The organism is Caballeronia sp. LZ043 (assembly GCF_031451075.1).
Lineage (GTDB): Bacteria > Pseudomonadota > Gammaproteobacteria > Burkholderiales > Burkholderiaceae > Caballeronia.
Map to the genome: position 1 here is coordinate 747,600 of NZ_JARUXT010000001.1, position 112,861 is coordinate 860,460.

Sequence of the window (112,861 nt, forward strand, 5' to 3'; positions counted from 1 at the left end):
GACAGGTCTTCAAGAGCGCCGCCGCGCGGCCGGAACCTCACGTTGCACACTTCAGATCATGATCGTTCTCTATCCGTTCGCGCCTTGCGGGTCCGAATGCCTGATGGACATGGTGCGCTGCCTCGATCCGTCGGCATCCGACATGCATGCCGATCCGGCGCACGCGCTGGGCGTTGTGTGCGGCGCGCTGATTCACCTGACACGCTCGCGCGAGCATTCGTCATGGCGCGCGGCGATCTTCTTCGTCATCTCGCTGGTGGGCGGTTACTACCTGTCATGCCGCGCGCTGCTGGACTGGCCGCATGTCGAGCCGTGGTTCGCGGGTTTCGTGTGCAGCGCGATGCTCGTGTCCGTGGCGATGCTGTCGTTCGACTGGACCGAGCGCCGCATCGTGCCGACGCTCGACCGCATGTACAAATGGCTGGTGCGGCGCATCTGTGGATGAAATACGCGAGTGCGCCGCACGATGCCGCGCGCTTCAGATCAGGCCTTCCGCCTTCATCGCCGCCTGCACGGCGGCCCGCGCGCCGACCCGCTCCTGATACGCAACGAGCGCCGGCCACTTGCCGAGATCGAGATCCACATGCTTCGCCCAGCCAAGCACGGTGAAGAGATAGCCGTCGCCGATGCTGAAGTCGTCGCCGAGCAGGAACTGCTTGTCATCGATGTGCTGCGCGACATAGGCGAGACGGCGCTCGAGCGTGGCCATGGCGATGGCCCGGGAATCGCTGCCCACGCCCGGCGTGAAGAACGGAGAGAAGTTCTTGTGCAGTTCGGTGCCGATGAACGTGAGCCAGCTCTGCAGGCGATAGCGCGCCATCGCGTCGGCGAGCGGGGCGAGATGTCTGGCCGGCGCCTGATCGGCGACGTATTGCATGATCGCCGGACCTTCGGTCAGCAGTTCGCCGCTGTCGAGCAACAGCGCGGGAACATAGCCCTTCGGGTTGATCTGGCTGAAGTCGGCGCCGCTCGCGGTGGTCTTGGTCTTGAGATCGACGGCTTCGGTGGTGTAGGCCAGGCCGGACTCCTCGAGCGCGATATGCGAGGCGAGCGAGCACGCGCCCGCCTTGTAGAACAGTTTCAAAACGTTTCCTCCGGGTTGAGAGCGCACGATTATCGACGATGTCATGCGCACCCTGCACGGGAGGACGGAAGGTCAATCGAGAATGTAGTCGGGCGTGTTCGTCGCGCAGCGTGGCGCGCGCACGAAGCCGGGGTCGGCGGCCAGGTCATGCAGCGCGGTTTCGATCCCTTCGCAGATGGTGTTCAGCGCGAGATCGTTCTCTTCGTTGCCGAACGGGTCCTCGATTTGCGCCGCGATGGCTTCGAGCGCCATGAACGCATAGGCGAGCAGCAACGCGAACAAGGGCGTGAGCAGGCCGGCGCCGTCGACGAGACCGAACGGCAGGAACGCGCAGAACAGATAGATGGTGCGATGGATCATCACCGAGTACGAGAACGGCAACGGGGTCGAGGCGAGGCGTTCACAGCCGCCGATCACATCCGACAGCACGTTCAGGTTGTGCTGGAAGGCGAGCACCGCATAGCCGTCGATGCTGCCCTCGCGCTGACGCTCCGCGACCCATTCGCCGAGCCAGAGCATGATGAGCGCCGGGCGGAAGGTGGCTGCCGCGAGGCGCGCGTGCAGCTCGGGCGGCACGCGCGGGGCGAGATCGGCGAGGGCATCGGTGCCGCGCAGCTGGTGACGCAGCGCATGCGCGAGGGCGCCGAGCGCGGCGAGGAACTGCCGTGACTGCACCGGCTCGCGCCGAGCCGTCAGCGACAGCGCCTGTTGCCCGAGCGCGCGCGCGGTGTTGAGCAGCGCGCCCCACAGCTTGCGGCCTTCCCACCAGCGCTCATAGGCCGCGCTGTTGCGGAAGCCGAGAAACACCGCGAGCGCGATGCCCACCAGCGCGAACGGCGGCGTGCCGAGTTCGACCGGATAGGTGCGCATGGTGTCGTGCATGACGATCGCCGTCACCGACAACGCGAAGATCAGCCCGAGCCGCGGCAGAAGCTGGGGCAGCACGGAGCCGCGCCAGACGAACAACAGCCGGAACCAGTTGAGCTTGGGGCGGATGATCATGGCGTGGAGCCTGTGATGGGTGTGGAGGGCGCGACACCCGATTATCGCGAATCAGCCAGGCATTGCGCAGGGACACTGCGTCGCGGCCGGGAACGAAAAAGGCCGTTCTTGCGAACGGCCTCGGAGGGTCTTCAGGGCGCTTTAAAACCTCGCTCGCTCAGAGCGCCGCACGCGCGGCCCGTGCCGCCGCCCGCACCTGATCCGGCGCGGTGCCGCCCGCGTGGGCGCGGCTCGCGACCGAGCCTTCGAGCGTCAGATAATCGAACACGTCCTCGCCGATCAGATGCGCGACGTTCGGCAGTTCCTTGCGCATCTCGTCCAGCGACAGGTCCGCGATGTCGCATTCGCGGTCCACGCAGATGCGCACCGCGTGCGCCACCGCCTCGTGCGCATCGCGGAACGGCAGGCCGCGCTTCACGAGATAGTCCGCGAGATCGGTGGCGGTGGAGAAGCCCTGCAACGCGGCGGCGCGCATCGCCTGCGGCTTCACCGTGATGCCCGCGGCCATCTCCGCGAAAATGCGCAGCGTGTCGGCAACCGTATCGACGGTGTCGAACAGCGGCTCCTTGTCTTCCTGATTGTCCTTGTTGTAGGCGAGCGGCTGGCCTTTCATCAGCGTGAGCAGCGCCATCAGGTGGCCGTTTACGCGGCCGGTCTTGCCGCGCGCGAGTTCCGGCACGTCCGGGTTCTTCTTCTGCGGCATGATCGACGAACCGGTGCAGAAGCGGTCCGCCAGATCGATGAAGCCGACGCGCGGGCTCATCCACAGCACCAGTTCCTCGGAGAAGCGCGACACGTGCGTCATGACGAGCGCCGCGGCCGCCGTGAATTCGATCGCGAAGTCGCGGTCCGACACGGCGTCGAGCGAGTTCGCGCAGATGCCCTCGAAGCCGAGCGTCTTCGCAACCGCCTCGCGGTCGATCGGATAGCTCGTGCCGGCCAGCGCCGCCGCGCCGAGCGGCAGGCGGTTCACGCGCTTGCGGGCGTCGCGCATGCGTTCGGCGTCGCGCGAGAACATCTCGACGTAGGCGAGCAGATGGTGGCCGAAGGTCACCGGCTGCGCGACCTGCAGATGCGTGAAGCCGGGCATGATGGTGAGGGCGTGTTGCTCGGCCATGTCGATCAGCGCGCCGCGCAGATCCTTCAGCAGCTCGCCGATGCGGTCGATCTCGCCGCGCAGCCACAGGCGGATGTCGGTCGCCACCTGGTCGTTGCGCGAGCGGCCGGTGTGCAGGCGCTTGCCGGCGTCGCCGATCAGCGCGGTCAGGCGCGCCTCGATGTTCAGATGCACGTCTTCCAGGTCCAGCTTCCACTCGAACTCGCCGCGCTCGATCTCGCCCTTGATCTGCGCCATGCCGCGCTCGATGGCCGCGAGGTCGTCGGCGCCGATGATCTTCTGCGCCGCGAGCATCGAGGCATGCGCGAGCGAGCCCTGAATGTCGACGAGGGCGAGGCGCTTGTCGAAGAATACCGATGACGTATAGCGTTTGACGAGCTCCGACATCGGCTCGGAGAAGCGCGCGGACCAGGCCTCGCCTTTTTTGTGGAGTTGGGAACTCATGGTGATGTGCTGTGCTGTGGCGGTCGGAGGAAGCGGCGCGAGGAGCCGCCGGAAGACTGGGATTTTAACAAAAGGCGTCACGCTTCCCCGACGAGGATCACGAGCTTCAGATCTTCGCGATGCGCCGGCTTGAAGGTGATCTGGTTGAACACCACGCGGCCGCGCGCCGGATGATTGAACCCGCGTTCGCCGCCTTCGCGCTCGAACACGTCCTGCGACGCCCAGTAGCGCGCGAACGCGTCGCTCGCGGCGCTGAGGGTGTCGATCAGCGCGCGCGTGGGCGGATCGTTCAGATGGCGGATGGAATCCGCCCGGAACTCGGCCGCGAGCCGCCGCGCGCGCGTGTCCCAGTCGACGATCAGCTCGCGCGCCGCCGGCGACGTGAAGGTGTAGGTCAGCAGGTTGCGGTCGTGCGCGCCGTCGAGCCAGCCGACGAACAGCTCCGCCGCCGGCGCGTTCCAGCGCAGCGCGTTCCATTGCCGGTCCAGTACGTAAGCCGGCGCGCCGATCAGGCCGACCGTCTGCAGCAGCGCGGCGGGCGCGTCCTGGCTGGCGGGATCGGGCTCGGCGGGATCGCGCTGCGCGGCCAGCTCGAACAGATAGGCGCGTTCGGCGCGCGACAGCTGCAACGCGACGGCGATGCGCGCGAGCGCGTCGGCGGAGGCGGACACCGGGCGGCCCTGTTCGATCCAGGTGTACCAGGTGGGACTCACGCCGCACAGTTGCGCCACTTCCTCGCGGCGCAGGCCGGGCGTGCGGCGGCGCGGTCCGGCCGCCAGCCCGACGGCCTGCGGCGAGAGGCGTTCGCGATGCGCGCGGATGAACTCGCCGAGCGCGCGGGCGGGCGTTTCGGCAAGGATGTCGTGTTTCTCGATGGAGCTCATGCAAGGCGCTGAAAACAGGGTTCAGCGATGACAGGTGGTGGAGATACCAGAATAACTGCTTGACTTGTACCGGTACAGGGCGGGTTCTATTGTAGCGGCTTGTAGCGCCACACCTTCCCCACACCTCCCCACACCGAACCGGAGATTCGCCATGAAACACCACGATCAGGTCGCGGACGCCTTCGGCAGCACGGCTGCCGCCTATCTCACGAGCGCCGTCCACGCGAGCGGCGCGGATCTGCAGACGCTCGCCGCGACCTTCGCGGCCACCTGCGGCAACGCGACGGTGCTGGACATGGGCTGCGGCGCAGGCCACGCGAGCTTCGCGATCGCGCCGCACGTGCGCGAGGTGGTGGCATACGACATCGCGCCGCAGATGCTGGCGACGGTCGAAGCCGCGGCGCGCGAGCGCGGGCTCACGACGATCCGCACGCAGCAGGGCGCGGCGGAAACGCTGCCGTTCGCGGATGCGTCGTTCAACTGGGCGGTGAGCCGCATGAGCGCGCATCACTGGCGCGACGTGCCGGCGGCGCTGCGGGAGGTGCATCGGGTGCTGAAGCCGGGCGGGCGGCTGCGCTTCATCGACATCGCGGGTATCGACGATCCGCTGTACGACACGCATATCCAGGCCATCGAAATACTGCGCGACGCCTCGCATATCCGCGACTATCGCGCGGACGAATGGCTCGCGATGCTGGATGCCGCCGGCTTCGAGGCGCGTGTCGGCGAACGCTGGCGCATTCCGCTCGGATTCGATGCGTGGGTGACGCGAATGCGCACGCCGCCCGAGCGCGTGACGGCCATTCGCTCGATGTGGAACAGCGCGCCCGACGAAGTGCGCCAGTACTTCAGCGTGACGGAGGATGGCTCGTTTGAACTCGATGCGATGCTGATCGAGGCGCAGCGGCGCGACTGAGGTCAGCGGCGCCGTGGTGCTGCCCGCACACGGCGCCGCCACGCATCAGCCGGTGTTGCGCAGGCCGGCCGCGATGCCGTTGATGGTCAGGTGAATGCCGCGCCGCAGCCGCACGTTCTGATCGCCCGCGCGATGCCGCTTGAGCAGCTCGACCTGAAGGTGATTGAGCGGATCGAGATACGGGAAGCGGTTCTTGATCGAACGCGCGAGCAGCGGGTTGTCGGAGAGACGTTCGCCGCGGCCGGTAATCTCCGCGAGCACGGCGCACGTGCGCTCATGCTCCGCGACGATGCGCTCGAACACGTGCTTGCGCAGCTTCTTGTCGCTGACGAGCTGCGCGTAGCGCGACGCGACCGCGAGATCGGTCTTGGCGAGCACCATGTCCATGTTCGACAGCAGGTTCTTGAAGAACGGCCAGGTCTTGCACATCTTGCGCAGCAGGGCGAGCCGCTTGCCGCGTTCTTCCTCGGAGCCGGTCTTGTCCAGATACGCGCTCACCGCGCTGCCGAACCCGTACCAGCCGGTCAGCAGCAGGCGGCACTGTCCCCACGAGAAACCCCAGGGAATTGCGCGCAGGTCCTCGATCTTGCGCTGGTTCGGATCTTGCATCTTGCGCGAGGCCGGCCGGCTGCCGATGTTCAGCTCGGCGATCTCGGCGATCGGCGTCGAGGAGAAGAAGTAGTCGGTGAAGCCCGGCGTCTCGTAGACGAGCGCGCGGTACGCGGCCATCGCCGCATCCGAGAGCGTCTGCATCACTTCTTCGAATTGCGGCAGCTGCGCGGGCGCGTTTTCATGCGGCAGCAGCGAGGCTTCCAGTGTCGCGGCGACCACCGTCTCCAGATTGCGCCTGCCGATTTCGGGATTGCCGAACTTGCTCGAAATCACTTCGCCCTGTTCGGTCAGGCGGATCTGCCCATCGACGGTGCCGGGCGGCTGCGACAGGATGGCCTGGTAGGTCGGGCCGCCGCCGCGTCCCACCGTGCCGCCCCGGCCGTGGAACAGGCGCAGCGTCGTGCCGCGTTCCTTGAACAAGGTGACCAGCGCCAGTTCCGCGCGATACAGCTCCCAGTTCGACGTGAGAAAGCCGCCGTCCTTGTTGCTGTCGGAATAGCCGAGCATCACTTCCTGCTCGTTGCCCTGGTTGCGCACCAGCGCATCGATGCCCGGCAGCGCGAAGAACTCGCCCATGATGACCGGGGCATTGCGCAAGTCGGCGATGGTTTCGAACAGCGGAATCACCATCAGGCCGTCGCGCGCGGAATCTTCCCGGTTGCCAAGGCAGCCTTGCAGCACGCCGGTTTCCTTCTGCAGCAGCATCACTTCCAGCAGGTCGCTGACGGTTTCCGTATGCGAAATGATGTAGTTGCGCACGGCGCGCGCGCCGAACTTGCGACGGGTTTCGCGCGCCGCTTCCAGCACGCCGAGCTCGCTTTTTGCGAGATCGGAATAGTCGGCGTACGGCAGGCGCAGCGGACGCGGCTGGGCCAGTTCCTTCAGCAGCACCGCGCGCTTTTCTTCCTCGGAGAGCGCCGCGTAGTCGGCATTCACGCCGGCCCGCGCGAGCAGTTCGGCGATGACCGCCTCGTGGATGTCCGAGCTCTGCCGCAAGTCGATGCTCGCCAGATGGAAGCCGAACACTTCGGATGCGCGTACGAGCGGCGAGAGCCGCAGGATCGACATCGACGCGCCATGGTGCTCGGCGAGCGAATCGACCAGCACGTGCAGGTCGCGGGTGAATTCGGCGGCATCCGCGTAGGGCGTCGCGCGGATCTGCGGCGCGCCCGGCCCGGCGCTGCGCAGCGCCACGACGCCTTCGCCCAGCCGCACGCGCGCGCTGGCCGCGAGTCGCGTGTACATGCCGATCAGCGCGCGCCGGTACGGCTCGTCCGTGCGATGCACCGACTGGTCCGGCGAGGCGTCGGCGAGCGCCTGCAAGGCCTCGCTCGACCCGGCCAGCAGGTTCGACACCGACAGTTCCGCGCCCAGCAGATGCACCTGCTCCAGATAGTGTTCGAAGATCACCGTCGCCTGGCGGGTGATCGCGGTGTCGAGCGTTTCGCCGGTGACGAACGGATTGCCGTCGCGGTCGCCGCCGATCCAGCTGCCCATCTGGAAGAACGGCGGCAGGCGCACGGGCAACCCGTGTTCGCCGAGCGCGGTCTCGATGTCCGCGTAGAGCGCCGGAATCTCGGCCAGGAAGGTGGCGCGGTAGTAGGACAGCGCGTTGTCGATTTCATCGGCGACCGTGAGGCGCGCGTCGCGCAGCATGCGCGTCTGCCACAGCGACGTCACGCGCGCGCGCAGCACCGCTTCGTTGCGGGCGCGTTCGCGCGCGGTCAGTTCCTGGTCGCGTTCGGCAAGCAGGCGGGCGATGTCGTGCTGCGCATCGAGGATGCTCTTGCGCGACACTTCGGTCGGATGCGCGGTGAGGACCGGCACGATCAGCGCGTCGCCGAAGAACTTGTCGAGCTGCTTGCGCGTGGCGCTGACGGTCTGCTGTTCGCGCATGCGTTCGATCGCGTAGGCAATCGTGCCGGGCTGAGAGCCGGAGCCGGCCAGCGCGTGAATGCGGCGGCGACGGTTGTGGTGACGGTCTTCGGCGATGTTGGCGAGGTGCGAAAAATAGCTGAACGCGCGCACGACCGAGACGGTCTGTTCCGGCGACAGCGCGCGCAGCTTCTTTTCCAGCGTCTGCGAGGCCTCGACGTCGTCTTCGCGGCGGAACTTCACGGCCGTCTGGCGAATGGCTTCGACCACATCGAATACGGCGTCGCCTTCCTGCTCGCGCAGCACTTCGCCGAGCAGGCGGCCCAGGAAACGGATGTCTTCGAAGAGCGGCCGGTCCTTGTCGTCGCGCGCGCGGGTGGAGGGCTTCGACGTGGATTTCGACGCCGCGGGCGTCTTCGGCGCGGGTCTGGGGACGGACTTCAGCGCCGACTTCGAAGCGGCCTTGATGCCGGGCCGGGGTTTCGGCGCGATGGCGGCCTTCGACGCCTTGGCGACGGTGGCGGGCTGGCTGGCGCTGGCGGGTGCGGGCGTGCCGGCGGGGGAAGACTTGGGCGATGCGGCGTTGCGGCGCGCGGAGCGAGCCGATGCAGAAGACGTCACGTTGAGTTCCTCTCAGAAGCGGCAAAGCCAGGGCACATCGACTCGAAACGCCGGACCGGCGCGTTGGCCCGGCGAGAAAGCGCCGGCCGCCGAACGGCCGTGCTTCAAACTTGCGACAGCATGCCGCGCGATTCACCGCGTCGCGGCCCGCGAACCGCGGGAAGGCGGCGCGGAGCCGCCTTCCCGCTGCATCCCGACGTGCTGCGAATGCCCCGAAAGGCGCATCGGACAAGGCTTTCGCGCAATGCCGGCGGGTCGGTGAGCCGTGGCGTGCGTGCTACCATTGTTCGCTAATGTCCATTCATCAATCCCGTCATTCACTCAAGCATCAATGAATTCCGAGACGCATTCGGCGACACCGCCCGCAACCCTGACCATCGCTTCGCGGGAAAGCCGCCTTGCCCTTTGGCAAGCCGAACATGTGCGGTGTGCGCTGCACAAATTATATCCACGTTGCGACGTGAAAATCCTCGGAATGACCACGCGCGGCGATCAGATCCTCGATCGCACGCTGTCGAAGGTCGGCGGCAAGGGCCTGTTCGTGAAGGAGCTCGAAGCCGCGCTTGCCGAAGGCCGCGCCGATCTCGCGGTGCATTCGCTCAAGGACGTGCCGATGGAACTGCCCGAAGGCTTCACGCTCGGCGCCATTCTCGAACGCGAGGATCCGTGCGACGCGTTCGTCTCGCCGCACTTCGAGTCGCTCGAAGCGCTGCCGGCGGGCAGCGTCGTCGGCACCTCGAGCCTGCGTCGCGAAGCCATGATCCGCGCACGTTTTCCGCTCCTCGACGTGCGCCCGCTGCGCGGCAATCTCGATACGCGTCTCGGCAAGCTGGACCGCGGCGAATATGCGGCGATCATCCTCGCGGCCGCGGGTCTCAAGCGGCTCGGTCTTGAAGCACGCATCCGCGCGCGTCTCGAACCGTCGCAGAGCCTGCCGGCGGCGGGGCAGGGCGCGCTCGGCATCGAAATCCGCGCCGACCGCGCGGAACTCGCCGCGTGGCTCGCGCCGCTGCACGACGAGCGGACCGCGCTGGCCGTCGAAGCGGAACGGGCGGTATCGCGCGCGCTCGGCGGCAGTTGTGAAGTGCCGCTCGCCGCGTACGCCGAGTGGCAGGGCGACGCGCTGCATCTGCGCGGCGCGGTATCGATGCCGGATGGCCGGCGCGTGCTGCGCGCCGAGGAATCCGTGCGCGCGCCCGACTTGGCCGCCGCGCTCGCGCTGGGCCAGCGCGTGTCGACGGATCTCGAAGCGCAAGGCGCGCTGGAGATCGTCGCCGCGCTCGCCACCTCGCGTGCCGGCGACGGTCCGAACACGGCGCCCGCGTGGCCGCGTTCCTGATGCCGGGCCCGCGCCGCGCCACCGTCATCGTCACGCGTCCGGCGGGACAGTCGTCCACGCTGCTCGCGCGTCTCGCCAGCGCCGGATTCGACACGCTGGAATTCCCGCTGATCGACATCGCCCCCGTCGCCGACGACGCCCCGCTGCGCGCCGCGCTCGATCAGCTCTATCTGCCGCCGGATGCGCCGGAGCGTTACGCGCTGGTGGTGTTCGTGTCGCCGAACGCGATCGATCACGCGTTCAGCCGGCTCGCTGCGCCGTGGCCTGCGGATCTGCCGGTGGCGGTGGTAGGACCCGGCTCGGTGACCGCGCTCGCGCGCCAGGGCGTGCATGCGCCCGCGCAGCGGGTGATTACACCATCGGCGGAGAAAGCCGATCCCCGTTTCGATTCCGAAGCGCTGTACGCGGCCATCGAAGCGGAGTTCGGCGCCACCGGTCTCGAAGGCCGGCGCGTGCTGATCGTGCGCGGCGACGGCGGCCGCGAGTGGCTCGCCGAACGCCTGGTGGCCGCGGGCGCGCGGGTGGAGAAGGCCGCGGCGTACCGGCGCGTGCTGCCGGAGCCGTCGATGCAGAAGTGGGAGCGCGTGCACGCGCTGCTCACCGGCGAGCCGCCCATGCAGGACGTGCCGCACGCCTGGCTGCTGACCAGCTCTGAAGGCGTGCGCAATCTCAACGAACTCGCGTACGAGCATCTCACTGCCGATGAAATCGCGCGCCTGAAACGCGCGCCGCTGGTCTGCCCCCATCCGCGCATCGCCGAGGCCGCGCGGGGGGCGGGTTTTGATAGGATGACGGTGTCCGGCGCGGGTGACGACCGCATCGTCCACGCGCTGGAAACCTTGTTTCCGTCCGGCATGAGCGGCGCGGAGGCATCGGCCCAGACTCACCAGTCGCATCAAACGGCCCAGACCCACCGGCGTCCGGAGGCTGACGCAGCCGCCGGTCCGGCTTCCGAATCGGCCCCGGCCCAGCAATCGGCCCCACAACCGGCCCACCAACCGGCTCCATCACGCATGACTGATCCGAACGATTCCAAGAAAGACTCACCTCAGCCGAACGTGACACCGCCCCTGCCGCCCAACACGCCGTTCACGCCATTCGAGCAGCAGAAGCGGCGCAGCGGCGCGGGCCTCGTCCTGTTGTGGGTCGTCGTCGTCATTCTGGCGGTGGCGGCGGGCGCGGGTGCGTTCGTCCTGAACCGCAAGTTCGACCGCGCCGGCACGCAACTGTCGCAGCGGCTCGCGCAGGCGGACCAGCAGAACGCCGAGCTGCGCGCCAAGGCCGATCAGGCCGCGAGCGCCACGACCGCGCTCAACACCCAGCTCATCCAGCTGCAAGGCAAGCTCGCGGACGCCGAAGCGCACAGCCAGGCGTTGCAGCAGCAATATCAGGATCTCGCGAGCAATCGCGACGACTGGACCGTCGCCGAAGTCGAGCAGATCCTGTCGAGCGCAAGCCAGCAGCTGCAACTGACCGGCAACGTGCAACTGGCGCTGTTCGCGCTGCAAAGCGCCGACACCCGCCTCGCGGCCACCAATGGCCCACAGGTCGTGGCGATCCGCAAAGCCATCGCGCAGGACATGGACAAGCTCAAGTCCGCGCCGACCACCGACCTCACCGGTCTGGCCATCAAGCTCGATACCGCCATCGGCCAGATCGACCAGCTGCCGCTCGCCGGCGAAGCGCCGCTCGCCCGTGCGCGCGCCCAGGCCGCCGCCCCCGCCGACAGCGCCTCCATCGCCGCGGCCACCGGCGAGCCGCGCTGGAAGGTGCTGTGGCGGCAGATCACGAGCGGCATCGGCCAGCAGTTGTCGAGCCTCGTGTCGGTGCGCCGCATCGATAACGCCGACGCCATGCTCACGTCGCCGGATCAAGGCTACTTCGTGCGCGAGAACGTCAAGCTGCGGCTGCTGTCGGCGCGTTTGTCGCTGCTTTCGCGCAGTGAACCCACGCTGAAGTCGGACCTGAGCGCCGCCGATGCCGCGCTGGCCCGCTATTTCGATCCGTCGTCGAAGAAGGTGGAAGCGGTGCGCGAACTGGTGAAGCAGGTCGACCAGGCATCGCTCGCGGTATCCGTGCCCAACCTCAACGACAGCCTCGCCGCCGTCCACCAGTTCAAGCGAGGCGGATGATGACGACTCGTGGACTCATCTGGCTTGCGCTGCTGTTCGCCGTCGCGGTGATCGTCGCGACGGTCGGCGGTTTCAACGGCGGACAGATCCTGCTGGTGATGCCGCCGTATCGCGTGGACATGTCGCTGAACCTGTTCGTGGTCGCGCTGGTGGTGTTGTTCCTGGTGCTGTACGCGCTGATCCGCGCGGCGCGCGGCGTCTGGAAGATGCCGTCGCGGGTGGCGGCGTATCGCGCGCGCAGCAGGCTGGCGAAGGCGAATGCCGCGCTGCGCGACGCGGTCGGACATCTGTATGCCGGGCGTTTTTCGAAGGCCGAGAAGGCCGCGCGCGACGCGCTCGCCGTGACCGACAACAAGGGCGCGGCCGGGCTGATCGGCGCGAGTGCGGCGCATCGGCTGCATGAATATGCCCGGCGCGACGAATGGCTTGCGCAGGTGGGCGGCCCCGAGTGGCAGGACGCGCGCCTGATGGCGACCGCCGACATGCGCGCCGACGGCCGCGACGCCGATGGCGCCCTTGTCGCGTTGACCGAGATGCAGGCGCAGGGCGGCCGGCGCATCCATGCGCAGCAGATCGCGTTGCGGGCGCAGCAGCAGTTGAAGAACTGGGGTGAAGTGCTGAAGCTCGTGCGCATGCTGGAGAAGCGCGAGGCGCTGCATCCGGCGGTGGCCGTGCGGCTGCGTCAGGTCGCGGCGGAAAACCTGCTGCGCGACCGGCGGCACAATCCCGATGCGCTCATCGAGTTCTGGCAGTCGCTCTCGGCTACCGAGCGTCAGTCGCCGCGTCTCGCCGATCTCGCTGCTGAATTGCTGATCGCGCTCGACCGTCGCGCGGAGGCGAAGAAGATCGTCGAGGACGCGCTCGCGCACAACTGGGATGCGCGGCTGTTGCGGCGTTATCCGGACTGTATCGTCGGCGGGGACGCCTTCCCGCTGATCCAGCGCGCCGAAGCCTGGCAGAAGGAGCGCAGCGAAGACGCCGATCTGCTCTTCACACTCGGCCGGCTGTGCCTGCACCAGCAGTTGTGGGGCAAGGCGCAGGCGTTCCTCGAATCGGCATTGAAGCTCGCCGACAACGAGCCGCTCAAGATCCGCACGCATCGCGCGCTTGCCCGTTTGCATGAGCAGCTCGGCGACACGCAGCAGGCCGCGGAACACTATCGCGCGAGCGCCATGGCGATGAACGTCGTGTGATCCGTGCCGCGCCGGGAAGCAAGGAAGCCGCATGAACGAACGTTCATGCGGCTTTTTTCTTGGTGGAGTGCCATGCCCACGCGCGCCGCGGGTACGACGAATGCACGATTGCCCTGCGGAAAACCGCATTGATCCGGCGTCCGGCCGGGAACGGAGGCGGATATGAAGCCGGTTCTGCGCAGGTTCGTGGTCGGGTTGCTGGCGATGGCCGCTCTTGGGTCCGTCGCGCCGAGGGTCTACGCCCAGGCGCAATGGACCGGCACGTGGTCCATCGCGCCCACCGTCGCGTCCGACGAGGGCTTCGACAACCAGACGATCCGGCACATCGTGCATACGAGCATCGGCGGCACGGCGGCGCGGGTGACGCTCTCGAACCTGTACGGCACGCAGCCCGTGACGATCGGCGACGTGCATCTTGCGCGGCGCGCGCGGGGAGCGGGTACGGTCGCGGGCACCGATCGCCCGGTCACGTTTGGCGGCCAGGCCTACGTCACGATTCCGGCGGGCAGTTCGGTGCAGAGCGATGCCGTCGCCTTCGACGTGCCCGCGCTCGCCGATCTCGCCGTAAGCCTGCATGTGCCGTCGAGGACGCCGCCGCACTCCACCGGCCACGATCTCGGCCTGCAGGACGTCTATATCGCGCCCGGCGACGTGAGCGGCGATGCGGCGTTTTCTGGCGGCGTCGCGAATGCGGCGGGCGGGCAATCGGTCTATTTCCTGACCGGCATCGACGTGATGAACGCCGCCGCAACGGGCGCGGTGGTCGCGTTCGGCGCGTCGATCACGGACGGGTTCGGGACCACGCCGAACACCAACCGGCGCTGGCCCAACCGGCTGGCGGTGCGGCTGGCGCGCGCGGGCATGGCGGTGGGCGTGCTGAGTGAGGCCATCAGCGGTAACGATTTCTTCACGGATCAGGCGGGTCAGGCCGGACTCACGCGCTTTGCCCGCGACGTGCTGGAGCAGGCGAACGTCAAATGGGTGATCGTCTCGGACGAAGCCGTGAACAGTCTCATTCACGCCGATCCGCCGACGGCGCAGCAACTCGAAGACGCGTACCGGCGCGTGATCGGACAAGCGCACGCCGCGCAGCTCGGCGTCATCTGCTCGACGCTGACGCCGTTCCAGGGCGTCGCGGAGTGGACGCCGGCCATCGAGACCACCCGCGAGCAGATCAACGCGTTCCTGCGCGATCGCGCCGGCAGCGGCTGTGACGCCGTGCTCGATCAGGCGGGGGCAACCGGCGACGCCGGCAATCAGGCCGCGTATGCCCCGGCGTTCGACAGCGGCGACCATCTGCATCCGAACGACGCAGGCGCGCAGGCCATTGCGAACGCAGCCGATCCGGACTGGTTCGCGGCGCTGCCGCAAGTCAATGCACCGGGCGCCTGCGGCCGTCTGGCGGCAGGCGAAGGATTCGGCGTGGGTGGATCGCTGGCGGCGTGCAGCGGCGGCGTCACGCTGACGGTGCGGGACGACGGCTATCTCGTCGCGATGCAGAACGGCGCGGTCGTGTGGTCGTCGCAGAGCGCGGGCGCGCCCGGCGCCGAAGTCCGCATGCAGGACGACGGCAATCTGGCGTTATACGACAGGAACGGGACGCGGGTGTGGCAGACCGGTACGTCGGGTCATCCGGGAGCGGTGGCGCTGATCCAGAAGGACGGCCATCTGGTCATCTATGCCGCGAACGGCACGGCGCTGTGGTCGAGCGCCGGATGACGCAGGATCAGTACGTGGGCACCGCCGGATCGACCTGACGCGACCACGCGTCGATGCCGCCGTACAGGTTGAACATCTGCGTGAAGCCGCGCGATTCCAGGAACATCGCGACCTGTGCGCTGCGCGCGCCGTGATGGCAGATGCAGACGATCTGCGCGTCGTCGTCGAGTTCTTCGCTGCGGGCGGGAATGTCGCGCATCGGAATCGACACGATGTTGTCCAGCTTCGCGGTCTGGACCTCCCAGGGCTCGCGCACGTCGAGCAGGACGGGCGCGGGGCGCGAGGTATCGGCCAGCCACGCGGCAAGTTCGGGTGCGGTGAGATTTTGCATGGAGATCTTCGAAAGACGACAGCAAGGACAGCGAGGAACGGGAGCGTGCCGCCGTGACTTCACGGCGGCACGAAGCGCAATCAGAAGCGGAACAGCGACGGATGCACCGCGTTCTTGAGCGGCGCGACCAGCGTTTCGAACACGTCCGAGACGCGGAACTGCTTTTCATCGACGCGGGTGACGATCTGCGCCTTCATGACCGGCGCCACGCCGACGAACGCCGCAATGCGCCCGCCAATCTTCAACTGTTCGAGGAATTCCTGCGGCATGACCGGCAGGCCGCCGGACACGCAGATCACGTCGTAGGGCGCGCCGTCGGTCCAGCCGCGCGCGCCGTCGCCGGTGATCACTTCGGCGTTCGTCACGCCGTTCGCCGCGAGGTTCTGGCGCGCGAGGTCGGCCAGTTCCGGCGAAATCTCGACGCTCGTCACGCTGCGTCCGCGATGCGCGAGCAGGGCGGCCATGTAGCCGGAACCCGTGCCGATTTCCAGCACCGTCTCGCCCTTGTGAACCGCGAGTTCCTGCAGGATGCGCGCCTCGACGCGCGGCGCCAGCATGCGTTCGCCGCCGGGCAGCGGCACTTCGAGGTCTGCGAAGGCAATGTTGCGGTACGCGGCGGGAACGAAGTTCTCACGCTTGACGATCGAAAGCAGATTGAGGACGTCCTGGTCCAGCACTTCCCACGGACGAATCTGTTGCTCGATCATGTTGAAACGCGCTTGCTCGATGTTCATGTTCTGTGTGCGTAGTGGCGACCTAGGGCGGATACGCGCCGTGGCCGCGCTGTGGCCGGATAAGGGGCGGGAAACGAAGCGATTGTAGCAAAACGAGGGGTTTTCCCGCCTGCTTCGCGGTACGTGCCCCAAGGCGTCTAGTGCGGCAGCCGGATGTCGAGCTTGAAGGTGACGAGGCGCGCGAGCAGGATGAACGCCGTCGAGAGCAGCACGTTGTAGATCGTGTCGACGTCGAGCCGCTCCAGTCCGAGATAGATCCAGCAGCCCGCGAACGCGCACACCGCATAGGGACGCGAATCGCGCAGGATCAGCGGGACTTCGTTGCACAGCACGTCGCGCATGACGCCGCCGAACACGCCGGTGACGACGCCCATCATCGTCGCCGTGAAGGCGGGCATTTGCGCGTCCAGCGCGACGGACGTGCCCGACACGCTGAAGAGACCGAGGCCGATCGCGTCGGTCACCAGCAGCGCGCGCTGGTCGAACAGGCGCGAGGTCACGCGCAGGAACAGCGGCGCGAAGATCGCCATCGCGAAGATGAAGAGCACGTAGTCCTGATGCTCGACCCAGTAGAACGGCCGGCGCGACAGCAATACGTCGCGGACCGTGCCGCCGCCGAACGCCGTGACGAGCGCGACGAGAAACGCGCCGACCGCGTCCAGCCGGCGCTTGCGCGCCTCGATGAGCCCGGAGAAGGCGTAGGCGAAGATCGCGAGCGCCTCCATGATGCTGATGGCGAGCGTCAGTCTAGGATGCACGTTCGGACCCCGGCCTCGACTTGTCTTCGCCGCCGCGATCCTGCGGATGATGGTGCTGGCGCGACGTACCGCCCGGCTGCAGCAGCACGAGCACGGCGCCCGCGCCGCCGTCGTGCGGACGCGCCTGGCAGAACGCGATCACCTCCGACTTCTGCACCAGCCACGCGCGCACCTTGCCTTTCAGCACCGGTTCGCGGCCGATCGAGCCGAGTCCCTTGCCGTGGATCACGCGCAGGCAGCGCAGCCCGCGCTTCACGGATTCGCGGATGAACTCCGCCAGCGCCTCGCGCGCTTCTTCGCGCCGCATGCCGTGCAGGTCGAGTTGCGCCTGCACGATCCACGCGCCGCGCCGCAGTTTGCGCACCACTTCCTGACTGATGCCCGGGCGGCTGAAGGACAGCGTGTCGTCGATATCGAGCAGGCTTTCGGGATCGTATTCGTCCGACAGCGCCTCCTGCAGCACCGCTTCTTCGTCGCGACGGCTCTGCAGCGGCAGCGGCGGAGGCGGCACACGGGTCAGCGTCGTGCGGGGCGGGGTCTTCAGCGGTTCGACGGCGCCGATCGAGTCGATGGCGCGGCGGAATTCATCGGCATCCGCGACGCTCTCGCGCTCGGCGCGCGCTGCCGCGACGCGCTGGATCTCGCGCTGCTCGGCGTCGGCCTTGAGCGCGCGCTTGAGCGTCGACAGGCCCGCGAGCCCGTCGCGCCTTACCGCGGCGGCGACGTCGGCGGGCCTGGCCGGCTCGCGCGCTGGCGGTTCGGCCGATGGCGGCGCAGGCTTGCGCCGGGCTTTCGGTTCGTTTGGATGGGGGTGATTCTTCGGCATCGTTCGGCCAGTTGGAAACGTCTGGAAACTGAGTCGAGGATGGGGTGCGCGGGCGAATGCCGGAAAGCAAGCCGCCCGCCGCGCGCCTGCCGCAAAGAAAACGGGCCGGCGGCGTGAACCGTGGCCCGTTCTGCAAGCTTCCAAAGCGATGCACGAAGCGCACCGTGCGGGCTGATCACATTCTAGCGGCTCGCCGCGCGCGCGGTCCGGCGGATCAGCGATCCGCTTCGTGGCTCATCGAATGCGGCGTGGCCGTTTCATGGATGCTTTCGAGGTAGCGCTGCGCATCGAGCGCGGCCATGCAGCCCGTGCCCGCGCTGGTGATGGCCTGGCGATACACGTGATCCTGCACGTCGCCCGCCGCGAACACGCCGGGAAGGCTCGTGGAGGTGGCGTCGCCGGTCGTGCCGCCCTTCGTGATGATGTAGCCGTTCTTCATCTCGAGCTGGTTGATGAAGAGATCGGTGTTGGGCTTGTGGCCGATCGCGACGAACACGCCCTGCAGCGCGATGTCGGTCGTCTCGCCGGTCTGCGTGTGCTTGACGCGCAGACCCGTGACGCCGGACTGGTCGCCGGTGACTTCGTCGAGCACGTGGTTCCACTTGATCTCGACCACGCCTTCCTTTTCCTTCGCGAGCAGGCGGTCGATCAGGATCGGCTCGGCGCGGAACTTGTCGCGGCGATGAATCACCGTCACCTTCTTCGCGATGCCCGCCAGATACAGCGCTTCCTCGACCGCCGTGTTGCCGCCGCCGATGACCGCGACTTCACCGTTGCGATAGAAGAAACCATCGCAGGTGGCGCAGGCGGACACGCCCTTGCCCATGAACGCTTCCTCCGACGGCATGCCGAGATACTGCGCCGACGCGCCGGTCGCGATGATCAGCGAATCGCAGGTGTATTCGCCCGAGTCGCCGATGAGGCGCATCGGCTTTTCATTGAGCTTGGCGGTGTGGATGTGATCGAACACGATGTCCGTGTTGAAGGCGCGCGCGTGTTCTTCGAGACGCTGCATCAGTTCCGGGCCCTGCACGCCCGAGGGGTCGCCCGGCCAGTTTTCGACATCCGTGGTGGTCATCAGCTGGCCGCCCTGGGCGAGGCCGGTGATGAGCAGCGGCGACAGATTCGCGCGCGCCGCATAGACCGCGGCGGAGTAGCCGGCGGGGCCGGAACCGAGGATCAGCACTTTGGCGTGTTTGGGCGAAGACATGATAGTGGTCCGTTTTTGATGGTCGGCTCGAAAGCGCGCCGGATGAGCTTGCGGCAGCGTGGCCAGCGCGGCTGGGCGCTGGTGGCCATGCGCGAACCGCAGCAATATCGACACCCGCCGCGCGGCTCGTGGCCGCGTGGAGGCGCCGGAGCGCTTCCGATGAACCGTATTTGAGTGCAAAACGGGGATTATAAAGGTGCCTCGAAAAGCCTTCCGAGTGAACCTTTCAATTGCGCCGATAGGCGCGGCACGCGAGGTTTGCGCCCATGACGCCCGCGTGACGAGTGTTACAGGTTGCAAGCGCCGGGGCGTTTTTACGCCGTTCCCCGCAATGCAGCGTTTACAATAGGCCACCGTTCCAGGCGGTCCCGGCGCACCGGCCGGCGAGGCCGCAAGCAGGCGACACCAAGCATCGAATCAATGGCCAAAGCACCTTATTCCGCGAGCCCGCAGGCACTGCCGCACCGCATGTCGCGGCTCTTCACCGAGATTCGCTGGATCCTCCAGGTCGCGCTCGGACTGTTCCTCGTGATGGCGCTGCTCTCGTACAGCCGCAGGGACCCGAGCTGGACCCACGCCGTCAGCGTCGAACGCATCGCGAACTGGGCGGGCCGCGTCGGCGCCTATACGTCGGACATCCTGCTGCTCGTGTTCGGGCTGTCCTCTTACTGGCTGATCGTGCTGCTCGCGCGGCGCATCATCGCGAACTATCGCCGTATCACGCAGCCGCCGGTCGTCGATGAAGACGCGCCGAAGGACCGCACCTGGCTCGCCGAAGCCTTCGCCTTCGTGCTCGTGCTGCTTGCCTCCGACGGCATCGAGGCCTTGCGCATGTGGTCGCTCAAGGTGCAGCTGCCGCGCGCGCCCGGCGGCGTGATCGGCGACATGGTCGCGCGCCATGTGTCGCACGCGCTGGGCTTCACCGGCGCCACGCTGTTCCTGCTGATCGCGCTCGCCATCGGGCTGTCGCTGTATTTCCGCTTCTCGTGGCTCTCGGTGTGCGAGAAGGTCGGCGACGGCATTCTCAACGCGATCACCGGCGCGCAACTGCGCCGTGAGGCCGGCCGCGACCGCAAGCTCGGCGAGGCCGCGGCGGTCAAGCGCGAGGGCAAGGTCGTGCGTTCGCGCGAGAAGAACGAAGATCACGAACCGGTGATGATCGTGCCCGCCGTGCCCACGCCGGCGCGCTCGGAGCGCGCGGAAAAAGAAAAGCAGGTGCCGCTCTTCAAGGACCTGCCGGGCGACTCCACGCTGCCGCCGCTGGCGCTGCTCGACCCGCCGCCGAAGACCCAGGAAACCATCGCCGCCGATACCCTCGAATACACCTCGCGTCTCATCGAGAAGAAGCTGAAGGACTTCGGTGTGGAAGTGAGCGTGGTCGCGGCGTATCCGGGTCCGGTCGTCACGCGCTATGAAATCGAGCCCGCAACGGGCGTGAAGGGCAGCCAGATCGTCGGTCTCGCGAAGGATCTGGCGCGCTCGCTGTCGCTGGTGTCGATCCGCGTCGTCGAAACCATTCCGGGCAAGAACTACATGGCGCTCGAGCTGCCGAACCAGCGCCGTCAGACCGTCAAGCTCTCCGAGATCCTCGGCTCCGAAGTCTATGCGAACGGCGCGTCGCCGCTGACCATGGGTCTCGGCAAGGACATCGGCGGCAATCCGGTCTGCGCCGATCTCGCCAAGATGCCGCACTTGCTGGTCGCGGGTACGACGGGCTCGGGCAAGTCGGTCGGCATCAACGCGATGATCCTCTCGCTGCTTTACAAGGCGAGCGCGGATCAGGTGCGGCTGATCCTGATCGACCCGAAGATGCTCGAAATGAGCGTCTACGAAGGCATTCCGCATCTGCTGTGTCCGGTCGTCACCGACATGCGCCAGGCCGGTCACGCGCTCAACTGGGCGGTCGCCGAAATGGAGCGCCGCTACAAGCTGATGAGCAAGATGGGCGTGCGCAATCTCGCGAGCTTCAACAGCAAGATCGACGACGCGAAGAAGCGCGACGAAAAGATTCCGAATCCGTTCAGCCTGACGCCGGATGAACCGGAACCGCTCACGCGCTTGCCGAACATCGTGGTCGTGATCGACGAACTCGCCGACCTGATGATGGTGGTCGGCAAGAAGGTCGAGGAACTGATCGCGCGTATCGCGCAGAAGGCGCGCGCGGCGGGCATCCACCTGATTCTCGCGACGCAGCGGCCTTCGGTGGACGTGATCACCGGCCTCATCAAGGCCAATGTGCCGACGCGGATGGCGTTCCAGGTTTCGTCGAAGATCGACTCGCGCACGATCCTGGACCAGCAGGGCGCGGAGTCGCTGCTCGGCATGGGCGACATGCTCTATCTGCCGCCGGGCTCGGGCCTGCCGGTGCGCGTGCACGGCGCGTTCGTGTCGGACGAGGAAGTGCATCGCGTGGTGGACAAGCTGAAGGAGCAGGGCGAGCCGAATTACATCGAAGGCCTGCTCGAAGGCGGGCTTGCCGGCGAGGGCGACGAAGGCTCGGCCGGCGCCAACGGAACCGGCGGCGCGGACGGCGAGTCCGATCCGTTGTACGACCAGGCGGTCGAGGTCGTCATCAAGAATCGCCGCGCATCCATTTCACTGGTGCAGCGGCACTTGCGCATCGGCTACAACCGCGCGGCGCGGCTGCTGGAGCAGATGGAGAATTCGGGGCTGGTGTCGGCGATGTCGTCGAACGGCAACCGCGAGATCCTGACGCCGGCGCGCGACGCCGAATGACGCGCGGCGCGAATCAAAGGGAGAACATCACGATGCAACACCATACGGGGAGCCGGACGCTCAAGGTCCTGAGCGCCGCATTGTTTTCAGCGTCGATGCTGCTGGCGTCGCACGCCTTCGCGAGCGGCACCGAACAGCTGAAGGCGTTCGTGTCGCAGGTCAAGGCCGCGCGCGGCGACTTCACGCAACAGGAAATCAAGGCGCCGGGCAAGGCCAACAACGGCGCTACGTCCACGCCCGTGCCGACCAAGGGCACGACATCGAGCGGCACGTTCATGTTCGCGCGGCCGGGCAAGTTCATCTGGTCGTATCAGAAGCCGTATGCGCAGGTCCTGCAGGCGGATGGCGACAAGCTCTACGTGTATGACAAGGATCTGAACCAGGTCACCGTGCGCACGCTTGGCGGCGCGCTGGGTGCGAGCCCGGCGGCCATCCTGTTCGGCAGCAACGACCTGGACAAGAACTTCAACTTGCGCGATGCGGGCGAGAAGGGCGGCATCGACTGGCTCGAACTCACGCCGAAAGCGAAGGACACGCAGTTCGAGACGGTCGGCATCGGCTTCAAGGACGGCAACCTGCAAGCGATGGAACTGCACGACGTGTTCGGCAATGTCACGCTGCTCACGTTCTCGAACATCCAGAAGAACCCGCCCATCAAGAGCGATGCGTTCAAGTTCACCGTGCCGAAGGGCGCGGACGTGATCAACGGCTGATCATCGGCTGATCTACGCAGCCCGGCGCCCGCCGGGCCGTGCCTTCATCGCGGCTCAGTTGTAGCTCGTCGTCAGCAGGACGCGGGTCACGGACGCGGGCGTCTCGTCGAGCGCGCGCATCGACAGCGTGCCGCCGAGTTTGCCTACGTGGTAAGTGCCGCCTGCATCGGACGGCGTGGTGTTGCCCCGGCTGTCGGTGAAGCGGGTCGCGAGCAAACGCGCGCCGGATGCCGGGCTGTGTCCGATCACCGACATCGACACGCCAGCGCTCGGCGCATCGCTTGGCTCGGCGGAGAACATCACGTGCGCGGTGCGCCCGCTCGTCTGGTCGATCCGCATCGGGGAGGCGGTCGCAGAGGCATTCCCCGATCCAACCGATACGCCGAATGGCGAGGCCACGATCGATCCCGTGAAGTAGATGACGCCGCCGTTCGTGCCTGCGCTCGCCATCGCGCAGTAACTCATCGCGCTGGCCAGAACGAGTTGTCCGGCCCGTCGTGCCCTACCCAGCTTTGCGTCGATCATGGTTCCCTCGTCCTAAGAGAAGGTGCTGCCCGTCCGCGATGGTCAGTCAGCGCTGCAACCGAGCACGCTTCCGGTCCTTCGGACCCGTTGTCGCGCTCAATTTTGAGATGTCCATGAATTGATATTAGGAGAAGTCGTATTGCCTGATCAATAAGATTCCGGTATTAGATTTGTAGAAAATTGTCATGCTTGTGGATGGGCCAATAACGGCTGAAAACGCCTGCCTAAAAGCAATCTCAGCCGTGCGCAGCCTGCATGTCTTCGATGAACGCTTCGACGATCTCGCGTTTCGCACCGCCCGCACGCCGCGCACGCGTGACCATCTGGAACGCGACGCGATAGCGCATCGCTTTTGGATTCAGCGGCGCGAGCAGTCCTTCCTTCACATACGGCGCGGCGAAATGCTCGGGCAGATAGCCGAGATGCTGTCCCGAGAGCACGAGCATCGCGACGGCCTCCATGTTGTCGGCGACCGCGCCGACGAGTCGCGGCGCAAGCGTCCCGGCCTCCGGCAGCGGATAGCTGCGCCATGCCCAGTCGTGCTCATTGGCCTCGCTCATGCGCACACGTCCCGCACGTGCGTACAGCGGATGCCCGCGGCCGCAATAGGCGAGCTGTTCCTCGGCAAAGATCTCGACGTAATCGAGCGACGGCACGCGATGCCAGAAATAGCCGATCGCCATCTGGATGCGTCCTGCGAGCAGCATTTCCTCGAGTTCGCCCGGCGAGCGCACGAGCACCGCGAAGCGCACGGATTCGTCGCGCTGGCGAAAGCGCGCGATGGCTTCGCTGACGCGTGCGTTCGCGCTGACCGGTGTATTGCCGATCATCCCGAGCGTGAGCGTGCCGACCAGCGTCTTGCCGACGTTGCGGGCGGTGGAGTCGAAGGTGTCGATGGCCGCGAGCAGCGTGCGGCACGCCTCGACGAACTGTTCGCCGCGCGAAGTCAGCGCGAAGCCGCCGCGGCCGCGTTCGCACAGGCGATAGCCGAGCCGGGTTTCGAGCGTCGCGAGCTGCGTGCTGATGGTGGATTGCCCGACGTTGAGCGTGGCCTGCGCCGACGACACGCCGCCCGCGTCGGCGATGGCGAGAAACACGCGGATCAGCCGGAGATCCAGGTCGGACAAGTGAGTGAACATGCGCGCCGCCGATACATCGATAAAAATCGATGTGAAGTTGTTTTTGTCGTCATTTTAACGCCGGAGGAAAGCGGCTATGAATGGCAGCATACCCATCCTGATTCATCCGACGCCATGAATACTTCCGCGCTGTTTGCCCCCGCAGAACACTTCGATTCCCACTTTCTCGACGCCCGCGCCGAACGTCCGCAGCCACTTTCCGGCAACCAGATGCCGCGCTGCGGCGGCATCACGACGATGATGCGTCTGCCGCATGTCCCGTCCGCCGCCGGGCTGGATGCGTGCTTTGTCGGCGTGCCGTTCGATCTCGGCACGTCCAATCGCACCGGCGCGCGCTTCGGCCCCCGTCAGGTGCGCAGCGAATCCGTGCTGCTGCGCCCGTACAACATGGCGACGCGCGCCGCGCCGTTCGATTCGCTGCGCGTCGCGGATATCGGCGACGTCGCGATCAATCCGTACAACCTGCTCGATTCCATCGACCGCGTCGAGCGTGCGTATCGCGAGATCCTGCAGCACGACTGCACGCCGCTCACGCTCGGCGGCGATCACACCATCGCGTTGCCGATCCTGCGCGCGATCCACGCGAAGCACGGGAAGGTCGGGCTGATTCACATCGACGCCCACGCGGACGTCAACGACACCATGTTCGGCGAGAAGATCGCGCACGGCACGCCGTTTCGCCGCGCGGTGGAGGAGGGCTTGCTGGACTGCTCGCGCGTCGTGCAGATCGGCCTGCGCGGCACCGGCTACGAGGCCGGCGATTTCGACTGGTGCCGCGAGCAGGGCTTTCGCGTCGTGCAGACCGAGGAATGCTGGAACAAGTCGCTCGCGCCGCTGATGGACGAAGTGCGCGCGCAGATGGGCGACGGTCCCGTCTACATCACGTTCGATATCGATGGCATCGATCCGGCCTTCGCGCCCGGCACGGGCACGCCGGAAATCGCCGGCCTGACGGTGCCGCAGGCGCTGGAGATCGTGCGTGGCGCGCGCGGGCTGAACATCGTCGGCGCGGATCTGGTGGAAGTCGCGCCGCCCTACGATCCGTTCGGCACCACGGCGCTGCTCGGCGCCAATCTCGCCTTCGAACTGCTGTGCGTGCTGCCGGGCGTCGAATATCGCGCGGCGCGTTGAGCGACCGGCTTGCTCGCGGCCTTACGCGTACGCGCGCCGCCGTCCCGCCACGAGCAGCAGATAGCACACCGCGCCGAGCGCGAGCGCGGGCAACGTCGCGCCGAGGTTCGGCAGCCACTGGTTGATCGCGTGATAGGCGGCAATGCCGACGCCCCACGCAATGAACGCGCTCACATGCCAGCCGCCGGAATAGCCATAGCGGCCGGTGGGATCGGCGAGCACGGCGGTGTCGATGCGGCGTTTGCGCACGATGAAGTGATCCGCCAGCACCACGCCGAAGAGCGGCGCGAACACCGAACCGATCAGCAGCAGGAAGTTCTGGTACTTGCCCATCTCGACCACCAGCGCGACCAGCGTACACAGCGCCCCGAACGCGCACGACAGCAGCGGCACGCTGGCGCGCGCCCACAACGTGCCGGTTGAAACGGCGGCGGAGTGGATGTCGGCGAAGGCGTTGTCGGTTTCATCGATCAGGATCAGGAACAGCGCGAGACCGCCGCCCGCCTGCGCGAACGCGGTGGTCAGCAGCGCATCGCCGCCGCCGGCCGCGAGACCGTAGATCGCGCCGAGCGCGTAGAACCAGAGATTCGCGATGCCGTAGCCGAGCAGCGTGCCGCGGAACGTGCCGCCCGCGCTGCGGCCGAAGCGCGTGTAGTCGGCGATCAGCGGCAGCCACGACAGCGGCATCGCGACGACGAGGTCGATGCCCGCGCCGAACGCCATCTCGCCGGTGCCGGGCCGCGCCATCAGCGCGGCGAGATCGTGCTTCGCGAGCAGGTTCCAGGTCAGCCAGCCTGCGCCGCCGAGCAGCAGCCAGATGCCCCAGGTGCGCAGGAAGCGCCGCACGAAGGACAGCGGGCCGCTCACCGCGAGCAGCGTGGCGAGCACGCCGAAGATCAGCGTCCAGACGATCGGCATCGAGAAGTGGAAGGATTGCTTCGCGAGGGCATCGGCGGAATCGCGCATCACGATGATCTCGAACGAGCCCCATCCGACCAGCTGGACCGCGTTGAGCACCGCCGGCACGGAGGCGCCGCGCACGCCGAGCGTCGGCCGCAGCGAGGACATGGCGGCGAGCCCGGTGTCCGTGCCGATCACGCCCGCGAGCGCCAGCAGCACGACGCCGACCACCGTGCCGATGCCGATCGCCGCGAGCGCATGCGGCAGCGACAGTCCCGGCACCAGCAGCGCGCCCGCCTGCGCGACCAGCAGGCCGATGCCGAGCGAGAACCACAGCGCGAAGGCGTCGCTCGTCGCGAAGGCGCGCCGTTCGGGTGGCACGGGGGTGAGCGGCGCGTAGGTGGAAGTTTCGCCGTGCGCCGCAGCGTTCGTGGTGTGCTCTTGCCCCATCGGATTGCGTCCTCATATGGTCGATGCGTTGTCCGAGACGGTCACGCGCAGGCGGGTCCGATGCCCTCGCGGCCCGGCTGTCATAATGACCCGTTCCGCCGCCGGCCGGCGCCTCTCTCGGGAAGCGCGAGATTATCGCCGCGATCCACCCAACCGCGTCAACCTGCATCGCACAGCACATGTTCGAAGAAAACCGTGGCACCGTTCCGCTCGCGGAGCGTCTGCGCCCCCGCACCATCGACGACGTGATCGGCCAGAAACACCTGCTTGGCCCGAGCAAACCGCTGCGCGTCGCGTTCGAATCGGGCGAAGCGCATTCGATGATCCTGTGGGGCCCGCCCGGCGTCGGCAAGACCACGCTCGCGCGCCTCATGGCCGACGCGTTCCACGCGCAGTTCATCTCGCTTTCGGCGGTGCTGTCCGGTGTCAAGGATATCCGCGAGGCGGTGGAGACGGCGCAGATTCATCGCGCGAACGGGCATCAGACGCTCGTGTTCGTGGATGAAGTGCATCGCTTCAACAAGAGCCAGCAGGACGCCTTCCTGCCGCACGTGGAGTCCGGCCTGTTCGTGTTCGTCGGCGCGACGACCGAGAATCCGTCGTTCGAGGTGAACAGCGCGCTCTTGTCGCGCGCGGCCGTCTACGTGCTGAAGAGCCTCGACGCCGACGAACTGAAGGAATTGCTCGAGCGCGCGAGCCGGGAACTGGGCGGCCTCACGTTCACGGACGAGGCCCGCGATGCGCTGGTCGGTTCGGCCGACGGCGACGGCCGCAAGCTGCTGAACAATCTCGAGATCGTCGCGCGCGCGGCGGCGCAGCAGAAGCAGGGCGAAGTCGACGGCGCCTTGCTCGGCAGCGCGCTCGCCGAGAACCTGCGCCGTTTCGACAAGGGCGGCGATGCGTTCTACGACCAGATCAGCGCGCTGCACAAGTCGGTGCGCGGCAGCAATCCGGACGGCGCGCTGTACTGGTTCTGCCGCATGCTCGACGGCGGCGCGGACCCGCGCTATCTGGCGCGGCGCATCGTGCGGATGGCGTGGGAGGACATCGGACTTGCCGATCCGCGCGGCGCGCGCATCGCGCTCGACGCCGCCGAGACCTACGAGCGCCTCGGCACGCCGGAAGGCGAACTGGCGCTCGCACAGGCGTTGATCTATCTGGCGGTCGCGCCGAAATCGAATGCCGGCTACAACGCGTACAACGAGGCGCGCCGCTTCGTCGGCCGCGATCAGTCGCGCGGCGTGCCGGTGCATCTGCGCAATGCGCCGACCAAGCTGATGAAGGAACTCGGCTACGGCCACGAATATCGCTACGCGCACGACGAACCCGACGCCTACGCCGCCGGCGAGACCTATCTGCCCGACGGCATGCGCGAGCCTTCGTGGTATCAGCCGACGCCGCGTGGGCTCGAAGGCAAGATCGGCGAGAAGCTCGCGCGCCTTAGCGATCTCGACGACGCGTGGCGGCGCGAACACCGCGACGACAAGAAGCGCTGAGGGCTGATGCCTGTCCGGCCGGCGCTGGCCGTGCGCTAGAATCGACGTTTCACGAATACTCAACCAGCAGCCCCCGCCATGCTCGATATCCAAACCCTCCGCAAAGACCTGGACGGCGTCGCGAAGCGCCTCGCCGACCGGGGCTTCACGCTCGACGTCGCCGCGTTTGCCGCGCTCGAAGCCGAGCGCCGCGAGATCCAGACGCGCACCGAAGAACTGCAGGCGCGCCGCAACAGCCTCTCGAAGCAGATCGGCGCGATGAAGGGCCGCGGCGAGGACACCTCGGCGGTGATGGCGGAAGTGGGCGGGATCGGCGACACCATGAAGGAGTCGGCGGCGAAGCTGGACGACGTGCAGAAGCGCCTGTCGGACCTGATGCTCACCGTGCCGAACCTGGCGCACGAGAGCGTGCCGGTGGGCCGCGACGAGACCCAGAACGTCGAGGTGCGGCGCTGGGGCACGCCCCGCGCGTTCGACTTCGAGATCAAGGACCATGTGGATGTCGGCGCGCCGCTCGGCCTCGACTTCGAAACCGGCGCGAAGCTGTCGGGCGCGCGGTTCACGCTGTTGCGCGGACAGATTGCGCGGCTGCATCGCGCGCTCGCGCAGTTCATGATCGACACGCACACGGAGCAGCACGGCTATACCGAGGCGTACACGCCGTACATCGTGAATCCGGAGATTCTCTACGGCACGGGCCAGTTGCCGAAGTTCGCGGACGACATGTTCCGCGTGGAGAAGGGCGGCGAGGAGAACACGGTCACGCAGTACCTCATTTCGACGTCCGAGATCTCGCTGACCAACACCGTGCGCGAGAGCATTCTCGACGCAGCCGCGCTGCCCGTGAAGCTCACCGCGCATTCGCCGTGTTTTCGGTCCGAAGCGGGCTCGTACGGGCGTGACACGCGCGGCCTGATCCGGCAGCATCAGTTCGACAAGGTGGAGATGGTGCAGGTCGTGGCGCCCGAGCATTCGTACGCCGCGCTCGACGAGATGGTCGGCCAGGCCGAAGCCATCCTGCAGAAGCTGGAATTGCCGTATCGACTGATCACGCTGTGCACGGGCGACATGGGTTTTTCAGCGGCGAAGACCTTCGACCTCGAAGTCTGGCTGCCGGCGCAGAACACGTATCGCGAGATTTCGAGCTGCTCGAACACCGAGGCTTTCCAGGCGCGCCGCATGCAGGCGCGCTTCCGCAATGCCCAGGGCAAGCCGGAGTTCGTGCACACGCTGAACGGCTCGGGACTGGCGGTGGGCCGCACGCTCGTCGCGGTGCTGGAGAACTTCCAGAACGCGGATGGCTCGGTGACGATTCCCGCCGTGTTGCGGCCTTATATGCGTGGTCAGGAGCGCATCGAAGCCGCCGTGGGCGCATGACACTGGCCTCGCGCTTATTTTGCTGAAGGTTGGCAAAAGGGGCTTGGCAAGGTTCCGAGAGTTCGATATAGTTTCGTTCTTCGCCGAGCAACGACCGGCTTGACGAAGGCCCGTGAGGGTAGACGGAGAGGTGGCAGAGTGGTCGAATGTACCTGACTCGAAATCAGGCGTACGGTTTTCCCGTACCGTGGGTTCGAATCCCACCCTCTCCGCCAAGAACATCGAAAGCATCAAACAGAAAGGCCGCCCATCGGGCGGCCTTTCGTCATTCTGGCGTATGCAAGGCAATGCCGCCTATGTGGCGAACATCTCGATTTGATTTTCCTTGTTGACGGCTTCCATCAGTCATTTGGAATCACTCTCCAATATGTCCCTCACCTCTGAGCCCGATCGAAAGATTGGTGTCCCATGTGGGGGATTTCCATTTGAGGAGACCGATCCTTGCATGACGGCAACCGACAAGCCGGAATTCTCTCCGTTAAAACTGTACCGCCCTTACGCAGACCAACTGGACCTCCTGAAATCGCGAAACTTGGCTGTTGGTGACGATGCTGCGGCTTTAGCAACGCTGCAAGGAATCGGCTATTACCGTCTGGTTGGCTACGGGTTCCCGCTTCGCGTCCCGACTCCTGGCAGCGATGTCCGCCGTAGCGATGATTCTCTCGACGGAGCGTCGTTCGAATTGGCCGAGGCACTCTACGAGTTCGACAGGAAATTGAGATTGCTCGTCCTCGACGCCATCGAGAGAGTCGCGGTCGCGGTGCGCGTCGATATCGCGCATTTGCTTGGGCGGCGGCATCGTCGCGCCCACGAACCAACAGCTCAGTTGGACGCGAATTTCTGCCAGAAACGACAGGGCCCAAGGAGGCTCACGCGACATCAAGAGTGGCTGGAAAAATACAAAGAGGCACTGAGAAAAAGTCGCAAGGAAGATTTCGTCGCTCATCATGAGCAGAAATACGGCGCAGCGCTTCCGATCCGGGTCGCCACAGAGATTTGGGACTTCGGCTTACTGTCGAAATTTTTCGCCGGGATGAAGTGCGGCGATCAGAACAAGATCGCGAGCCGATATGGAATCAGCGGACAGCATCTGGCGTCATGGCTACGCACGATCGACTTCGTGCGAAACGTCGCTGCGCATCATTCACGGCTGTGGAATCGCAACCACCCCGAACCACCGAAACTTCCCGACACTCAACCGCATCAATACCTGCACCATTTGGCGAGAGATGAATTTGCACGGCGGCGGACGTACGGCACGCTGTGCATCCTCGAAACCATGTTGCGAGTCATTCGGCCGGAAAGCGGATGGTCTGGCGCAGTGAAAGCGCATTGCCTTACTTTCCCGCAGTCGGAGCTCGTGAACATTCGCGCCGCAGGTTTCCCGCCGGGCTGGGAAAGTGAGCGAATATGGATCGCCTAGCCCGTCGCACTCAAGTCGTACACCGCGCAATATCAAACCGCAGCTCCGGCTCCGGCACACCGCCATCGTCGCTGGATGACTGCTGCACCTTCACCTCCGACCCATACACCGAAGGCGTCAAGGTCACGAGCCACGCCTTCGACCCGACCATCAGCTCGGTCGAACCCTGCGCGCGCCTGGTCTGCGCGGACGGAATCATGCGTTGCAGGCAGCTGGAAATATCCGACGCGGGCCGCGCCGATGAAACATGGATCACGGGCTTCGACGCGCGCAACTCGGGACCGCTCGTCGAACTGCAGGCGGCGAGGGCAGCGGCGCTCGCGGCCATGGCAAACAAATGGGCAAATCGAGGCAAGGTAGTCACGCTCCGGCAAGTCTGAACCGGGGCCACTAAAACACAAACCCGCGTGCATCACAAGCGTGCATGTCCGCAACCGCGTCCTGACCCCTCCGGCCAAGGACCGGCGGCGCCGGAATGCTATCATCGGCCCCATTGTCCTCGTGCGCCGTCCGCCTGAAATCCGGTCGAAGGCCGCGCACGCAGGCCGCTGAACCCATCTGCATCGCCCCATGGCCATCACGCTCAAGACTCCCGCAGACATCGACAAGTTGCGCATTTCCGGCCGCCTGGCCGCCGAAGTTCTCGCGATGATCGGCGAACACGTCCGTCCCGGCGTCACCACCGACGAACTCGACGCCCTCTGCAACCGCTTTATCGTCGACGAACTGAAAGCCATTCCCGCCAACGTCGGCTACATGGGCTTTCCGAAAACCGTCTGCACCTCGGTGAATCACGTCGTCTGCCACGGCATTCCCGGGCCGAAGGAGCTGAAGGACGGCGACATCATCAACATCGATGTCGCGATCATCAAGGACGGCTACTACGGCGACACGAGCCGCATGTACTTTGCCGGCACGCCGAACGCGGAGGCGCGCCGCCTCACTGAAACCACGTACGAGGCGATGGTGGCCGGCATCCGCGAAGTGCGCCCGGGCGCGACGCTCGGCGACATCGGCGCGGCAATTCAGGGCGTCGCGCACCGGGAAGGCTTTTCCGTGGTGCGCGAATACTGCGGCCATGGCATCGGCCGCGTGTATCACGAAGATCCGCAAGTGCTGCACTACGGTCAGCGCGGCGCCGGACTGCGCCTCAAGCCGGGCCTCGTGTTCACGATCGAGCCGATGATCAACGCAGGCCGCGCCGCCACGCAGCAGTCGCGCGACGGCTGGACCGTGACGACCAAGGACCGCTCGCTGTCTGCGCAATGGGAACACATGGTGGCCGTGACCGAGGACGGTTTCGAGTTGCTCACGCCCTGGCCGGACGGCACCGGCGCGTACGCGGCGCCCTGAATGAGCGAAGCGACCATGAGCACGGCTACGCATTGCCATGTGCGCTGTAAAGCACTTTCCCGGATTTAGGAATTGACGGGTCCGCCCGATCGGTTGAAGCTACGCCCATGGCTGAACATGCCGGACCGGCCGCACGAGCCGCACGCATGGAGCCTGAAGTCAGAGAGAAATTGCCCGCATGAGTCCCTCATTGACCGTCAGCCGCATCGCCGCGCAACAAGGTCCGGTCCTGCGCGAACTTCGCACGGCATCGCTGCGCGAGGCGCCTTACGCATTCGGCGAGACGCTTGAAGATGCGCTGCTGCTCGAACCCGCCCAATTCGACGATACCGCCGCGCTGCACGCCAGCGCCGACAAGCTCGCAACTTTCCTGCTGTACACCGAAGGCCATCCCTGCGGGCTCGTGCATGCGTACATCGAGGACGCACCGGGCGGGCGCGCCTTCGTGAACGCGCTGTGGGTCGCGCCGGCGGTGCGTCATCTGCGCGGCGGCGAACTGCTCGTGAACGTCGCATCGCAATGGCTCGCGGAGCAGGGCGCGGCCGACGTGCACGCGTGGATCGCCGATGAGAACCGCACCGCGATGCGCTTCTACGAACGTCTGGGCTTCGGCCCGACCGGCGATCGTCGCGCCATGCCCTTGCATGAGCAGGAAGCCGAATCCCTCTTTGTGCATCGGCTGCATTCCGGGCAGCCTGTCTAAGCGCGCATCGCGGTCACGTCGAGCGTGCGCGCGGCACGCATCTCTCGTCGCACTTCGCGTTTCCGATAGCTGAATTCGAGCCAAAAATTATGGCCGTGTGCGACAACGCCTGTAAAATACGCAAAATTTTTGGCCGTTCCTATGTCGCTCAACAAAACGCCCTATTTCGAACTGCGCAGCGGCTCCGTCGACACGCTTCTCTTCGTCGTCAAGACTCCCGACCTCGATGCCTTGCGCACCGAACTCACGCGGCGTTTCGAAGCGACTCCCGAATTCTTCGCAGGCGATGTCGTCGCCATCGACGTTCGACGTCTCGCTGAAGGCGAGCGCATCTCCCTCGCGGAACTCGAGAAGCTGCTTGCCGGCGTGCGCATGCGTCCCATCGGCGTGGTCGCGCTGCCCGCGCAGACGTGGGCCATCCAGTGGGCCAACGAAGGCGGCCTGCCGATCCTCGAAGCACGCGATCGCCGGGGCGCGCCGAAGCCTTCCGTCGACGAAGCCAAGCCCAACACCGAGGCCGCCGCCGTGATCGAGGCGGCCGTCGCCAACACGCCGCCGCCCGCGACGCTGCCGCAGCCGGCGACCATCATCGACCGGCCGTTGCGCTCGGGCCAGCAGGTCTACGCGAAGGGCGACCTGATCGTGCTCGGGCTCGTGTCCTACGGGGCCGAGGTCATCGCGGAAGGAAACATCCATATCTATGCGCCGTTGCGGGGCCGCGCGCTCGCGGGCGTGCACGGCAACCTCGACGCGCGGATCTTCTGCACCTGTCTCGAACCGGAACTGATCTCCATCGCGGGAATCTACCGGACCACCGAGAACCCGCTGCCGGCCGACGTGCTGAGCAAGCCGGTGCAGATCTGGCTGAACGAAGAAAAACTGATGATCGAACCGCTGCGGCTGACCTGACGAGTCGCCTCCACCCGCGCGCCACCGATGCCCAGCGCGCGCTCCAGGCAACGCGAGCGGACCTATTGACGAACACAAGGTACTTGTATGGCAAAAATCATTGTGGTGACTTCGGGAAAGGGCGGCGTCGGCAAGACGACCACCAGCGCGAGCTTCGCATCGGCGCTCGCCTTGCGCGGCCACAAGACGGCCGTGATCGACTTCGACGTCGGTCTGCGCAATCTCGACCTCATCATGGGTTGCGAACGCCGCGTGGTGTACGACCTGATCAACGTCATCCAGGGCGAAGCCAATCTGAACCAGGCGCTCATCAAGGACAAGAAGTGCGAGAACCTGTTCATCCTGCCGGCTTCGCAGACCCGCGACAAGGACGCGCTCACGCTCGAAGGCGTCGAGAAGGTGATCGACGAGCTGGTCAAGATGGACTTCGAATACATCATCTGCGATTCGCCGGCGGGCATCGAATCCGGCGCGCTGATGGCCATGCACTTCGCCGATGAAGCGCTCATCGTGACGAATCCGGAAGTCTCGTCGGTGCGCGACTCGGACCGCATCCTCGGCATTCTCTCGTCGAAGACCAAGCGCGCGATGGAAGGCAAGGAGCCGATCAAGGAACACCTGCTCATCACGCGCTACAACCCGAAGCGCGTCTCCGAAGGCGAGATGCTGTCGCTGAGCGACATCCAGGAGATCTTGCGCATCGATCTGATCGGCGTGATTCCGGAGTCGGAAGCGGTGCTGCACGCATCGAACCAGGGCTTGCCCGCCGTGCATCTCGACGGCACGGATGTCGCCGAATCGTACAAGGACGTGGTGTCGCGCTTTCTCGGCGAGCAGAAGCCGCTGCGCTTCACCGATTATCAAAAGCCCGGCCTGCTGCAACGCATCTTCGGCACCAAGTAAGGGGACGCAATGTCGATTCTTTCGTTTTTGCTGGGCGAGAAGAAAAAGTCCGCTTCGGTCGCGAAGGAACGCTTGCAGTTGATCATTGCGCACGAGCGCGCAGGTGGCAAAGCCGCCGCCGATTACCTGCCGGCGTTGCAACGGGAACTCGTTGCGGTGATTTCGAAGTACGTGAAGATTTCCAACGACGACATTCGGGTCAGCCTCGAACGTCAGGACGATCTCGAAGTGCTGGAAGTGAAGATCGAAATTCCGCAGGCGTGACGTCGTGCGGCGCGTCTGCGTGCCGCACCGTTTGCTTTACAGGAAGAGCCGGAATCGCGAGATTCCGGCTCTTTTCGTTTGTGGCGCTATCGTTTGCGTGATTCTCTTGTCGTTCTTCGAGGTGGCGCGAGCAGGCGCATCGACAGTCGCTGACACTTGTCCACACATCGTTTCGAATTCGGGCCTCTGGCACGCCTGCGCCTGTCATCGCATCGGCCGGTCTACACATTGAACTGTTTCGCGGAGGTTCCTGCGCCGCGAGCTTTGCCCGCGCGCCCTGCGCGCGCGTTCGATGTTTTTCGACAAGAGGTCGTTCATGAAAGTGTCCCTTCGCCGCCTGCTCGTTCAGAGCGCGATCATCGCCGCCGGCGCCGTCACGCTGTCCGGGGCGTACGCCGCCGCGGTGATCATCGCGCCGAGCGCGCCGCCCGCGCCGCGCTACGAGCGCATTCCGCCGCCGCGTGCGGGCTTCGTCTGGGAAGCCGGACACTGGGTCTGGCAGGGCCGTTACGTCTGGGCCTCCGGACGATGGGTCGAAGTGCGCGCGGGCCGGCGCTGGATCGCGGGCGTGTGGTCGCCGTATCGCGGGCAGTATCGCTATGTGCCGGGACACTGGATCTGAGTCGGGTCATTCCGCGATGCCGGGCACGCTCCGAGCGTGGGAAATCCTGAACCGACGAAGCGGGCCAGGCATGTTCGCTGCGAGTGAGCGAAGCATTGCTTGAACTACGGCATGCGCAGGGCGGAAAAAAGAACAGGCGCGAGGCTTTCGCCTGGCGCCCTTGAACGTTCCCGCGTTAGCAGGAACGGAGAGGAGAAGGGAGTCGTTCGAGCAACCCGAAAAGAACCGGTCGCCTGAACGCCATTGCCCGATGTGACAGCCTCCTGGCAACAGAGTTCAAACGGTTTGAAATTTCTTGCGAGCGGACGAGCAGGTCAGGCGGTGAGCACCTCGAACGCGACGACCGCGAGAATGGCGCCGACATTCGCAATGACCGCTTCGACGACCACGCCGCGCCAGGTTGCAGGCCGGAACTTCACGGCGAGCAGCAGGGCGCTCAGCAGCGCGATGGCGATCATTGCAACCAGATGCGAGCCTTGAAGATGAAAACGCATGGTGGCCTCCCGATTGAAGCGCGAATGAAGAATCCGCGATTGACGCTGCCGAACCGTTTTGGTTTTGTCGAGCTTGTTTCGATGCCGCTTCGAGTATAAGCACAGCAAAAATGACTGAATAGCGGGCCAAAAAGTCATTTTGCCGCCAGCTTGCCGACTGACATCGGGTGTTACTTTAAATACCGGTCGATAAAGGGAATTTCCTCTCGGGAGTCAGTACAAACCCCGTATGCGCGCGCGACGTTCCTGTCGCCGTGGAACCGCAGCCCGTGGAGCATTCACCAGATGACTTCCCCGACAACACGTTCTCTCGAAGTCGATTTCTTTCGAGGAATCGTGCTGCTGATTATCGCGGTAGACCATATAACGGGAAGTGTGCTGTCGCGCTTCACGCTGCATCAATATGCCTTTTGCGATTCCGCCGAAGTGTTCGTCTTCCTGGGCGGTTACGCGTCGGCGGCGGCTTATACGGCGCTTGCGACTCGCCGTAGCATCAAGGCCGCGCGCCGGCGTTTTTTCCGCCGCAGCTGGGAAATCTATCGCGCTTATCTGTTCACGGCCTTCCTGATGCTGATCGGCGGCGGCCTGATGATGGCGCTGAAGATCGACACGCCGATGCTCCAGTACACCGAATGGCCCAATTTCCTCGCGCGGCCACTGGGTCTGATCGGCGAAATCGTGACGCTCAGGCAGCAGCCGTATTTGTCGGCGGTATTGCCGATGTACGCCGTCTTCGCCCTCGCCGTGCCCGTGATCGTGCCGCTCGCGCAGAAGAAGCCGGTGGTCGCGATCTTCGCAAGCCTGCTGGTCTGGCTCGCGGCCGCGCCGCTCGCACGCGCGCTGCCCGGCACCTATGCGGAAGCGTGGTCGTTCAATCCCTTCGCGTGGCAGCTGATGTTCGTGACCGGCATGCTCGCGCGCGTCCAGCCGATCAGCGAAGGATTCCATGCGAGCCGCATCGCGCGCGGGCTGACCGCCGTGGCGATTGCGGTCGCGCTGGTCTTCGCGTTCTACAAGCTGTTCTTCGAAATGCAGCCGCCGCCGGGATTCATGAAACAGAATCTTGCGACCCTGCGCATCGTGAGCTTCGCCGCCATCGCGTGGATCGTCGCGCGCGCGGTGTATGCCGGTTGGATCGGACGGCTCGCGCGCAGGCTGCCGGGCATCGTGACGATCGGGCAGCAAGGGCTCGTGTGCTTCATCGCGGGGGCGTGCGTGTCGCTCGTGCTGGATTCGGCGCTGCGGGCCATGGGCGTGCTCGGACTCGGACGCTATCCGTCGCACTGGATCCTGGGATTGATCGCGGATGGCATCGCTATCGTCACGCTGCTGGCGCTCGCGCGTTTCTGGGCCGATCGCAAGGCGGCGAAGGCCGCGCGCGACAAGGAGGTCAGGCAGGCGCAGCGGCCGGCGCCGCCGCGCGTCGCGCTCGTCAACGGCCGGCCGGCGCCCGCGCAGGCAGGCAACCGGCACGACCGCTGAGCGGCGCCAAGTTTATTCGAGCGTGCTCATTCCAACGTGATATCGCGGGTCTCGCGCATGCACAGCACGGCGATGAGGCTGACCGCCGCCGCCGCCGATACATACCCACCCACCCACGTCAGGCCGCCCCGGTTCGCGAGCAATTGCGCGATATAAGGCGCCACCGACGCCCCCAGAATCCCGCCCAGGTTGTACGCGACGCCCGCGCCGGTGTAGCGCACGTTGGTCGGGAACAGCTCGGGCAACAGCGCGCCCATCGGCGCGAAGGTCACGCCCATCAGGAACAGTTCGATCGTCAGGAACAGCGCCACCTGGATCGTGTTGCCGCTGCCGAGCAGCGGCGCCATCGTGAAGCCCGACAGGATCGCGAGCAGGCAGCCGACTGCCAGCACCGGCTTGCGTCCGAAGCGGTCGCTGGCGATTGCGGAAATGGGCGTGGCGAGCGCCATGAACAGCACCGCGAAGCACAGCAGGCCGAGGAAGGTCTCGCGCGCGAAATGCAGCTTGCCGACGCCGAACGACAGCGAAAACACCGTCGAGATGTAGAACAGCGTGTAGCAGACGACCATCGCGAACGCGCCGAGCAGCGTGGGCATGAGGTGACTGCCGAGCAGCGTCGCGACCGGCACCTTGACGCGCTCCTCGCGCTCGACGGCCGCGCGGAACGCAGGCGTCTCCGCGATTTTCAGGCGCACGTACAGGCCGAGCGCGACCAGCACCGCGCTGACGATGAACGGGACGCGCCAGCCCCAGCTGCGGAACTGTTCGTCGGTGAGTGACAGCGCCAGACCGAAAAACAGGCCGTTGGAGGCGAGGAAGCCGATCGACGGCCCGAGCTGCGGGAACATCCCGAACAGCCCGCGCTTGCCTTTGGGCGCGTACTCGGTGGCCAGCAGCGCCGCGCCGCCCCATTCCCCGCCGAGACCGATGCCCTGGCCGAAGCGCAGCACGCACAGCAGGATCGGCGCGAGGCTGCCGATGGAATCGTAGCCGGGGACGAAACCGATCAGCGTCGTGGAGACGCCCATGACCAGCAGCGAGGCGACGAGGGTCGACTTGCGGCCGATGCGGTCGCCGAAATGTCCGAACAGGAACGAGCCGATCGGCCGCGCGACGAACGCGATGCCGAAGGTGACGAACGCCGACAGTGCCTGCGCGGCGGGCGAGTCGTGCGGAAAGAACACGGGTCCGATGACGAGCGCGGCGGCGGTCGCATAGACATAGAAATCGTAGAACTCGATCGCGGTGCCGATGAAGCTCGCGAAAATCACGCGGGAAGCGCTTTGGGATCCGTCGCCGGGCTTGGCGGCGGAGAGCGAGGGTGAGGACATGCTGTCTCCGTTGTCTTGGCGTTGATGCGTGTTGCGTTGATTCGTGCTGCGTCGGGGCGTGGCGCCGTCGACTGTCGCCGTCGACTGTCGCGTCAGCTTCTTGTAGGGATGGTCATGCGATGACAGCGGTGACGCTGGGAGCCAGCGCCGGGCGGCATGCGCGAGTACCGCGCGTGGTCGCGGCGCAGATGGGCTGCGCCTGAGGCGCTTCGCAGGGCGCGCGGGGTGGGCGCGGGGCGAAGGCCACGCCGGAAGCAGGTCCGGCCGGGGTGCGAAAAATTATAACGAGCGTGCGTGGCGACCGCCACCGGTCGATGCTAGTCGATGGTCGTCGCCTGCGGCGAGTGCGAGGTTTGCAGCTGGAACTGGCCGTTGTCGTTGAACATCCAGCCTTCGAACAACTCCAACTGGCCATTGCCGTTCAGCAGCCGCGCCGGCGGTGCGGGCAACGGCGCCGCGCGACGCAGCGAGGCGAGCGCGGTGGCTTCGGCTTCGTCGTCGCCGTTGGTGCGGTACACGGACGAATCGACCAGCCGGCCGCCGCGATCCACCGTGAACGCGACGAGCACGAAGGAACGCAGCATCGCTTGCGGCGTGCCCTTGAGCACCAGCGACGGATTGCGCTCGAAGATGCGTTGCGCGATGCGCTGCTTGTAGTCGTCGAGGGTCGAGCCTTGCGCCGCGGGCGGCGCGGTTGTGCGCGCCGCGACGACACCGGGCGGCGGCGTGAAGGTGCATGAAGTCAGCGCGAGCACGGCGCATGCGCCGAGCAGGGCGGCTACGGCGGAACGGAGAGAGGCGGACATGGGAGGGCACCGTGGAAGACTCTGCTTCCATGGTAGTGCCTGCGGGCCGGATGGGCGACGTCGACACGATCGTGCGGGCGCGCGACTTGCTGCCTTGGCTTTCACAAGGAAAGCTTCCAAGGAGCCGATCATGAACGCAGACAATCAAGCGCCGGACAATGCCCAGCCGGCCGAGCATAGCGACAACGAAAAGAGCAAGCTGCCGGAGCGGAGCGACGAGAACCGCAAGCAAGGACCGAATGACCGGCCCGGCAAGGAATCGGGTGAGGGCGAGACGCCGGTGGGCTAAAGTACGGCGCCTTCAGCGGACAGCGGGCGTGAGTCAGTCGACGTAGGGTTTGACCAGTTCGGCGCAGCGCAGCGGCGCTGATGCTCTTACCGCGCCCGTTTCCGCCGCGCGGGTTTCGACGCAGCGGAACACGCTGTTGGTCTTCTGCAGGATGTAGGTGTCTTCAGGCAGACCGGTGCTGCGGGCGGCCACGCTCGTCACCGAGACGATGCCGTAGCCGTTCTGGATGAGTTCGAAGAAGGTGGTTTCCGAATGCCGCCATTGCGCATTCGGGTTGGGCTGGGCTTGCGCCTGCATCGGCAGGCTTGCAGCCAGCAACGCGCCGAAGAGAAAGGGCAGGATGCGGCCTGATTTCATAAGCGTCTCCGCGTAGTGATCGATGTGGGCGGTTAGATGGGCCTATGGCCTGTCTGTTCACTGCGATTGTCACGCATGACCGACAAAGCCCTGCTGATTCCTGATTTCCTTCGCATAGCGACATGCACGCGTTGGCGTGCTTTCGCGCGGAATGACTGTTTTCAAAGAATCGTCCCTTGACCCTGGAGTTCCTCCAGGGTGTTTACTCGCCCCATGGCGTTAAGGGATAGCGAAAATGAAACAGTGCTGCGCAGGACATGATTCGATCATCGAGCTTCGAAAGGAGCAGGACGTGCGTGCCGTCGGACACGCACATTGTGGCGGGCATGAACATGGTCACGATCACGACCACGGCCATGAACACGACCATGCACACGCCCACGACCACCCCGCGCTGACCCCGTCCGTTACCTTGGGTGGCTTCGTCCGCACGCAGATGCGCATCGCGCAGATGGACTGCCCAACCGAGGAAGCGCTGATCCGCAAAAAACTCGGCGCGCTGCCGGAGGTCAGCGAGATGCAGTTCAACCTGATGCAGCGCGTGCTGACGGTCGTGCATCGGCCCGATGGACTCGATGCGGTGCTCAAGGCGCTCACGTCGCTCGGCTTCGCAGCGGAACTCGCGGATCACGCACAAACCGGCGCCCGCGCCGCCTCTTCCGCGCCGTCCCGCAAGCCCATGTGGCTGCTCGGTGCGGCCTGCGTCACCGCCTTGAGCGCCGAAGCCGCGAACTGGCTGGGCGCGCCCGAATGGCTCGTCGCGGCGCTCGCGGTGCTGGCGATCGCGGGTTCGGGCGTCGGCACCTACAAGAAAGGCTGGGTCGCCATACGCAACCTGAACCTCAATATCAACGCGCTGATGAGCATCGCGGTGACCGGCGCGCTCGCGCTGCGCCAATGGCCCGAGGCCGCGATGGTGATGGTGCTGTTCACGATCGCCGAACTGATCGAGGCACGCTCGCTTGATCGCGCGCGCAATGCCATCGAAGGATTGATGAAGCTGGCGCCCGACACCGCGACCGTCAGGCAGCCGGACGGTCCGTGGCGCGACGTCGAGGCTACGGCAGTCAAACTTGGCGCCATCGCGCGCGTGCGGCCGGGCGAGCGCATCGCGCTGGACGGCAGGATCAGCGCGGGCCGCTCGACGATCGATCAGTCGCCCATCACCGGCGAGAGCCTGCCCGTCGAGAAAGGGCCCGGCGATGACGTCTTCGCCGGCACGATCAACCAGTCCGGGTCGTTCGAGTACGAGGTGACGGCTGTGGCCGGCCAGTCGACGCTCGCCCGCATCATCCATGCGGTGGAGAACGCGCAAGGCACGCGCGCGCCGACGCAGCGCTTCGTCGATCAATTCGCCCGCATCTACACGCCGAGCGTGTTCCTGGTCGCGGTGGGCGTCGCCGTGCTGCCGCCGCTGCTGTTCGCGGGCGCGTGGCTCGCGTGGCTGTACAAGGCGCTGGTGTTGCTCGTGATCGCGTGCCCGTGCGCGCTGGTGATCTCGACGCCGGTGTCCATCGTCAGCGGGCTTGCCGCGGCGGCCCGCAAGGGCATGCTCGTGAAGGGCGGCACCTTTCTGGAACAAGGCCGGAAACTGCGCTGGCTCGCCCTCGACAAGACCGGCACGCTGACTCACGGCAAGCCGGTGCAGGTGGCGTTTGAACAGACGACGAACGATCTCCCGGACGCCGATGTTCGCGCGATCGCCGTCAGCTTGTCGAGCCGCTCCGATCATCCGGTATCGACGGCCATCGCACGCGCCGGCGCGGCGGATGCGGTCGGTTTGTTGCCCGTCGACGAGTTCGAAGCGTTGCCGGGACAAGGTATCGCGGGCCGGGTGAACGGGCGTCGCCATACGCTCGGCAATCACCGGATGGTGGAAGCGCTCGGCCTGTGTTCGACGGAGCTCGAAGCGCAGCTGCACCGCCATGAGAAAAACGGCAGGACCGTCGTGATGCTCGCCGATGAAGAGCGCGTGCTGGCGCTGTTCGCCGTCGCGGACACGGTGAAGGACACGAGCCGCGCGGCCGTCGCCGAGCTGCATGCGCTGGGTGTGCGCACCGTCATGCTCACCGGCGACAACGCGCATACCGCGGCGGCGATTGCCCGCGAAGTGGGCGTCGATCGCGCCGAGGGCGATCAGTTGCCCGAGGACAAGCTGCGGGCTGTGGAGCAGCTTTCGGCGGGGGGCACTACGGTGGGCATGGTCGGCGACGGCATCAACGATGCGCCGGCGCTGGCGCGCGCGGACATCGGCTTCGCGATGGGCGCGATGGGCACGGACACGGCCATCGAAACCGCCGATGTCGCGCTGATGGACGATGACCTCAGAAAGATTCCCGCGTTCATCCGCTTGTCGAAGGCGACGCATCGCGTGCTGGTGCAGAACATCGTGCTGGCGCTGGGGATCAAGGCGGTGTTCCTGGGGCTGACCATCGGGGGCATCGGGACCATGTGGATGGCCGTGTTCGCCGACGTCGGCGCGAGTCTGCTCGTGGTGGGGAATGGTTTGCGTCTGCTGCGCAAGTGACTTGGGAGAGATGGCATGAACTGGTTCGAGCGCGCGTTTGGCGGGCATCGTGGAGATGCGGTGCAGGGCGGGCATGGCCGTCGGCATGAAGGGAGTCATGGACATCATGGCGGACAAGGGAACGAGGGCTGGGGACGGGCGCCCGCTCCGGCGGCGCCGACGCGTCCGCCCGGCGGTGTAAGCTGCCCGCGATGCAATACGAGCCAGCAGGAAGGCGCGCGCTTCTGCTCGCAGTGCGCGACGCCGCTCGTGCCGCAGTCGTGTGGGCAATGTCGTCAGGCACTCGTGCTAGGCGCGAAGTTTTGCAGCCAGTGCGGGACGGCAGTGGGGGCTTGAAAGATGGGTTGTGCGGGAGCGGTGAGGTTCGCCTCGGCGCTCTTCGATGTCGGGCGCGGCGCAAAAAAATGTCCGGGCGGGAGTGCCCGGACCAAAGCACGACGGGCCACCAGTTCCGTCGTGCGCGTGGCCTGACGACGACCTGGACGCGGCTGGCTCGTGCAGCGCGGGGTCGTCGAGGTGAGGTGCGTCGGCGCCGTCCTGAATGTCCTGAAAGAGGGCGGCGCTGCTGCGTCCGGTGGTATTCGCTAGTCCCGCGAGCGGGTGGTCCGAATCGGATCGGGCCGGTGCAGCAGCGTCAGGGATAGAGTACGAAACGGCCGCGTCGCCACGATGAGCGGGAGATGAGAAAGTGATCATGTGAAGTGGCGAGAGAACTGCGCGGAAACGACAAAGCCCCATGAGTCGGCGACTCATGGGGCTTTTGATTGGGTGCTGGCGGAGGCGGTGAGATTCGAACTCACGGAAGGATTGCTCCTTCGCCGGTTTTCAAGACCGGTGCCTTAAACCGCTCGGCCACACCTCCAGCAAGGCGCGTATTGTAGCGCAACTCTCCGGCAGGAAGCCGCATCGCTTCAAACCTTCACCCTTCCAGCGATTTCGTCGCCCGCAGTGCCGGAAACAGCCGCATCCACAGCAGCGCGACCGCGATCGTCCCGATCCCGCCGATCAGCACCGCCGGCATCGCGCCGAACAGCCCCGCCGTCATGCCCGACTCGAACTCCCCGAGCTGATTCGACGTTCCGATGAACAGCGAGTTGATCGCGCCGACTCTTCCGCGCATGTCATCGGGCGTCTGCAACTGCACGAGCGATGTGCGCACCACCACGCTGATCACATCCGATGCGCCGAGCACGGCAAGCGCGATCAGCGAGAGCACGATGTCGTGCGACAGCCCGAACAAGATCGTCGCGATGCCGAACACGATCACGCCGCCGAACAGCGCCGTGCCCGCGCGCTGCCGCAGCGGAAAGTGCGCGAGCACGATCGAGCCCGTCAGCGCGCCCACCGCCGGCGCCGCGCGCAGCACGCCGAGTCCCCACGGACCGGTATGCAGGATGTCGCGCGCATAGACGGGCAGCAGCGCCGTCGCGCCGCCGAGCAGCACGGCGAACAGATCGAGCGACAGCGCGCCGAGAATCACCGGCTTGCTGCGAATGAAGCCGATGCCCGAGAACAGCGCCTCGAACGACAAGGGCGCGCGCATGCGGACCGGTTCGTCGATGCGGATCGCCGCCACGGCCCACGCCGCCGCCAGGAACGCGATAGCCACCGCGCCATACACCGTCAACGCGCCGAAGCCATACAGCAGGCCGCCCAGCGCCGGGCCGAGAATCATCGCGGTCTGGTTCGCCGACGTGGACCATGCGGTCGCCTGCTGCAACTGCGTGCGTGCGACGAGGTTGGGCAAGAGCGCCGCCATCGACGGCGATTCGAACGCACGCGCCGCGCCCGTGATCGTGGCGATGGCATAGATCGGGCCGACGTGATTCCAGCCGTGCCACGCGCCGAGACACAGGGCGAGCGCGCCGATCCCCTCGATTCCCTGGCAGACGTACGCGATGGTGCGCCTGTCGTAGCGGTCCGCCACGTGCCCGACGACCAGCGTCAGCATGAACATCGGCAGGAACTGCGCGAGTCCGACGAAGCCGAGCGCATAGGCGCTATGGGTGATCGAATAGACTTGCCAGCCGATCGCCACGGACATCATCTGGAACGCCACCGACGACATCACCCGCGCGCTCCAGAACAGCGCGAACGGACGATGCCGCATCACCGAGCCGGACGCCGCCGTCGACGCGCTCAATTGTGCGGATCCTTCAAGAACATCTCCTGGAGATCGTTGAGGAAGCGCTGGCCGAGCTCGGTCGGCGCGATGCGCTCCGGCGTGCGCGTGATGAGTCCGCGCTGTTCCGCGCGCTGGAGCGCCGGCTCGATCGCGGATAGCGACAAGCCGGTGCGCTCCACGAAGGCATGCACCGGGAAACCTTCCACGAGCCGCAGCGTGTTCAGCATGAACTCGAAGGGCAGATCGCGCGGACCGACTTCGCGTTCTTCCTGCACCGGGGGTTCGGTCGGCGAAAGCGCGTGATCCATGTAGCTCGCCGGATGCTTGAAACGCGCCTGCCGCAGGATCCGCGACGGAAACGACAGCTTCGTATGCGCTCCCGCGCCAATCCCCAGGTAATCGCCGAAGCGCCAGTAGTTCAGGTTGTGCCGGCTCTGCCGATGCGGCTTCGCATACGCCGATACCTCATAGCGTCCGTAGCCCGCCTCGCGCGTGCGCTCGTGAATCCACTCCTGCATGTCGGCGGAGGCATCGTCGTCGGGGAGCGCGGGCGGATACTTCGCGAAGACCGTGTTCGGCTCCATCGTCAGGTGATACAGCGAGAGATGCGGCGGCGCGAACGCCAGCGCCGTCTCGATGTCGTGCCGGCATTCGTCGAGCGACTGCTGCGGCAGCGCGAACATCAGGTCGAGGTTGAAGTTGTCGAAGTGCCGCGCGGCGATCTCCACGGCCTGGCGCGCCTGGCCTGCATCGTGGATGCGGCCGAGCGCCTTCAGATGCGCCTCGTTGAAGCTCTGGATGCCGATCGACAGCCGGTTCACGCCGCTCGCGCGGAACGACGCGAACTTCGCCGCTTCGAACGTGCCGGGGTTGGCTTCGAGCGTGATCTCGGCGTCGGCGTCGACGGGCAGCAGCGCGCGCACGTCCGAAAGCAGCCGGTCGAGACCGGGCGCCGAGAGCAGCGAAGGCGTGCCCCCGCCGATGAAGATCGTATGCACCTGTCGTCCCCACACGAGCGGCAGCGCGCTTTCGAGATCGGCGCGCAGTGCGTCGAGATAACGGTCTTCGGGAAAGCTGTCGCCCTTCCACTCGTGCGAGTTGAAATCGCAGTACGGGCACTTGCGCACGCACCACGGAAAATGCACATACAGCGCGAGCGGCGGCAACGACGTCAGGCGGATGCTGCCCGGCGACGTAAAGGTCTGCACCACGTTGATGGTCTTCGGTCCCGCGCTCACGCCAGTTCCTTCAGTCGTTGCAGCAGGTCGCGCAGCGCCAGCGCGCGGTGGCTCAGCGCGTTCTTGCGGGCGGGATCGAGTTCGGCGGCGCTGGCGTGCAGCGCGGGCAGGAAGAAGTGCGGGTCGTAGCCGAAGCCGTGCGCGCCGCGCGGTTCGTCGAGCACTTCGCCGTGCCAGCGGCCTTCCGCGATCAGCGGTTCGGGGTCTTCCGCGTGACGCACCAGCACCAGCACGCAGAAGTAATACGCGCGACGGTCCGCCACGCCGGCGAGATCCGCGACCAGCCGCGCGTTGTTCGCCGCGTCGCTTTTCTCGCCGCCGGCCAGCGACGCGTAGCGCGCCGAATACACGCCCGGCGCGCCCTGCAACGCGCGCACGCACAGGCCGGAGTCGTCGGCGAGCGCGGGCAGGCCCGTCAGCGCCGACGCATGGCGTGCCTTCGCCAGCGCATTCTCGACGAAGGTGACATGCGGCTCGGGCGCCTCGGGCACGCCGAGTTCGCCCTGCGCGATCAGTTCGATGCCCGCCGCCTCCAGCAGCGCCGCGAACTCGCGCAGCTTGCCCGCATTGTTCGAGGCGAGCACGACACGGCCCGGCGCCGCCCCGGATGCAAACGAATCAGACACTGCGAATCCCCAATGCTTCCTTCTGCTTCAGCACGAGCGCCTTGATGCCGCTGTCGGCGAGCGCGATCAGCTCGTTCATCTCTTCGCGCGAGAACGGCGCGCCTTCCGCCGTGCCCTGGACTTCGACAAATCCGCCCGAGCCCGTCATCACGACGTTCATGTCGGTATCGCACTGCGAGTCTTCGTCGTAGTCGAGATCGAGCACCGGCGAGCCTTCGAAGATGCCCACCGAGATCGCCGCGACGAAGTCCTTCACCGGCGACTTCGCGATCTTGCCCGCGGCCAGCAGCTTGCTGGTGGCGTCATAGGCCGCGACGAACGCGCCGGTGATCGACGCCGTGCGCGTGCCGCCGTCGGCCTGGATCACGTCGCAATCGAGATGCAGCGTGCGCGCGCCGAGCGCGTTCAGGTCGAACACCGAACGCAGCGCCCGGCCGATCAGACGCTGGATTTCCTGTGTGCGGCCGGTCTGCTTGCCGCGTGCGGCTTCGCGGTCGCTGCGGGTGTGCGTGGCGCGCGGCAGCATGCCGTATTCCGCGGTGAGCCAGCCCTGTTCGCGGCCGCGCAGGAATTCGGGCACGCGCTCGGCGATGCTGGCCGTGCAGATCACCTTGGTATCGCCGAATTCGACGAGCACCGAGCCTTCCGCGTGCTTCGTGTAGTTCCGCGTGATGCGCACGTCGCGCAGCTGGTTTGCGCGGCGGCCGCTCGGACGCGGGGGAGAGGGCTTCAGCAGGGGAGAGTCGGTCATGAGGATCGAGTGGTGAGAGTGAAAGCGCGCGCGTCCGGCACAGAACGCTTGCAGGACAGCCGTGGGACGCCGCGCAGCAAGGCTGGATTTTATCGCCAAACCCCGCAGGGCGTCGGGCGGGCCCGGTCCGGCCGACCCTTGGTATCGGCGGTCCGCATGGCAAAAATGGGATAATGCCGGTTCCTCGCCCGGCGGTCACACACGCGCCACTCCAAGGGGCTTTCGAAAGCGCCGGGCGCTTCGTATCGAAACGGCCTTCGCAACGAAGGTCTCAATCGCGAGACGTACCATGATCTACAGCATGACTGGCTATGCCAGCGCGACGCGCGAAGTCGTCGCGGATGGCGCGGGACCCAATGGCGCGGGCGGTTCGGGCGTCGGGGTTTCGGTGGAACTGCGCACGGTGAATTCGCGCTTTCTCGACCTCAATTTCCGCATGCCTGAAGACGTGCGCGCCACCGAGCCGCAATTGCGCGAAATGCTGATGAACAAGCTCTCGCGCGGCAAGGTCGATATCCGCATCAACCTGAATCGTGTCGAACAGACGGCCAATGCCGGCGCGCTCAACCGCGACGCGCTCAGCCAGCTCGCCACGCTCGAGCGCGCCGTGCTCGACATCTTCCCCGGCGCCGAGCGCATGCGCACCGGCGAAATCCTGCGCTGGCCCGGCGTGCTCGCGGAAAGCTCGGTGTCGCAGGACACGCTGCGCGAAGCCGTGCTCGCGTGCGGCAGGCAGGCCATCGCCGATCTCATCGAAGTGCGCGGCCGCGAAGGCGCCGCGCTCGGCAACGTGCTGCTCAACAGCGTGACGGAGATGGAGGCCATCGTCGCGCGCATCACGCCGCTCGTGCCCGAACTGATCGCGCGGCATCAGCACAAGATCGTCGAGCGCCTGCAGGATGCGCTCGGCATCGCCACCGCCGACGGCGCCTCCGCCGCCAGCGTGCCGCGCGAGGAAGTCGCCGAACGCATCCGCCAGGAAGTGACCATCTATGGCATCCGCATCGACATCGCCGAGGAATTGCAGCGTCTCAGCGCGCATCTGACCGAGACGCGCCATGTGCTGCAAAAGGGCGGCAAGGTCGGCAAGCGTCTCGACTTCATGATGCAGGAACTCAACCGCGAAGCGAACACGCTCGGCTCGAAGGCCGCCGCGAAGGAACTCGCCGACGCCTCGATGACGCTCAAGCTGCTCATCGAACAAATGCGCGAGCAAGTACAGAATCTGGAGTAACGCACCATCATGTCGAACCCCACACCGCATCGCTCGCACAGCCACTACACCGGCATCTATCCCGGCAACCTGTTCATGGTCGTCGCGCCGTCGGGCGCCGGCAAGTCCACGCTCGTGAACGCGCTGCTCGCCGAAGATCCGGCCATCCTGCTGTCGGTTTCCTACACGACGCGTGAAGCGCGTTCGAAGGAAACCAACGGCGTGCAGTATCACTTCGTGTCCGTCGATGAGTTCATGGAGCGGCGCGAGCGCGGCGAGTTTCTCGAAAGCGCAGAAGTGCATGGCAACTACTACGCCACGTCCAAGCTGTGGATTGCCGACCAGATGAAGATGGGCCACGACGTGCTGCTCGAGATCGACTGGCAGGGCGCGCAGCAGGTGAAGAAGCAGTTCCGCAATGCGGTGGAGATTTTCATCCTGCCGCCGTCGCTGGATGCGCTCGAAGACCGCCTCAAGAAACGCGGCCAGGATTCCGACAAGGTGATCGTGCGCCGTCTGCTTGCAGCCGGCAGCGAGATGGCGCATGCATCGGAAGCGGAGTACGTGGTCATCAACGAGAATTTCGATCGCGCGCTCACCGAGTTGCGCTGCCTCGTCGCCGCGACGCGCCTGCGCTTCACGTCGCAATACGCCCGCAATACGCAGCTCTTCGTGGATCTCGGCATCCACTCCACGCCGCAATCATGAGCACCGCGGTGGCCGGGTCATATCGGTCACATAAGGTAGAATAAAGTTCATATCGAGAAGGAAACCAACATGGCCCGCATCACTGTCGAAGACTGCCTGAAACAAATCCCTAACCGCTTCGAGCTCGCACTCGCTGCAACCTATCGCGCTCGCCAGCTGGCGCAAGGCCATACGCCGAAGATCGAAAGCCGCGACAAGCCCACCGTCGTCGCACTGCGTGAAATCGCATCGGGGCAAGTGGGCATCGAAATGCTGAAGAAGGTGCCCGTCTGAGGGCTTGAATCAAGCAGGGAACCGGCGCCGGTTCCCTGATCCGTTTGTAGGCTGCAACCTGCAACCCGCCGCATCACATCACCACGGAGGAGGCGATCATGAGTCAGACACCGTTGCCCGTCTCCGCCGCCGTGGATCCCGATCTCGACACCGACGCCGACTCCTTGCTCGACGCCGACAAGCCGCACGCGGCGCGCAAGTACATCGACGCCGTTCTCGAACAGTCCTTCCGCCATCTGTTCGGTCCGACCGCCACGCCCGAGCAGCCGCGCAAGCATGACGTCGTTTCCATCGCGAAACTGACGAATGCGCTCTCCGGCTACATCACGGCCGAAGAGATCAAGGAAGTCAAGGCAGCTTTCCATTTCAGCGACGAAGCGCATCTCGGGCAGTATCGCCAGAGCGGCGAGCCGTACATCACGCATCCGGTGGCGGTCGCGGAAATCTGCGCGGGATGGAAGCTGGACGCGCAATCGATCATGGCGGCGCTGCTGCACGACGTGATCGAAGATCAGGGCGTGACCAAGACGGAAATTGCGGAGCGCTTCGGCGCGAAGGTCGCGGAACTGGTGGACGGCTTGTCCAAGCTGGACAAGATGGAATTCCGCAATCGCGAAGAGGCGCAGGCGGAGAACTTCCGCAAGATGCTGCTCGCGATGGCGCGCGACGTGCGCGTGATCCTCGTGAAGCTGGCCGACCGCCTGCACAACATGCGCACGCTGGGCGCGGTGCCGCCGGAGAAACGCCGGCGCGTGGCGCGCGAGACGCTGGACATCTACGCGCCGATTGCGCATCGGCTCGGTCTTAACAATACCTATCGCGAGCTGCAGGATCTCTCGTTCGCGAACTTCAATCCGACCCGTTACGCCACGCTCGAAAAAGCGGTGAAGGCGGCGCGCGGCAACCGGCGCGAAGTGGTCGGCAAGATTCTCGAAGCGGTGCAGCGCACCATCGCGGACGCCAAGATCAACGCGGAAGTCACCGGCCGCGAGAAGACGATCTACAGCATCTACAAGAAGATGCGCGACAAGCAGTTATCGTTCTCGCAGGTGCTCGACGTGTACGGCTTTCGCGTGGTCGTCGAGAGCGCGCTCGAATGCTATACGTGCATCGGCGCGCTGCATGCGCTCTACAAGCCGGTGCCGGGCAAGTTCAAGGACTACATCGCGATTCCGAAGGTCAACGGCTATCAGTCCTTGCATACCACGCTGGTCGGTCCGTTCGGCGCGCCCATCGAGTTCCAGATCCGCACGCGCAAGATGCACGAGATCGCCGAAGCCGGCGTCGCGGCGCACTGGCTGTACAAGAACGGCGGCGCCGACCTGAACGATGTGCAAAAGCGCGCGCATCAATGGCTCAAGTCGCTGCTGGACATCCAGAGCGAAGCGGGCGATTCGAGCGAATTCCTCGAACACGTCAAGATCGACCTGTTCCCGGACGCCGTCTACGTCTTCACGCCGAAGTCGCGCATCATGCCGCTGCCGCGCGGCGCCACCGCGCTCGACTTCGCGTATTCCATTCACAGCGACCTCGGCAATCAATGCGTCGCGGTGAAGATCAACAACGAGCTCCTGCCGCTGCGCACGGAGCTGAAGAGCGGCGATATCGTCGAGGTGATCACCGCGCCGTATTCGAAGCCGAATCCGGCGTGGCTCGGCTTCGTGCGCACCGGCAAGGCGCGCTCGGCCATTCGCCACTATCTGAAGACAATGCGCCTGAACGAGTCCGTCCAGCTGGGCGAGCGTCTCGTCGATCAAAGTCTCAAGGGTTACGGCCTCGCACTGTCCGACGTCACGCCGGAAGTCTGGGAAAAGCTCGTGCTCTGGACCGGGAACAAGACGCGTCAGGAAATCTTCGCGGATATCGGCCTCGGACGCCGTGTGGCCGCGGTGATGGCGAAGCGCATCGAGGTGCTGATGAACGGTCTGGATGACGACGAGCATCCGCATCGCGACCATCACAACACCAATACCGCGCCGCCGGTGGTCATCACGGGCACGGAAGGCATGTCGGTGCAGTTGTCGCCGTGCTGCCGCCCGATTCCCGGCGACGACATCATGGGCTATATCGGCATCGGCCTCGGCATGGCGATCCACACCACCGATTGCCGCGTCGCGCAGCGCATTCACCGGCGCGATCCGGGCCGCTGGATCGACGTGGCCTGGGCGCCGCAACCGGGCCGCCTGTTCGACGTCGCCGTGAAGGTGCTGGTGAAGAACACCAAGGGCGTATTCGCGCGCGTCGCGGCGGACATTACCTCGGCGGACGCGAACATCGTGCACATCGCGATGGACGAGGACGTGTCGCAGGAAGCCAAGCTGCTGCGCTTCGTGATCCAGGTCAGCGACCGCGTGCATCTGGCGAACGTGATGCGCCGCGTGAGAACCAATCACGACGTCATGCGGATCGCGCGCGAACGTCCGAGCGACGAACCGCATCATCGCAATCAGGACGGCGGCATGCGCATCGACCGGGAACGCGCGGACTACTGATCCCGGCGCGGGAACGCGGCGTGCATGCTCCGTCCTCCATCGACAGGAGAGAGCGCCGCAATGAACACATCCGATCTCGAAGGCGCCACGCTCGACTACTGGGTCGCGCGCGGGCTGCACGAATTCGTTCGGGAAATCCACTTTACCGATAGCGGCGAGACGCTTTCCATCCGCGGCAACGATCGCGGACGGCCGTGGGACGGGCGCTTCCTGCCGTCTACCTCGTGGGAAGCCGCCTCCGTCGTGCTGGAGCGCGCCTGCAGGCTCGAGATGCACGATCACGGCCGCGGCGAAGTGGTCTGCAGCGTGAGCTTCGGCAAGGACGGGGAGAGCGTGGAGGGGCGCGGAGTGTCGTTGCGCATCGCGTTGCTGCGCGCGTTCGTGCGGCAGGCATTCGGCGATACCGTGGAAGACGAATTCATGCGTCGGCCGCAATCGTTGATGGGGACGCGGGCGGAGGCGATCGGGGAATCGAGCGCGGTGGTGTCGGTGGAAGACGTGCCGGCGCCGGAGAAGCATATCGGCGATATCGGTTCGATTCCGCGCGTCTGATTGCACGATTGCACGGTCCCGATGCGGGCCGGTTCGAGCGACGAAAACAAAAAGGGCCTTCCGACTGGAAGGCCCTCCTAAAATGGCGCGGCTGGCAGGATTCGAACCCACGACCCCTTGGTTCGTAGCCAAGTACTCTATCCAACTGAGCTACAGCCGCACGCAAAACGGTACTGCTTCATGTGACGTCAATGCGCTTATGGTCAAGCGCGTGATGTTTTCCCTGATTGGCGCGACCGCCAATAACGAGAACATCAGAAAAAAGTGGCGCGGCTGGCAGGATTCGAACCCACGACCCCTTGGTTCGTAGCCAAGTACTCTATCCAACTGAGCTACAGCCGCACGCAGAAGCGGAATTATAGCCAAGCTAATCCGAAAATGGAAGGCTTTTAGGGCAAATTTCCGGTTTCCTTCGTAGGAGATGCATGTTCCGCATGGTAACTTGATGTTTTGAAAGCGTGTGTCATCTCGAAACTGGATCTGGATTCGCATCATGAACAAAGCATTTGTCAAAGAGTCGGACGACAGCGACGACGATCTCGAAACCGCACACCCGGATGTCCCGGCAGGCACGAAGAACTACATCACGCCGCAAGGACATCAGCGCCTGCGTGACGAGCTCCTGCAACTGCTCGACAACGAGCGTCCCGAGGTGGTCAAGCTGGTGTCGTGGGCGGCGTCGAACGGCGATCGTTCAGAGAACGGCGACTATATCTACGGCAAGCGGCGCCTGCGCGAGATCGACCGGCGCATCCGTTTCCTGACCAAACGGCTGGACGCAGCGGAAGTGGTGGACAGCAGCAAGCAGGAGAACGTCGACCAGGTGTTCTTCGGCGCGACCGTCGATTACGCCGGCGACGACGGCGAAGTGAAGACGGTGACGATTGCCGGCGTGGACGAGGTGGATCTCGAGCGCGGCTGGGTGAGTTGGATCTCGCCAATGGCGCGTGCGCTGCTGAAGGCGAAGATCGGCGACACGGTGGCGCTGCATACGCCCGCGGGCGTGCGACAGATCGATATTCTCGACGTGCGCTATCCGCGCTGAGGCGCGTGTGCCGTCCGGTTCAGGACCGCTTGCCTGAACCCAGAACGAAAAAAAGCCGCTCCGAAGAGCGGCTTTTCTACAGCAGTATTGCCGGTGACGCTTAGAAGCGGTGACGCACGCCAACCGTTGCCGAAACCTGGTTCGACGACGACGACATACCCACGCCGTTGATCGTCGCGCCGATGGGCAGGCCATCGTCGTCGGTCATGTGCTGGTATTCGCCTTGCAGGTACACGTCCGTACGCTTCGACAGTGCGTAGGCCGTTTGCAGGCTGAACTGATGGAACTTCGGCTTTTCGCCGGCGATACGGCTGTCCGTGTACGTGTACGCGCCTGCAACCGACAGAGCCGGCGTCAGGTTGTAACGGCCGTTGACTTCGTAGTTCGTGAAGCGAACGTGGCTGTCGCCGAGGTTGATGTTGCCTGCGTTCGTTGCGACGTTGTTCAGCGACGTTGCGTTGTCCAGCATCGTCTGCGTGAACACGAAGCCGACCGTTGCCGGGCCGAACGCGTAGTTGATGCCGCCGCCGAAGATGCGTTGACGGCCAGCCGTGAACGGCGAGTTGTCGCTGCCGACTGCGCCGGCGATGTTGTTCGTCGCCGAACCGACGTTGTTCAGTTGCATGTACGCGCCAGCAACGTTCAACGGACCGTAGTTGTACGATGCGCCGACGCTGTAAGCACGGTTATCCGAGAAACCGCCCGCTTCGTTCGAGAAGCCGTACATCGCGCCCAGCTTGAAGCCGGCGTAGTTCGCGCTCGTGTACTTGATCGAGTTGTTGACGCGGAACGTGTTGTCCAGGTTGTCGTTGTCGAACGGGTGGGCGAACTGCGTGCCGCCGTATTGCGTGCCGGTCAGTGCCAGCGGGCCGACGAAGTCGACGACGGAGTCATACTGACGGCCGAGCGTCACGGCGCCGAATTGCGTGCTTGACAGACCGACGAATGCCTGACGGCCGAACTCGCGACCACCTTGGCCGTTCGTGCCGTTCATGATGTTGAAGCCGTTTTCCAACGTGAAGATTGCCTTCAGGCCGCCGCCGAGGTCTTCAGCACCGCGCAGGCCCCAACGGCTGCCGTTGACCGAACCGCTCGTCGCCTTGAAGTTGCTGTGGCCCGTGCCGCCGGCCGTCGTCACATTGTTGTTCGTGTAGGTGATGCCGGCATCGATCAGGCCATACAGCGTGACGCTGCTTTGCGCATGGGCGGCAGTAGCAAAAACGCCCGTCAGGGCGGCGACCATGAGAGTCTTTTTCATCTTTGTAACTCCGAGAGCAGATTGGGCCCAGGACCCAGGCTTTGAGGAAACCTCGTACCGGCGCGCTGCGAGAGGGCGCGGCCAGAAGAGCTATGCATCGGCAGCCGACACATTTGTTTCCGGACCAGACGAAGTGTAAAGAACGGTGTCACATTGAGCATTGTTCGATTTCCGCAATAAACCATTCTCGCTCGCGCAATGATCGAAAATTCGCTTATTCCTGTTTATTTACAATGGTTTAAGGGCGAATGAAGTCGTAAGGACTAAGGTGTCAACCGATTAGCGTTGCGCATGAACGACACAAATTGACGCGCAAAAGCAACAAGTAATTCCCGGAATGAGATTGTTGAGAAATCTGAAAGAGAAGTTTGTGATTTATGCAGGTAATTTGTGCGGGGCGCATCGCTATACTGACTGCTCTGCTTTCCGAAGCAGACTTTTTCGTTGACGGAAAAAGATCTCCAAACTTTGTCGGCGCGACTTCCCAGTCGCGCTTTTTTTTTTGCGCCGGGTTTCGGTGAAGTGGTGACGCGAGGCGCCTTTGCGGAAGGCGCGGAGCCTTGCGTCGTATGGCTTGGCGGGTATCAAGGTTGGGCACATTCAGCATTGCCCACTGCAATCGAGACAAAATTCCCTGGCTGTTCTTTTAATCCGGTCAAAGCTTCCTGTCGACAAGTTGGTGAAAGCCGCTCGTTATCGATGCGCGTTTTTGTTGACGGCGGGCAAAAGGCAGATGAAATCCTCGCGGAGAATCCGGCAAGGATTATGGTCGGTTACTCTTGAAATGTCCTTAATTGATTTACTTGGATACGCTTAAAATTCTTTGGCATAGGTTAATACTGAATAATTGAATTGGGATAACCAATGCAACTTGCGAGTGACGGATAAGGCGCTGCTCAAAGGGTATTGCTTTAGTGCTTTGGTCTGATTGAAAACTGAGCGTCGCAAAAGCAATCGAATCACGCCAGCTTGGTTCCGCGTTACCTCGCTCAAGCCAGCCGTATGAGGGCCGGCCCCTGCCGGCAGGGGCGTGCGCGCTTCGGCTTCTCCGGGCTCCCGCAGCGCTGCTCCAGCTTGAAAATACACTCGCTTGATTTCGGGTTTGCCACTATTGCAAGTTTATTTATGGAATGCTGACAGATGCCCTTTTGAGTTCTACCGCAGTATTCATCACGCACCCATTGCGTTATGGCAAAGCGTAGCAAATGCTTAATTGTCGAATGCGATCCTTGCGTGGTCAGGGCCCGCCGAGCCCCTGCGTTAGAATGGGCAATTCATCCTTTACTGCGCGCCTGTCTATCTCGTCAGGCGCACCGCTTTCCGCCGTCCATGATGCACTTCGATTCATCCCGCTTCACGCTTCCGGCCGAACCCATCGTTTTCGTCGATCTCGAGACAACAGGCGGTACCTTCGGCGTCGACCGGATCACGGAGATCGGTATCGTCGAAGTCGGTCCGCAGGGCGTTTCGCAGTGGACGTCGCTGGTCAATCCGCAGCGCTCCATTCCCGCGTTCGTCCAGCAGCTGACCGGCATCAACGACGCCATGGTGCGAAACGCACCCACCTTCGACCAGCTCGCCACAAACCTGCTCGAACGGATGAGCGGGCGACTCTTCATCGCCCACAACGCCCATTTCGATCACGGTTTCCTCAAAGGCGAGTTCAAGCGCGTCGGGCTTCGGTTCGTGCCGGACGTGCTCTGCACGGTACAGCTCTCGCGGGCGGTGTACCCGTCGGAAACCCGTCACGGTCTCGACGCACTTGTGCAACGCCATGCGCTCGTGCCGTCGGCGCGCCATCGCGCACTCGCCGACGCCGATCTGCTCTGGCAGTTCTGGCAACACCTGCATCGTGCGCACGCGCCGGAGGTCATGCAGGCACATCTCGAACGGGTGACGCGCCGCTTCCAGCTTGCGGCGCATATCGACGAGGACACGATCGAGCGCATTCCCGCCGGCTGCGGCGCCTATGTGTTTCATGGCGATGACGACGCACCGCTGTACGTCGGCCGAAGCGTACGGTTGCGGCAACGCGTGCGCTCGCATCTGGTCGGACCGAAGCGCTCGGCGAAGGACTTGCGGCTGGCGTCGCTCGTGCGCCGTGTCGAATACCAGGCGACGGGCGGCGAAATTGGCGCAATGCTTGCCGAAGCGCAGTTGATTGCGGCTTTGCGGCCGGCCTACAACCGGGTGCCAAAGCCGCGTTCCGGCGAAGCGCGCGGCGCACCCTGGCCGTATGCGGGCGCGATTGCCGTCGAGGAGCGCGACGCCGAGTCGGGACGACGCGTATGGCACGTCGTGAATCAATGGCAATACCTTGGCTCGGCTGACTCGCTGGACGGGGCGGCTGCGCTGTCGGCGGGTGTCACGGCGCCTGGCTTCGAATTGACGACTTACCGGATCCTGAGCGAACGCCTCGCACGCGGCCTGCCCGTGACGCCGCTCGACATCCGTCCGCTCGCCGCCGCGTTCTAGTCTTCAGTCGACCCGGCGGTCAACCCACCGCGCCCAGCCCGCCGCTTGCGCAGACATGCGACAGCGCGCGCTCGAGCGGCGCATCCATCGCGGCGTCGTAGCGCGTCAGATGCTTCCATCGCGCGACGCTCTCCGCGAGCCGAACAGGGCAATCGTCCGTGTGCCGAAGCGGTTCGATGTGCGCAAGCGCCGCAATCAGCGAGCGCGTGAGCTGATCGAGTTTCGGGCGCGTGTCCTTCGCGAGATCCGGCGGCGTGCCTTCCGGCGCGGCCTTCAGCTTGCGCCAGTTGGCGAACAGGGCGTTCTGGACGTCCTTGCTCGCCTCGATCTGATCGCGAAAGAAGGCGCGCGCGAATTCAGGATCGACTTGCGTGGCGCGCGCTTTCTCTTCGACTTGCTTGAGCAGCGCTTCCTCGCGCGGCGCGTCGGTGATCGCATCGTGATGTGCCCACTTCCAGCGCGCGACCGGTTCCGCCAGCGCGAGACGCTGCGAAACCAGCGCGATGACATTGGTGAAGGCGGATTCATCGCCATCGGCGTGGGCGGATCCGGGTGCGGCAAGCGCAAGCGCGTAAGCGAAAGCGGCGGGAACGAGCAGGGAGAGGGTCGGGCGACGGCGCATCGGCATGAACGAGCAAAAGCGCCAGAATAACGTACCGCCGGCCGGGATCAACAGAGAGGAAGAGGAGAAGCGTCCTGAAAGGCGAGCCGGCATGTGCGGCTCGCCCAAACATCAGCGACGTGGGGGAACCTCACGCGAGCCGCATCCGGACGCGAACGCCCGCCTGCACCGCGCGCGGCGGTCTGTCATTCCCACGACGACTGCGTGATCCAGTGCATCTGCCTATTTCGACTGCGCAGCGTTACGCTGTTCGTCGAAGAAAGCCCTGACGTGCTCAGGCAATTCGGTCGCGAGAAATTCGACGGCCACCGGATCCTGATCCGGACAAAACACCGTGTCGGGCGTCGGGATTTTCGTCGGTTTTGCGTCCATGATCTCTCTCCTCTATGACTACACTCAAATGCGCCAACCTGATTGATGCGGCTGTTGCGCCGCCGCACACAAGCAGCAGTTCAAACTCGAAATCCTCTCAAAATGCGTTATCGGATGGCTGCCGATTCAACTTGAATCCAATCGATACGGCTGAAGCACAACGCATGATCGTTCGTGTTGCAAAGGGCAATGTACCGGTAATGCATACTCGCCCTTAACATCCGGTGTCGCAAAAACTGCTTTTTTCGGGATTCGTGCGAATCGGCCGTCAGCCGCATGGCGCCTTGCTTGCCGATCCTGCCCGCGTAACTCATGTCCAACTGTAGCGTTTCCTCTATGGATATAACGATACCGGGAAACCTGCGTTGACGCTCGATGGTGCAGAGCGGAAAATAGCGTGTTGTTGTACGAAGCCGCACATAAAAAGCGAATCAGACGCGCACTCGGACTGAACGTGAAATCGCAAAGGAAGATTCAGCGAAAGACGCGCACGGGCTGAAGTCGGTCAAGAGCACTCGCGAACAACTTCAGGCAATCGTGGCATAGACGTGCTGCACTTGCATCCACCCACCTGTGGGGGTGAAAAGGTGTGGAGATGCAGAAACACCGGATAAAGCAAAAAACCCGCGTCACTTGCGTGAACGCGGGTTTTTGTACTGCTGAATCTTTTTGGTGCCGGAAAGAGGAATCGAACCCCCGACCTTCGCATTACGAATGCGCTGCTCTACCGTCTGAGCTATTCCGGCATCAGAGAAACAAGATTATAGCGACCGTTTTCTCGATTTGGCAATAGCTCGAATCAAATTTTCTTTTCGTGATGGTAGCGGGTGACGCGATCCACTTCGCCCTTCGAACCGAGGAACACCGCGACACGCTGATGCAGGCTCGTCGGGACGATATCGAGAATGCGCTGTTCGCCGTTGGTCGCCGCGCCGCCGGCCTGCTCGACAATGAACGCCATCGGATTGGCTTCGTACATCAGGCGCAGCTTGCCGGGCTTGGACGGGTCGCGCTTGTCGGCGGGGTACATGAAGATGCCGCCGCGGCTCAGGATGCGATGCACGTCCGCGACCATCGAGGCGATCCAGCGCATGTTGAAATCTTCCTTGCGCGCGCCTTCCTTGCCCTCGGTCAGTTCGCCGACATAGCGCTGCACCGGCTCATACCAATGCCGGCTGTTCGACGCATTGATCGCATACTCGCGCGTCTCGACCGGAATCGTCATGTCGCGCTGCGTGAGTACCCACGAACCGAGTTCGCGATCGAGCGTGAAGCAGTTTACGCCATGGCCGGTGGTCAGCACGAGCACGGTTTGCGGACCGTACACCGCATAGCCGGCCGCCACCTGTTGCGAGCCCGGCTGCATGAACGCCTGTTCGCTCGGTTCCACGCCGTCCGGGCAGCGCAGCACCGAAAAGATCGTGCCGATCGACACGTTCACGTCGATGTTGGACGAGCCGTCGAGCGGATCGAAGGTCAGCAGATAGTTGCCCTTCGGATAGCGATTGGGGATCGGGAAGATCTTTTCCATTTCTTCCGATGCCATCGCGGCCAGATTGCCGCCCCATTCGTTGGCTTCGAGCAGGATTTCGTTCGACAGCACGTCGAGCTTCTTTTGCACTTCGCCCTGGACGTTCTCGCTGCCGGCGGAGCCGAGCGCTTCGCCGAGGGCGCCCTTGCTCACGTGATAGCCGATCTGCTTGCAGGCCCGCGCCACGACTTCGAGCAGCAGGCGCAGGTCGGCGGGCAGATTCTGGTGTTCGCGCTGCTGCTCGATCAGATACTTTGTGAGCGTGGTACGGCTGAAATTGGAGGACATGCGAGGCTCCGTGAGCGTTAGACGAATATTTGCGATTCTAACCGCTCGACCCCGTCCCACCGTATGACAACGCCGGTGGGCATCGGCCAGAAACAAGCAAGGCCGCCGCGCGCCAGGCGGCGCACGACGGCCTCCAGTCAGTCACCGCCCATCACCCAGCGGAAAAAAAACGTGCCGAAACAGCGCTCAAGCGGCGAGCGCCTTCTCCACGACCTCGCGCACATCGCGCGATTTCGCCTGCGCCGCCACTTCGCTCAGCGCGGCATGCATCTTCTCGCGCAATTGCGGCGTGAAGCGGCGCCACAATTCCAGCCCGCGCGCCAGACGCGCGGCGACCTGCGGATTGAGCGCGTCGAGGGCGATCACCTGTTCGGCCCAGAAGGCGTAGCCGGAGCCGTCGGCGGCATGGAACTGCGCCGGATTGCCGCTGCAGAAGCTGAAGATCAGCGAACGCGCGCGGTTCGGGTTCTTGAGCGTGAACGCCTGGTGCTGCATCAGCTTGCGCACGATCTCGATCACGTTGCGGTCCGGTCCGCCACGCTGCGTCGCCTGGAGCGCGAACCACTTGTCGATGACGAGCGCCTCCTTCTCGAAGCGGCGATAGAAGTCGGCCAGCGCGGCGTCGGCGGCAGTCGCGTCCGCGCCCTGCGTCGCGCTCGCGAGCAGCAGGGCGGCGAGGGCGGCGGAGCGGTCGGTCATGTTGTTGGCGCTGTCGTACTGCGCCTGTGCGAGGCGGACGGCGTCGGCGGGGTCGTCGAGCTGGCTCAGGTAGGCGAGGGCGAGGTTCCGGAGCCCGCGCTTGCCCGCGTCTTCCGGCACCGGACGATACTCGCCGGGCGTGCGGTTCGCTTCATACGTCGCGAGCCACTTGTCGCGCAGCTGCGTGGCCAGCCGCCGGCTCATGAAGACGCGCGCCGCGTGCACGGCGGCCGGATCCGACACCGCCATCTGTTCGGCCAGATAGCTTTCCGACGGCAGCATCAGCGCGAGTTCGCGGAAGGCCGGCGTGAGCGTCGTGTCGTCGAGCAGCTGGGCGAACGCTGCGATCACCGCATCGTCGATGGTCAGCGCCTCGCCCTGCGCCGCGCGCCCCGCGAGCGCCAGCAGTTCGCGCGTCGCGAGCCGCTGGCCGGCTTCCCAGCGGTTGAACGGATCGCTGTCATGCGCGAGCAGGAAGGCGAGTTCCTCGTTCGAATAGTCGTATTCCACGATCACCGGCGCCGAGAAATTGCGCAGCAACGACGGCAGCGGGGCCTCGTTCACATCGACGAACGTAAAGGACTGCTCGCGCTGGGTGAACTCGAGCACGCGCGTCGTGCCGTTCGGCTCCTTTTCGCCTTCCAGACGCAGCGGCAGATCGGCGCCGTTGCGGCCGATCAGGCCCACCGAGAACGGAATCAGCAGCGGACCCTTCTGGGTTTCGCGCGCGGCTTCGGACGCCTCGCCATAGCCTTGCTTGAGCGACAGCGTATAGCGCTTGCCGGCGGCATCGTAATGCGCGCGCACCGAGACGCGTGGCGTGCCCGCCTGGCTGTACCAGCGCTCGAACTGGGCGAGATCGCGATGATTCGCGTCGGCCAGCGCCTGGCGGAAGTCGTCGCAGGTCACGGCCTGGCCGTCGAAACGCTTGAAATACAGGTCCATGCCGCGGCGGAAGCCGTCGCGCCCGAACAGCGTCTGGTACATCCGCACGACTTCCGAGCCTTTTTCGTAGACGGTCATCGTGTAGAAGTTGTTGATCTCGACGTAGCTCTCCGGACGCACCGGGTGGGCCATCGGGCCCGCGTCCTCGGCGAACTGCATCTGGCGCAGCACGCGCACGTCCTCTATACGCTTGGTCGCGCGCGCCGCGGCGCTGGCCGCGCCGTCGGCGTCGCCGGCGGCCATGTCGGCGGAGAATTCCTGGTCGCGGAACACCGTCAGGCCTTCCTTCAGGCTCAACTGGAACCAGTCGCGGCAGGTCACGCGGTTGCCCGTCCAGTTGTGGAAGTATTCATGGCCGACGACGGCCTCGATGTTCGAGAAGTCGGTGTCGGTGGCGGTTTCCGGGTTGGCCAGCACGTACTTCGTGTTGAAGATGTTGAGGCCTTTGTTCTCCATCGCGCCCATGTTGAAGTCGCTCACCGCGACGATCATGAAGCGGTCCAGATCCAGTTCCAGCCCGAAGCGCTTTTCGTCCCAGCGGATCGAGTGAATCAGCGAGTCCATCGCGTGGCGGGTCTTGTCGAGATCCTGCGGTTCGACCCAGACCTGCAGCAACTTGTCCTTCCCGGAACCCGACTGGATGCGCTCCTCGATGCACACCAGCTTGCCGGCCACCAGCGCGAACAGGTAGCTTGGTTTCTTGAACGGATCTTCCCATTGCGCGAAATGGCGGCCATCCGGCAGATCGCCCTCGGCGATCAGGTTGCCGTTCGACAGCAGCACCGGATACGCGGTCTTGTCGGCGCGCAGCGTGACGGTGTAGGTGGCCATCACGTCCGGACGGTCGAGGAAGTAGGTGATGCGGCGAAAGCCCTCGGCTTCGCACTGCGTGAAGAAGTTGCCGCTGGAGACATAAAGTCCGGAGAGCGTCGTGTTCTCAGCCGGATTGCAGATGCTCTCGATGCCAAGCTCGAAAGCATCGGACGGCAGACCGCCGAGCGACAGCCCCGCCTCGTGAACGCGGGCATCCGAATGCGCCGCGCCGTTGACCGTCGCGCTGACGAATTCCAGTTGCTCGCCCATGAGTTCGAGCCGCGCGCCAGGTCCGGCGGCGGCTGCGTCAGGATTGCGACGCAGCTTCATCGTGTTCCTGACCACGGTGTGCGACGGCGCGAGATCGAACTCGAGCGCGACGGATTCGATCAGGAAGGCGGGTGGCGTATAGTCCTCGCGGCGGATCACTGCGGAAGCGGTCGTGGTAGACATGGCAGGGTCTTCATGTTTGGATTGAACGGCGGCGCCGGCGTCCCGAGTGCGAACGCTATGCGAACGCAGAACGCGGAACGCACGAAGGTCGAACGCACCAACGCGCGCGCGGCTGGTCGAACCATTGTACAAGCCGCCCGAGGATCGTGAACCGGGCGGCATGACGCGTCGCAAACCCCCACAAAACAAGGAGGCTTCCGGGCTGCCCGGAGGCTGTAAATAAACTGGAACGGGTGCTGGAACCCAGTGAGGACGACCATGAACGCGTTTTTCAGATGGACGCTGATACTCGCGGCAACCTGGCTCGCGGGCTGCACGACCTACGTGCAGACCCAGGTGACCGCCTTCTCCGACTGGAGCGGCAACGACACGACCCGCACCTACGCTTTCGCCCGCAAGGACGAGCAGCGCAACAGCATCGAACAGACGACGTACGAGACGCTCGTTGCGATGGAGCTCTCCAAGTACAACTTCCGCCAGGTGCCCGAGGCGAGTGCGAACTATCAGGTGGCGATTGCCTACTCGGTCCGCGGCGACACGATGACCGTGCGCCAGCCGGTCTTCTACGATCCGTGGATGTACGGCGGCCCGTGGGGCGGTCCATGGGGTGGCCCGTGGGGCGGCTGGGGGCCGGGCTGGGGCGGCTATGGCCCGTGGGGTCCGACGGGCTATGTCGATCAGACCTATCCGGTGTACATCCACGCGCTGCAGATCCGCATGACCGACCGGCAGACTGGCCGCGAAGCCTACAAGGTCACGGCCGTCAACTCGACGGGCGACCCCTCGCTCTACCAGGCCATGCCTTATCTCGTGCGCAGCGCACTCGCCGATTTCCCGCTCGGCAACGGCACGGTGCGTACCGTCACGCTGCCGATGGGCAAGGACGGCATGCCGAACGAGACGGCGTCCTCGACGAGTTCGAACGAGCGCACGGTCGCGCCGCCTGCGCCCGCGCCGGCGCAGAAGACGGTCGAATGATCGCGGGTCCGAAGCAGCAGCCCGGCTGCACGGGCTGCTTTTCTGGAGCCGGAAAATTTTGCCGCATGCAACAATGCCCGGCATTGTCGAAAGTGAAAGTCGAACTTTCAGAATCGCCCGCTGGCCTTGACTAAACAGGGAGTTATCGCCGGAAACGACCCCCCGCAATATATGCAGGTTCGCCGAATTAGCGATATATTCCCGGGATGACAAAATCGTGTCCGCCCAATCCCAAAGCCGTTCCTGAGCCCGCCACCTGGGACGCACGGCTTGCCCGACGCCTCGTCACGCCGCTCGTCGGCACACCTGTCACGCCCAACCATCTGACCACGCTGCGCCTCGCGATCGGCCTGGCCGGTGCCTGGTATCTGTCGCTCGGCGAGTTCTGGTTGTGTTCGCTCGGCGCCGCGCTGATCGCGCTGTCGAATCTCGTCGATCACACCGACGGCGAACTCGCCCGCATCAGCGGACAGTCGAGCAAGATCGGCCACCTGTACGACCTCGCGTGCGACGCGCTCGTCACCGTGCTGCTGTTTCTCGGCATCGGCTTCTATGTGGCCGTGCATCATCCGTCCATGCTCGTGCCGGCCCAGTGGCTCGGCGGCCTCGCGGGCGTGGCCGTCGCGCTGATCTTCTATCTGCGCATGCGGATCGAGTCGATGATCGGCAAGGCCGGCACCAAACAGGCCTCCATGGCCGGCTTCGAGACCGAAGACGTGCTTTATCTGCTGCCCGTCATCACCCTTCTGAATGGCATGACGCCTTTCCTGATTGCCGCGGCCATCGGCGCGCCGCTGTTTGCCGTGTATGTGGCGGTGGACTATCAGCGCGTCGCCGTGAAACAGCGGCGCGCGCAGGCGTCGCCCGCCAAGGACGGCAACGACTTCCAGGCGGTGAGATGAGCGCAACGGCTTTTCCGGACAACACGGCGGCGCAGCCCGCCGCGGCGGCGACGGTGTCGCGGCGCGACATCGACGCGACGATGAAAACGCGCCTCGCCGCGCTGCCCACGCCTGCGCTGCGCGACGAGTATGGCCAGCAAGGGTCGTTTCTGTACATCGAAGACTTCCTGCCGCGCGACTTCACCGAGCGTCTGATTGCCGCCGTGCATGCGGTGACGCCGGCCGTGAACCGCAACTACCTGCCGGGGCACAAGGCGGGCGGCAGCGTGAGCCGCCATACGCTGGACCAGCTCGCGCCGTTCATCGCGGAGCTGTATCGCTCGGAAGCGCTGATCGGGTGGCTGGAGTCGATCACCGGCGACAAGCTGCAAGTCTCGCCGCCCGACGACGCCCACGCCTACGCGCTGTATTTCTACACGCGTCCGGGCGATCACATCGGCTGGCATTACGACACGTCGTATTACGAAGGCCGGCGCTACACCTTGCTGCTCGGCGTGATCGACGACTCCACCTGCGCGCTCGAATACGAACTGCACACGAAAACGCCCGGCGTGCCGGACCAGCCGGGTGCGGTGCGCTATCCGCCGGGCGCGTTCGTGTTCTTCGACGGCGACAAGCTGCGCCACCGCGTCACGCCGCTCGGCGAGAACCAGATGCGCGTGTCGCTGACTTTCGAATACGTGACGAACCCGTCGATGCGGCCGTTCCAGCGCTTCATATCGAACATGAAGGATTCGATCGCGTACTTCGGATTCCGCCAGGTCTTCCGCCGCAAGGGCGGCAAGAACGGATCCGCATGAGTCGCGCCGGTACCTTCCTGCTGTCGGCCGGCGTGGTGTTGTTCATCGCGCTGCTCGGCTGGCAAGGCTTCGGTTCCGTGGCGGCGACGCTCGCCGCGGCCGGTTGGGGCCTGGTGGCCGTGGCCGCGTTTCACTTCATTCCGTTGTTCATCGACGCAGGCGCGATCAGCGTGCTGTTCCCGGCGCACGAGCGCAGCGTGGCGCTGCGTGAAGCGCTGCTGGCGCGCTGGGCCGGCGAATCGGTCAACAGCCTGATGCCGGCGGGCCAGATCGGCGGCCCGATGCTGATGGTCCGCTACCTCGCACAGCGCGGCATGCGCGCGCGCGACGCCGCCGCCGTCATCACCGTCAGCACGACCATGCAGACGGTCGCGCAACTGCTGTTCGCGCTGGTCGGCGTCGTGCTGCTGACCGGCTATGCGACGGGCGGATCGTCGTCGAGCGTGACGATTGCCGTGCTCGCGGTCATCGGCGTGATCGGCCTGATGATCTTCGGCTTCTATCTGGCGCAGCGGCGCGGGCTGTTCGGCCGCGCGATGCGCTTCGCCTCCGGCATCGCCGCGAAGTTCTCCGCCAAGCGCGACTGGTCGTCGCTCGTCACGCGCGCCGAAGCTGTCGATGCCGCCGTCCACGAGCTCTATCGCGAGCGCCGCAAGGTGGCGTCGAGCTTCGGGCTGAGCCTGCTCGGCTGGTTCGCCGGCACGGGCGAAGTGTGGTTCGCGCTGCATTTGCTCGGCCATCCGGTCGGCTGGGCCGAGGCGCTGATGCTCGAAAGTCTCGGCCAGGCGATCCGCGGCGCGGCCTTCGCCATTCCTGGTTCGCTCGGCGTGCAGGAGGGCGGCTATCTGCTGCTCGCGCGCCTGGTCGGCCTGCCGCCCGAGGCGGCGCTCGCGCTGTCGCTCGTCAAGCGCGCGCGGGAGTTGCTGCTCGGCGTGCCGGGCATCGTCTACTTGCATTTCGTTGAAAAAGGCTGGCAGCGCCGCCGACTCGCGCGCGTGCCGGATATCGACTGAACACCCTCGAAGGGAACAACAACCATGCGCGCAATTATTCTTGCGGCCGGGATGGGTCTGCGCCTCGTGCAGCCCGAAGGCCAGCAGAAGCCCAAGTGCTTGCTGCGTTTCGGCGACGCCTCGCTGCTCGAACGCCATCTGCATTTCCTGAAAGCCGCCGGCGTGACCGAAGTGGTCTTCGTGACCGGCTTCAAGAGCGAGCAGATCGAGGCGGAACTCGCGTCGATCGACTGGAAGCCGGCGAGCGAAGTCGTCGTCAACGATGAATTCACGCTCGGCAGCGTGCTGTCCGTGCATACCGCGCGCGAAGCCATGACGCGCGGCGGCGACGTCCTGCTGATGGACGCCGACGTGCTCTACGACGAGCGTATCTTCGCGCCGCTGGTGGCGGGCGCGAGCGTGAACCGCCTGCTGATCGACCGCGACTTCGAAGCCGGCGACGAGCCGGTGAAGCTGTGCGTCGAGAACGGCGTGCCGGTGGAATTGCGCAAGCAGGTGGCGGCGGGCTTGCAGTACGACACGATCGGCGAATCGGTCGGCTTCTTCCGCTTCGACCACGCGACGGCCACGCGCCTCGCCGAGATCTGCGCCGATTACGTCGCGACCGGCCGCGCGAAGCTGCCGCACGAGGAAGCGGTGCGCGACCTGCTGCTGGAACAGTCCCACGTGTTCGACATCGCCGACGTGACCGGCGCACCGTGGATCGAAATCGATTTTCAGAATGACGTGAAGCGCGCGGCCGACGAAGTCCTGCCGCAACTCAACGCGCTGCATCAGTTTGCCGGAGCCTCCCAACAATGAACGCACCTACCCAAATTCCCGTCGGCTATTCGCGCACGCTGCGCCTGCGCGAAATGCTGCAAAGCAACCGCCTCGAATTCCTGATGGAAGCGCACAACGGCATTTCGGCGCGCATCGCGAAGGAAGCCGGCTTCAAGGCGATCTGGGGCTCGGGCCTGTCGATCTCCGCGCAATTCGGCGTGCGCGACAACAACGAAGCGAGCTGGACCCAGGTGGTCGACAACCTCGAATTCATGGCGGACGCGAGCGATCTGCCCATCCTGCTCGACGGCGACACCGGCTACGGCAACTTCAATAACGTGCGGCGCCTGGTGAAGAAGCTGGAACAGCGCGGCATCGCGGGCGTGTGCATCGAGGACAAGCAGTTTCCGAAGACCAACAGCTTCATCAACGGCGAAGCGCAGCCGCTCGCCGACATCGATGAATTCTGCGGCAAGATCAAGGCTGGCAAGGATTCGCAAAGCGATCCGAACTTCTCGATCGTAGCGCGCGTGGAAGCGCTGATCGCGGGCTGGGGCATGGAAGAAGCGCTGAAGCGCGCCGAGGCATATCGCCAGGCGGGCGCGGATGCCATCCTGATCCACAGCAAGCTCTCGAAGCCGGACGAAATCCTCACGTTCGCGCGCGAATGGGCGGGACGCGGTCCGCTCGTCATCGTGCCGACGAAGTACTACAGCACGCCGACCGACGCGTTCCGCCAGGCTGGCATCAGCTGCGTGATCTGGGCGAACCATCTGATCCGCGGCGCCGTCTCGGCGATGCAGGCGATCGCGAAGGAAATCCACGACAGCGAGACGCTCGTCAACGTGGAAGACCGCATCGCGGCGGTCAATGAGATTTTCCGTTTGCAGGACGCGGACGAATACTCGGCTGCCGAGAACATCTACCTGAGCGCGGCGAACGAAAAGCGCAGCGCGGTGGTGCTGGCCGCAAGCCGCGGCGCAGGCCTCGAAGCGCTCACCGAAGAACGTCCCAAGGTAATGCTGCCGGTGGCGGGCAAACCGCTGCTGCGCCATCTGGTCGAAGCGTTCAAGAAGGAGCGCATCAACGACATCACCGTGGTGGGCGGTTATCGCGCCGACGCCATCGAGAAGGGCGGCGTGCGTCTGGTCGTCAACGAGCGGCATGCGTCGACGGGCGAACTCGCGTCGCTGGCGTGCGCCGCTGAGCACTTGAACGGCGACACCGTCATTTCCTACGGCGACCTGCTGTTCCGCAGCTACATCCTGCGCGATCTGGTGGAGTCGGACAGCGACTTCTGCGTGGTGGTCGATTCGTCGCAGGCGCCGCAGGCCGGTGAATCCGCCACGGACTTCGTGTATTGCTCGACCGGCGACGACCGCGCGCTGTTCGGCCAGAAGGTGTGGCTCGAAAGCGTGGTCGGCGCGGGGCAAAGCGCGCAGCCGGGCCGCGCGCCGCAAGGCCGCTGGATGGGTCTCATCAACGTGCGCGCGGGCGCACGTGAGCGCCTGCTCGCCGCGCTCGGCGAACTGCAGCAGCGTCCGGACTTCGATACCCTCGACATGGCCGCGCTGCTCAACGCGCTGCTGGCGGCGGGCCAGAAGATCGAAGTGCAATACGTGCACGGCCACTGGCGCGGCGTGAACGATCTCGACGACTTCCGCCGCGCGGGCGATTTCGCGCACGGCCAGACGCCGATCGGCACGGACGGTCTGGACAGCACGGAGCGCGCGCGTGATTGAGGCCGCCCAGTTCGTCGAGGCCGCGCGCGCACGCGGTTTCGACTGGTATGCGGGCGTGCCGTGCTCGTATCTCACGCCCTTCATCAACTACGTGCTGCAGGACGAGTCGCTGCATTACGTGTCGGCGGCGAACGAAGGCGATGCGGTCGCGCTGATCGCGGGTGTCGCGCTCGGCGGCGGCTCCGGTGAAACGAAGCGCCGCGGCATCGCGATGATGCAGAACTCCGGTCTCGGCAATGCGGTCAGCCCGCTGACGTCGCTCACCTGGACCTTCCGTCTGCCGCAGTTGCTGATCGTCACGTGGCGCGGCCAGCCCGGCGTGCACGACGAGCCGCAGCACGCGCTGATGGGCCCGATCACGCCGCAGATGCTCGACACCATGGAAATCCCATGGGAACTGTTCCCGACGGAAGCAGAGCAGATCGGCCCGGCGCTCGACCGCGCGACCGAGTACATGGACCGCACCGGCCGTCCCTATGCGCTCGTGATGCAGAAGGGCAGCGTCGCGCCTTATGAACTGAAGACGAGCGGCCTTTCAGGCCTGCGCGCCCATGACGCGCCGGCGCAGGTCGCGCGTTTCGCCGGCGAGCGCGTCACGCGCCACGCCGCGCTGCAACGGGTGATCGCGCATACGCCGAAGGACTCGACCGTCGTGCTGGCCTCGACCGGCTTCTGCGGCCGCGAACTCTACGCGATCGACGACCGCGAGAACCAACTGTATCTGGTCGGCTCGATGGGCTGTGTCACGCCGATGGCGCTCGGTCTCGCGCTGTCGCGGCCAGACCTGACCGTCGTAGCCATCGACGGCGACGGCGCCGCGCTGATGCGCATGGGCGTCTTCGCGACGCTCGGCGCCTATGGACCGAAGAACCTCGTGCACCTGCTGCTCGACAACGGCGCGCACGAATCGACCGGTGGGCAGGCTACCGTGTCGCGCGGCGTCGATTTCGCGTCGGTCGCGTCGGCATGCGGCTATGCGCTCGCGCTCGACGGCGACGACATCGGCGTGATCGACCGCCTGTTCGACGCGCAGAATATAGACGGCGCCCGCTTCGCGCGCCTGTCGATCACCACCGGAACGCCCGCCGACCTGCCGCGTCCGAAGGTCACGCCCGAGGACGTGCGCGCCCGCTTGCAACACCACATTGGAGGCCGTTGATGCTTTTGCTGAACCCGGGTCCTGTCACGCTGAGCGAACGCGTGCGCAAGAGCCTGCTGCAAACCGACCTGTGCCATCGCGAGCCGGAATTCTTCGATCTGCAGGATGAGGCGCGCCGCCGTCTCGTCGCTGCCTACGAACTGGATCCGGCCGTATGGAGCGCCGTGCTGATGACGGGCTCGGGCACCGCGGCCGTCGAAAGCATGATCGCGGGGCTCGTGCCGGAAGGCGGGCGTCTGCTGATCGTGGAGAACGGCGTCTACGGCGAGCGCATCGCGCAGATCGCGCAGCAATACGGCATCGAGCATGAAGTCGTGAAGCACGAGTGGATGCAGGCGCCGGACATCGACGCGATCATCCGCCTGCTCGACAGCAAGACCTTCACGAATCTCGCCATCATCCATCACGAGACCACGACCGGCCGTCTCAACGCGCTCGACCAGTTGTCGCGCGCATGTGCCGAGCGCGGTGTCGGCCTGTTGCTGGATGCGGTGAGCAGCTTCGGCGCCGAGGCGATCGATTTCGACGGCGGCGGCATCGCCGCGATCGCCGCGACGGCCAACAAGTGCCTGCACGGCGTGCCGGGCGCGGCGTTCGTCATCGCGCGCCGGACCGCGCTGGCGCAGGCCGCGAGCCGCACGTACTACCTCGGCATCGCGCGGCTCGCCAAGCTCCAGGATCAGCGCAACACGCCGTTCACGCCGTCGGTTCACGCGTACTACGCGTTGGTCGAGGCGCTGCGCGAGTTCGAGGAAGAGGGCGGCTGGCGCGCGCGGCATCAGCGTTACGCGAGGCTCGCGGAGCAGGTGCGCGCGGGGCTGGCGGCGCTCGGCATCGAGAGCGCGCTGGCGCCGGAAGAGTCGTCGGTGGTGTTGCGGGCGTATCGGCTGCCGCAGGGCGTCACGTACGAAACGCTGCACGACGCGCTGAAGGCCAAGGGTTTCGTGATCTATGCGGGGCAGGGCGGTTTGTCGAAGGAGCTGTTCCGCATCTCGACCATGGGCGCGCTCGATACGGCCGACATGGACCGGCTGATCTCGTCGTTCGTGGAACTGTTGCGCTGAGCGCTGCGTTCCCGGCGATTATTGCTTGCGGTTATTGCTTGCAGAAGATCGCCGTGATGAAAGGCGCGACGTGGTGCACCACTGCGTCGCTGCCTGCCTCGCGCACCTTCTGCGCGACTTCCTCGTCGCCGCCCCAGACGACCGCGCCATACGCCGCGTCGCCGATCGGCTCGCCCTTGCCCTGCTTGAAGAGCGGATCGTCCTTCTGATACGCGACCAGCGCGTACACCTTGAAGCCATAGGCCGTCAGCGTCGCGCCCTTCACGGCGCGGAAGGCGTTGATCGAGTTCGACTCGATCCGCATCGGCTTCTTCTCCAGCAGATTGTCTTCCTGCAGCGGCGCGATGAAATCATGCGGCGTCGACTTGCAGTCGAGCTGTGCTTCGAGGGCACGCGCATGGGCGAATGCGCTGAACGAAGCCAGCGCCAGCGATAGCGCAAACGAGGTGATGCGGGCGGCGAGCTTCTTCATGGCGGCGCGGGATCGTGACAGGCTGCACTTTAACGAGAATGCAATAAAAGTGCTTGGACTGTCGAGCGCGCGCGTGACCACACGCTTTGTTCAAACGCGCAACTATTGATACGACATGGTGAACGTCGCCAGGCCGGCGACCTTTCCGGGCGTCATCGGATTCGCGGTGCGGATGTATCGCACGTTCAGCGGGATCGTCATCGGACCGCCGCTTGCCGTTCCGGCCGACCACTGATTGGTGTTGCCGGCCGCGCTGGAATCGGGCCCGTAGGCGATCAGCGTGGTGCCGTTGAGAATTTGCAGGCCGACACCCGATGCCGTCGATCCGCTTCCCAGTGTCAGCACATTCGAGGTGTTGGATGGCGTGGTGGCATCGGTCAGCGTGAGGTTCACCGACGTGCCGGCGGCGCAGTTCAGGCCGAGAGAGAACAAGGTGTTGCCCGCCACGGCGCCGGTGCTCGAAAGACTGGATGGCGAGACGGATGGCAGGGTGATGCCCACGGCCGGCGTGGTGACGTTGCAGCCGCGGGCGGTAATGGATGTCGCGCCGCTCGGGGAGAGGACGCGGAACGCGTAGCGTCCAGCCATGCCGACGTAAAAGTATCCGACTACGTTCTGGCTTCCGGGCCCGGTCGGATTCAACGTGAGCACGCCGCCCTTGACGGGTCCCGTCACGACGAGCTTGACGGTAACCATGACCTGCGAAGAAAAATAATTGGCGCCCGAATTATTCGGTAGCGACGCGCCGTCGATGGCGGTGTCCATCGTGGCTGTTCCGCTGAGGCCGCCGCCGGATATCGACGAGGTGTAGCCGATGCCCGGAACCGAGGTCGCGCCTATCCGATTCGGCTGAACGGGGCCGGCCGTGAGTGCCCAGAAGACGCTGCCGCCGCCATTGCCGCAGTTATCGCTATAGGTCGCGCCGGCGGTGTTCGGGATGGGCCCGCTCACCGTGGCGATGACCGTTCCGACCGGTGCGTTGGCGGGCACGCTGATGGTGGCCGGGAAAGAGACGGATGCGTCTGGAAAGGTCGCCGTCGGCGCGCAAGCATGCGCGTATTCGGCACCGGTGAGCATGCCGGACAGCGAGATAACCGCCGCGGCGATCTTGCGCGCTGTCAGTGTGTTCGATCGGGAACCGCGGGGGCGAGGCAGGATCGTCCGCACATGCAGCGTGAGCCCGGAACGGCAATGGCCGAGCCTGAGAAACAGCCTGAATAACTTTTCGGTCTCGGTAACTGAAAACATCGTGGGTCTTCCGGTGAAGCAACGCCTCGTTGTGTTCGATCAGGAAGGCGCTGCCAGGCAAGCTCGATACAGCCACCGCCCTCGATGCTTTCTGTCAGGCTTCCACGCAGCCCGAATGTTAAGAAACCGAAACGTCGTCCGCCATCGTACTAATCTGAATGATGCGGACATTGCCAGGAATGCGCGTCGAGGGCCGCCGGACGCGTGAATCGTCCGGTGGCTGCCGTTGCGGGAACGATCTGCCTGAAGCCGCTCTACGCTGCCTTGTCGAGGATGACCGTCTTGCGCCCGTCGCGCGCATGCGCGCGCTTGCCGGCGGCATGCGTCTCGAACACCGCGCGGTCGTCGCCGAGCAGCGCGAACGCGAACAGCAGTTCTTCCAGCGACTCCGTGCGCGACGTGCGGCGCGCGAGAAGCGGCGTCGCGTTCGGATCGAGCACGACGAAGTCCGCTTCGCTGCCGGGCGCGAGCGTGCCGATCCGGTCGTCGAGTTCGAGCGCCTGCGCCGCGCCGGTCGTCGCGAGCCAGAACATGCGCGTCGCCGTCAGGTGATGGCCGGTCAGGCGCGCGATCTTGTGCGCGGCGCCCATCGTCTGGAGCATCGAGAACGACGTACCGCCGCCCACGTCCGTCGCCATCGCCACCGGCATGTTGGCCGCACCGGCTTTCTCGAAGTCGAACAGGCCGCTGCCGAGGAACAGGTTCGATGTCGGGCAGTGCGACGCCACCGCGCCGGTTTCCGCCATGCGTTCGCGGTCGCGGTCGTCGAGATGGATGCAGTGGCCATAGACCGAACGGCGGCGCAGCAGACCGTAGTGATCGTAGATGTCGAGATAGCTCCGATGCCCCGGGAACAGGCTCTCGACCCATTTGATCTCGTCGGTGTTTTCCGCCACGTGCGTCTGGATGAACACGTCCTGATGCTGCTGCGCCAGGGCGCCGCACGCTTCGAGCTGCGCTTCCGTCGAGGTCGGCGCGAAACGCGGCGTCAGCGCGTATTGCTGACGGCCGCGTCCGTGCCAGCGCGCGATCAGTTCGGCGCTGTCGTCATAGCCGGATTGCGCGGTGTCGCGCAGGAACTCGGGACAGTTGCGGTCCATCAGCACCTTGCCCGCAACCATGCGCAGGTCGCGCGACTCGCTTTCCGTGAAGAACGCCTCGGCGGATTGCTTGTGCACCGTGCAGTACACCAGCGCCGTGGTCGTGCCGCAGGCGAGCAGTTCGTCGAGGAAGAAGCTCGCCGTCTCGCGCGCGAGCGCCGGATTCTCGAAGCCGCGTTCGGTCGGGAACGTGTAGGTGTTGAGCCAGGGCAACAGGCCCGGCGCCGGCGACGCGATCATGTCCGTCTGCGGATAGTGAATGTGCGAGTCGATGAAACCCGGCACGATCAGCTTGTCGCGCATCGTGTGGACGATCGCGTCAGCGGCCAGCTGATCGCGCACCGACGCATACGCGCCTGCCGCGACCACCTTGCCGTCTTCGACGATCAACAGGCCGTCGGCCTCATACACCGCGCCGTCGGCGGCATGCGCGGGATCTTCCCGGAAAGTCAGCAACTGGGCGCGCCAGGCGGTCTGAGTCATGATGCAACGTCTCCGTTTCTGTAAAGGGACTACAACTGCGAAAGCAGGACCAAAGCAAAGGCCGCGATGATCCACATCGCCGGCTTGACCTCCCGCGCGCGGCCCGTCGCCGTCTTCAGCACGACGAACGCGAGGAAGCCGTACGCGACGCCATCCGTGATCGAATAGGTCAGCGGGATCAGGATCATCGCGAGGAAGGCCGGAATGGCTTCGTCGAAGCGCTGCCATTCGATCTTCGTGATCGCTTCCATCATGAACACGCCGACGAGCACGAGCGCGGGCGCGGTGGCGATCGCCGGAATCAGCGACAGCAGCGGCGAGAGGAACAGGAACGGCAGGAAGCACAGCCCGGCCACGACCGCCACCAGCCCGGTGCGCCCGCCCGCCGAAATGCCCGCCGCCGATTCGATATACGCGTTCGCCGGACTGGTGCCGAGCGGCGCGGACACGAGCGCCGAGAAGGAGTCGACCATCATCGACTGGCGGATGTTGCGCGGATTGCCGTCCTGGTCGTAGAGCTTGCCGGCTTCGGAAATCGCCATGAAGGTGGAGAGCGCGTCGAAGAACGACGTGAACAGCATCACGAAGATGAACGGCCAGTAGATGAGCTTGAGCGATCCCATCAGGTCGAGCTGGCCGATGGCCGAGAAATCCGGCGCGGCGAACAGGCCGTTCCAGTTGACGAGCGTTTTCGTCGCGATGGCGGCGGGCCAGTAGGCGGTGCCGTCGCCCCACCAGCGGCCGATCGGCAGCGCGATGAGCGTCGTGAACACGATGCCCAGCATCAGCGCGCCCGTGACCTTGCGCGCCACCAGGATGGTGGTGGCCGCGAGCCCGATCAGGAAGGTGATGACCACCGGATTCAGCGATGCCGAATGCACGATCGTGACCGGATCGCTCACCACGAACTTGGCGTTGACGAGCCCGATCAGGCTGATGAACAGCCCGATGCCGCACGACACCGCATGCCGCAGGTTGGCCGGGATCGCATCGACGACGAGCTTGCGCGCGTTGAAGGCCGCGAGCACCGCGAAGATCACGCCGGACCAGAACACGCAGCCGAGCGCGGTCTGCCACGGCATCTTGCCGCCGTGCACCATGACGAAGGCGAACAGCGCGTTCATGCCCATGCCGGGCGCGACGAGCACCGGATTGCGCGCATACAGGCCCATCGCGCAGCTGCCGAGGAAGCTGACGATGACGGTCGCCGTGAGCGCCGCCGGAAACGGCACGCCCGCCTGCGACAGGATGCCCGGATTGACGACGATGATGTACATCGCCGTGAGGAAGGTCGTGATGCCCGCGACGACTTCGGTCTTCACGCGCGAACCCGCCGCGCGCACGCCGAAGAAGCGTTCGATGGCGGTCATGTCCCGGTTGGACGCAGCGGTCGTGTCCATGGGCTCACTGCTTCCAGTAGGCATCCAGGCGCGCGATCATGTCCGCGCGCTCCGCGTCGGTCACGAACGACGCTTCCAGGCTGTTGCGCAGCAGCGTGTAGACCTCGTGATCGTCGAGCTTCAGCGCATCGACGATCGCGAAGTAGTTCGCGTTGACGTAGCCGCCGAAGTACGCGGGATCGTCGGAATTGATCATCACGGCGACGCCCTGATCGAGCAGGTCTTTCAGCGTGTGCTTGGTCATGTCGTCGAACACGCACAGCTTGAGGTTCGACAGCGGACACACGGTCAGCGCGATGCGCGCATCCGCGAGTCGCGCAACGAGAGCCGCGTCCTCGATGCTGCGCACGCCGTGATCGACGCGATCCACCTTCAGCAGATCGAGTGCCTCGTAGACGTAGGACGGCGGACCTTCCTCGCCCGCATGCGCGACGAGTTTCAGGCCGCGCTCGCGCGCCTTCGCGAACACGCGTTCGAACTTCGACGGCGGATGGCCGCGTTCCGATGAATCGAGCCCCACGCCGATCAGCCGGTGCGCGTACCGGTCGAACAGCGGCAGCGCGCTTTCAAACGTGGCGAGCGCGTCTTCTTCGGACAGATGGCGCAGGAAACACAGGATCAGCTTCGACGTAAGGCCGCGCTTTTCGGCATCGGCGAGCGCGCGCTCGATGCCGGCCACGACCGTTTCGATCGGCACGCCGCGTTCGGTGTGCGTCTGCGGATCGAAGAAGATTTCGGTGTGCGTGACGTGATCGGCCAGCGCGCGTTCGACATAGGCGGCCGTCATGTCGTAGAAGTCCTGCTCGTGCAGCAGCACGCTCGCGCCGGCGTAGTAGATGTCGAGGAACGATTGCAGGTCGGTGAATGCGTAGGCGGCGCGCAGTGCGTCGATGGAGTCGTACGCGAGCGGCACGCCGTTGCGCTGCGCGAGCGCGAAGATCAGCTCGGGTTCGAGCGAGCCTTCGATGTGGATATGCAGCTCGGCCTTCGGCGCGTGCGCGATCTTGTCGGCGAATGTGGGATTCATGGGCTGTTATGGGTTGGGGCTTGTTTCGCGTCCGGGCTCAGACGCTCTGTTGCGACGACGCACGCGCCTGCGTGTTGGCTTCGACCGCTTGCAGCAGCTGGGCGGCTGCCGCGACCGCGATCACCTCGGGCGCCTTGTCGACGATGCCGTCGATGCCGATCGGACACACCATCCGCGCAATGCGCGCCGGGTCGATGCCGCGCGCCACGAGCCGGTGCTCGAACTGCTTCTTCTTCGTGAACGAGCCGATCATGCCGAAGAACGCGAAATCGCCGCGCCGGAGGATGCACTCCGCCAGCGCCAGATCCACCGTGTGGTTGTGCGTCATCACGAGGTAGTAGGCGTTGGGCGGCGCGCGGTCGATGGCTTCGTCGGGGGCGTCGTTCGGCTCGATCGTCACGTTGTCCGGCACGAACTGCGGCGCGGGAAACGCGGCGTCGCGCTCGTCGACCCAGGTGACGTGGCAGGGCAGCGTCGCGAGCACGCGCACGAGCGCCGCGCCCACATGCCCCGCGCCGAACAAGACGACCTGGAAGTCGCGCGGCGCGATGGTCTCGGTCAGCAGCGGTCCGCTTTCGGCGAAACCGGCGCCGTCCCATAGCAGGCAGTCGGCGTCGGCGGCGGCGGATTCGGGATCGGACAGCATGACGGCGTCGGGCTGGGGCGCGAACGAAATGCTGCGCACGGTCGACAGACCTTGCGCGGTGCGCTTCGCGAGCGTGGTCACCCAGTTCAGGTCGGCGACGTCGAGCCGCTCGAAAGCCAGCACCACGGCGCCGCCGCAGCACTGGCCGAGACTCGGGCCGAGCGCGAAGCGTTCGAGCCTGCGCATGTGCGGACGGCGCATGCCTTCCTTCAGGACTTGCCGGGCGGTCTCGATAGCCTTCCATTCGAGATGGCCGCCGCCGATGGTGTAGCGCGCATCCTCGCGCGTGACGATCATCTTCGTGCCTGGCTCGCGCGGCGCGGAGCCTTCGACACGCGCGACCGTCACGAGCACGACGGCATCGCCGTGCGCGAGCAGGTGTTGCAGGTCGTTCAGCCAAACTTGCATCGATGGAGCTCCGGGAAAGGTATCAGGGTGGCGTGAGGGTGAATCGTCGCAATCCGTAGTTTATCGGGATGGCTCGATGCGCCCACGCGCACGCGGAGACTGCCGGGTGCCGGACGTGCAAGGGCCGGGCGGATGCCGTGCGTGAGGAGACGTGACAGGGGATGCGGATGGTGTGCTTTGTCATGATCAGGAAGACATTGCGGACCCGGCGCGCGTTACGCGGTTGTCGTTCGTTTCGGGGCTGACCGAAAAAACACGGCTTGCCTGGGCAGAACGGACTGCGCGCACGTAGATCGCCATCCAGACATGACCTTAGCATTGCAATATCAAAAAAATATTGCCGGCTCCGTATCAAGGGTATGCGGTCGGACTGATGCGTGGCGGGAAAGATGCGTGGAGCGGGGAGACGGGCGGCGCGAACGCCCCGCCCGGGACAACGAATGGCCCGGACGGCCCGGGCGGCAGGAATTACCGCGCGGTCGCGCGCAGCTTGCGCTTGAACCGCAGGCTCGCCAGCACCAGCACGAAGATGATCGCGAAGGCGATCAGCGACCATTGCGGCAGCGAGAGGCCGAGGATCGGCGGATACGGGGTCTCGCACAGGCCCGCGACCTTGAACACCTGCGGCAGCCAGCGCGCGGGCGGCAGGCTGTCGACGACCGGTTGCAGCGCGTCGAACCCGCAGCTGAAGCCCGGATGCGACTGCACATACACATGCCGCGCGGCCGTGGCGAGCCCGCCGAGCGCCGACAGCGCGACCAGCGTCTCCAGCAGCGCGATGCCGCGCCAGTTGTTGAAGCCCGCGCCGAGGAACGCGAACACCGCGATCAGCACGAAGAAATAGCGCTGGATGATGCACAGCGGGCAAGGGTCCTCGCCGTGATAGAACTGCAGATACAGCGCGCCACCGACCAGTCCGAGACAGACGAGCCCCAACAGCACCAGCAGGCGCCGCTCGCGCCGCATGACGCGGTCGCCCTGATGCATCGAGAAGTGATGTAAAGAGTTGTTCATTGTTCCGCAACGATTCGAGAAGGAAGTGCCTGAGTTGCGCCGCTTGACGGTGAATTCTAGCGCGAACGCCGCACCCGCGACGCCGCGCCGCCGCTTCAGCGCGTCGTGGCGAGTACGGCTTCGACCGCGCGCCCGATGGACAGCAACGCGTCGTCGGCGTTCGGCGCGCCGGCCAGCATCAGGCCGACGGGCGCGTCGCCGCGCGGGTGACACGGCAGCGACAGGCCGCAGGCATCGAGGAAATTGAAGGTGGTCGGATTGCGCAGGATGAGCGCGTTGGTCCGCGTGAAGAGGTCGTCGTCGGCGTCGAGGTCGGCGATGCGCGGCGGCAGCACCGGCACGGTCGGGCAGACGATCGCGTCGAAGCGCTGCCAGAGCGTCGTGCGTGCTTCCTCGATCATCGCGGCGCGGGCCTCGCACAGGTCGATGTAGTCGGCGGCGCTCGCCGCTTCGGCGCGCTTCAGCCGGGCCAGCACGCGCGGATCGTAATCCGCGCCGCGTTCGGCCATCAGCTTCCGGTGCCAGGCAAAGGCTTCGATCGCGACCAGCGGATAGCGGTTGATCTCCGGCAGCCGGTCGAGCGGCGCGAAACGCACGTCTTCGACCACCGCGCCCGCCGCCGCCAGATGATCGATGGCCGCGGCGACCGCGCCGGCGACCGGCGCCTCGACGCCGTCCGTCACGTAGTTCGTCAGCACGCCGAGGCGCACGCCATCGAGCGGACGGGCGGCGGGCACGCCGGGCTCGCGGCCCGCGAGAATGCGGTCCACCAGCGCGCAGCAGGCCACCGAGACGCCGATCGGTCCGAACGAATCGAGTGTGCGGGAGAGCGGAATGCCGCCTTGCTTCGGGATGCGGCTGGCGGTGGGCTTGAAGCCGGTGATGCCGCACAGCGCCGACGGAATGCGGATCGAGCCGCCGGTGTCGGTGCCGAGCGCGACGGCGGCCATGCCGTCCGCGACCGAGGCCGCCGCCCCCGACGACGAACCGCCCGCGATGCGCGCGTCGCCCGGCACGTCGGCGCGCCACGGCGAATGCGGGGTGCCGTAGTGCGGATTGAGCCCGAGGCCCGAGAACGCGAACTCGCTCATGTTGGTGCGGCCGATCAGCACCGCGCCCGCGCGGCGCAGGCGCGCGACCGCCACGGCGTCGGCGCGGGCGGGCGCGTGGTCGCTCAGCGCGGTCGAGCCGGCGTGCGTCACCTGGCCTTCGATATCGAAGAGATCCTTGATGGACACCGGAATGCCGGCCAGCGGCGACAGCACGGTGCCGGCGCGGCGCAGCGCGTCGTGGGCGTCGGCGGCGGCACGGGCCTGATCGGCATCGACGTGCAGGAAGACGGTCGAGCCTTGGCCCGCGGGATCGGCGATCCGTTCCAAGGCCGTCTCGACCAGCGCGCGGCTGGTCGTGCGGCCGGCGTGGAGATCGGCGGCGAGTTGGGCGAGCGGAGCGAACTGCGGCGAGGGGCTGGGCATGAGGTGGCGGCGGCAGGGCCGTTCGCGATGCGCCTTCGACCGTCCCGGCGCTTCGCATCGGCGTGAATGGACGGGCGCGGAGTCTTGCTTGCAGTGCCTGCGGCTCCGGCGCCCGGAGTGGCTGTCATTCTAAGCCAGCAAGGTAAGAAATACGCTTCCTGGAGCCTCGCTGATGCCCGACTTTCCTTCAGAGCGTGCGCGAGAAGCGCTGCGTGCCGGTCTGTCCCAGATAACGGTCGAACACCGACGCGACATTGCGCACCAGCATGCGTCCCGCGGGCAGTACCCGAAGCGCGTCGCGCGAGAGTTCGATGAGGCCGTCGTCGGCCATCGGCGCGAGGCGTTCGAGTTCGTCCGCGAAGACCGCCGGAAACTCGATGCCGTGCGCCTGCGCGACTTCATCGAAACGCAGCTCGCCGCCGCACATCACACGCATGATCAGGTCGCGGCGCAATTGATCGTCGGGCGAGAGGCGCACGCCGCGCGCGATCGCGAGCGTGCCCGCATCGATCGCTGCCGCGTAGTCGGCGAGCGTGCGCGCGTTCTGCGCGTAGACGTCGCCGACCTTGCCGATCGACGAAGCGCCGATGCCGATCAGATCGCAATCCGCCTGCGTGCTGTAGCCCTGGAAGTTGCGCTGGAGCGTGCCCGCCGCGTGCGCGCGGGCGAGTTCGTCGTCCGGCAGCGCGAAGTGATCCATGCCGATGTACACATAGCCCGCCTCGCTCATGCGCGCGATCACGCGTTCGAGGATCGCGAGGCGCACGGCCGGCGACGGCAGCGCGGTGGCGTCGATGCGCCGCTGCATCTTGAAGAGTTCCGGCAGGTGCGCGTAGCCGAACACGCTGACGCGATCCGGCCGCATCGCGATGAGTGCGTCGAGCGTGCGCGAAAAGCTCTCGACGCTCTGATGCGGCAGGCCGTAGATGAGATCGGCGCTGACCGAGCGGAAGCCGTGCCGGCGGGCGGCATCGAGCACGCGCTCGGTCAGCGCGCGCGGCTGGATGCGGTTGACGGCGCGCTGCACGCGTTCGTCGAAGTCCTGCACGCCGAGGCTCAGGCGGTTGAAGCCGAGTTCGCGCAGCAGCGCGACCGTGTCCGCCGAGGCCTCGCGCGGATCGATTTCAATCGAATATTCCGCGTGCTCGTCGGGCACGAGATTGAAGTGCTCGCGCGTGGCCGCCATCAGTTCGGCCATCTCGTCGTGCGCGAGGAAAGTCGGCGTGCCGCCGCCCCAGTGCAGCTGCGTGACGGGGCGCGCGGGATCGAACAATGTGGCCTGCAGCGCCAGTTCGCGCTTCAGGCGTTCGAGGTAGGGCCGGGCATGCGCGCGATTTTTCGTCGCGACCTTGTTGCAGCCGCAATAGAAACAGACGGTGTCGCAGAACGGGATGTGCAGGTACAGCGACAGCGCTTCGTGCGGCTGGCCGCGGCGGGCGGCCGCGCGATAGTGAGCGGGATCGAAGGTGTCGGTGAACTGCACGGCGGTTGGATACGACGTGTAGCGCGGCCCGCGAGCGTCGTAGCGGGCGAGCAGATCGGGGCGGAAGAACGGAGCGGCGGATGTCATGGCGGGCCTCTGGAATTCGTTCGAGTGTAGGGCGGCGTCGGGCGCCGGACGTGCGCGCCAGGGTCGCAGAACGGCATGCCCGGTTTGACGGATCGCAAGACGAGGCGTGGGACAATGCGGCTTTCGCCTTTTTGTGTTCGCGCGTTTCCTTATCGCCATGTCGATCGACTCTTCGCCTCACGCCTGCCGCGAGGGCTGCGGTGCGTGCTGCATCGCGCCTTCCATCTCCAGCCCGATTCCGGGCATGCCGCACGGCAAGCGTGCGGGCGAACGCTGCGTGCAGCTCGGCGATGATCTGCGCTGCGCGATCTTCGGCGATCCGCGCAGGCCGGCGTGCTGCAGCGGCTTGCAGCCTTCGGCGGAGATGTGCGGCGAGTCGCGCGAATTTGCGCTTCGGTGGATCGAAACGCTCGAACGGGTTACGCAGCCCCACGCGACGCAACTGTCCCGCTGATCGATGGTCCAAAAGCCGAACCGCATCGAACCGCGCCATCCGGCGCAACGCATCGAAGAACCCAGCACTGGAGGAATACGCATGACGCACACCGTCGCGCCGCTGCGGCGCCGGTTCGTGCTGGCAGCGCTGTCGCTGCCCACGCTCGCTCTCACATCGACCGCCCGCGCGGCGTCGAACTCCATCTTCCCGTTCATTCCGGATCACTACACATTTTCCACGCAGCAGGTCCAGGAAGCCGTAGCCCGCAAGTTCCCGCTGCAACGCACGGCCTCGCAGATTTTCGATGTCGTGCTGAGCAATCCGGTCGTCGGCATGGCGCCGGATCGCAATCGCGTGACGGTGCGCGTCGATGCCCGACTCGCGACGCCCTTCATGCCCAATCCCGTGGCCGGCACGTTCACGCTCTCCACGCAACTGGCCTACGATGCCCCCAGCCGTTCGGTGATTCTCGTCGCGCCATCTGTTGACGACGCGCAGTTCACCGGTGACGCCGGGCAGTACAACCAACAGATTGCATCGGTCGGTGCGCAACTCGCGGCCCAGCTGCTCGACCGCTATCCGATCCACACCTTCAAGCCCGAAGAACTCCAGTTCGCCGGGGTGTCTTACGAACCCGGTACAATCACAGTCCTTACAAACGGCATACGTGCGCAGATCGTCGAGAAGTAAGCCGACATCCGCCTGTACGGTGCTTGACAAACAACAGCTGTATCGGCGAACAAGGGTTGCGGATGGACTGGATACTGATGGTGAAGGCGCTCGTTCTGGGCGTCGTGGAAGGCTTGACCGAATTCCTGCCGGTTTCAAGCACGGGGCATCTGATCGTTGCTGGGAGTCTGCTGAATTTCACCGACGCGCAATCGAAAACCTTTGACGTCGTCATCCAGTTCGGCGCGATTCTCGCCATCTGCTGGGAATATCGCGCGAAGATCGGCTCGGTCGTGACCGGGCTGCCGAGTCGTACCGATGCGCGGCGCTTCACGCTCAACGTCATCATCGCGACCATTCCGGCCATCGTGCTGGGCTTGCTGCTGGAAAAGCACATCAAGGCGGTGCTGTTCTCGCCGGTGCCGGTGTCGGTGGCGCTGATCGTCGGCGGCATCGTGATTCTCTGGGCCGAATCGCGCCAGCGGGAACGCGCCGTGGCGCCGCGCGTGACCTCGGTCGACGAACTCGCCTATGCCGATGCCTTCAAGGTCGGTCTCGCCCAATGCTTCGCGTTGATCCCCGGCACGTCGCGTTCGGGGGCGACGATCATCGGCGGCATGCTGTTCGGGCTCGAGCGGCGCGTTGCCACGGAGTTCTCGTTCTTCCTCGCCATCCCGATCATCTTCGGCGCGACGCTCTACGAAATGGCCAAGTACTGGCGCACGCTGACCGTCGGCGATATTGGCTTGTTCGCGATCGGGCTCGTGGCGGCGTTCATCAGCGCGTTCGTGTGCGTGCGCTGGCTGCTGCGCTATGTCGCCTCGCACGACTTCACGGCGTTCGCGTGGTACCGCATCGGCTTCGGGCTGCTGATCCTGATCGTGGGCTACAGCGGCGGGCTGAGCTGGGCCGATTGAATCCCTTTGCGCGATAAAAAAGCCACGGCATGCCGTGGCTTTTTTGCGTTCAGCGACGCCGGAACATCAGGTCCCACACGCCGTGTCCGAGGCGCAGTCCGCGCCGCTCGAACTTCGTGACCGGCCGGAAGTCGGGACGCGGCGCGTAGCCGTCGGCGGTGTTCTCGAGCGCGGGTTCTGCCGAAAGGACTTCGAGCATCTGTTCCGCGTAGTTCTGCCAGTCGGTCGCGAGATGCAGATAGCCGCCCGGCTTCATGCGCGAGACGAGCAGCGCGACGAACTTCGGCTGGATCAGGCGACGCTTGTGGTGACGCGCCTTGTGCCACGGATCGGGGAAATAGATGTGCACGCCGTCGAGGCTGTCCGGCGCGATCATGTGCTCGAGCACTTCCACCGCGTCGTGCTGCAGGATGCGGATGTTGCCGAGTCCTTGCTCGCCGATCAGCTTGAGCAGCGCGCCGACGCCCGGCTCGTGCACTTCCACGCCGATGAAGTCATCGCCGGGACGCGTGGCCGCGATCTCCGCTGTCGTCGCGCCCATGCCGAAGCCGATCTCCAGCACGCGCGGCGCCTCGCGGCCGAAGAGGGCATTCCAGTCCGCCGCTTGCGGCGCGTAGGGCACGACGTAGCGCGGACCGAGTTCGTCGAGCGCGCGCTGCTGTCCTATCGATACGCGGCCCGCCCGCGTGACGAAACTGCGGATGCGCCGGTGCCGCAGCGTCGAGGGATCGTCGGCGGAGGCGGGAAGGTCGGGGGCGCCGTCGGCGGCTTCGTTCTCGGGATCTTGATTCATGGCGAGGCAATGCTGGAAATCAAAAAGCCGCCCGAGTGTGACACTGGAGGCGGCTTTTGCCGGGTGTTCTGATGTGGTTGGTGCTGAGAAACCTGGAGCGGGCGATGGGAATCGAACCCACGTCTGTAGCTTGGGAAGCTACGGTAATGGCCATTATACGACGCCCGCTTTGAGCCGAAGCTCGAGCACGCAATTGTAAGCGCAACGCCTTCGCAGGCGCAATTGCGTGCGCCGCTCAGATGCCGAACAGCGTCATCGATACCGCCACGCGCGTCACCACCATCAGCAGCACCTGCACGATGACGAACAGCAGGATCGGCGAGAGGTCGATGCCGCCGAGCCGTGGCAGGATGCGTCGCAGCGGGTCGAGGAACGGCGCGGTGATCTGAAAGAGCAGTGGCATGGCCGGCGACTGCGGGTTGAGCCACGACAGCAGCGCCATCAGGATCGTCATCCAGATGATGAGGTTCAGCGCCCACTTGATGACGGTCAGCACGGCGACGAGCGCGAGCATCGGCAGCATGAGCGTCGGGTCGACGCCGGCGAGCACGACCATCAGCGTGACGTAGACAGCGGCGGCGATCAGCGCCGCGAGAATGCTGGCCCAGTCGATCTTGCCGCCTGGCAGGATCTTGCGCAGCGGCAGCACGATCCAGTTGGTGGCCTGCATCACGGCATTGGAAACCGGGTTGTAGGGCGGCATGCGCACGACCTGCATCCATGCGCGCAGCAGCAGCGCCGCGCCGAACAGGGTGAAAACGGTGCTGAGCAGAAAACGGGCGATCTCGCCGAACATCTCGGGTCCTCTTGTTTGCGTGTGCAGCGTGGCGGCTGCGTCGGGTCGACTGAAAGAAGCTTGAAACGAACGATGCCAGGCACTAGCGATGGAGCCCGCATCTCCGTGCGCGGCGGGCACGGGCGCCGGCTGCGGCAGCGGGGCGCACGCTCGCGCGGCGCGATTCGGGATGCTTGACCTTGATCATTGTTCATTCTCGGGACGGGAGTGTTTTACCAGGCTGTCGCGAACCGTCACCGGCCGAAGCGGCGCGCGACGAGTCTTAATACTCGCCAGCTCCCGCGGGGCGGACCCTGAAACATCGCGACTTCCTGTTCATGGCGACTTGACTTCCCCGCCCACCGGGCCTTCTCGGTGGGACGCCGGTCGTCACCTTAACACGGCTGCCGTCCCGATTGGGGGCGGCAAGGCGCTTGCGCCAACGACGACATTTTCATATCTCTGGCAGTCGAATGAAAGCAAGTCGTAAATTTCAAAATCCCGGCCGATTGGAAGCCGATTTGCGGCGCATGTTGCGATTTCGACACGCGGGTCGACAGCGCGCGTCACGCAATGCTGGCAGGATAGACTGCATAAAGTGAAACGGACGCGGAGCGGTGCGTCCGATGTTCGACGGCCCATCGTGCGACGCGCATTTGCGGGCCAGAACGGCATGGATTCTGCTGAATGTGGTCAAGCCCACGTGGATGCCAGTGTTGAGTTCCCTGGCGTCCGAAGTGAGCGAGGACAGCGCGAAATACTAAAGAGAAGAAGGATTCGATCGAAGAGGCAGGCGCAACCGGCCTTCAACCTCTTCCTCAGGTTTCATTCGCTACGTTCGGAGGTTGCCATGAGCATTTTTTCGTACCGGAAGCATCTGCGTTTCTTGAGCCAGACCCAGCGCCGCTGCTGGTGGGATCAGAAGAAGCGCCTGACGCCCCGTGTCGTCATCAGCGGCGCCTACGTGCCGCCCAATGTCACGCGCGAGTTCGCTTATGTGAAGGTGGGTTGAGGGCGCAACGCACGACGCTCTCACGACCGCACATCGAAGCCCCGTCGAAGACGTTCGACGGGGCTTTTTCGTTCATTTGTAATCAGACGTTACGCATTCTTTCCTTTCCATCCATGCATGCAATCACGCTGACGGCGAGAACCGCTTCGGCGGGCGATCCCACCTGATCAGCCGAATCGCGCGCGGCTTTCACTGCTAAATCAGCGTTAAGGAACTTGCAATTTGCAACAAATGGTCTCAGCGATAAATATGCATTTTCGTTAAATTCGTTTTCATACCGTCGCTCATGTTCCGCGCAAGCCGGAAACAATGCGAAGCGGCGAGGAGAACGAAAGTGAAAAAGCTCGGTAGTGTGTTAGTGGCCGGCGCGCTCGGCGTCGGGTTCATGAGTGCGGCTCAGGCGCATGTGTCGATTGGCGTCGGCATCGGGGTGCCGGCCTATCCGGTCCATGCTGCGCCGCCCGCGCCGGTATATGTGGCGCCGCCGCCGCCTGTCTACGTCGCGCCGCCGCCGGTGGTGTATGCGCCGCCGCCCCCGGTGGTCTATGGCGGTTACGGCTATTACGGCCGACCGTATTACCGGCACCACGGATACTATCGGCACGGTCCGGGTTACTACCGTTATTGAGCCCAACCGTAAAGCAGCCTGAAAACAGGGCGATGCGTTTCAAAGCGCATCGCCCTTGCTGTTTCCGGCACCCGGAGCAGGGCGGCATAAACTGGGACAATGCCACTTCCTTCCCGCTTCCTCCCAGCACAGGTTGCCGCCGATGACCTTCCTTCCCGCCCCCACCTACGATGACGTCGCCGATGCCGCCCGGCGCCTCGAAGGCTTCGCGCATCGCACGCCGGTCCTGACGTCGCGCACCGCTGACGACATCGCCGGCGCCTCGCTCTTCTTCAAGTGCGAAAACTTCCAGCGCATGGGCGCGTTCAAGTTCCGTGGCGCATGGAACGCGCTGTCGCACTTCGACGCCCGCCAGCGCGCGGCCGGCGTCATCACTTACTCTTCGGGCAATCATGCGCAGGCCATTGCGCTGTCGGCGCGGCTCGCGGGCATACGCGCGGCCATCGTCATGCCCGAGGACGCGCCCGCCGCAAAAATGGAAGCCACACGCGGCTATGGCGGCGAGGTCATCACCTACGACCGCTATACGCAGAACCGCGAGGAGATCGGCCGGCAACTCGCCGACGAGCGCGGCATGACGCTCATTCCGCCCTATGACCATCCGCACGTGATCGCGGGCCAGGGCACGGCGGCGAAAGAGCTGATCGAGGAAACCGGACCGCTCGACTATCTGTTCGTGTGTCTCGGCGGCGGCGGGCTGATCGGCGGATGCGCGCTCGCGGCGGCCGCGCTGGCGCCGGACTGCAAGGTGATAGGCGTCGAGCCGGAAGCGGGCAATGACGCGCAACAGTCGCTCGCGCGCGGCGAGATCGTGACTATCGACGTGCCGCGCACCATCGCCGATGGCGCTGCGGCCACGCATGTCGGCGCTTATAACTTTCCGATCATCCGCGAGCACGTGGAGCGCATCGTCACGGTGAGCGATGCGCAACTGATCGAGACGCTGCGCTTCTTCGCCCAGCGCATGAAGATGGTGGTCGAGCCAACGGGTTGTCTCGCGGCGGCGGCGGTCCTGCAGAAGATCGTGCCGGTCGAGGGCAAGCGCGTGGGCGTGATCGTGTCGGGCGGCAATGTCGATCTCGCGAAGCTCTCGCAGTACCTTGCCTGAAGGCGCCGAGGAAGGCAGGGTCAGCTTGCCGCGTGCACGATCAGGTCGCGGTATCCATTGACGATCACGCTATACGCGAAGTACGCGAAAAGCACCGCCGACATCACATGACACGCGCGCAGCAGCCGCGTGCCGGCGCGTTTGCGGCCGTGGCTGGCCAGCGTGCAGATGAAGAGTGTCCAGGCGAGGCCGCCGCAAAAGAAGCCCGTCAGGAACAGGGACGCGCTGACGGCGCTGGTCGCGCCCGCCTTGGCGATGAGCGCGCCGCCGACGGCCGCGAACCACAGGATCGCGCTCGGCGACGACACCGCCAGCAGGCAGCCGCGCACGAAGCTCTTCCAGTGCCGGGGACGTGGCACGGCGAGATCCGCCTCGCCTTCGACGGGCGGCGCGGAGGCCGGATCGAGCGCCTCGCGCGCCATCTTCCACGTGAGGAACAACAGCACGACGGCGCCGCCGATCCACACCACCCAGCGCACGGCAGGGAACTGCAGCAGCGCCGCCATGCCGAGCAGCGCGAGCGCAGCATAAAACAGGTCGCCGAAACAGGTGCCGAGGCCGAGCACGAACCCCGGCCTGAAGCCATGCGACAACGCCAGCGAGATGATCGCGACGTTGGCGATGCCGATATCGAGGCACAGCGACAGCGACAGAAAAAATCCGTCCGACAACAACGACCACGCATGCATGTTCAAGCCTGATGGGAATGCAGCGTGAAGCGCACGTCGAGCTGGCCGGTCGGCACGCCCATGGTGTTGCGCACGACCGGTTGACGGAAGGCTGCGAGGGCGTCGCGCTGCTGCTGAGTGCCGATGCCGAGCTGTTCGAGCACGTGCACGACGACGGCGTTCAGCACCGCCGTATTGCCGTCCTCGACCTTGATCGCGATGCCGAGCGTGCCGTGCTCGCGCCGCACGCCGATCGCATAGCACGCATCCGCGCCGGTCTTGCCGACCAGGGTGCCGTCGAAGGCCTGCATCAGCAGCGTGCAGAAACGCCCTTCGCCCGCGACGAGTTCGGGATGCGCCGTCATCGCCCGGTGGATGCGTGCGAGCGGCGTGTCCTGCGGGGCGTCGGCGACCGTCATGAAGAGCCGCGCGAGATGCGCGAGCGGGAAGGCGGGCGTCGGCAGGTTGCAGCCGTCGATGGCCCATTGCACTGCATCGTCGGGCAAGCCGGCCGCGCGCGCCATCGTGCGTCTCACGTGCGCCTGCAGCGGATGGCCGGGCAGGTGATAGTCGGCGAGCGCGAGGCCCAGCGCGCGGGCGCCCGCGAGCATGCCGGCGTGCTTGCCCGAGCAGTTGCTGCACACGGCGGTCGGCGTGAAGCCGCGTTTGATCCAGTCGCGCTGCACGGCGTCCGAGATCGGCGGATGGCCGCCGCAGCGCAAGTCGCTCTCGCTGGCCTGCGCCTTTGCGAGCATCGCGCGCACGCGTTCGATATGGCGCGGCTCGCTGCTGTGCGAGGCGCACATCAGCGCGAGATCCTCCTCCGTGAAGCCGAAGCGTTCGAGCGCGCCGGTCTCGATCACGGCAAGCGCCTGCGCCGGCTTCGCCGCCGAGCGCGGCAAGGTGATGCGCTGCGGATCGCCGAACGAATGCACGAGCCGGCCATGCGCATCGACGACGGCGACGTGCGCCGCATGCGTGTTCTCGACGATCTCGCCCCGATAGAGCGTCGCTGCAAGCGCGCTCATGCGTCGAGCCCGAGTTCGGCCCACAGCCCGTCGACGCGGCGTTTCACCGCCTCGTCCATCACGATGGGACGGCCCCATTCGCGGTTCGTCTCGCCGGCCCACTTGTTGGTGGCGTCGAGGCCCATTTTCGAGCCGAGGCCCGCCACCGGCGACGCGAAATCGAGGTAGTCGATCGGCGTGTTGTCGACCATGACGGTGTCGCGCGTGGGATCGACGCGCGTCGTGATCGCCCAGATCACTTCCTTCCAGTCGCGCACGTTGACGTCCTCGTCCACCACGACGATGAACTTCGTGTACATGAACTGGCGCAGGAAGCTCCACACGCCGAACATCACGCGCTTGGCGTGTCCCGGATAGCTCTTCTTCATCTGCACGATCGCCATGCGATAGCTGCAGCCCTCAGGCGGCAGATAGAAGTCGGTGATCTCGGTGAACTGCTTCTGCAGCAGCGGCACGAAGACTTCGTTCAGCGCGACGCCGAGCACCGCCGGTTCGTCGGGCGGCTTGCCGGTATAGGTGGAATGGAACAGCGCGTCGCGCCGCATCGTGATCTTCTCGACCGTGAAGACCGGGAACCACTCCTGTTCGTTGTAGTACCCGGTGTGATCGCCGTACGGACCTTCGAGCGCGTGTTCGTAGCGGGCGGCGGCGCCTGTCGAGGGACGCGGCGGCGCGCCGGCGGGCGCGGCCGGCAGGTTGCCGTCGTGTGGATAGATGAAGCCTTCGAGCACGATCTCCGCGCGCGCCGGCACCTGCAACGAGTCGACGCCTGGCGTCAGGCACTTCGCCAGCTCGGTGCGCGAGCCGCGCAGGAGCCCCGCGAACTGATATTCGGACAACGAGTCCGGCACCGGCGTGACGGCGCCGAGAATGGTTGCCGGATCCGCGCCGAGCACGACGGCGACCGGATACGGCTTGCCCGGGTTCGCCAGCGCGAACTCACGGAAATCGAGCGCGCCGCCGCGATGCGCGAGCCAGCGCATGATGAGCTTGTTGCGCCCGAGCAGTTGCTGCCGGTAGATGCCGAGATTCTGGCGCGGCTTGTTCGGTCCGCGCGTGACCGTGAGGCCCCAGGTGAGCAGCGGTCCGGCGTCGCCGGGCCAGCAGGTCTGGATCGGCAGGCGATAGAGGTCCACGTCCTGGCCTTCCCACACGACTTCCTGGCACGGCGGCGCGCTCACCGATTTCGGCGCCATGTCCCATACCGCCTTGGCTAGCGACAGCAATTTGCCGGCGTCCTTCAAGCCCTTCGGCGGCTCGGGTTCCTTCAGCGCCGACAACAGCCGGCCGACGTCGCGCAGCGAACCGAGCGCGGCAACGTCGCCGCCGAGGCTCGTGTCCGCACTGCCGGGCGCGTCCGTTTCGATGCCCATGCCCAGCGCGACTCGCCGCGTGGTGCCGAACAGGTTGGCCAGCACGGGCATGGTGTGGCCGGTGGGCGCTTCGAACAGCAGCGCGGGACCGCCTGCGCGCAGCACGCGATCCGAGATTTCGGTGATTTCGAGAACGGGGGAGACAGACTGCCGGATGCGGCGCAATTCACCGAGCGCTTCGAGGCGGGCGGTGAAGTCGCGCAAGTCTTTATATTTCATCGATGCTCGCAGGTGAACTCGGGACGCCCGCGGGGCAGCTCTGCACAGGGCGGGACGGCTGCGCGCCACGGCGATTGTCGATTTTACCTGTGCTCGCGTCGGTGCGTTGGGGGACATTCAGCGAAAAGCAGTACCGACGGAAGCGAAAACGTACCTTTCGGGCGCTGAACACTGTTCAATATAACCGTAAGTAATTGAAACCGAAGTCTATAGCATTGACGGATCATTAAACCCTGCTAGAATCGCTTGGCATCCAAAGCAGGTTTTGAAACTTTTTACCGCTGCCTCAGGTCTTTACAGACGCACATGCGTCGCCTGCGCCGAACCTGCCCGGCGACTCATGGCTGTTGGTTGTCACTGCCGGCGTTTCTCACGCCGGTTTTTCGCGTCGAAGGTCACCTGCGCACTCAGGGCATGCAGTACGTGCCGCGCAACCCGGTGTTCATGCCGGATCGGCCTCCAGACGGCGCATGCCGTATCCCCGATGCCGCTTACGCTTGCCAAGAGCGAGCGGTGTCTGATTTGCGCTTTTGATATGGGCTTTATTCGTATTCATCTGCGCTAATCATGCAACATTGGGAGTATCGATGAACGCTTGGTTATCGTGGGGTTCCGACACCCGCGCCGCGCAACTGGTGCGCATCGCGCTGCGTCGTGGACGCCGTTGGAGTCACCATCTCTTCAGCCTGGTCGGCGGCGTCGCCGTGATCACGGCGTTGTCGCTGTGGCTGCTGCCTTCGTGGCGCACCACGCTCGCCGCAAAGGTCATGCCTTTCGTGTCCGCCGCCGTGCAGGCCGGTCCGGCTCGCCTGCTCGCGGGGCAGCCGCTGCCGCCGTTCTCGGCGGTGCATCGCCCGGCGAACGACGCCATGCTGCCGGTGAACCTGGCCGTGAACCACGCCAGCGCCGCTGACGCGCCCGCCGCGAACGGCAACGCGCCCGCCGCGGTCACGCCCTCGCTCGGTGCGGCTGCCAGCGACGACGACAGCACCCGCCAGCTGACCGGCGGCATCAGTCTCGCCGTTTCGCCGAACGGTCTCGATCCGCGCACGATGCCGTCCGTCGGCATGCTGGCGAGTCTGATCCCGGCGCAACGCGTCGTCGCCGATGCGCGCGACGACCGCGTGCTGGTTTCCACGCGTGAGCAGAAACTGGTCGCGAACTTCATCGCGCGGCGCTATCGCGTGGCGGAAGAGCCGGTCACCGAGCTCGTGCGCGCAGCCTTCGACACGGGCCGCGAAGTCGGGCTCGATCCGCTGCTGCTGCTCTCCGTGATGGCGATCGAATCGGGCTTCAATCCATATGCCGAAAGCGGCGTCGGCGCGCAGGGTCTGATGCAGGTGATGTCGAAGGTGCACTCGGACAAGTTCCAGTACTTCGGCGGCTCGCACGCGGCGCTTGATCCGCTTGCGAACATCAAGGTCGGCGCGCTCGTGCTGAAGGACTGCATTGCGCGCGGCGGCTCGGTAGCGGGCGGCCTGCGCTTCTACGTCGGCTCGACGACGCAGGACGACGGCGGCTACGGCGCCAAGGTGCTGGCCGAGCGTTCCCGTCTGCGCGACGTCGCACGCGGCCGCAATGTGCCGATCAATGCCCCGCAGGCGCCGGTTCAACCCGCGCCCAAGCAGGTGCTGGCGTCCGCCACGCCCGAAAAGCGCGTTCACGTGACGATCGATACGTCGAAGAAGCAGGGCGCGCAGGACGATGGCGACACGGAAACGAAGCACGTTGCTTCGGCGGAATTCGGCGCCTGAATACTGTCGCAAGCGTCTGACCAATGAAAAATGGGCACCCGAGGGTGCCCATTTTTCATTCGGCCAAGCTGGAGTGTTCAGCGGCTGAACAAGGACCCCAGCCGAGCCACCGCCTCTTCGAGCTTCGCATGAGCGGTCGCATATGAAAGACGCAAATAGCGCTGCGGCGCATGAAACCCGAAGTCCGTGCCCGGCACGAGCACCACGCCCGCGTCATGCAGCATCGCGTGCGTGAGCGCGTCGCTGTTGCCGGCGGCGGGATGGTGCACCGTGGCGGTATCCGCGTAGACATAGAAGGCGCCGTCCGGCACCACCGGCACGCCGAAACCGAGCGAACGCAGCGCGGGCACGATGTAGTCGCGCCGCCGTTTGAATTCGCCCCGGCGAGCCTCGTAGATCGCGAGCGTCTCGGGCTCGAAGCAGGCGAGCGCCGCATGTTGCGCAAGCGCCGACGCGCAGATGAACAGGTTCTGGGACAGTTTTTCGAGCGCGCCGACCATCGCGTGCGGCACGACGAGCCAGCCGAGCCGCCAGCCGGTCATGTTGAAGTACTTCGAGAAGCTGTTGACCGTGACGACGTCGTCGCCGAAGGAGAGGGCGGACACGGGTTTCGCGTCGTAGCTCAGCCCCTGGTAGATCTCGTCGACGATGGTGAAGCCGCCGCGCGCACGCACCGCGCCGATGATCCGCCGCAGTTCATCCGGCTCGATCGACGTGCCCGTCGGGTTCGACGGCGACGCGAGCAGCACGCCGCGTGTCTTGTCGGTCCAGTATTCCTCGACATGCCCGGCTGTCAGCTGGAAGCGTTCCGCCGGACCGCTCGGAATCAGCACCGGCTTGCCGTCCGCGGCCGACACGAAGTGCCGGTTGCACGGATAGCAGGGGTCGGGCATCAGGACTTCGTCGCCGTGATCGACCAGCGCCATGCACGCGAGCAGCAGCGCCGCCGACGCGCCCGCCGTCACGACGATGCGCGCCGGATCGATGTCGAGGCCGAACGTATCGCGGTAATGCTGCGCAATCGCTTCGCGCAGCGCGTGGATGCCGAGCGCGTTGGTGTACTGCGTGACGCCGCGCGTGAGGGCGTTGGCGGCGGCGCGGGTGACGGGCTCGGGCGCGGTGAAATCCGGTTCGCCGATGCTCATGTGGATGATGTCGCAGCCGGCGCGTTCGAGCACCTGGGCCTGCTTCATCAGTTCCATCACGTAGAACGGCTCGATGGCGCCAACCCGCGACGCCAGTCTCACCAGCGGCTCCGCTGCGTGGTTCATCTACTACGCTCCGCGTCCACGCGCCTGCGCCTCGGTGGGACGCAGGGCGACAGCGAGCTTGTCGAGCACGCCATTGACGTACTTGTAGCCGTCCGAGCCGCCGAAGGTCTTCGTCAGTTCCACCGCTTCATTGATGACGACGCGATACGGCACGTCGATGTGATGTTTGAACTCGAAGGCCGCAACCAGCAGCACCGCGCGTTCGACCGGCGACAACTGGTCGATCGGCCGGTCCAGACACGGCTGCAACTGCTCGGACAACGTGTCCGCTTCCTTGATCACGCCGTGCAGGATGGCGTCCAGGTGTTCCTGGTCGGCCTTGTCGAAACCTTGCGTGGAACGCAGCTGCGCGTCGATTTCACCGGCGGGCGCACCGGACAGCAGCCATTGATAAAGCCCTTGCGTCGCGAGCTCGCGCGAACGGCGTCGTGCGCTCTTCATGCGCGGTCCTCGTCTTCTTCGTCTTCGTCTTCTTCATCGCCGCCGAGCTGTTCGAGCGCGACGCACAGATTCGCCATTTCAACCGCGACGCGCGCGGCATCGCGGCCCTTTTCGGTCATGCGCGCGACGGCCTGCTCGTCGTTCTCGGTCGTGAGCACGGCGTTCGCCACCGGAATGCCGAAGTCGAGCGCAATGCGCGAAATGCCCGCGCCGTTCTCGTTCGACACCAGTTCGAAGTGATAGGTCTCGCCGCGCACGACGCAGCCGACCGCGATCAGCGCGTCGAACTGGCCGGACTCAGCCAGCTTTTGCAGCGCGAGCGGAATTTCCAGCGCGCCGGGGACGGTGACGAGCAACACGTCTTCGCCGATCACGCCGAGACGCTCCAGTTCCTCGATGCACGCGTCGGCGAGGCCGTTGCACACCGGTTCGTTGAAGCGCGACTGTACGATGCCGACGCGCAGGCCGTCGCCGTCGAGGTTCGGCTGATATTGTCCGATTTCCATGAATTGAATCCGTTGGTTCTGTTGGAGAGGGGCGTCGGGTCCGGTCCGGTGTCAGGCCGAGCGCAGCTGGGCGACGGACGGCTCGACGGGCGCGGCGGTCGCGGGGCAGCCGGGCATCGGGATGAAGCCGGTGACTTCGAGCCCATAGCCCGACATGCTGCCGAGCTTGCGCGGATTCGAGAGCACCTGCATCTTGCCGACGCCGATGTCGCGCAGGATTTGCGCGCCGATGCCATAAGTCTTGAAGTCGATCGGCCGGCGTTGCAGTTCCTTGGCCTTTTCCTGCTGGTCGAACGCTTCGAACACGGCCACGAGGTGTTCCTTCGTGTCGCCGCAATTGAGCATGACGATGGCGCCGAGGTCGCGCGCGGCGATTTCCTTCATCGCGGCGTCGATGGTCCACGAGTGCATGGAGGCATCGATTTCGAGCAGGTCGAGCACCGAAAGCGGTTCGTGCACGCGCACCGGCGTTTCCTGCTCGGGACGCGGCGTGCCGCGCACCAGCGCGATGTGCGGCGAATGCGTGGGTTCGTCGCGGTACAGGATGGCGCGGAACGAGCCGTGCGCGGTCTGCATGGTGCGCTCGGAGACCTTCTCGATGATCGATTCGGTGCGGCTGCGATAGTGGATCAGGTCGGCGATCGAGCCGATCTTGATGCCGTGCTGCTCGCCGAACTCGATGAGATCCGGCAGGCGAGCCATTTCGCCGTCGTCCTTGATGACTTCGCAGATCACGGCGGCGGGTGTGAGGCCGGCGAGCGCGGTGAGGTCGCAGCCTGCTTCCGTGTGGCCGGCGCGGACCAGCACGCCGCCGGGCTGCGCCATGATCGGAAACACGTGGCCGGGCTGAACGATGTGTTCGGCGCGCGCGTCCGGCGCGACCGCCGCCTGGATGGTCCGGGCGCGGTCCGAGGCCGAAATGCCGGTGGTGACGCCCTCGGCGGCCTCGATGCTGACCGTGAACGCGGTGCCGTACTGCGTGCCGTTGCGCTGCGTCATCAGGGGCAGGTTGAGCTGCTGGCAGCGCTCCTGGGTGAGCGTCAGGCAGATCAGGCCGCGGCCGTATTTCGCCATGAAGTTGATGGCTTCGGGGGTGACGAATTCGGCGGCGAGAATCAGATCGCCTTCATTCTCGCGATCTTCTTCGTCGACGAGGATCACCATCCGGCCGGCTTTCAGTTCAGCGATGATCTCAGGAGTGGAGGCGAGCGACATGATGACGTCCCGTAAGGGTCCGGTTCGGGGAAAGGGCGTATTTTACGCCACGGCCGCCACGCGGGCGGCGAAATCCACGGAACGGCGGACGGGAAATTTCCTAGGCCATTCGGACGAATGGTGCGCGCGCGCCGGGCCTGAGAGACTGACTGGACCTCAACTCTCACGGCGTGACAACCATGATCAGCATGAAGCACAGAAACGGATCACAGGCGCTGACCGCTGCGGATCCGGCACTTTCCCCGGATCGCGCGGCGGTGCGCATCACGGACTATTTCGAGGCGCGGCTGCTCGAAATCGAGCGGCAGTGGATCGAGGCGGGTAATGCAGAGGCGTTCGACCTTCTGATCGAACGCCTGGATACGGAAGTGCTTCCCCAGCTCAGGACGGCGCCGCGCATGGGGCGCGATGTTTCCGGGCAGATTCCGGAGCAGTTCGAAGCGGCGCTCTGTGTGGGCTATCTCGTCGAGATGCTGGAGCGGGCGAGGGCGGCGGGCGGCAAACTGTACGTGCACGAGTTCGGCGACGCGCCGTCCGGAGAATATGCGCTGCTCTACCTGCTCGCGCAGGAGACGCTGTACCTGGTGTCGATCCGCGAGACCGGCGCCGGCGCCGTCACGACGCGCTCATCATCCGTTCCACATAGCGCGCAATCAGATCGATCTCCAGATTCACCCGGCTGCCCGCCTTGAGCGCGCTCAGCGTCGTGACTTCGACGGTATGCGGGATCAGGTTGATCGAAAACTCGCTGCCATCGGGGCGGTCGGTGACGGCGTTGACGGTGAGGCTCACGCCGTTCACCGTGACCGAACCCTTGTACGCGAGATACTTGCCGATCTCCTTCGGCGCGACGATGCGCAGTTCGTGCGACTCGCCCACCGGCTCGAATTTCGAAACGACGCCGAGGCCGTCCACGTGTCCTGAAACGAGATGGCCGCCCAGGCGGTCGTGCGCGCGCAAGGCCTTTTCCAGATTCACGCCGGTGCCGGCCTCGCCGAGGCCCACCGTCTTGTTCAGGCTTTCGCGCGACACATCGACATCGAAGGACTCGGGCGTCTTCTGGATCACCGTCATGCAGGCGCCCTGAATGGCAATGCTGTCGCCGAGTTCCACGTCGCTCAGGTCGAGCCCGCCGGCCGTGATGGTCAGGCGAACGCCCGCGTCCTGGGCGCCAAGCGGCGTGACTTTTTCGATGCGGCCCATCGCCGCGACAATACCTGTGAACATCTGGAGCGTTCCTTTTGAATCAGAAAATGACGGATCGAAATGCCGTCAGCTAGCCACGTTGGCTTCGGCGAAGCGCGCCAGAATGCGCAAATCGTCGCCCAAGCGGTCGATGCGATGAAATTTCAGATGCGGGCGCGCGTCGAGCGTGGCCGGCGGCGCGAAGTCGAACATGCCGGGCGCGCTGCCGAGCAGGCTCGGCGCCAGATAGACCAGCAATTCGTCGACGCAGCCTTCGCGCAGCAGCGAGCCGTTCAGCTTGTGGCCCGCTTCCACGTGCAGTTCGTTGATGCCGCGATCCGCGAGCGCCGTGAGCATGGCGGGCAGATCCACCTTGCCCTGCTCGTTCGAGATCTCGATCAGGTCCACGCCCTTGTCGCGCAGCGCGGCGGCGCGCGCGGGCTCGGCGTCGGCGGCATGGAAGATCCATGGCGGCGCGCCTTCGAGAATGCGGGCGGCAGGCGGCACGTCCAGACGGCTGTCGATCAGCACGCGCTGCGGCTGGCGCGGTGTATCCACCGCGCGCACCGTCAGTTGCGGATCATCCTCGCGCACGGTGCCGATGCCGGTGAGGATGGCGCAGGCGCGGGCGCGCCACGCGTGGCCGTCGGCGCGGGCGTCCTCGCCGGTGATCCACTGGCTGTCGCCGGACGGCAGCGCGGTGCGGCCGTCGAGCGTGGCCGCAACCTTCATGCGCACCCAAGGCCGGCGCCGCGTCATGCGCGACACGAAGCCGATGTTCAGCTCATGCGCTTCGTTCGCGAGCAGTCCGCAGCGCACGTCGATGCCCGCATCGCGCAACATGGTGAGACCTCGTCCGGACACCGCCGGATTCGGATCTTCCATCGCCGCGATCACCTTCTCGACGCGCGCGTCGATGAGCGCGTGCGCGCACGGCGGCGTGCGCCCGAAATGACTGCACGGTTCGAGCGTCACATAGGCCGTGGCGCCGCGCGGATCCTTGCCGCGCGAGCGCGCGTCCTTCAGCGCGCGAACCTCGGCGTGATCCTGACCGGCCGGCTGCGTGAAACCCATGCCGATCACTTCGCCGTTCTTGACGAGCACGCAGCCCACACGCGGGTTCGGCGTCGTCGTGTACATGCCTTTCGAAGCGAGCGCGAGCGCGCGCTCCATGTGCGTGAAATCGGTTTGCGAGAACATCGGCGCGGCCCGGCAGCGTCAGGCCGACAGCGACGCGAACACGCCGCGCGCCGCGTCGAGCGTCGCGCCGATCACGGCGTCGTCGTGCGCGCTCGACACGAAGCCCGCTTCGAACGCCGACGGCGCGAAGTACACGCCCGCGTCGAGCATCGCATGGAAGAAGGCGTTGAAGCGCAGCGTGTCGCCTTGCTGGATCTGCGCGAAACTCGCCGGCACCTGTTCGGAGAAATACAGGCCGAACATGCCGCCGATCGAGTCGGCGCAGAACGGAATCCGGGCCTCGCGCGCGGCGGCCGTCAAGCCGTCGACGAGCTTGCGGGTCTGTTTCGCGAGGTCGTCGTAGAAGCCGGGGCGCTGGATCAGGCGCAGGGTCGCGAGACCGGCGGCCACCGCAATCGGATTGCCGGAGAGCGTGCCCGCCTGATAGACGCCGCCCAGCGGCGCCAGGTGGGCCATGATGTCGCGCCGCCCGCCGAAGGCCGCCGCCGGCATGCCGCCGCCGATCACCTTGCCGAGACACGTGAGGTCGGGCTTGATGCCGTAGACCTCCTGCGCGCCGCCGAGCGCCACGCGGAAGCCGCACATGACTTCGTCGAAGATTAGGACCGTGCCGTATTCGGTGCAGCGCTCGCGCAGCGCGTTCAGGAATTCAGGCGTCGCGCGCACGAGATTCATGTTGCCGGCCACCGGCTCGACGATCACCGACGCCACTTCCGCGCCGAAGGCCTTGAACGCCTCGTTCAATTGCTCGACGTTGTTGTATTCGAGCACCGTGGTGTGCTTTGCGATGTCGGCCGGCACGCCCGCCGAAGTCGGATTGCCGAACGTGAGCAGGCCGGAACCGGCCTTGACGAGCAGGCTGTCGGCGTGGCCGTGATAGCAGCCTTCGAACTTGATGATGCGGCTGCGGCCCGTGAAACCGCGCGCCAGACGCAGCGCGCTCATGGTGGCTTCCGTGCCGGACGACACCATGCGCACCTGTTCGATCGACGGCACGAGCTTGCAGATTTCCTCGGCAATCTCGATCTCGGCTTCGGTCGGCGCGCCGAACGAGAAACCCTGCGCCAGCACGCGCTGGACGGCGGCCAGCACGTCCGGGTGGACGTGGCCGAGAATCATGGGACCCCACGAGCCGATGTAGTCGATATAGCGCTTGCCGTCCGCATCCCAGAAATACGGGCCTTGTGCGCGCTCGATGAAACGCGGCGTGCCGCCTACCGAGCGGAACGCCCGCACCGGCGAGTTCACGCCGCCCGGAATGGTTCGCTGTGCGCGTTCGAAGAGTGCTTGATTCTTGGACATGGATGGAAGCCTGCGCTGAAGGTGAATGCGGGAGCCGCGCCGGAGCGGCCGCGCGCCGGGTGGGCGCTGGCCCGCGGAACGCGCGATCCGACGCGAAAAACGGTGCTGAAATTGTACCGGAGTCGTTGCGACCAGGCCGGGTCGGGGCCTGGCCGTTGACGGGCGTCAAGCGGGCTTGCGGGGCGTGCGGGCGCGTGTCCGGCGCGCGGTGGGCGCAGGTTCGGGAGCAGGAGCGGGAGCGGCTTGCGTCATGGGCGGCGGTACAGGAGGCCGCGAGCGCCGCCCGGTGCGCTCGGTCCAGCGCTTCTCCAGCGCGCCTTCGGCCATTGGCTTGATGAGCGTGCCGGACATCTGCGCGTCCCAGGTCTGCACCGAGAAGGGATGGGCCCGCAGTTCGTCGCGCGTGACGACCACCTGCTCGTGCGCATCGACAAGCCAGTCATAGACGAAGTCGATGCACAGCCGGTAGCCCCGCTTGCTGCCGGCGTCCGGCACCTCGTAGGGCGCGCGCGTCACGTATCCCGACGCGAACACGCCCTTTGGCTCCTGCGCCACCCGGTGCACGAACACGCGGTCGCCCGGCAGCAGGCCGCGTGCCGTGCCGCAGCCCCAGACATCGGCGACGGCTTCCCCCGCGCTCACCCGGCGCGCCAGGTCAGGCAGTTCGGGCCATGGCCACTTCTTGGGGCTCCAGATCAGCAGGAAGGCGGTCATCGGGGCGGTGCGTCGAGTGAATGAAAGAAGCGTCGAGCTTAGCGCACGGCGCGGTTCAGGGCCGGATCATGACAAAGCGTCGCGTACAATGACCGTTCTCTCGCGCGGCCGAACGCCGCACCGCCTCCACCTTTCCCGTCCTGCGAACCTCATGTCCGACAGCTCCCGGCGCCGGCCCGACGGCCGTTTGATTCTGCTGCTCGGCGCGCTCGCCGCCTGCGGCCCGCTGTCGATCGACATGTATCTGCCGAGCCTGCCCGCGCTGGCGGCGTCCTTCGGCACGAGCCCGGCCGCCGCGCAAAGCACGCTGACCAGCTTCATGTTCGGCTTCTCGTTCGGCATGCTGCTCTATGGCCCGATGTCCGACGCCTACGGCCGCCGGCCCGTCCTGCTCGGCGGGATTGCGCTGTATGCCCTGGCGAGCATCGCGTGCGCGGCGGCGTTTTCCATCGATGCCCTCGTGCTCGTGCGCTTCCTGCAGGCGCTGGGCGCGGGCGCGGCCTCGGTGCTGGCGCGCGCCATCGCCCGCGACGCGCACGCACCGGCCGACGCCGCCCGCGTGCTGTCGATGCTGTCCATCGTCACGTCGATGGGCCCGCTGCTCGCGCCGCTGATCGGCGGGCAGTTGATCCTGCTGGGCGGCTGGCGCGTCGTGTTCATCGCGCTGACGCTGTTCGGGCTGACCTGCGCCGTCACCGCGTTCCTGCGCGTGCCGGAAACCTGGCCGAAGGAGAAGCGCGCGAGTTCGGCGTTGGCCAAGTCGTTCGCCGCCTACCGGCACCTGCTCACCGATCCGGTCACCTGGGGCCACATGATCTGCGGCGGCATGGCCTTCGCGTCGATGTTCGCGTACATCACGGCCACGCCGTTCGTCTACATCGACTATTTCCATGTGAAGCCGCAGTTCTACGGCTTCCTGTTCGGGCTCAATATCGTGGGCATCATCGCGGGCAATGTGCTCAACACGAAGTGGGTCGGCCGGGTGGGCGCGATGAAGATGATCTCGGCGGCGTCATTCGTGAGCGTGGCCGCGGCGCTCGCGGTCGCGCTGGTGTCGCTGACGGGGTGGGGCGGCCTGTGGTCGATCGTCGTGTGCCTGTTCTTCGTGGTCGGCGTGGTCGGGCTGCTCTCGGCCAATTGCACGACCGAACTGATGCACCGCTATCCGCACAACGCAGGCGCGGCCGCCGCCGTGTTCGGCGCGATGCAGCTCGCGCTCGGCGCGCTGTCGAGTCTCGCGGTGGGTCTGTTTCACGATGTCTCGCCGCACGGCATGGGCATCGTGATTGGCGTGAGCGGGGTGCTGACCTTCGCCGGGCGCACGCTGGTGCTGCGTTCGCACGCTGCGCCGGTGAAGGTGTGAGCCGCGAACTCCCGTTCAGGTCAACAGACCCACTCGCGCCGCGAGAAACGTGAAAGCGGCGGCTTCCGTCCGCGCCACGGCGTCCGGCTCCACGCCCGCGCCGTGACCGCCTTCGCCGGTTTCCGCGTACCACACGTCCGGATGTCCTTGCGCCTGCATCTTCGCCACCATCTTGCGGCCGTGCGACGGATGCACGCGGTCGTCCATCGTCGATGAAGTGAACAGCGCCGGCGGATAGGCAGTCTGCGCCGCCACCTTCTGATAAGGCGAATAGGTCATCAGGAAGCGCAGGTCGTCGGGGTTGTCGGGATCGCCGTATTCGTCGATCCACGACGCGCCTTGCAACAACTGATGAAAGCGCGCCATGTCGAGCAGCGGCACTTCCGACAGCACGGCGCCGAACAGTTCCGGCCGCTGCACCATGCAGGCGCCCACGAGCAGGCCGCCATTGCTGCCGCCGCGGATGGCCAGTTGCTGGCTGGACGTGACGCCCGAATCGATGAGCGCCTGTGCGACCGCAATGAAATCGTCGAAGGCGATCTGCCGTTTCTCGCGCAACGCCGCCTGATGCCACGCCGGTCCGAATTCACCGCCGCCGCGAATGTTCGCCATTGCATACAGCCCGCCGCGTTCGAGCCAGGCGATGCCGGTCGTCGCGTCGTAAGCCGGATCCAGCGCGACTTCGAAACCGCCATAGCCGTACAGCACGCAAGGGCGCGCAGCGGTGTTCGTCTCGACGTCACGCCCGATCAGCCAATACGGAATGCGCTCCCCGTCCGGCGCGATGGCGTGCCGGCGCACGGCGGACATGCCGCCGGCGTCGAACTGCGCGGGCAGGCGGGCGAGCAACTGCCAGGGCGCGTCGCTTGCGAGATCCGCGTAATACAGCGACGGCGGCACCAGGAAATGTTCGGCATCGATGAGCACGGTGTCGTCGTGTTCGCTGTCGATCGCGGACACGTACGCATGACTTGCCTTCGGCAACTCGAATGCACGGGTCTGCCAGGCTTGCGCGTCGTCCGCGGGCGGTCGCATCAGCGTGACGCGCGGCTCACCATCGTCCATTGCCGAGACGATCAGCCAATTTTTCGTGAAGTCGATTCCGGCGAGCACCCGACGCTCGGCCGGCGTGTACAGCACGGTGAATTGCCGCGAACCCGCGAGGAATGCGTCGCGGCGGATGACGGTGAGCGTGCCGGGCGCATGGCGGCGGCCACCCGCGTTCCAGTACTTGCGCGGCGTGACGAAGAGCCAGCCGTGCCAGTGGGTCATCTCCGCGTGCGCGGGCAACTCGTACTGGCGCCACTCGCCGGAGGTTTCGTCCAGCCAGTAGTTCAGCGTGTCGAAGAAACTGGTCGAGCGGGATGCAACATGCAGCTTTTCGATCGGGAGATAGTCCACGCCCGCCGAAACGTCACGCCGTTCGCCTTCGAACACGACGGGCGCATCGGCGAGCGGCGTGCCGCGCGACCAGCGCCGCGCCTGGCGCGGAAATCCCGACGTGGTGAGCGCGGGGCGCGGGTTGGTCCGGCTGTCGTCCCAGCCGACGTAGACCGTATCGCGGTCGATCCACGAGATGTCGTGCTTGCCGACTTCGGGCAGACAGAAGCCGTCCGTGACGAAGGTCTTCGTCTCGATATCGAACTCGCGCACCACGAGCGCGTCCGAGCCGCCGGGCGAAAGGCTCACCAGCGCGCGGTCGTAGGTCGGGTAGAGCAGGTCGAAGCCGGCGAGCGCCCAGCGCGTGTCGTCGTCCTCGCGCGTGTTGACGTCGAGGGCGTCGATATCGAGCACGGTTTCCCATTCGGGCGTGCCGGCGAGCCACGCGCTCCACGGCGTGCGCCGCGTGATGCCGAGCGGATGCGCGTCGTCCTGCCAGGTGTTGTAGCCCCAGTCGTTGTAACGCGTGCACACGACGATGCGGTCCTGCGACGTATACACAGCTTCCAGTCGCGCGGCGAGCGCATGCGCGTCGGGCGTGGCGCCGAAGGCGGTCTCCGTGCGGCGGTTCTGGGCTTCGACCCAGGCTTGCGCGCGCGGATCGTCGAGGGCCTCGAGGCCGATGAAGGGATCGGCGCCTTCGGACGCCGGCCAGGCGAGTTCGGGATGCGAGGAGAGAAAGGGCATGCGGGGTGCGAAGGTTCGGGTGACGAAAAAGGGATTGTGCCAGCCACGCTAGCCAGATGATGCTTCGACGAGGCGAGCGCGGGGCATGGCCGTTCTCGCTTGCTGCGACGCGGATATGTCCCGGCCGGCGCCGATGATCGCAAAGCTTCAACGCGTCGAGCATGAAAGGCAATCCGAAATATCCGGAAAATTGTTTCGACAATCGGCCGCCATTCCAGCGTCCAACCCTCAGCAGCCATTCAATCCCGAGCATCAAAAAAAACGCCACGGCGAACCGTGGCGTCCAGACTGCCTTCGAGCGCTGACCTCAAGCCAGCCGCTCCTCCGTCTGCGGATCGAACAGCACGGCCTTCGAGACATCGAACAGCAGCGTCATGTTCGACAGCGGCTGCGGATTCGACGCCGGGTGCACGCGCGACACGATGCGCTTGCTATTCACCTGGGCGAACACCAGCGTGTCCGGCCCGGTCGGTTCGATCACGTCGACGCGCACGTCCACCGGCTGCAAGCTCGTGTCGGAGACATCGTGCGCGCTGCGCGAGTCGGTGATGCGTTCCGGACGCAAGCCGAGGATCACGTCCTGACCCAGCTTGCCGCGCAGGCGGCCCGCATCGAAGGGCAGGTTCAGCACCTTCTGCGCGACGCCCGTATCCAGCTGCAAGCCGACGCCCGCGCCCGCTTCCACCAGCTTGCCGGTGATGAAGTTCATCGGCGGCGCGCCGATGAAACCCGCCACGAACAGATTCGACGGCGCGTCGTAGATTTCCTGCGGCGCGCCGAACTGCTGCACGACGCCATCCTTCATCACGGCGATGCGATCGCCCAGCGTCATCGCCTCGATCTGGTCGTGCGTCACGTACACGATCGTCGTGCCCAGGCGCTGATGCAGCAGCTTGATCTCCGAACGCATCTCGATGCGCAGCTTCGCATCGAGGTTGGAGAGCGGTTCGTCGAACAGGAACATCACGGGGTCGCGGGCCAGCGCGCGGCCCATCGCGACGCGCTGACGCTGGCCGCCCGACAGCTGGCCCGGCTTGCGGTCCAGCAGGTGGCCGATCTGCAGCGTCTCGGACACGCGATCGACGATCTTCTTCTGCTCGTCCTTCGGCACCTTGCGGATGTTGAGGCCGAACGAGATGTTGTCGCGCACGCTCATCGACGGGTAGAGCGCGTAGGACTGGAACACCATCGCGATATCGCGGTCCTTCGGCGAGAGGTCGTTGACCGTCTTGCCGTCGATCATGATGTCGCCCTTGGTGACCGTCTCGAGCCCCGCGATCATGTTCAGCAAGGTCGATTTGCCGCAGCCCGAGCCGCCCACGAGAATCAGGAACTGACCGTCCTCGATGTCGATGTTGACGCCCTTGAGAACCGGCACCCCGTTCGGGTAGGTCTTGTACACGTCACGGATGGAAAGGCTTGCCATGTGAATCCTCTATGTAGTCTCTTCAACAGGGGATCGCGCGATTGCGGCGATCAACCCTTCACCGCGCCGGCCGTCAGCCCGCGCACGAAATAACGTCCTGCGATCATGTAGACCAGGATGGTCGGCAGCGCGGCGATGATCGCGCCCGCCATGTCGACGTTGTATTCCTTGACGCCCGTCGACGTGTTCACCAGGTTGTTCAGCGCCACCGTGATCGGCATGGAGTCCACACCCGAGAACACGATCCCGAACAGGAAGTCATTCCAGATCTGCGTGAACTGCCAGATCAGGCACACCATGAAGATCGGCAGCGACACCGGCAGCAGGATCTTCGTGAAGATCGTGAAGAAGCCCGCGCCGTCGATGCGCGCCGCCTTCACCAGCTCGGCCGGAATGCTCACGTAGAAGTTGCGGAAGAACATCGTCGTGAACGCGATGCCGTAGATCACGTGAACCAGCACCAGGCCCGTGGTCGTGTTCGACAGGCCGAGGAAGCCTTGCAGTCGCGCCATCGGCAGGAGAATGGCCTGGAACGGGATGAAGCAGCCGACCAGCAGCATCGTGAAGAGGCCATCCGCGCCGCGAAAGCGCCAGTGCGTGAGCACATAGCCGTTGAACGCACCGATGAACGATGAGATCAGCACGGCCGGAATCACCATGCGCACCGAGTTCATGAAGAACGGCTGCATGCCGTCGCAGCGCACGCCGGTACAGGCTTCCTGCCAGGCCTTGACCCACGGCGCGAAGGTAAAGTGCGTCGGCGGCGTCAGCAGGTTGCCCGTGCGCAACTGGTCGAGATCCTTGAAGGAGGTCGACAGCATCACGTAGATCGGGAACAGGAAGTAGAGCGCGAAGAGAATCAGCACCGCATAGATGACGGCGCGGCTCAAGGTCATCTTAGGCTGCATTGCGGGTGCTCCTCGATTCGAGATACATGAGCGGTACGAGCACCGCGACGACCGTGGCGAGCATCATCATCGACGACGCCGCGCCGACGCCGAGCTGCCCCCGGTTGAACGAGAACGTGTACATGAAGATGGCCGGCAGCGAGGACGACGTGCCCGGACCGCCCGCCGTCAGCGCGACCACCAGGTCGAAGGTCTTGATCGTGATGTGGCAGAGGATCAGCAGCACCGAGAAGAACACCGGGCGCATGCTCGGAATCACGATCTTGCGATAGATGGTGGGCAGCGTCGCGCCGTCCACTTGCGCGGCCTTGAAGATCTCGGCATCGACGCCGCGCAATCCCGCGAGGAACAGCGCCATCACGAAGCCGGTGGATTGCCACACCGCCGCGATCACGACGCAGAAGATGGCCTTGTCCGGGTCGCCCAGCCAGTTGAACGAGAAGCTCGTCCAGCCCCAGTCGTGGAACACCTTTTCGAGGCCGAGACCCGGGTTCAGGATCCACTGCCACGCGGTGCCGGTGACGATGAACGAGAGCGCCATCGGGTAGAGAAAGATGGCGCGCAGCGCGCCTTCGTTGCGGATCTTCTGGTCGAGCAGGATGGCGAGGAACAGCCCGAGGATCACGCAGATCGCGATGAACGGAATGCCGAACCAGCCGAGATTGGCGGCGGAGGTCCACCAGACATCGTTGGCGAAGAGCTGCTTGTAGCGGTCGAAGCCCGCGAAGGTATAGCGCGGCATCAGCCGCGACTCCGACAGCGAGAGATAACCCGTGATGCCGATGAAGCCGTACACGAACACGAGGGCGATCGCGACGCTGGGCGCGAGCACCAGCTTCGGGATCCAGCGATCGGCGAGCGCCGACGTGGGCGGCGCGCGACGCGGCGGGTTTTGCGGTTTCTTGTCCGCGGTAAGGGAGGCAGTCACGACTCGACTCCTGGAAAATGCGCCGACGCTCGGTGCGCTCTGTCGCACTTTTCTTCTGGCGCCTGTGGCGGAATGGCTATGCTTCGGCGGAAGCAAACGGCGCTGCTTGCAGCTGGCGTGATGCGGGTGAGGCAGATGCTTGTTCGTGGAAGCGGCGCGCCCGAATGAGCGCGCCGCTTCGGAGTGCAGCTGACTTACTTCGTCTTGGCGGCGTTCGCGAGCGCAGCCACCGCGCTCTTCGAATCCTGCGACGAATTCATGAACTTCGTCACGACGTCCGTCATGGCGCCGGCGACGGCGTCGCCCTGAGCCATGCCGTGCGCGAGCGACGGAACATAGCCGCCCGATTTGATCGCCGTCTGTTCATCAGCGTAGGACTTCTTCGCGCAGTCGTCGAATTTAGCCATCGACACGCCGAGACGGACCGGGATCGAGCCCTTGTTCAGGCTGAACTGCTCCTGGAACTCCGGCGTCATGATGGTCTTCGCGAGCGCGAGCTGGCCCGGCGTCGCGGCCTTCTGGTCCTTCTGCTGGAAGAACACGAAGGAATCGACGTTGAAGGTGTAGGCCTTGTCCGTGCCCGGCACCGGCGCGCAGATGTAGTCCGTGCCCGCCTTCTTGTTCGCGCCGGCGAATTCACCCTTCGCCCAGTCGCCCATGAACTGCATGCCCGCCTTGCCCTGGATGACCATGGCCGTCGCGAGGTTCCAGTCACGGCCGGTGCGGCCGCTGTCGAAATAGCCCTGGATCTTGCGGACGGTGTCGAACACCTGAATCATCTGCGGCGACGTCAGCGTCTTCTGGTCGAGATCGACGATCGCCTTCTTGTAGAAGTCCGCGCCCTGCGAGAGCACCACGTCTTCCCACAGCGTCAGGTCTTGCCACGGCTGGCCGCCCATCGCGATCGGCATGATGCCCGCGGCCTTCATCTTGTCGGCCACCTGGAAGAACTCGTTCCAATTGGTCGGCACCTTGCCGCCGGCCTTGTCGAGCGCCGCCTTGTTGATGTACAGCCAGTTCACGCGGTGCACCGAGAAGGGCGCGGCGACGTAATGGCCGTCTGCGTGGATGATCTTGTCGATTTCCGGCGGCAGGTTCTTCTTCCAGTCACCCGCGACGGAGTCGATCGGCACGAGCACGCCTTGCTCGGCCCATTCCTGGATCAGCGGACCCTTGATCTGCGCGGCCGAAGGCGCATTGCCCGAGATCACCTGGGTCTTCAGCGCGGTCATCGCCGCCGCGCCCGCGCCGCCCGCCACCGCGAAGTCCTTCCACTGATAGCCCTGCTTGGTCATGTCGTCCTTGAGCACGCCGACCGCCTTCGATTCGCCGCCGGACGTCCACCAGTGCAGCACCGAGACCGCCTCGGCTGCCTGCACCGCCGACGCCGTCGCACCGCACAGAAGACCTGCGGCGCACAGTGCGCCCATGAGCTTACGGACTTTCATTGTTTATCTCCTCGACACCTGAACAAGAAACGATTGGCTCCCGAAGCCGCCAGAAGCATTGTTGGAAAAACAGTGGTCAAAAACGGCACAACGTGGGCGGCCGGGAATCGGCGGTGCCGGCGGGATGCGGCAGGCGCGGGCGCATGAAACGCCGCGTGCGTGCAGGGCCGGCAGACCGATAGCGGCCGCACGGCTCTCAAGAGATGAGTGGGTGGAATCGCAACTGCTGTCTCCTCTTTTGATTTTTGCCGGCCAAGGCGCGCGGAGCTGCGGAGCGCGCCGGGTACGGCGGCGAGGCTGAGCGCACTGGAACACTGGAGCTGAAAGGCACGCCTTGCGTGAAAAGCAAGGGTTCCGGGGCTCCGATAACATGCGCTCAGAAGGTCGGCGGGGAAACTGCGCGCTGTCCGATGACTCTCTTTGACAGTGGGTTTGCCCTGCGATGACATTTCCTCTTGATTTGAATTGTAGTTAAACTACAATTCAGTGTCAAAAAAAATTTTATCGGACTACGGCCGGTTTAGAGGAATTCTTCAGCGCATGCTTCAAAATAGCGCTGAAATCGTCCCGTAATGGCCTTGAAAGTTCGATAACGCAGCGCCACCGTTTCGACTCATCCAGCGTCAGGAACCCACGTTCAGACCCATGCAAAGCGATTCGAACTTCATCTTCGTCCTCTTCGGCGGCACCGGCGACCTCTCCATGCGCAAGATTCTTCCCGCGCTGTTCGAGGCCCATCGCGCGGGCATGCTCAACCCGGCAGGCAGGATCGTCTGTGTCGCGCGCGAATCGCTGGACCAGGCCGCGTACCGCGCATGGGTGGAAGAGCACGTGAAGCCGCATGTGTCGAAGAGCGGCGTGGACGAACCGGCCTGGCGCAGCTTTCTCGAACGCTTTGAGTACGTCGGCATCGATCTCGGGCGCGCCGAAGACTTCGTCACGTTACGTGACGCGCTCGCGCAGTACGACGGCACGCGCGTGTTCTACCTGGCAACCGGCCCGTCGCTGTTCGTGCCCATCTGCCGCGCACTGGCGGATGTCGGCCTCAACAAGAATGCGCGCATCGTGCTGGAGAAGCCGCTCGGCTACGACCTGAAGTCGTCGAACGCGATCAATGACGCCGTCGGCGAGATCTTCGAGGAAGAGCAGATCTACCGGATCGATCACTACCTCGGCAAGGAGCCGGTGCAGAACCTGCTGGCACTGCGGTTTTCCAACGTGCTGTTCGAGCCGCTGTGGCGGCGCGAGTGGGTCGAGAGCATCCAGATCACGATCGCGGAAGAACTGGGCGTGGAAGCGCGCGGCGACTTCTACGACAATACAGGCGCGTTGCGCGACATGGTGCAGAACCACTTGTTGCAGCTGCTCTCCATCGTGACCATGGAGCCGCCGCATTCCATCGATTCAGACTCCGTGCGCGACGAAAAGCTGCGCGTGCTGCGCGCGTTGAAGCCGGTGGACGAGCGCGACATCAGCCGGGTCGCGGTGCGCGGTCAGTATCATGCGGGCGTGATCCGCGGCGCGGCGGTGCCGGCCTATGCCACCGAAAAGGGCGTGCGCCCCGACAGCAACACGGAAACCTTTGTCGCGCTGAAGGTGGAAATCGAGAACTGGCGCTGGGCGGGCGTGCCGTTCTTCCTGCGCACGGGCAAGCGGCTGGCGGACCGGGTCGCGGAGATCGTGGTGAATTTCCGCGCCGTGCCGCATTCGGCGCTGGGGGCAAATGCGTCGCGCGTGGGCGTGAACCGGCTGGTGATCCGCCTGCAGCCGAACGAGTCCATTCGGCTGTACTGCCTCGCGAAGCAGCCGGGCGAAGGCATGAATCTGGCAAGCGTGCATCTCGACCTCGCGTTCGATCAGTTCTTCAAGGAAGGACAGATGGAGGCGTATCAGCGCCTGCTGCTCGACGTGATCCATGGCCGGCTCGCGCTGTTCGTGCGGCGCGACGAGCAGGAAGCGGCGTGGCGCTGGGTCGAGCCGATTTTGAACGCGTGGGCGTCGTCGGCCAACAAGCCGAAGCCGTATGCATCGGGCACGTGGGGGCCGGCGGCATCGAGCGCGATGCTTGCGCAGCACGGCACCTGCTGGCTCGAGGAAGAAAACTGAAGACGTCACGCCGACGCCGCCCGTCAGAGGCACGCGGCGACCCCAGACCGCTTCGCCCATCATTGCGATGGCGCAGGCAGAAAGCGGATCGATAAACCAAAACAAGCAGGAGGAGCAGTGATCGAGCTTCACACTTTCGATGACCCTCGCGCCCATTCGGACGCGCTGGCGAAAGCCGTGGCGGACGCACTGAGCGCGACGCTCGCGGCGCGGGGCGCAGCCTCGGCCGACGCCGACGCCGCCGGACAGGGCGCGCACGCCACGCTCGCGGTATCGGGCGGCAGCAGCCCGAAGCCGTTCTTGCAGGCGCTCTCGCACGAGCCGCTCGACTGGGCGCATATCGACGTCACCCTGGTCGACGACCGCTGGGTGCCCGAAACCGATCCGGCGAGCAACGCGGAATTCGCGCGCAACACCGTCCTGCAGAACGCGGCGGCGGCCGCTTATTTCCTGCCGCTCGTCGACACGACGAAGCCGCTCGAAAGCCACGTCGCGGAACTGAACGCCGACCCGCGCCGCCGCCTGCCGGATGTCGCCGTGCTCGGCATGGGCGAGGACGGCCACACGGCGTCCATCTTCGCCGATGCCCCCGAGTGGGACTTCGCCATCAGCACGCCGGACCGTTTCGTCGCCGTGCATCCGGGCGCGGCGCCCCATGCGCGCGTAAGCCTGTCGATGTCGGCGCTGACGCAGGTCGGGCAACTGTATTTGTTCATCGCCGGGCAGAAGAAACTCGACGTCCTGAATGCCGCGCTCGCCGCGCCGCAGAAGAACGCCATCTCGACGCTGGCCCATGCTGAAGGAGTGAAGCTCGATGTCTACTGGTGTGCATAAGGGCGTGCATAAGGCAGCGGCTCAGCACGCCGACGGAC

At 65.5% G+C, this 112,861-nt stretch carries 105 protein-coding genes and 6 tRNA genes (1 of these 111 running past the window's edge); 53 read left to right on the plus strand and 58 right to left on the minus strand.

Annotated features, from left to right (window positions below; genetic code table 11):
• Nucleotides 1–445 (plus strand): hypothetical protein (locus QCE64_RS03220; protein WP_310002641.1); only part of this gene is annotated, 445 nt, incomplete at its 5' end.
• Between the two features lie 33 nt (nt 446–478).
• Here the strand turns inward: QCE64_RS03220 and gstA are convergent.
• The 4 genes from gstA to QCE64_RS03240 all read right to left on the minus strand — a co-directional run bounded on the left by gstA (nt 479) and on the right by QCE64_RS03240 (nt 4,531).
• On the minus strand, nt 479–1,084 hold the full coding sequence (gene gstA, locus QCE64_RS03225) for a glutathione transferase GstA (RefSeq protein WP_310002643.1): 606 nt from the start codon (nt 1,082–1,084) through the stop codon (nt 479–481).
• A 72-nt stretch (nt 1,085–1,156) separates the two neighbouring features.
• Nucleotides 1,157–2,086 carry a bestrophin family ion channel gene (locus tag QCE64_RS03230; RefSeq protein WP_309929431.1) on the minus strand — a complete coding sequence of 310 codons (930 nt, stop codon included), beginning with the start codon at nt 2,084–2,086 and terminating at the stop codon, nt 1,157–1,159.
• Nucleotides 2,087–2,243: 157 nt separating this feature from the next.
• Entirely contained in the window at nt 2,244–3,647 is a 1,404-nt protein-coding gene (gene argH / locus QCE64_RS03235) for an argininosuccinate lyase (protein ID WP_310002645.1), read from the minus strand.
• 77 nt (nt 3,648–3,724) lie between these two features.
• Complete coding sequence (locus QCE64_RS03240; protein ID WP_310002647.1) at nt 3,725–4,531, minus strand: helix-turn-helix transcriptional regulator; 807 nt, start codon at nt 4,529–4,531, stop codon at nt 3,725–3,727.
• Between the two features lie 151 nt (nt 4,532–4,682).
• Here QCE64_RS03240 and QCE64_RS03245 point away from each other — a divergent pair, with 151 nt between their 5' ends.
• Nucleotides 4,683–5,447, plus strand: a complete 765-nt coding sequence (locus tag QCE64_RS03245) for a class I SAM-dependent methyltransferase (protein WP_309914390.1) — start codon at nt 4,683–4,685, stop codon at nt 5,445–5,447.
• 45 nt (nt 5,448–5,492) lie between these two features.
• Here QCE64_RS03245 and ppc read toward each other — a convergent pair whose 3' ends face one another.
• Entirely contained in the window at nt 5,493–8,555 is a 3,063-nt protein-coding gene (ppc, locus tag QCE64_RS03250; RefSeq protein WP_310002649.1) for a phosphoenolpyruvate carboxylase, read from the minus strand.
• Nucleotides 8,556–8,886: 331 nt separating this feature from the next.
• Between ppc and hemC the strand changes: the two genes are divergently transcribed.
• From hemC to QCE64_RS03270, 4 genes are all read left to right on the plus strand, one after another.
• Nucleotides 8,887–9,894 (plus strand): hydroxymethylbilane synthase, encoded by a 1,008-nt coding sequence (hemC, locus tag QCE64_RS03255; RefSeq protein ID WP_310002652.1) that lies wholly within the window; start codon nt 8,887–8,889, stop codon nt 9,892–9,894.
• Nucleotides 9,894–12,026 (plus strand): fused uroporphyrinogen-III synthase HemD/membrane protein HemX, encoded by a 2,133-nt coding sequence (gene hemDX / locus QCE64_RS03260; protein WP_310004133.1) that lies wholly within the window; start codon nt 9,894–9,896, stop codon nt 12,024–12,026. Before hemC ends, hemDX begins: the two co-directional genes overlap by 1 nt.
• Entirely contained in the window at nt 12,026–13,219 is a 1,194-nt protein-coding gene (locus tag QCE64_RS03265) for a heme biosynthesis protein HemY (RefSeq protein ID WP_310002654.1), read from the plus strand. Before hemDX ends, QCE64_RS03265 begins: the two co-directional genes overlap by 1 nt.
• A 162-nt stretch (nt 13,220–13,381) precedes the next feature.
• Nucleotides 13,382–14,938, plus strand: coding sequence for a GDSL-type esterase/lipase family protein (locus tag QCE64_RS03270; RefSeq protein ID WP_310002656.1), 1,557 nt, complete (start codon nt 13,382–13,384; stop codon nt 14,936–14,938).
• 7 nt (nt 14,939–14,945) lie between these two features.
• On the opposite strand, the gene QCE64_RS03275 is transcribed toward QCE64_RS03270, so the two are convergent.
• From QCE64_RS03275 to trxB, 5 genes are all read right to left on the minus strand, one after another.
• A complete protein-coding gene (locus QCE64_RS03275) occupies nt 14,946–15,269 on the minus strand; it encodes a rhodanese-like domain-containing protein (protein ID WP_309914404.1) in 324 nt (107 codons plus the stop codon).
• A gap of 80 nt (nt 15,270–15,349) precedes the next feature.
• A complete protein-coding gene (locus QCE64_RS03280; RefSeq protein ID WP_309807553.1) occupies nt 15,350–16,003 on the minus strand; it encodes a protein-L-isoaspartate O-methyltransferase in 654 nt (217 codons plus the stop codon).
• A 137-nt stretch (nt 16,004–16,140) separates the two neighbouring features.
• On the minus strand, nt 16,141–16,761 hold the full coding sequence (locus QCE64_RS03285) for a trimeric intracellular cation channel family protein (protein WP_309914409.1): 621 nt from the start codon (nt 16,759–16,761) through the stop codon (nt 16,141–16,143).
• Nucleotides 16,751–17,587, minus strand: a complete 837-nt coding sequence (locus QCE64_RS03290; RefSeq protein WP_309914412.1) for a Smr/MutS family protein — start codon at nt 17,585–17,587, stop codon at nt 16,751–16,753. The genes QCE64_RS03285 and QCE64_RS03290 overlap by 11 nt, the downstream gene beginning before the upstream one ends.
• A gap of 214 nt (nt 17,588–17,801) precedes the next feature.
• Nucleotides 17,802–18,797 carry a thioredoxin-disulfide reductase gene (gene trxB, locus QCE64_RS03295; RefSeq protein WP_309914414.1) on the minus strand — a complete coding sequence of 332 codons (996 nt, stop codon included), beginning with the start codon at nt 18,795–18,797 and terminating at the stop codon, nt 17,802–17,804.
• A gap of 420 nt (nt 18,798–19,217) precedes the next feature.
• Between trxB and QCE64_RS03300 the strand changes: the two genes are divergently transcribed.
• Nucleotides 19,218–21,533: a DNA translocase FtsK 4TM domain-containing protein gene (locus QCE64_RS03300; protein WP_309914417.1), complete on the plus strand. Its 2,316-nt coding sequence runs from the start codon at nt 19,218–19,220 to the stop codon at nt 21,531–21,533.
• A 32-nt stretch (nt 21,534–21,565) separates the two neighbouring features.
• Nucleotides 21,566–22,246 carry an outer membrane lipoprotein chaperone LolA gene (lolA, locus tag QCE64_RS03305; protein ID WP_309914419.1) on the plus strand — a complete coding sequence of 227 codons (681 nt, stop codon included), beginning with the start codon at nt 21,566–21,568 and terminating at the stop codon, nt 22,244–22,246.
• Between the two features lie 54 nt (nt 22,247–22,300).
• On the opposite strand, the gene QCE64_RS03310 is transcribed toward lolA, so the two are convergent.
• Both QCE64_RS03310 and QCE64_RS03315 read right to left on the minus strand, forming a co-directional pair.
• The gene (locus QCE64_RS03310) at nt 22,301–22,771 is read right to left on the minus strand and encodes a hypothetical protein (protein WP_310002658.1); all 471 of its coding nucleotides are present in this window, start codon (nt 22,769–22,771) and stop codon (nt 22,301–22,303) included.
• Between the two features lie 236 nt (nt 22,772–23,007).
• Complete coding sequence (locus QCE64_RS03315) at nt 23,008–23,910, minus strand: LysR family transcriptional regulator (protein ID WP_309929451.1); 903 nt, start codon at nt 23,908–23,910, stop codon at nt 23,008–23,010.
• 114 nt (nt 23,911–24,024) lie between these two features.
• On the opposite strand from QCE64_RS03315, the gene speB reads away from it, so the two are divergent.
• The gene (gene speB, locus QCE64_RS03320; RefSeq protein ID WP_309929453.1) at nt 24,025–25,041 is read left to right on the plus strand and encodes an agmatinase; all 1,017 of its coding nucleotides are present in this window, start codon (nt 24,025–24,027) and stop codon (nt 25,039–25,041) included.
• 21 nt (nt 25,042–25,062) lie between these two features.
• Here speB and cytX read toward each other — a convergent pair whose 3' ends face one another.
• The gene (cytX, locus tag QCE64_RS03325) at nt 25,063–26,391 is read right to left on the minus strand and encodes a putative hydroxymethylpyrimidine transporter CytX (RefSeq protein WP_309914430.1); all 1,329 of its coding nucleotides are present in this window, start codon (nt 26,389–26,391) and stop codon (nt 25,063–25,065) included.
• Between the two features lie 179 nt (nt 26,392–26,570).
• Here cytX and QCE64_RS03330 point away from each other — a divergent pair, with 179 nt between their 5' ends.
• The 11 genes from QCE64_RS03330 (at nt 26,571) to QCE64_RS03380 (ending at nt 35,441) form a co-directional block, all read left to right on the plus strand.
• Nucleotides 26,571–27,887: a replication-associated recombination protein A gene (locus QCE64_RS03330; protein WP_309929456.1), complete on the plus strand. Its 1,317-nt coding sequence runs from the start codon at nt 26,571–26,573 to the stop codon at nt 27,885–27,887.
• 78 nt (nt 27,888–27,965) lie between these two features.
• A complete protein-coding gene (gene serS, locus QCE64_RS03335) occupies nt 27,966–29,264 on the plus strand; it encodes a serine--tRNA ligase (protein ID WP_309929458.1) in 1,299 nt (432 codons plus the stop codon).
• 124 nt (nt 29,265–29,388) lie between these two features.
• Nucleotides 29,389–29,479: transfer RNA gene (locus QCE64_RS03340), tRNA-Ser, on the plus strand.
• Nucleotides 29,480–29,709: 230 nt separating this feature from the next.
• Complete coding sequence (locus tag QCE64_RS03345; RefSeq protein ID WP_309929460.1) at nt 29,710–30,687, plus strand: Abi family protein; 978 nt, start codon at nt 29,710–29,712, stop codon at nt 30,685–30,687.
• Complete coding sequence (locus QCE64_RS03350; RefSeq protein WP_310002661.1) at nt 30,675–31,067, plus strand: hypothetical protein; 393 nt, start codon at nt 30,675–30,677, stop codon at nt 31,065–31,067. The genes QCE64_RS03345 and QCE64_RS03350 overlap by 13 nt, the downstream gene beginning before the upstream one ends.
• A 190-nt stretch (nt 31,068–31,257) precedes the next feature.
• Complete coding sequence (map, locus tag QCE64_RS03355; RefSeq protein ID WP_309914444.1) at nt 31,258–32,040, plus strand: type I methionyl aminopeptidase; 783 nt, start codon at nt 31,258–31,260, stop codon at nt 32,038–32,040.
• 178 nt (nt 32,041–32,218) lie between these two features.
• Nucleotides 32,219–32,743 (plus strand): GNAT family N-acetyltransferase, encoded by a 525-nt coding sequence (locus tag QCE64_RS03360; RefSeq protein WP_309914448.1) that lies wholly within the window; start codon nt 32,219–32,221, stop codon nt 32,741–32,743.
• A gap of 141 nt (nt 32,744–32,884) precedes the next feature.
• Nucleotides 32,885–33,652 carry a septum site-determining protein MinC gene (gene minC, locus QCE64_RS03365; protein WP_309831050.1) on the plus strand — a complete coding sequence of 256 codons (768 nt, stop codon included), beginning with the start codon at nt 32,885–32,887 and terminating at the stop codon, nt 33,650–33,652.
• Nucleotides 33,653–33,739: 87 nt separating this feature from the next.
• Nucleotides 33,740–34,555: a septum site-determining protein MinD gene (gene minD, locus QCE64_RS03370; RefSeq protein WP_309914450.1), complete on the plus strand. Its 816-nt coding sequence runs from the start codon at nt 33,740–33,742 to the stop codon at nt 34,553–34,555.
• A 9-nt stretch (nt 34,556–34,564) separates the two neighbouring features.
• A complete protein-coding gene (gene minE / locus QCE64_RS03375) occupies nt 34,565–34,819 on the plus strand; it encodes a cell division topological specificity factor MinE (RefSeq protein WP_035926261.1) in 255 nt (84 codons plus the stop codon).
• Nucleotides 34,820–35,135: 316 nt separating this feature from the next.
• Entirely contained in the window at nt 35,136–35,441 is a 306-nt protein-coding gene (locus tag QCE64_RS03380) for a hypothetical protein (RefSeq protein WP_310002663.1), read from the plus strand.
• Between the two features lie 314 nt (nt 35,442–35,755).
• Here QCE64_RS03380 and QCE64_RS03385 read toward each other — a convergent pair whose 3' ends face one another.
• Nucleotides 35,756–35,935, minus strand: a complete 180-nt coding sequence (locus QCE64_RS03385; protein WP_309914456.1) for a hypothetical protein — start codon at nt 35,933–35,935, stop codon at nt 35,756–35,758.
• Between the two features lie 285 nt (nt 35,936–36,220).
• Here QCE64_RS03385 and opgC point away from each other — a divergent pair, with 285 nt between their 5' ends.
• Nucleotides 36,221–37,417: an OpgC domain-containing protein gene (gene opgC / locus QCE64_RS03390; RefSeq protein WP_309929464.1), complete on the plus strand. Its 1,197-nt coding sequence runs from the start codon at nt 36,221–36,223 to the stop codon at nt 37,415–37,417.
• A gap of 26 nt (nt 37,418–37,443) precedes the next feature.
• Here the strand turns inward: opgC and QCE64_RS03395 are convergent, their stop codons facing one another.
• Nucleotides 37,444–38,748: an MFS transporter gene (locus QCE64_RS03395; protein ID WP_309929465.1), complete on the minus strand. Its 1,305-nt coding sequence runs from the start codon at nt 38,746–38,748 to the stop codon at nt 37,444–37,446.
• 317 nt (nt 38,749–39,065) lie between these two features.
• Nucleotides 39,066–39,554: a TonB family protein gene (locus QCE64_RS03400; RefSeq protein ID WP_309914463.1), complete on the minus strand. Its 489-nt coding sequence runs from the start codon at nt 39,552–39,554 to the stop codon at nt 39,066–39,068.
• A gap of 130 nt (nt 39,555–39,684) precedes the next feature.
• Between QCE64_RS03400 and QCE64_RS03405 the strand changes: the two genes are divergently transcribed.
• The gene (locus tag QCE64_RS03405) at nt 39,685–39,843 is read left to right on the plus strand and encodes a hypothetical protein (RefSeq protein WP_309807578.1); all 159 of its coding nucleotides are present in this window, start codon (nt 39,685–39,687) and stop codon (nt 39,841–39,843) included.
• A 33-nt stretch (nt 39,844–39,876) separates the two neighbouring features.
• Here the strand turns inward: QCE64_RS03405 and QCE64_RS03410 are convergent, their stop codons facing one another.
• Nucleotides 39,877–40,200 carry a hypothetical protein gene (locus QCE64_RS03410; protein ID WP_309914467.1) on the minus strand — a complete coding sequence of 108 codons (324 nt, stop codon included), beginning with the start codon at nt 40,198–40,200 and terminating at the stop codon, nt 39,877–39,879.
• A 451-nt stretch (nt 40,201–40,651) separates the two neighbouring features.
• Here QCE64_RS03410 and QCE64_RS03415 point away from each other — a divergent pair, with 451 nt between their 5' ends.
• Both QCE64_RS03415 and QCE64_RS37895 read left to right on the plus strand, forming a co-directional pair.
• On the plus strand, nt 40,652–42,727 hold the full coding sequence (locus tag QCE64_RS03415; protein ID WP_310002665.1) for a heavy metal translocating P-type ATPase: 2,076 nt from the start codon (nt 40,652–40,654) through the stop codon (nt 42,725–42,727).
• Between the two features lie 15 nt (nt 42,728–42,742).
• The gene (locus tag QCE64_RS37895) at nt 42,743–43,063 is read left to right on the plus strand and encodes a zinc-ribbon domain-containing protein (RefSeq protein ID WP_404987271.1); all 321 of its coding nucleotides are present in this window, start codon (nt 42,743–42,745) and stop codon (nt 43,061–43,063) included.
• A gap of 436 nt (nt 43,064–43,499) precedes the next feature.
• Here the strand turns inward: QCE64_RS37895 and QCE64_RS03420 are convergent.
• From QCE64_RS03420 to rph, 5 genes are all read right to left on the minus strand, one after another.
• A tRNA-Ser gene (locus QCE64_RS03420) sits at nt 43,500–43,589 on the minus strand.
• 57 nt (nt 43,590–43,646) lie between these two features.
• Entirely contained in the window at nt 43,647–44,837 is a 1,191-nt protein-coding gene (locus QCE64_RS03425) for an MFS transporter (protein WP_310004135.1), read from the minus strand.
• A gap of 29 nt (nt 44,838–44,866) precedes the next feature.
• On the minus strand, nt 44,867–46,090 hold the full coding sequence (gene hemW, locus QCE64_RS03430) for a radical SAM family heme chaperone HemW (RefSeq protein ID WP_310002667.1): 1,224 nt from the start codon (nt 46,088–46,090) through the stop codon (nt 44,867–44,869).
• A complete protein-coding gene (gene rdgB, locus QCE64_RS03435) occupies nt 46,087–46,716 on the minus strand; it encodes an RdgB/HAM1 family non-canonical purine NTP pyrophosphatase (RefSeq protein WP_309929470.1) in 630 nt (209 codons plus the stop codon). The genes hemW and rdgB overlap by 4 nt, the downstream gene beginning before the upstream one ends.
• Nucleotides 46,709–47,467 carry a ribonuclease PH gene (gene rph / locus QCE64_RS03440; RefSeq protein ID WP_404987274.1) on the minus strand — a complete coding sequence of 253 codons (759 nt, stop codon included), beginning with the start codon at nt 47,465–47,467 and terminating at the stop codon, nt 46,709–46,711. The genes rdgB and rph overlap by 8 nt, the downstream gene beginning before the upstream one ends.
• Before the next feature lie 289 nt (nt 47,468–47,756).
• Here rph and QCE64_RS03445 point away from each other — a divergent pair, with 289 nt between their 5' ends.
• The 5 genes from QCE64_RS03445 (at nt 47,757) to QCE64_RS03465 (ending at nt 52,705) form a co-directional block, all read left to right on the plus strand.
• On the plus strand, nt 47,757–48,701 hold the full coding sequence (locus QCE64_RS03445) for a YicC/YloC family endoribonuclease (RefSeq protein WP_309914477.1): 945 nt from the start codon (nt 47,757–47,759) through the stop codon (nt 48,699–48,701).
• A gap of 9 nt (nt 48,702–48,710) precedes the next feature.
• Nucleotides 48,711–49,388, plus strand: a complete 678-nt coding sequence (gene gmk, locus QCE64_RS03450) for a guanylate kinase (protein ID WP_309914479.1) — start codon at nt 48,711–48,713, stop codon at nt 49,386–49,388.
• 69 nt (nt 49,389–49,457) lie between these two features.
• Nucleotides 49,458–49,661, plus strand: a complete 204-nt coding sequence (rpoZ, locus tag QCE64_RS03455) for a DNA-directed RNA polymerase subunit omega (RefSeq protein WP_050456014.1) — start codon at nt 49,458–49,460, stop codon at nt 49,659–49,661.
• Between the two features lie 98 nt (nt 49,662–49,759).
• Entirely contained in the window at nt 49,760–52,153 is a 2,394-nt protein-coding gene (locus tag QCE64_RS03460) for a bifunctional (p)ppGpp synthetase/guanosine-3',5'-bis(diphosphate) 3'-pyrophosphohydrolase (protein ID WP_309914483.1), read from the plus strand.
• A 60-nt stretch (nt 52,154–52,213) separates the two neighbouring features.
• Nucleotides 52,214–52,705 carry a phage protein NinX family protein gene (locus tag QCE64_RS03465; RefSeq protein WP_309914486.1) on the plus strand — a complete coding sequence of 164 codons (492 nt, stop codon included), beginning with the start codon at nt 52,214–52,216 and terminating at the stop codon, nt 52,703–52,705.
• A gap of 83 nt (nt 52,706–52,788) precedes the next feature.
• On the opposite strand, the gene QCE64_RS03470 is transcribed toward QCE64_RS03465, so the two are convergent.
• Together QCE64_RS03470 and QCE64_RS03475 are read right to left on the minus strand one after the other, a co-directional pair.
• Nucleotides 52,789–52,865, minus strand: a tRNA-Arg gene (locus QCE64_RS03470).
• Between the two features lie 105 nt (nt 52,866–52,970).
• Nucleotides 52,971–53,047, minus strand: a tRNA-Arg gene (locus QCE64_RS03475).
• Between the two features lie 151 nt (nt 53,048–53,198).
• Between QCE64_RS03475 and greB the strand changes: the two genes are divergently transcribed.
• Nucleotides 53,199–53,750: a transcription elongation factor GreB gene (gene greB, locus QCE64_RS03480; protein ID WP_309914489.1), complete on the plus strand. Its 552-nt coding sequence runs from the start codon at nt 53,199–53,201 to the stop codon at nt 53,748–53,750.
• Nucleotides 53,751–53,850: 100 nt separating this feature from the next.
• On the opposite strand, the gene QCE64_RS03485 is transcribed toward greB, so the two are convergent.
• Complete coding sequence (locus QCE64_RS03485; RefSeq protein ID WP_309914492.1) at nt 53,851–55,008, minus strand: porin; 1,158 nt, start codon at nt 55,006–55,008, stop codon at nt 53,851–53,853.
• A gap of 444 nt (nt 55,009–55,452) precedes the next feature.
• On the opposite strand from QCE64_RS03485, the gene QCE64_RS03490 reads away from it, so the two are divergent.
• On the plus strand, nt 55,453–55,791 hold the full coding sequence (locus tag QCE64_RS03490; protein ID WP_310002669.1) for a hypothetical protein: 339 nt from the start codon (nt 55,453–55,455) through the stop codon (nt 55,789–55,791).
• A 549-nt stretch (nt 55,792–56,340) separates the two neighbouring features.
• A complete protein-coding gene (locus QCE64_RS03495; protein ID WP_404987278.1) occupies nt 56,341–57,483 on the plus strand; it encodes an exonuclease domain-containing protein in 1,143 nt (380 codons plus the stop codon).
• 19 nt (nt 57,484–57,502) lie between these two features.
• On the opposite strand, the gene QCE64_RS03500 is transcribed toward QCE64_RS03495, so the two are convergent.
• The 5 genes from QCE64_RS03500 to pepN form a co-directional block, all read right to left on the minus strand.
• Entirely contained in the window at nt 57,503–58,105 is a 603-nt protein-coding gene (locus QCE64_RS03500; RefSeq protein WP_310004137.1) for a chorismate mutase, read from the minus strand.
• Between the two features lie 222 nt (nt 58,106–58,327).
• A complete protein-coding gene (locus QCE64_RS03505; protein ID WP_309914495.1) occupies nt 58,328–58,477 on the minus strand; it encodes a hypothetical protein in 150 nt (49 codons plus the stop codon).
• Nucleotides 58,478–59,147: 670 nt separating this feature from the next.
• Nucleotides 59,148–59,223: transfer RNA gene (locus QCE64_RS03510), tRNA-Thr, on the minus strand.
• A 53-nt stretch (nt 59,224–59,276) separates the two neighbouring features.
• A complete protein-coding gene (locus tag QCE64_RS03515) occupies nt 59,277–60,296 on the minus strand; it encodes a class 1 fructose-bisphosphatase (RefSeq protein ID WP_309914498.1) in 1,020 nt (339 codons plus the stop codon).
• 186 nt (nt 60,297–60,482) lie between these two features.
• Nucleotides 60,483–63,206, minus strand: coding sequence for an aminopeptidase N (gene pepN / locus QCE64_RS03520; RefSeq protein WP_310002671.1), 2,724 nt, complete (start codon nt 63,204–63,206; stop codon nt 60,483–60,485).
• 258 nt (nt 63,207–63,464) lie between these two features.
• Between pepN and QCE64_RS03525 the strand changes: the two genes are divergently transcribed.
• The 8 genes from QCE64_RS03525 (at nt 63,465) to QCE64_RS03560 (ending at nt 71,626) form a co-directional block, all read left to right on the plus strand.
• Complete coding sequence (locus tag QCE64_RS03525; protein WP_309914505.1) at nt 63,465–64,184, plus strand: DUF4136 domain-containing protein; 720 nt, start codon at nt 63,465–63,467, stop codon at nt 64,182–64,184.
• A gap of 206 nt (nt 64,185–64,390) precedes the next feature.
• Entirely contained in the window at nt 64,391–65,086 is a 696-nt protein-coding gene (locus QCE64_RS03530; protein ID WP_310002674.1) for a CDP-alcohol phosphatidyltransferase family protein, read from the plus strand.
• Entirely contained in the window at nt 65,083–65,886 is an 804-nt protein-coding gene (locus QCE64_RS03535) for a 2OG-Fe(II) oxygenase (protein ID WP_309914511.1), read from the plus strand. Before QCE64_RS03530 ends, QCE64_RS03535 begins: the two co-directional genes overlap by 4 nt.
• On the plus strand, nt 65,883–66,899 hold the full coding sequence (locus QCE64_RS03540; protein WP_309914514.1) for a flippase-like domain-containing protein: 1,017 nt from the start codon (nt 65,883–65,885) through the stop codon (nt 66,897–66,899). Before QCE64_RS03535 ends, QCE64_RS03540 begins: the two co-directional genes overlap by 4 nt.
• Before the next feature lie 24 nt (nt 66,900–66,923).
• Nucleotides 66,924–67,700, plus strand: a complete 777-nt coding sequence (locus tag QCE64_RS03545; protein ID WP_309807604.1) for a phosphocholine cytidylyltransferase family protein — start codon at nt 66,924–66,926, stop codon at nt 67,698–67,700.
• Nucleotides 67,697–69,403 carry a phosphoenolpyruvate mutase gene (gene aepX / locus QCE64_RS03550; protein WP_309914519.1) on the plus strand — a complete coding sequence of 569 codons (1,707 nt, stop codon included), beginning with the start codon at nt 67,697–67,699 and terminating at the stop codon, nt 69,401–69,403. The genes QCE64_RS03545 and aepX overlap by 4 nt, the downstream gene beginning before the upstream one ends.
• Nucleotides 69,396–70,562 carry a phosphonopyruvate decarboxylase gene (aepY, locus tag QCE64_RS03555; protein ID WP_310002677.1) on the plus strand — a complete coding sequence of 389 codons (1,167 nt, stop codon included), beginning with the start codon at nt 69,396–69,398 and terminating at the stop codon, nt 70,560–70,562. Before aepX ends, aepY begins: the two co-directional genes overlap by 8 nt.
• Nucleotides 70,562–71,626, plus strand: coding sequence for a 2-aminoethylphosphonate aminotransferase (locus QCE64_RS03560; RefSeq protein WP_309929481.1), 1,065 nt, complete (start codon nt 70,562–70,564; stop codon nt 71,624–71,626). The genes aepY and QCE64_RS03560 overlap by 1 nt, the downstream gene beginning before the upstream one ends.
• 31 nt (nt 71,627–71,657) lie before the next feature.
• Here the strand turns inward: QCE64_RS03560 and QCE64_RS03565 are convergent, their stop codons facing one another.
• The 9 genes from QCE64_RS03565 to hemN form a co-directional block, all read right to left on the minus strand.
• Nucleotides 71,658–72,098 carry a hypothetical protein gene (locus QCE64_RS03565; protein WP_309914526.1) on the minus strand — a complete coding sequence of 147 codons (441 nt, stop codon included), beginning with the start codon at nt 72,096–72,098 and terminating at the stop codon, nt 71,658–71,660.
• A gap of 102 nt (nt 72,099–72,200) precedes the next feature.
• A complete protein-coding gene (locus tag QCE64_RS03570) occupies nt 72,201–73,346 on the minus strand; it encodes a fimbrial protein (protein WP_310002679.1) in 1,146 nt (381 codons plus the stop codon).
• A 254-nt stretch (nt 73,347–73,600) separates the two neighbouring features.
• On the minus strand, nt 73,601–74,929 hold the full coding sequence (guaD, locus tag QCE64_RS03575; RefSeq protein ID WP_310002681.1) for a guanine deaminase: 1,329 nt from the start codon (nt 74,927–74,929) through the stop codon (nt 73,601–73,603).
• Between the two features lie 29 nt (nt 74,930–74,958).
• Nucleotides 74,959–76,329: an NCS2 family permease gene (locus QCE64_RS03580; RefSeq protein WP_309929486.1), complete on the minus strand. Its 1,371-nt coding sequence runs from the start codon at nt 76,327–76,329 to the stop codon at nt 74,959–74,961.
• Nucleotides 76,330–76,333: 4 nt separating this feature from the next.
• Nucleotides 76,334–77,356, minus strand: coding sequence for an adenosine deaminase (locus QCE64_RS03585; RefSeq protein WP_309914538.1), 1,023 nt, complete (start codon nt 77,354–77,356; stop codon nt 76,334–76,336).
• Nucleotides 77,357–77,393: 37 nt separating this feature from the next.
• Nucleotides 77,394–78,410: a xanthine dehydrogenase accessory protein XdhC gene (xdhC, locus tag QCE64_RS03590; protein ID WP_309914541.1), complete on the minus strand. Its 1,017-nt coding sequence runs from the start codon at nt 78,408–78,410 to the stop codon at nt 77,394–77,396.
• Nucleotides 78,411–78,878: 468 nt separating this feature from the next.
• Nucleotides 78,879–79,397, minus strand: a complete 519-nt coding sequence (locus QCE64_RS03595; protein WP_309919601.1) for a disulfide bond formation protein B — start codon at nt 79,395–79,397, stop codon at nt 78,879–78,881.
• Nucleotides 79,398–79,519: 122 nt separating this feature from the next.
• On the minus strand, nt 79,520–80,899 hold the full coding sequence (locus QCE64_RS03600; protein ID WP_310002683.1) for an amidase: 1,380 nt from the start codon (nt 80,897–80,899) through the stop codon (nt 79,520–79,522).
• Nucleotides 80,900–81,086: 187 nt separating this feature from the next.
• A complete protein-coding gene (gene hemN, locus QCE64_RS03605; protein ID WP_310002686.1) occupies nt 81,087–82,469 on the minus strand; it encodes an oxygen-independent coproporphyrinogen III oxidase in 1,383 nt (460 codons plus the stop codon).
• Nucleotides 82,470–82,626: 157 nt separating this feature from the next.
• Here hemN and QCE64_RS03610 point away from each other — a divergent pair, with 157 nt between their 5' ends.
• From QCE64_RS03610 to QCE64_RS03620, 3 genes are all read left to right on the plus strand, one after another.
• The gene (locus tag QCE64_RS03610) at nt 82,627–82,923 is read left to right on the plus strand and encodes a YkgJ family cysteine cluster protein (RefSeq protein WP_309914549.1); all 297 of its coding nucleotides are present in this window, start codon (nt 82,627–82,629) and stop codon (nt 82,921–82,923) included.
• Nucleotides 82,924–83,004: 81 nt separating this feature from the next.
• Nucleotides 83,005–83,595 carry a DUF1439 domain-containing protein gene (locus QCE64_RS03615; protein WP_309807619.1) on the plus strand — a complete coding sequence of 197 codons (591 nt, stop codon included), beginning with the start codon at nt 83,005–83,007 and terminating at the stop codon, nt 83,593–83,595.
• A gap of 62 nt (nt 83,596–83,657) precedes the next feature.
• Nucleotides 83,658–84,491 (plus strand): undecaprenyl-diphosphate phosphatase, encoded by an 834-nt coding sequence (locus tag QCE64_RS03620; protein WP_310002688.1) that lies wholly within the window; start codon nt 83,658–83,660, stop codon nt 84,489–84,491.
• 49 nt (nt 84,492–84,540) lie between these two features.
• Here QCE64_RS03620 and trmB read toward each other — a convergent pair whose 3' ends face one another.
• The 3 genes from trmB to QCE64_RS03635 form a co-directional block, all read right to left on the minus strand.
• Entirely contained in the window at nt 84,541–85,284 is a 744-nt protein-coding gene (gene trmB / locus QCE64_RS03625; protein ID WP_310002690.1) for a tRNA (guanosine(46)-N7)-methyltransferase TrmB, read from the minus strand.
• Nucleotides 85,285–85,377: 93 nt separating this feature from the next.
• Nucleotides 85,378–85,452 (minus strand) — tRNA-Gly (locus QCE64_RS03630).
• A gap of 67 nt (nt 85,453–85,519) precedes the next feature.
• Nucleotides 85,520–86,080, minus strand: a complete 561-nt coding sequence (locus QCE64_RS03635; protein ID WP_309914558.1) for a YggT family protein — start codon at nt 86,078–86,080, stop codon at nt 85,520–85,522.
• An 829-nt stretch (nt 86,081–86,909) separates the two neighbouring features.
• Here QCE64_RS03635 and QCE64_RS03640 point away from each other — a divergent pair.
• The 3 genes from QCE64_RS03640 to QCE64_RS03650 all read left to right on the plus strand — a co-directional run bounded on the left by QCE64_RS03640 (nt 86,910) and on the right by QCE64_RS03650 (nt 88,807).
• Complete coding sequence (locus tag QCE64_RS03640) at nt 86,910–87,071, plus strand: hypothetical protein (RefSeq protein WP_309807623.1); 162 nt, start codon at nt 86,910–86,912, stop codon at nt 87,069–87,071.
• Between the two features lie 334 nt (nt 87,072–87,405).
• Nucleotides 87,406–87,699, plus strand: coding sequence for a hypothetical protein (locus QCE64_RS03645; RefSeq protein WP_310002691.1), 294 nt, complete (start codon nt 87,406–87,408; stop codon nt 87,697–87,699).
• A 142-nt stretch (nt 87,700–87,841) separates the two neighbouring features.
• Nucleotides 87,842–88,807, plus strand: coding sequence for a threo-3-hydroxy-L-aspartate ammonia-lyase (locus tag QCE64_RS03650; RefSeq protein ID WP_310002693.1), 966 nt, complete (start codon nt 87,842–87,844; stop codon nt 88,805–88,807).
• Nucleotides 88,808–88,827: 20 nt separating this feature from the next.
• Here QCE64_RS03650 and QCE64_RS03655 read toward each other — a convergent pair whose 3' ends face one another.
• From QCE64_RS03655 to QCE64_RS03665, 3 genes are read right to left on the minus strand one after another with little or no spacing between them, the layout of a single operon-like run.
• Nucleotides 88,828–89,496: a LysE family transporter gene (locus QCE64_RS03655; RefSeq protein ID WP_309914565.1), complete on the minus strand. Its 669-nt coding sequence runs from the start codon at nt 89,494–89,496 to the stop codon at nt 88,828–88,830.
• A 2-nt stretch (nt 89,497–89,498) separates the two neighbouring features.
• Nucleotides 89,499–90,503 carry an asparaginase gene (locus QCE64_RS03660; protein ID WP_310002695.1) on the minus strand — a complete coding sequence of 335 codons (1,005 nt, stop codon included), beginning with the start codon at nt 90,501–90,503 and terminating at the stop codon, nt 89,499–89,501.
• A complete protein-coding gene (locus tag QCE64_RS03665; RefSeq protein WP_309914571.1) occupies nt 90,500–92,095 on the minus strand; it encodes a UbiD family decarboxylase in 1,596 nt (531 codons plus the stop codon). Before QCE64_RS03665 ends, QCE64_RS03660 begins: the two co-directional genes overlap by 4 nt.
• A 587-nt stretch (nt 92,096–92,682) precedes the next feature.
• Here QCE64_RS03665 and QCE64_RS03670 point away from each other — a divergent pair.
• Nucleotides 92,683–93,849 carry a transglycosylase SLT domain-containing protein gene (locus QCE64_RS03670; RefSeq protein ID WP_310002697.1) on the plus strand — a complete coding sequence of 389 codons (1,167 nt, stop codon included), beginning with the start codon at nt 92,683–92,685 and terminating at the stop codon, nt 93,847–93,849.
• Nucleotides 93,850–93,926: 77 nt separating this feature from the next.
• Here QCE64_RS03670 and QCE64_RS03675 read toward each other — a convergent pair whose 3' ends face one another.
• The 4 genes from QCE64_RS03675 to ribBA are packed head-to-tail and all read right to left on the minus strand — an operon-like array spanning nt 93,927 to nt 97,282.
• Complete coding sequence (locus QCE64_RS03675) at nt 93,927–95,120, minus strand: pyridoxal phosphate-dependent aminotransferase (protein WP_310002699.1); 1,194 nt, start codon at nt 95,118–95,120, stop codon at nt 93,927–93,929.
• A 3-nt stretch (nt 95,121–95,123) separates the two neighbouring features.
• Nucleotides 95,124–95,561 (minus strand): transcription antitermination factor NusB, encoded by a 438-nt coding sequence (gene nusB, locus QCE64_RS03680; protein WP_309914580.1) that lies wholly within the window; start codon nt 95,559–95,561, stop codon nt 95,124–95,126.
• The gene (gene ribH / locus QCE64_RS03685; protein WP_310002701.1) at nt 95,558–96,067 is read right to left on the minus strand and encodes a 6,7-dimethyl-8-ribityllumazine synthase; all 510 of its coding nucleotides are present in this window, start codon (nt 96,065–96,067) and stop codon (nt 95,558–95,560) included. Before ribH ends, nusB begins: the two co-directional genes overlap by 4 nt.
• A gap of 51 nt (nt 96,068–96,118) precedes the next feature.
• Nucleotides 96,119–97,282, minus strand: a complete 1,164-nt coding sequence (ribBA, locus tag QCE64_RS03690) for a bifunctional 3,4-dihydroxy-2-butanone-4-phosphate synthase/GTP cyclohydrolase II (RefSeq protein WP_309914583.1) — start codon at nt 97,280–97,282, stop codon at nt 96,119–96,121.
• 179 nt (nt 97,283–97,461) lie between these two features.
• Between ribBA and QCE64_RS03695 the strand changes: the two genes are divergently transcribed.
• Entirely contained in the window at nt 97,462–97,974 is a 513-nt protein-coding gene (locus QCE64_RS03695; protein WP_310002703.1) for a hypothetical protein, read from the plus strand.
• On the opposite strand, the gene QCE64_RS03700 is transcribed toward QCE64_RS03695, so the two are convergent.
• The 4 genes from QCE64_RS03700 to QCE64_RS03715 all read right to left on the minus strand — a co-directional run bounded on the left by QCE64_RS03700 (nt 97,898) and on the right by QCE64_RS03715 (nt 101,683).
• Entirely contained in the window at nt 97,898–98,509 is a 612-nt protein-coding gene (locus QCE64_RS03700) for a riboflavin synthase (protein ID WP_309914589.1), read from the minus strand. The two genes, QCE64_RS03695 and QCE64_RS03700, sit on opposite strands and share 77 nt — an antisense overlap.
• Nucleotides 98,510–98,554: 45 nt before the next feature.
• Nucleotides 98,555–99,667, minus strand: coding sequence for a bifunctional diaminohydroxyphosphoribosylaminopyrimidine deaminase/5-amino-6-(5-phosphoribosylamino)uracil reductase RibD (ribD, locus tag QCE64_RS03705; RefSeq protein WP_309914592.1), 1,113 nt, complete (start codon nt 99,665–99,667; stop codon nt 98,555–98,557).
• Nucleotides 99,668–99,685: 18 nt separating this feature from the next.
• Nucleotides 99,686–100,969, minus strand: coding sequence for a glutamate-1-semialdehyde 2,1-aminomutase (gene hemL / locus QCE64_RS03710; RefSeq protein ID WP_310002705.1), 1,284 nt, complete (start codon nt 100,967–100,969; stop codon nt 99,686–99,688).
• Between the two features lie 165 nt (nt 100,970–101,134).
• Nucleotides 101,135–101,683, minus strand: a complete 549-nt coding sequence (locus QCE64_RS03715) for a hypothetical protein (RefSeq protein ID WP_309914598.1) — start codon at nt 101,681–101,683, stop codon at nt 101,135–101,137.
• Between the two features lie 151 nt (nt 101,684–101,834).
• On the opposite strand from QCE64_RS03715, the gene QCE64_RS03720 reads away from it, so the two are divergent.
• Entirely contained in the window at nt 101,835–103,046 is a 1,212-nt protein-coding gene (locus QCE64_RS03720; protein WP_310002707.1) for a Bcr/CflA family multidrug efflux MFS transporter, read from the plus strand.
• 15 nt (nt 103,047–103,061) lie between these two features.
• On the opposite strand, the gene QCE64_RS03725 is transcribed toward QCE64_RS03720, so the two are convergent.
• The gene (locus tag QCE64_RS03725) at nt 103,062–105,173 is read right to left on the minus strand and encodes a prolyl oligopeptidase family serine peptidase (RefSeq protein WP_310002710.1); all 2,112 of its coding nucleotides are present in this window, start codon (nt 105,171–105,173) and stop codon (nt 103,062–103,064) included.
• A gap of 161 nt (nt 105,174–105,334) precedes the next feature.
• Here QCE64_RS03725 and QCE64_RS03730 point away from each other — a divergent pair, with 161 nt between their 5' ends.
• Nucleotides 105,335–105,478, plus strand: coding sequence for a hypothetical protein (locus QCE64_RS03730; protein ID WP_309914608.1), 144 nt, complete (start codon nt 105,335–105,337; stop codon nt 105,476–105,478).
• Between the two features lie 2 nt (nt 105,479–105,480).
• Here the strand turns inward: QCE64_RS03730 and QCE64_RS03735 are convergent, their stop codons facing one another.
• The 4 genes from QCE64_RS03735 to QCE64_RS03750 form a co-directional block, all read right to left on the minus strand.
• On the minus strand, nt 105,481–106,599 hold the full coding sequence (locus QCE64_RS03735) for a sn-glycerol-3-phosphate ABC transporter ATP-binding protein UgpC (protein WP_309914610.1): 1,119 nt from the start codon (nt 106,597–106,599) through the stop codon (nt 105,481–105,483).
• A gap of 50 nt (nt 106,600–106,649) precedes the next feature.
• Nucleotides 106,650–107,507, minus strand: coding sequence for a carbohydrate ABC transporter permease (locus QCE64_RS03740; RefSeq protein WP_309807645.1), 858 nt, complete (start codon nt 107,505–107,507; stop codon nt 106,650–106,652).
• Nucleotides 107,497–108,435, minus strand: coding sequence for a sugar ABC transporter permease (locus QCE64_RS03745; protein WP_309914612.1), 939 nt, complete (start codon nt 108,433–108,435; stop codon nt 107,497–107,499). Before QCE64_RS03745 ends, QCE64_RS03740 begins: the two co-directional genes overlap by 11 nt.
• A 194-nt stretch (nt 108,436–108,629) precedes the next feature.
• Nucleotides 108,630–109,883 carry an ABC transporter substrate-binding protein gene (locus tag QCE64_RS03750; protein WP_309807647.1) on the minus strand — a complete coding sequence of 418 codons (1,254 nt, stop codon included), beginning with the start codon at nt 109,881–109,883 and terminating at the stop codon, nt 108,630–108,632.
• Between the two features lie 645 nt (nt 109,884–110,528).
• Between QCE64_RS03750 and zwf the strand changes: the two genes are divergently transcribed.
• The 3 genes from zwf to QCE64_RS03765 form a co-directional block, all read left to right on the plus strand.
• The gene (zwf, locus tag QCE64_RS03755; protein WP_310002713.1) at nt 110,529–111,989 is read left to right on the plus strand and encodes a glucose-6-phosphate dehydrogenase; all 1,461 of its coding nucleotides are present in this window, start codon (nt 110,529–110,531) and stop codon (nt 111,987–111,989) included.
• A gap of 117 nt (nt 111,990–112,106) precedes the next feature.
• A complete protein-coding gene (gene pgl / locus QCE64_RS03760; RefSeq protein WP_309914619.1) occupies nt 112,107–112,823 on the plus strand; it encodes a 6-phosphogluconolactonase in 717 nt (238 codons plus the stop codon).
• On the plus strand, nt 112,804–112,861 hold the beginning of the coding sequence (locus QCE64_RS03765) for a bifunctional transcriptional regulator/glucokinase (RefSeq protein WP_310002715.1). It continues 1,865 nt past the right edge of the window; 58 of the gene's 1,923 nt are visible here — the first part of the coding sequence; its start codon is at nt 112,804–112,806; its stop codon lies off the right edge, out of view. The genes pgl and QCE64_RS03765 overlap by 20 nt, the downstream gene beginning before the upstream one ends.

Bases quoted from the DNA above. Each gene is read 5' to 3' on its own strand.
- QCE64_RS03230 (WP_309929431.1), bottom strand. From the start codon at position 2,086: ATGATCATCCGCCCCAAGCTCAACTGGTTCCGGCTGTTGTTCGTCTGG.
- argH (WP_310002645.1), bottom strand. From the start codon at position 3,647: ATGAGTTCCCAACTCCACAAAAAAGGCGAGGCCTGGTCCGCGCGCTTC.
- QCE64_RS03240 (WP_310002647.1), bottom strand. From the start codon at position 4,531: ATGAGCTCCATCGAGAAACACGACATCCTTGCCGAAACGCCCGCCCGC.
- QCE64_RS03245 (WP_309914390.1), top strand. From the start codon at position 4,683: ATGAAACACCACGATCAGGTCGCGGACGCCTTCGGCAGCACGGCTGCC.
- hemC (WP_310002652.1), top strand. From the start codon at position 8,887: ATGAATTCCGAGACGCATTCGGCGACACCGCCCGCAACCCTGACCATC.
- hemDX (WP_310004133.1), top strand. From the start codon at position 9,894: ATGCCGGGCCCGCGCCGCGCCACCGTCATCGTCACGCGTCCGGCGGGA.
- QCE64_RS03265 (WP_310002654.1), top strand. From the start codon at position 12,026: ATGACGACTCGTGGACTCATCTGGCTTGCGCTGCTGTTCGCCGTCGCG.
- QCE64_RS03270 (WP_310002656.1), top strand. From the start codon at position 13,382: ATGAAGCCGGTTCTGCGCAGGTTCGTGGTCGGGTTGCTGGCGATGGCC.
- QCE64_RS03275 (WP_309914404.1), bottom strand. From the start codon at position 15,269: ATGCAAAATCTCACCGCACCCGAACTTGCCGCGTGGCTGGCCGATACC.
- QCE64_RS03280 (WP_309807553.1), bottom strand. From the start codon at position 16,003: ATGAACATCGAGCAAGCGCGTTTCAACATGATCGAGCAACAGATTCGT.
- QCE64_RS03290 (WP_309914412.1), bottom strand. From the start codon at position 17,587: ATGCCGAAGAATCACCCCCATCCAAACGAACCGAAAGCCCGGCGCAAG.
- trxB (WP_309914414.1), bottom strand. From the start codon at position 18,797: ATGTCTTCGCCCAAACACGCCAAAGTGCTGATCCTCGGTTCCGGCCCC.
- QCE64_RS03300 (WP_309914417.1), top strand. From the start codon at position 19,218: ATGGCCAAAGCACCTTATTCCGCGAGCCCGCAGGCACTGCCGCACCGC.
- lolA (WP_309914419.1), top strand. From the start codon at position 21,566: ATGCAACACCATACGGGGAGCCGGACGCTCAAGGTCCTGAGCGCCGCA.
- QCE64_RS03310 (WP_310002658.1), bottom strand. From the start codon at position 22,771: ATGATCGACGCAAAGCTGGGTAGGGCACGACGGGCCGGACAACTCGTT.
- QCE64_RS03315 (WP_309929451.1), bottom strand. From the start codon at position 23,910: ATGTTCACTCACTTGTCCGACCTGGATCTCCGGCTGATCCGCGTGTTT.
- speB (WP_309929453.1), top strand. From the start codon at position 24,025: ATGAATACTTCCGCGCTGTTTGCCCCCGCAGAACACTTCGATTCCCAC.
- cytX (WP_309914430.1), bottom strand. From the start codon at position 26,391: ATGGGGCAAGAGCACACCACGAACGCTGCGGCGCACGGCGAAACTTCC.
- QCE64_RS03330 (WP_309929456.1), top strand. From the start codon at position 26,571: ATGTTCGAAGAAAACCGTGGCACCGTTCCGCTCGCGGAGCGTCTGCGC.
- serS (WP_309929458.1), top strand. From the start codon at position 27,966: ATGCTCGATATCCAAACCCTCCGCAAAGACCTGGACGGCGTCGCGAAG.
- QCE64_RS03345 (WP_309929460.1), top strand. From the start codon at position 29,710: ATGACGGCAACCGACAAGCCGGAATTCTCTCCGTTAAAACTGTACCGC.
- QCE64_RS03350 (WP_310002661.1), top strand. From the start codon at position 30,675: ATGGATCGCCTAGCCCGTCGCACTCAAGTCGTACACCGCGCAATATCA.
- map (WP_309914444.1), top strand. From the start codon at position 31,258: ATGGCCATCACGCTCAAGACTCCCGCAGACATCGACAAGTTGCGCATT.
- QCE64_RS03360 (WP_309914448.1), top strand. From the start codon at position 32,219: ATGAGTCCCTCATTGACCGTCAGCCGCATCGCCGCGCAACAAGGTCCG.
- minC (WP_309831050.1), top strand. From the start codon at position 32,885: ATGTCGCTCAACAAAACGCCCTATTTCGAACTGCGCAGCGGCTCCGTC.
- minD (WP_309914450.1), top strand. From the start codon at position 33,740: ATGGCAAAAATCATTGTGGTGACTTCGGGAAAGGGCGGCGTCGGCAAG.
- minE (WP_035926261.1), top strand. From the start codon at position 34,565: ATGTCGATTCTTTCGTTTTTGCTGGGCGAGAAGAAAAAGTCCGCTTCG.
- QCE64_RS03380 (WP_310002663.1), top strand. From the start codon at position 35,136: ATGAAAGTGTCCCTTCGCCGCCTGCTCGTTCAGAGCGCGATCATCGCC.
- QCE64_RS03385 (WP_309914456.1), bottom strand. From the start codon at position 35,935: ATGCGTTTTCATCTTCAAGGCTCGCATCTGGTTGCAATGATCGCCATC.
- opgC (WP_309929464.1), top strand. From the start codon at position 36,221: ATGACTTCCCCGACAACACGTTCTCTCGAAGTCGATTTCTTTCGAGGA.
- QCE64_RS03395 (WP_309929465.1), bottom strand. From the start codon at position 38,748: ATGTCCTCACCCTCGCTCTCCGCCGCCAAGCCCGGCGACGGATCCCAA.
- QCE64_RS03400 (WP_309914463.1), bottom strand. From the start codon at position 39,554: ATGTCCGCCTCTCTCCGTTCCGCCGTAGCCGCCCTGCTCGGCGCATGC.
- QCE64_RS03405 (WP_309807578.1), top strand. From the start codon at position 39,685: ATGAACGCAGACAATCAAGCGCCGGACAATGCCCAGCCGGCCGAGCAT.
- QCE64_RS03410 (WP_309914467.1), bottom strand. From the start codon at position 40,200: ATGAAATCAGGCCGCATCCTGCCCTTTCTCTTCGGCGCGTTGCTGGCT.
- QCE64_RS03415 (WP_310002665.1), top strand. From the start codon at position 40,652: ATGGACTGCCCAACCGAGGAAGCGCTGATCCGCAAAAAACTCGGCGCG.
- QCE64_RS37895 (WP_404987271.1), top strand. From the start codon at position 42,743: ATGAACTGGTTCGAGCGCGCGTTTGGCGGGCATCGTGGAGATGCGGTG.
- QCE64_RS03425 (WP_310004135.1), bottom strand. From the start codon at position 44,837: ATGCGGCATCGTCCGTTCGCGCTGTTCTGGAGCGCGCGGGTGATGTCG.
- rph (WP_404987274.1), bottom strand. From the start codon at position 47,467: ATGACCGACTCTCCCCTGCTGAAGCCCTCTCCCCCGCGTCCGAGCGGC.
- QCE64_RS03445 (WP_309914477.1), top strand. From the start codon at position 47,757: ATGATCTACAGCATGACTGGCTATGCCAGCGCGACGCGCGAAGTCGTC.
- gmk (WP_309914479.1), top strand. From the start codon at position 48,711: ATGTCGAACCCCACACCGCATCGCTCGCACAGCCACTACACCGGCATC.
- rpoZ (WP_050456014.1), top strand. From the start codon at position 49,458: ATGGCCCGCATCACTGTCGAAGACTGCCTGAAACAAATCCCTAACCGC.
- QCE64_RS03460 (WP_309914483.1), top strand. From the start codon at position 49,760: ATGAGTCAGACACCGTTGCCCGTCTCCGCCGCCGTGGATCCCGATCTC.
- QCE64_RS03465 (WP_309914486.1), top strand. From the start codon at position 52,214: ATGAACACATCCGATCTCGAAGGCGCCACGCTCGACTACTGGGTCGCG.
- greB (WP_309914489.1), top strand. From the start codon at position 53,199: ATGAACAAAGCATTTGTCAAAGAGTCGGACGACAGCGACGACGATCTC.
- QCE64_RS03485 (WP_309914492.1), bottom strand. From the start codon at position 55,008: ATGAAAAAGACTCTCATGGTCGCCGCCCTGACGGGCGTTTTTGCTACT.
- QCE64_RS03495 (WP_404987278.1), top strand. From the start codon at position 56,341: ATGCACTTCGATTCATCCCGCTTCACGCTTCCGGCCGAACCCATCGTT.
- QCE64_RS03500 (WP_310004137.1), bottom strand. From the start codon at position 58,105: ATGCGCCGTCGCCCGACCCTCTCCCTGCTCGTTCCCGCCGCTTTCGCT.
- QCE64_RS03505 (WP_309914495.1), bottom strand. From the start codon at position 58,477: ATGGACGCAAAACCGACGAAAATCCCGACGCCCGACACGGTGTTTTGT.
- QCE64_RS03515 (WP_309914498.1), bottom strand. From the start codon at position 60,296: ATGTCCTCCAATTTCAGCCGTACCACGCTCACAAAGTATCTGATCGAG.
- pepN (WP_310002671.1), bottom strand. From the start codon at position 63,206: ATGTCTACCACGACCGCTTCCGCAGTGATCCGCCGCGAGGACTATACG.
- QCE64_RS03525 (WP_309914505.1), top strand. From the start codon at position 63,465: ATGAACGCGTTTTTCAGATGGACGCTGATACTCGCGGCAACCTGGCTC.
- QCE64_RS03530 (WP_310002674.1), top strand. From the start codon at position 64,391: ATGACAAAATCGTGTCCGCCCAATCCCAAAGCCGTTCCTGAGCCCGCC.
- QCE64_RS03535 (WP_309914511.1), top strand. From the start codon at position 65,083: ATGAGCGCAACGGCTTTTCCGGACAACACGGCGGCGCAGCCCGCCGCG.
- QCE64_RS03540 (WP_309914514.1), top strand. From the start codon at position 65,883: ATGAGTCGCGCCGGTACCTTCCTGCTGTCGGCCGGCGTGGTGTTGTTC.
- QCE64_RS03545 (WP_309807604.1), top strand. From the start codon at position 66,924: ATGCGCGCAATTATTCTTGCGGCCGGGATGGGTCTGCGCCTCGTGCAG.
- aepX (WP_309914519.1), top strand. From the start codon at position 67,697: ATGAACGCACCTACCCAAATTCCCGTCGGCTATTCGCGCACGCTGCGC.
- QCE64_RS03560 (WP_309929481.1), top strand. From the start codon at position 70,562: ATGCTTTTGCTGAACCCGGGTCCTGTCACGCTGAGCGAACGCGTGCGC.
- QCE64_RS03565 (WP_309914526.1), bottom strand. From the start codon at position 72,098: ATGAAGAAGCTCGCCGCCCGCATCACCTCGTTTGCGCTATCGCTGGCG.
- QCE64_RS03570 (WP_310002679.1), bottom strand. From the start codon at position 73,346: ATGTTTTCAGTTACCGAGACCGAAAAGTTATTCAGGCTGTTTCTCAGG.
- guaD (WP_310002681.1), bottom strand. From the start codon at position 74,929: ATGACTCAGACCGCCTGGCGCGCCCAGTTGCTGACTTTCCGGGAAGAT.
- QCE64_RS03580 (WP_309929486.1), bottom strand. From the start codon at position 76,329: ATGGACACGACCGCTGCGTCCAACCGGGACATGACCGCCATCGAACGC.
- QCE64_RS03585 (WP_309914538.1), bottom strand. From the start codon at position 77,356: ATGAATCCCACATTCGCCGACAAGATCGCGCACGCGCCGAAGGCCGAG.
- xdhC (WP_309914541.1), bottom strand. From the start codon at position 78,410: ATGCAAGTTTGGCTGAACGACCTGCAACACCTGCTCGCGCACGGCGAT.
- QCE64_RS03595 (WP_309919601.1), bottom strand. From the start codon at position 79,397: ATGCATCAGGGCGACCGCGTCATGCGGCGCGAGCGGCGCCTGCTGGTG.
- QCE64_RS03600 (WP_310002683.1), bottom strand. From the start codon at position 80,899: ATGCCCAGCCCCTCGCCGCAGTTCGCTCCGCTCGCCCAACTCGCCGCC.
- hemN (WP_310002686.1), bottom strand. From the start codon at position 82,469: ATGACATCCGCCGCTCCGTTCTTCCGCCCCGATCTGCTCGCCCGCTAC.
- QCE64_RS03610 (WP_309914549.1), top strand. From the start codon at position 82,627: ATGTCGATCGACTCTTCGCCTCACGCCTGCCGCGAGGGCTGCGGTGCG.
- QCE64_RS03615 (WP_309807619.1), top strand. From the start codon at position 83,005: ATGACGCACACCGTCGCGCCGCTGCGGCGCCGGTTCGTGCTGGCAGCG.
- QCE64_RS03620 (WP_310002688.1), top strand. From the start codon at position 83,658: ATGGACTGGATACTGATGGTGAAGGCGCTCGTTCTGGGCGTCGTGGAA.
- trmB (WP_310002690.1), bottom strand. From the start codon at position 85,284: ATGAATCAAGATCCCGAGAACGAAGCCGCCGACGGCGCCCCCGACCTT.
- QCE64_RS03635 (WP_309914558.1), bottom strand. From the start codon at position 86,080: ATGTTCGGCGAGATCGCCCGTTTTCTGCTCAGCACCGTTTTCACCCTG.
- QCE64_RS03640 (WP_309807623.1), top strand. From the start codon at position 86,910: ATGAGCATTTTTTCGTACCGGAAGCATCTGCGTTTCTTGAGCCAGACC.
- QCE64_RS03650 (WP_310002693.1), top strand. From the start codon at position 87,842: ATGACCTTCCTTCCCGCCCCCACCTACGATGACGTCGCCGATGCCGCC.
- QCE64_RS03655 (WP_309914565.1), bottom strand. From the start codon at position 89,496: ATGCATGCGTGGTCGTTGTTGTCGGACGGATTTTTTCTGTCGCTGTCG.
- QCE64_RS03660 (WP_310002695.1), bottom strand. From the start codon at position 90,503: ATGAGCGCGCTTGCAGCGACGCTCTATCGGGGCGAGATCGTCGAGAAC.
- QCE64_RS03665 (WP_309914571.1), bottom strand. From the start codon at position 92,095: ATGAAATATAAAGACTTGCGCGACTTCACCGCCCGCCTCGAAGCGCTC.
- QCE64_RS03670 (WP_310002697.1), top strand. From the start codon at position 92,683: ATGAACGCTTGGTTATCGTGGGGTTCCGACACCCGCGCCGCGCAACTG.
- QCE64_RS03675 (WP_310002699.1), bottom strand. From the start codon at position 95,120: ATGAACCACGCAGCGGAGCCGCTGGTGAGACTGGCGTCGCGGGTTGGC.
- nusB (WP_309914580.1), bottom strand. From the start codon at position 95,561: ATGAAGAGCGCACGACGCCGTTCGCGCGAGCTCGCGACGCAAGGGCTT.
- ribH (WP_310002701.1), bottom strand. From the start codon at position 96,067: ATGGAAATCGGACAATATCAGCCGAACCTCGACGGCGACGGCCTGCGC.
- ribBA (WP_309914583.1), bottom strand. From the start codon at position 97,282: ATGTCGCTCGCCTCCACTCCTGAGATCATCGCTGAACTGAAAGCCGGC.
- QCE64_RS03695 (WP_310002703.1), top strand. From the start codon at position 97,462: ATGATCAGCATGAAGCACAGAAACGGATCACAGGCGCTGACCGCTGCG.
- QCE64_RS03700 (WP_309914589.1), bottom strand. From the start codon at position 98,509: ATGTTCACAGGTATTGTCGCGGCGATGGGCCGCATCGAAAAAGTCACG.
- ribD (WP_309914592.1), bottom strand. From the start codon at position 99,667: ATGTTCTCGCAAACCGATTTCACGCACATGGAGCGCGCGCTCGCGCTC.
- hemL (WP_310002705.1), bottom strand. From the start codon at position 100,969: ATGTCCAAGAATCAAGCACTCTTCGAACGCGCACAGCGAACCATTCCG.
- QCE64_RS03715 (WP_309914598.1), bottom strand. From the start codon at position 101,683: ATGACCGCCTTCCTGCTGATCTGGAGCCCCAAGAAGTGGCCATGGCCC.
- QCE64_RS03720 (WP_310002707.1), top strand. From the start codon at position 101,835: ATGTCCGACAGCTCCCGGCGCCGGCCCGACGGCCGTTTGATTCTGCTG.
- QCE64_RS03725 (WP_310002710.1), bottom strand. From the start codon at position 105,173: ATGCCCTTTCTCTCCTCGCATCCCGAACTCGCCTGGCCGGCGTCCGAA.
- QCE64_RS03730 (WP_309914608.1), top strand. From the start codon at position 105,335: ATGAAAGGCAATCCGAAATATCCGGAAAATTGTTTCGACAATCGGCCG.
- QCE64_RS03735 (WP_309914610.1), bottom strand. From the start codon at position 106,599: ATGGCAAGCCTTTCCATCCGTGACGTGTACAAGACCTACCCGAACGGG.
- QCE64_RS03740 (WP_309807645.1), bottom strand. From the start codon at position 107,507: ATGCAGCCTAAGATGACCTTGAGCCGCGCCGTCATCTATGCGGTGCTG.
- QCE64_RS03750 (WP_309807647.1), bottom strand. From the start codon at position 109,883: ATGAAAGTCCGTAAGCTCATGGGCGCACTGTGCGCCGCAGGTCTTCTG.
- zwf (WP_310002713.1), top strand. From the start codon at position 110,529: ATGCAAAGCGATTCGAACTTCATCTTCGTCCTCTTCGGCGGCACCGGC.